This window comes from Microbacterium sp. SORGH_AS_0505 (assembly GCF_030818715.1).
Taxonomy (GTDB): domain Bacteria; phylum Actinomycetota; class Actinomycetes; order Actinomycetales; family Microbacteriaceae; genus Microbacterium.
The window spans coordinates 1,806,765-1,918,677 of sequence record NZ_JAUTAT010000001.1 but is presented as its reverse complement, the minus strand read 5'-3'; the positions used below and the strand labels follow the sequence as shown (position 1 = coordinate 1,918,677).

Genomic DNA, 111,913 nt, shown 5'->3' with positions numbered 1-111,913 from the left:
GTCGTATTCGAGGACGCCGGTGCCTTCCCAGACCCCGATGAGCCAGGAGAGCGGGACCAGATCAGCCGGAAGGTCGGTCGGCAGATCGATCACGGTGTCAGCGCTGACCGCGGTAAAGGTTCCACACCACGACGCCGGACACGAACGCGATCGCGAGCGATGCGAGGCCGAGCAGCCCGACGAAGAAGAGTTCGAGTGCGACGAGATCCATGCCGTCCACTTTAGCCGCCGCGGACGCGGGTGCGGTCGACGGATGCCGCCGGCTCAGAAGCCGGCGAGGAGCTCGGCGAGCGCGAAGCCGGCACCGAGCAGGCCCATGACGGCCAGGGCACCGAGGACGCTCGCCGCGATGCGGACGATGAAGCCCTGCGACCGGCCCGAGGCGAGCTGGACCGCGAAGGCGACGAAGAAGCAGAGGCCGAAGCCGACGAGCAGCCACGCGCCGCGCCAGTCCGGTTCGACGAAGACGCCGACGGCGAGCGGGACGAGGGCGGCGACCACCCAGACCGCGATGACACCGGCGATCCGACGACGGGGCAGGATCTCGGGCGCGGTCATGGTCCCATTGTTGCGCACAGCCCGGGCGGGTGCACCGGCGGCGACACGGCGCCTGCCGGGGGTACCCCTAAGATGAAACGCGTTTCCGAGTCTGCACCGGAGGGTCCTCCTTGGCACAGCTGCTCGTCCTGAGCTCCGCCGCCGGCGGCGACTCCGTCCTGCCCGCCCTCGAGCTCCTCAGCCACCGCGTCCGGCAGATCCCCGCCGAAGCCGCGCAGCTGGTGAACGCCCCGAACGCGGACGTCGTCTTCGTGGATGCGCGCAAGGACCTCGTCGGAGCGAAGTCCCTCTGCAAGATCCTCACGACGACGGGGCTCGACTCTCCGCTCGTGCTCGTCGTCACCGAGGGCGGCCTCACCGCCGTCTCACCCGACTGGGGCATCGACGACGTCATCCTCGTCACCGCCGGTCCCGCCGAGGTCGACGCCCGCATCCGCCTCGCCGTCGGTCGCGTCTCGAAGGAGCAGGTGTCGACGCGCATCCAGACCTCGGGCATCAGCATCGACGAGTCCTCTTACTCGGCGAAGGTGCACGGGAGGCCGCTCGACCTCACCTACAAGGAGTTCCAGCTCCTGCACTTCTTCGCGACGCATCCGTCCCGGGTCTTCACCCGCGAGCAGTTGCTCAGCGAGGTCTGGGGATACGACTACTTCGGCGGCACCCGCACCGTCGACGTCCACGTCCGACGCCTGCGCGCCAAGCTCGGCGACCTCGAGCAGCTCATCGGCACCGTCCGCAACGTGGGCTATCGCTTCAACGTGTACGAGGACGACCAGCTGCCCGGCGCGCCCGCCTGAGGCCGACACAGCGGCATCCGTCCGTCGTGTTCACGCATGGGACACGTCGCCCTGCAATGATGTGGGGATGATCGACACCCAGGTTCACGACTCCGGACTGGGCGACGCGGACGACGACGACTTCGACGACGTCGTCGAGGCGTACGACTCGCAACTGCCCGACAACCGCTACCTCGACCGCGAGCTCAGCTGGCTCGCCTTCAATCAGCGCGTACTGGAGCTGGCCGAGGATCCGAACCTGCCCACGCTCGAACGCGCGAACTTCCTGGCGATCTTCGCGAGCAACCTCGACGAGTTCTTCATGGTGCGCGTCGCGGGTCTGAAGCGCCGCATCCTCACCGGACTCGCGGTTCCCACCAACGTGGGGCGCGCTCCCCTCGACGTGCTCGCCGACCTCGCCACCGCCGCGCACGCGCTGCAGGAGCGCCACGCCGCGGTCTGGTCGGAGCAGGTGCGGCCCGCCCTCGCCGAGTCCGGCATCGAGGTCGTGTCGTGGGCCGATCTGTCGGATGAGGAACGCGAGATCCTCTACGACTACTTCTCGTCGCAGGTGTTCCCGGTGCTCATGCCGCTGGCAGTCGACCCGGCGCACCCGTTCCCCTACATCTCGGGGCTCTCGCTCAATCTCGCGATCCGCATCCGCAACGCGCGGACCGGACGCCAGGAGTTCGCGCGTCTCAAGGTGCCCCCGATGATGCCGCGCCTCGTCGAGGTCCGGAAGGACGGCAACACCGTCCGCTACCTCCCGCTCGAGGAGCTGATCTCCGAGAACCTCGGCGACCTCTTCCCCGGCATGGAGATCCTCGAGCATCACACGTTCCGCCTCACCCGCAACGAGGACGTCGTGATCGAGGAGGACGAGACCGAGAACCTCATCCAGGCGCTCGAAGCGGAGTTGCTGCGTCGCCGGTTCGGTCCGCCGATCCGCCTCGAGATCACCGAGGACATGGACGACGTCACCCTGTCGCTGCTGCTCGACGAGCTCGACATCACCGAGAACGACGTCTACCGACTGCCCGCGCCATTGGATCTGCGCGGCCTGTTCTCGCTGTCGCAGATCGAGCGGCCCGACCTGCGCTACCCCGCGCACGTACCGAAGACGGCGACGCCCTTCCAGCCCGCCGAGCAGAACGGACGCGCGGACCTGTTCGCCGCCATCCGCAAGGAGGACATCCTCGTCCACCACCCGTACGAGTCGTTCACGACGAGCGTCGTCTCGTTCCTGCAGCAGGCCGCCCGCGACCCCCACGTGCTCGCGATCAAGCAGACGCTGTACCGCACCTCGGGCGACAGCCCGATCGTCGAGGCCCTCATCAACGCGGCGGAGAACGGCAAGCAGGTGCTCGCCCTCGTCGAGGTGAAGGCGCGCTTCGACGAAGCGGCGAACATCGGGTGGGCTCGCACGCTCGAGAAGGCCGGCGTCCACGTCGTCTACGGCCTCGTCGGACTGAAGACGCACTGCAAACTCCTGCACGTGATCCGCGAGGAGGACGGCGCCCTTCGCAGCTACAGCCACATCGGCACGGGCAACTACAACCCGAAGACGAGCCGCATCTACGAGGACTACGGGCTGTTCACGGCGAACGAGCAGGTCGGTCGCGACCTCACCCGTCTGTTCAACGAACTCAGCGGGTACGCGATCGAGAAGAAGTTCAAGCGCCTGCTCGTCGCTCCCCTGCACCTGCGCAAGGGACTGCTGCGCCTCATCGACGCCGAACGCCGCAACGCGCTGGACGGCAAGCCCGCCTACGTGCGCATCAAGGTGAACTCGATGGTCGACGAGCAGATCATCGACGCGCTGTACCGGGCGAGCCAGGCCGGCGTGAAGGTCGACGTGTGGGTGCGCGGCATCTGCTCCCTGCGCTCCGATCTGCCCGGGGTGAGCGACAACATCACGGTCCGCTCGATCCTCGGCCGCTACCTCGAGCACTCCCGGATCTTCGCGTTCGCGCACGGCGGGGAGCCGCAGGTCTACATCGGCAGCGCCGACATGATGCATCGGAACCTCGACCGTCGTGTCGAGGCGCTCGTGCGCGTCATGGAGCCGGCCCACGTGACCGAGCTGCTGGCGCTGTTCGACCTCGCGATGGACGACGGCACGAGCTCGTGGCACCTCGGTGCCGAGGGCGAATGGACGCGTCGTCACCTGGGCGCCGACGGCACGCCGCTCGTCGACCTGCAGGAGAAGACGATGTCGGACGTCCTGCGCCGGCGGCGCCAGCGGGCGGTGCGATGACCGAAACCGCGGTCTACGCCGCCGGCGGCGTGGTGTGGCGGATGCTCGACGGCAAGCTCCTCGTGCTCGCCATCCACCGCACCAAGTACCGCGACGTCACCCTGCCCAAGGGCAAAGTCGATCCCGGGGAGACGCTCGCCGAGACGGCCGTGCGCGAGATCCACGAGGAGACCGGCATCCGTGTGCACCTCGGCGTGCCCGTCGGGATCTCGAACTATCGCCTGCCGAGCAAGCGGACGAAGATCGTGCACTACTGGAGCGCGCAGGCGACCGAGAAGGCCATCCGCGAGTCCGCGTTCGTCCCGAACCGCGAGATCGCCGCACTGGAATGGATGCCGGCGCGCAAAGCGCTCGGCAAGCTGAGTTACCCCGTTGACGTCGAGATCCTCGAGAACTTCCTTCGCCTCGTGGACGACGGCGTGCTCGAGACCTTCCCCCTGGTGGTGCTGCGTCACGCGAAGGCGACTCCGCGCGATGACTGGTCGGGAGAGGATGCCGCGCGCACCCTCTCCCCTCGCGGCAAGAAGCAGGCGAAGGCGATCGTCGGACCGCTCCGGGCCTTCGGGGTGCGCCGCGTGTACTCGAGCGACGCGGTGCGGTGCGTCGACACTGTCACCCCGCTGGCGAAGTCGCTGCGCCGCGACATCCGTCGTACCGCCGCGATCTCGCAGGATGCCTGGGATGCCGGGACCGCGGACGCGCGCACTCTCGTCGGCACGCGCGTGCGGGCGCGAAAGCCAGCGGTGCTGTGCTCGCACCGGCCGGTCCTCCCCGACGTGATGCACGAGATCGCGCTGGCGACGGGAACGGTGAAGGGCTCGTACCTCGGCGCCGCGTCGTCCCTCGAACCGGGCGCCTTCTCGGTCGTCCACCTCTCGGCGACGAACCCCGGATCCGGGATCGTCGCGATCGAGACGCACGCGCCGCAGGTGTGATCCGACAGACGGACCCGTTCGGACCGGGTCCGTTCACCTGTCGTTCACCTCCGGAGCGGAACCTGGTCACCGGCGGCTCTTAGCGTCGAGCCAGCCCCGCACCGGGGTGTCCCGATCACCCGAAGGAAATCACACGTGAAGCTCAACCGCATCGCCCGCGTGGGCGCTGTCGCAGCCGTCGCCGTCCTGTCGCTCTCGGCCTGCGCGGCCAACGAGGGCACTCCTGCTGGCAGCGGCCAGCCCTCCGACGGCGGCTCCTCGCTGTCGGGCACCGTCAAGGCGACCGGCGCCTCGTCGCAGGGCGCGGCCCAGCAGGCGTGGACCGCTGCGTTCCAGACGGCGAACCCGGACGTCACGGTCAACTACCAGCCGACCGGTTCGGGCACCGGCCGCGACAACTTCATCGCGGGCTCCAGCAACTTCATCGGCTCGGACCGCGCGTACAAGACCGACGAGATCGCGGCCGGCAAGTTCGGCGCGTGCGCCACGGCCGACATCATCGAGGTCCCCGCCTACATCTCGCCCGTCGCCGTCGTCTTCAACCTCGAGGGCGTCAAGGAGCTGAACCTGACTCCTGAGGTCATCGGCAACATCTTCAACGAGAAGATCGAGAAGTGGAACGACCCGGCGATCGCCGATCTCAACGAGGGCGTCGAGCTCCCGGACCTGGCTATCACTCCCGTCTTCCGCGGCGACGAGTCGGGCACCACCGGCACGTTCACCGCGTACCTCGCGGCCGTCGCCCCGGATGCATGGCCCTACGAGGACGACGACGCCTGGCCCGTCAAGACCACGCGCTCTGAGGCAGCACAGCAGACCTCGGGCGTCGAGGCTGCCGTCAACGGCGGCCAGGGCACGATCGGCTACATCGACGCCTCCCGCGTCGGCGAGCTGGGCTCGGCCGCCGTCAAGGTCGGCGACGACTTCGTGCCGTTCTCCTCCGAGGCTGCTGCGGAGCTCGTCGCGTCGTCGCCGCTCGAAGAGGGCCGCGCCGACGGCGACCTGGTCTTCGACGTCGACCCCGCCGAGGCACCGGCCGGGTCGTACCCGATCGCTCTCGTGAGCTACCTCATCGGCTGCGCGCAGTACGAGGATGCGGCCACCGCCGACATCGTCAAGGCGTACTTCTCGTACATCGTCAGCGAAGAGGGCCAGAAGGTCGCCAACGAGGCTGCCGGCTCCGCTCCCCTGTCGACCGAGGTCGCCGAGAAGGCCCAGACCGCGATCGACATGATCAGCGCCAAGAAGTAAGACCCTCGCTGCTGGTGGCTCCCGCTTGTCGGGAGCCACCAGCAGCACTCACGTCCGCCCCGCTTCCGACCCGAGGACTGCGATGCCCCCCACCACCGAACTGGTCGCCGACCAGGACACCGCCCGGCGACCGACGCGTCGACGTGGCGATCTCGTCTTCTCGAGCACCGCGCTGGGCGCGGGCATCATCATCCTGATCGTCCTCGCCGCCGTCACGCTCTTCCTCATCGTCGAAAGCGTGCCGGCCTTCACCGCGAACCCCGACGAGACCCAGTTCCTGAGCGGTGAGCCGTTCTGGGAGTACGTCTGGCCGTTCGTCTTCGGCACCCTCTGGGCCTCCGTCATCGCACTCGTCGTCGCGACGCCGCTGGCGATCGGCATCGCCCTCTTCATCTCGCACTATGCGCCGCGAAAAGCTCGCCTCGGTGCTCGGATACGTCATCGATCTGCTCGCCGCGATCCCGTCGGTCGTCTACGGCCTGTGGGGCGCGCTGGTCTTCTCACAGCTCCTGCAGCCGTTCTACGTCTGGCTGAACGAGAACTTCGGCTGGATCCCCTTCTTCGCCGGTGCGGTCTCCCCCACCGGGCGGACGATCCTCACGGCATCCCTCGTCCTCGCCGTGATGATCCTGCCGATCATGACCGCGATCACCCGCGAGGTGTTCCTGCAGACCCCCGTGCTCCACGAGGAGGCGGCCCTCGCCCTCGGCGCGACGCGCTGGGAGATGATCCGGATGGCCGTCTTCCCCTTCGCCCGCGGCGGAATGGTCTCGGGCGCGATGCTCGGCCTCGGCCGCGCGCTCGGCGAGACGATGGCCGTCACGATGGTCCTCTCGGCGACGGGTGCGGTCACGTTCCAGGTGCTCAACTCGAACAACCCCACGCCGATACCCGCGAACATCGCCCTGAACTTCGGTGAGGCGTACGGCGACGGCGTCAACGTCCTCATCGCGACGGGCCTCATCCTCTTCATCGTGACCTTCGCGGTCAACGCGATCGCCCGGTGGGTCGTCAACCGCCGTGCCGAGTTCTCTGGAGCGAACTGATGACCACCCTCACCCGCTCCGAGACCCGCACGCCCGTGGGCAACTCGCTCACCGCGGGACAGCTGCCCAAGTGGATGCCGTGGGTGCTGCTCGCCGGCGCGCTCGTGCTGTCCGGCATCCTGTTCGCCATCATGAACAGCGGCAGCGATGTGGCCGACTTCAACATCGCCGGCGCCACCTTCGTGGGCGTCGTCCTGTTCGCGATCGTCCTCGTCGTCCTGTCGAGCGTCGTCGAGACGCGGCGCCGCGCCGCCGACCGGCTCGCGACCGTGCTGGTGTCGATCGCCTTCACGATCGCCCTGCTCCCGCTCATCTCGCTGCTGTTCACGGTCATCGTCAACGGCGTCGCCAGGTTCGACCCGACCTTCTTCTCCAACTCGATGCGCAACTTCGTGGGCGAAGGCGGCGGCGCCGTCCACGCGATCTGGGGCACCCTCATCGTGACCGGCTGGGCGACCGTCATCTCGGTGCCGATCGGTCTCATGACCTCGATCTACCTCGTCGAGTACGGCCGCGGCCGGGTCGCGAAGCTGATCACCTTCTTCGTGGACGTGATGACCGGCATCCCGTCGATCGTCGCGGGTCTGTTCATCGTCGCCGTGTGCGCGCTGCTGTTCGGTCCGGGGCTCAACACCGGCTTCATGGGCTCGCTCGCCCTGTCGGTGCTGATGATCCCGGTCGTCGTGCGTTCCAGCGAGGAGATGCTGCGACTGGTTCCGAACGAGTTGCGCGAGGCGAGCTACGCCCTCGGTGTGCCGAAGTGGCTGACGATCGTGAAGGTCGTCCTCCCCACCTCGATCGCCGGCATCACGACGGGCATCATGCTGTCGATCTCGCGCGTCATCGGCGAGACCGCGCCCCTTCTGCTGACAGCCGGGTTCACCCAGTCGCTCAACATGAACGCGTTCGACGGCCCCATGATGACGCTCCCGGTGTTCGTCTACGACCAGTTCCAGAACCCCGGCACGAACATCCCCGCCGCGCTCGAGCGCGCCTGGGCCGGAGCGCTCACGCTCATCATCATCGTCATGGCGCTGAACCTCATCGCACGCTTCGTCGCGAAGAAGTTCGCCCCCAAGTTCGGCCGCTGACCCGCGGCATCCGACAGAAAGCACCCCGAAGTGTCCAAGAGCATCGAAGTCAACGACCTCAACGTCTACTACAGCGACTTCCTCGCCGTGGAGGGCGTGTCCCTCGACATCGAGCCCCGCAGCGTCACCGCCTTCATCGGCCCGTCCGGGTGTGGCAAGTCCACGTTCCTGCGGACGCTGAACCGCATGCACGAGGTCATCCCCGGCGCCCGCGTCGAGGGTGAAGTGCTGCTCGACGGCGAGGACCTGTACGGTCAGGGCGTCGACCCGGTGCTCGTGCGCCGCCAGATCGGCATGGTCTTCCAGCGTCCGAACCCGTTCCCCACGATGTCGATCCGCGACAACGTGCTGGCCGGCGTGAAGCTCAACAACTCGCGCATCTCGAAGTCGGACGCCGACGCCCTCGTCGAGAAGTCGCTGCGCGGAGCGAACCTCTGGAACGAGGTCAAGGACCGGCTCGAGAAGCCCGGCTCCGGCCTCTCGGGCGGTCAGCAGCAGCGCCTCTGCATCGCGCGTGCGATCGCCGTCTCCCCCGACGTCCTGCTCATGGACGAGCCCTGCTCGGCCCTCGACCCGATCTCGACCTTCGCGATCGAGGAGCTCATCCAGGAGCTCAAGAGCGAGTACACGATCGTCATCGTCACGCACAACATGCAGCAGGCCTCGCGCGTCTCGGACAAGACCGCGTTCTTCAACATCGCCGGTACCGGCAAGCCGGGCAAGCTCATCGAGTACGACGAGACCGGCACGATCTTCACCAAGCCGTCCGTGCAGGCCACCGAGGACTACGTCTCGGGCCGCTTCGGGTGAGTCGGCTGTAGGGGGCGAGGGATGCCGCGCGGGAGCGCGGTGTCCCTCGTTCTGGTTTGCGGGGGCGCCGGGGGCGCGCCGTGTGCGGATGCAATGGATCGCCGGCGACACGCGGCATCCCGGGCCTGAACGGCGGGGTGTTGCGGCGGATCTCTTGCATCCGGTGACGTTTGTCGGCGGGCGTGCATGGTTCGGGCGGTGGCGACGGTGTGCGGCGCGCCGTTGCGGCGCTGTGTGCGGATGCAATAGATAGCCGGCGACACGCGGCATCCCGGGCCTGAACAGCGGGGTGTCGCCGCGGATCTATTGCATCCGATGACGCTGGGGCGCGGGCGCTCCCTCGTCGCGCCGATCGCGGCGGACAACTGCGATCGCGGACTCCTCCCCCGCGGGGGTGGGATGCCGGTTGTCCCCGGCATGAGCCGGCGCGGCTCGTGAGGGCCGGGAGCGGGCGAGGCTCGCGGGTATGTGCGAGCTCCGGCATCCGATCGTCCGTCTGCGGCAGCTGTTCGATGCGGGGTGGTCGCAGCGTCGGGTGCAACGGGCGCTGCGGCGCGGCGAGCTCGAGCGGGTGCGGATCGGGGTCTACGCGTGGCCTGAGACGTGCGCGGAGGCGCGACTGGCCGCGAGGCACGGCGGTTCGCTGGCGTGCGTGAGCGCGGCGCGGCACCGCGGCCTCTGGGTGATGGAAGATGCACGGATGCCGCATGTCTGGATGCGGCCCGGGCAGCGTACGCACGACCATCCGTGCGACTGCACCGAGCATTGGGATGCCGCCGGGCCCGGGGAGGATCGGCGGGAACCATCACTCGCTCGGATTCTGCGACAGGTCCTCACCTGCTACGGCGGCGAGGCGTTCTTCGTCGCGCTGGAATCCGCGCGGCGGCAGGACCTTCTGGACGGTGACGACATGCGATGGCTGAGCCGGCATGTGAATCAGGAAGGGCGCGACGCGCTCGGGCTCAGCAGAGACGACGCCGACAGCGGACTCGAGTCGATGCTGCGGTGGCGGCTGCGCGACCTCGGACTGCGAGTGCAGACACAGGTGCGTATCGCGGGCGTCGGCGTCGTGGACGCGCTGATCGGCGACCGGCTGATCGTCGAGGTCGATGGGCGCGACAACCACGACGGAGCGTCGATGCGACACAAGGACCTCGTCCGCGACGCGAACGCAGCCATGTGGGGGTACGTCACCCTCCGCTTCGACTACGCGCTCATCGTGCACGACTGGGACATGGTCGAGCGCGCGATCCTCGGGGCGCTCGCGCGGTTGTGAGGGCCGAGGTGCGTGCGCGGATGCAGTGGATCAGCGGCGACACGCGGTATCCCGGGGCGCATGGGCGGCGTGTCCGGTCGCAACTATTGCATCCGCGAACGCCGGCGACGGCTCAGTCGCGCGGGCTGAGCAGGTACTGGTTGAAGGATGCCGTGAGCTCGGCATCGAGGGTCAGGGACCGCTCGTCGACCGCCGTGATGGGCGCGGCCAGGCGGACGCTCGAGACGAGCCACGCGGCATCCGCGTCGTGGAGCGCCGAGACCGGCAGGGTCTCGTAGGCAGTCTCGAAGCCGCGCTCAGCGAGGTGGTCGAACAGGCTCAGCTGGGTGGTCCCGTGAAGGATGCCGCCGTTCGGCGCAGGGGTGACGAACGTGTCGCCTCGCCGGATGATGAGCGACGCGGTCGGCGCCTCGAGCACGAACCCGTCGGAGCTGACGAAGACGGCATCGTCGGCGCCGCGGCGCTTCGCCTCGCGGATCGCGGCCATGTTCACGGCGTACGACAGCGTCTTCGCGCCCAGCAGCAGCCACGGCGCCCGACCCGGCAGGTCGATGCTGTAGCCGCGGTCGAGGACGGCCACGGCGATACCCTCGGTGCGCGGCTTCGTGAAGTCCGCCGCCGGCGCCACCGTCACCCACGCGGTCGGGGTGGGACCGTGCTCGACGCCGCGGCTCAGGATCAGCTTGATGACCGCCTCGCCCTCCCCCGACGCCGCCTGCGCGCGGCTGATCGCCTCGCGCCACTGCTCGAGGTTCGGCGCGGGCAGCTCGCAGATCTCGGCGGAGTGCGCGAGCCGCGCGAGGTGCGGCTCGACCTCCTGCGCGTGTCCGTCGGCGACGCCGATCGACTCGAAGATCCCGTCACCGCGCTGCGTGCTCAACTCCCCCACGGTCAACGCGGGAGTCGAGGGATCGATCTCGCTGAACGTGTCGGCGAAGTCGGTGCGCGCATCGTCGGATGCCGCAGGGTCGATCATGAGAGCGAAGCGCCAAGCCATGGCACGAAGCCTACGCGGCGGCATCCGTGTCGGTGGATGTGAGGCATCCGCGAACGAGGATCCCGACACGCCCGACCGACCCCGGATCCGCGCCGGACCGGAATACCTCGGGAGCCCCTCCGTTACACTTTTCTAGCCGGGCCGCAGTAACCCCGGGCTCCATCTTCAGCCGCTGCGAGCGGCCACGCGCCGAGAGGCGTTCTGCGGTCCGGCACTTTTTATGCCTACGTGAGGCCGTCGCGTCGCCACAGCGCCGCGGCCGCGACGAGGTCCCCCGCGTACGTGTCGAGGCGCAGCGCCCGCGTCGTGAACGTCGAGGCCCGCACCGGCTCGCTCTCGTCGTAGTCGTCGGCGAGATCGGTCGCCCCCGCTGCCACGACGCGCGAGAAGGATGCCGCCCGCTCGAGCGCGAGTGCGAAGTCACCCGCGAACACCCCGCGCAGGATCAGGTCGATGAGCGAGACGAGCTCGTCGGGGCTCGCCGGAGCCGGCGCACCCGCGATGACGACGTCCGCCGACGACAGCCGTGTCCGCCCACGCTCGTAGAGCAGCGCAGCGGTCGCCGCGTCGTCGTGGATCATCAACTGCAGCAGGTACAGCCGCCACAGCGCACCCGGCAGCGAGCGTGCGGGCGAGTGCGCCCAGAGCTCCGCGATCGTCGCGATGCCGTGCGCGTCGGTGAAGGTCACGAGCCGCGGTCGATGACCTCGTCGCGCGGCTGTTCGCGCACCCGTGAGAGCAGAGCGGATGCCGTGGCGTGAGCCACACGGCTGGCTTCGGCGGGATCATCGGCGGCGAAGTTGCGATCGAACGAATCGGGTGAGCGGCGGACCGGCTTGTGGAAGTCGCGGGACGCGTCAGACATCCCTCCAGGCTACTCCGGCAGCAACGCACCCCGCCCGGCCGGAGCCGAGGCGGGGTGCGTTGTGAAAAAGGTCAGGCCGTGGGGATCGCGACGATCGGCTCGGTCGTCGGCTTGCCGTCGGGCGAGCCGCCCGCCTGCTCGACCGTGATCGCGATGATGTCGCCGGGCTGGAAGTCGCCGTCGAGAAGGGCGGTGACGTCGTCGGACGGGTCGAAGGTCCCGGCCGCGATCGGCTCATCGCCGCGGACGAACCAGAGTTCGAACGTGCGGTCATCGGCGATCCTGGGCGCATCGTCGGTGGTCAGGACGACCTTTCCGAGCGAGGGAGACCAATGCACCTCCGCCTCTCCGCCGTCGGTGAACTGACCCGTGGCGCTCTGCGCGTCGGGCGAGGCCTCGATCTGCTCGAGCGCCTGCACCTGAGCCGGCGTCCGCACCTGTTCCATGATGGAGCCGACGCCCCAGCCGATGCCGACGAGGAGAGCGGCTGACGCGACGAGGGCGAACAGTCCGCGTGTCCAGTTCCGACGCTGGACGGCCTGGACCGCCTCGGTCGGCGGGCCGGCGACGACGAGCTCGGGCTCGGGCTCGACGACGGGCTCGGGTTCGGGATTGGATGCGGCGGCCACCGGCATCCGCTGCGGGAGGGAGCCGATCTTCGCGAGGAGCCGGTCGCGTACGTCTGCGGGAGGCGCCTCTTCTCCCGTTCCTTCGGCGAGGAAGCCGGCAACGTGCGCATCGGCGTCGACGAGCTCTTCCCATTCGGGGTGAGCGGCGAGCGCCTGCTGGTACGCCTGCTCGTCCTCGGGCGACAGTGCGTCGAGCGCGTGTCCTGCCGAGAGTTCGGCGAAGTCCTTTTCGTTCACAGAGTCACCCCCATTTCCTGTCGTAGACGGTTCAATCCATCACGCATCCGTGTCTTGATCGTTCCGAGCGGTGCTCCGAGGAGGGCCGCGATCTCACTTTGGCTGTACCCCCCGAAATACGCGAGGGTGATGGCTTCGCGCTGCGGGTCGGGGAGCGTGCGAAGCGCGCGTACGACGCGACGACCTTCGATCCGCAACTCGACCTGCTCGGCGATGCCCTCTTGTTGTGTATGCGCGTCGCGAGTTCCGACGCGGACGTCCCGGTCCACGCTGGACTGCGATGCGCGAACCCGGTCGACGGCCCGACGATGAGCCATCGTCAGGATCCAACTTCTTCCTTGCCCCTTGTTCGGAGCGAACCCAGAAGCGGATTGCCAGACCTCCAAGAAGACCTCTTGTAATACTTCCTCGCTTTGGGAGGGGTCGACGAGGACCCGTCGGATCAGTCCGAACACCCGCGAGGACAGCATGTCGTAGAGCTCTGCGAAGGCTGCCTGATCGCCACCGGCGACGCGAACGAGGAGATCGCCGGCGTGATCCGCCGACTCCCCGTCCTCAGGGACTTCTACACCGTCGATAACCATTGGTCCCAGCATGCCATCCTCGCGCGCGCGAACACGGATGGCAGGGCGGGAATCCCTGGTGAGCAGAGCGGATCGAGAGCGATTCGTGACCCGCGCAAGCCCCGCGAAACCGCGGATCCAAAAAAATCTCGACAGATGTGCAATCCGTTTGCCTAGCGGTTCCGAAGACCTGTCATCGCCGCCGCAGAGGGCGGTCCCAACACATGGAGGAAATCATGTTCAGCACGAAGAAGAAGATGACCGCAGCACTCTCTCTGACGCTGGTCGGTGCCTTCGCACTCGCCGGATGTTCGTCCAACTCGATGGACAGCGGCAGCGGCTCGAGCGAGGCCCCGTCCTCGCAGGCTCCGATGGAGTCGCCCGAAGCCACCGACGGCGGCATGGACACCGCGTCGAACCTCGTCGGCCCCGGCTGCGCTGACTACGCCGCAGCTGTTCCGGACGGTGCCGGCTCGGTCGAGGGCATGTCGAAGGACCCGGTTGCGACCGCGGCCTCGAACAACCCGCTTCTCAAGACGCTCACCGCTGCTGTCAGCGGCCAGCTGAACCCCGACGTCAACCTCGTCGACACCCTGAACGGCGACAAGTTCACCGTCTTCGCTCCCGTTGACGACGCGTTCGCCAAGATCCCCGCCGAGACCATCGAGGGTCTGAAGACCGACTCGGCCGCCCTGACCAAGATCCTCACGTACCACGTGGTCCCGGGCGAGATCGCTCCGGCCGACATCGACGGCACCCACAAGACCGTCGAGGGCCAGGACCTCGAGGTCACCGGTTCGGGCGACGAGCTGATGGTCAACGACGCCAAGGTCATCTGCGGTGGCGTTGAGACCGCGAACGCAACCGTGTACCTCATCGACTCGGTGCTGATGCCCCCGATGTAATTCACGGTCTCCTGACCGGCGGCGTCGTCGAAGCTCTGCGGGCTTCGGCGGCGCCGCCTCCTTTTGTGTCTCCGCCTTCCGGGGGATGCCGAGGCCATGGACCCTGCGTAGCGTCGAAGCATGGCGAAGAACAACAAGCAGGAGATGTCGTTCGGACTGTGGATCGCGTTCGGAATGATCGGCGGCACGATCGCCGGAATGCTCTTCCTCGACAACATCGGCCTCGGCGCCGCCTTCGGCCTCTCATTCGGGATCATGTTCGGCATCATCTTCAGCTCGCAGAAGAGCACGAAGTGACGGATGCTTCCGCCCTCGCCCATTAGGCTGGGTCGCTGAGGGCCTCTAGCTCAGTCGGTAGAGCATCGGACTTTTAATCCGCGGGTCGTGGGTTCGAGCCCCACGGGGCCCACCTCTGTTGTCAGCCGCCGGGGCGGAGCACGGCCCAGCCCGCGTTCAATTCGTCCGCGAATATCTTGAGCTGCACGAGGGTGTCTGCGTCGAATGCGACCCCCTCGATCCGGCCGGGCGCACCGCAATCCTGGGTGACGGACGTCGACCCGACGGGGTTGGCCGGTTCCTCGCCTTCGGCGGGAGCCGGGGCCCATTCGAGCGTCACCCGGGCAGTCGACGGACTGCAGTCGAAGTCGATCACGTACCGCTCCCCGGCCTCCACCACACCCGAGACGGTCGCCTCGCCTTCGGAAACGCCGTCGGCCCCCTCGGCGACGAATGTGATCCGCGAGAGCTCGTCGTCAGCGACGCCGGGCACGGCATAGTCGCCGTCGACCGTCGCGGGAGGGCTGGGGGCGGACACCGTGGGAGAAGGCATCGCCGGCGGTGGAGTCGTCGTCGCGTCATCGCTCAGATCGGTCGTGGAGACACACCCCGTGAGCACCATCGACACGGCGAGTGTCACAGCGGTAGTCCACATCGAGCGTCGGCTCATGGGCGCCACGTTACCCGCGAGGCAGGATCGGCCGAAGGTGCTGTGAAAGCGGAGACCGAGATCGAAGCTCAAGCGACTGAAGGAGTCCGACGAGCGGTCGACTGACTGACGGTCAACTGCCTGCGCTCGTAGCGGCGGTCTGCCTGAGTATGAAAAAAGCCCCGACTGTTACCACACAGCCGGGGCGAGACGAATGAGAAGTCCGCCTATCGATCCCTATTATACGGCGGCAACCTGGGAGTCGCCCCGGCGCCTCCTCGACCCGGCGACAGCGCGGGAACGTTACGGTTGCGGAATGCTCCGCCTCGTCGCCCGGGTCTATTGGACGTTCAGCAGATGGACGCTCGCAACCGAGCCCGCGCCGACCCGACCCACCGTCGTCCTCGGGGCGCCGCACACCTCCAACTGGGACTTCGTGCTCATGCTGGCAATCGCCTGGCGCCTGAGGATGCGGTTCCGCTGGCTGGGCAAAGAAAGTCTCTTTCGCGGCTGGCGAGGCCCGCTGATGCGCTCCATCGGCGGCATCCCGGTCGACAGAGCGAACCCCGCCGGGGTGGTCGACGCCCTCGTCCGCCGCATCCGTGACGGCGAGGTCTTCGGCCTCGTGGTGACACCGGAGGGCACCCGCGGCGGCGTCGACCACTGGAAATCGGGCTTCTACCGCATCGCCCGCGAGGCCGGCCTTGCCGTCACGCTCGGGTACGTAGATCGCACGACCATGACGACCGGACTGGGACCCACTCTCGCACTCACCGGCGACGTCGGCGCGGACATGGATGCCATCCGCGCGTTCTACGCCGACAAGGCGGGCCTGCGTCCTGCTCGACGCGTCGAGCCTCGCTTGCGCGAGGAGGGCGATCCTCGGCCGGCAGCTTCGGCTTAGCCGCAGCTGAATCCGGCGACAAGAGGTCCTACTCCTCCGTCTCCGCTGCAGCCGATGTCACATACCAATCGGTGAACGACCTCGCGCGGCCGTCATCCGTCAAGCGAATGACCATGAGGTTGTCGTACAGCCGACTCTTCGTCGTTGCGCCCGGGTAGCTGGTCCGGCCGCGGATGATCGCGATGTCGCCGTCGACCGCCGTGAGCTCATGCTCGAATGACCACGTGTCGGGCTCATCCTTCTGACCGAGCCACCCCGCGAGGATGGCGTCGTGGCCGATCCATGGCTCGGTCGAGGGGCCGTCGCGGTACTCCGCGTCTGTCGTGAACAGAGACCGGATGTCGTCTGGGTCATTGGTGCCCCACGCACGGACGTATCGGCCGATCCAGTCGTTGGCGGCTACCGCCGCTGCCTCGCGATCCCACATGGCCTCAGGCTCGCTGACGCCTGCGGCGAGCGCAAGGTGCGTCGTCGCGCCACGACTATCAGCTAACGAACGCCCCACCCCATCGCCCGCGAGGTCAGACCGACCCCATCAGTAGTACACCGCCAGCCGCCCCCGCGGACCGTCGACCACATCGACCGGCGTATCGAAGATCCCCGTCAAGACATCCCCGCGAATGATCTCGTCAGGCGTCCCGAACGCAGCAACGCGCCCGTCCTTCATGGCGCACACCCGATCCGCGTAGTGGCCGGCGAAGTTGATGTCGTGCAGCACGACGACGATCGTGCGACCCAGCTCGCGCGCCGCGCGCTGCAGGTGGCTCATCATCTGCACGGCGTGCTGGATGTCGAGATTGTTGAGCGGCTCGTCGAGCAGCACGTACTCGGTGTCCTGTGCGAGCACCATCGCGACATACGCCCGCTGACGCTGCCCGCCCGACAGCTCGTCGAGATAGCGACCCTCGAGCCCGTCCAGGCCGAGGAAGTCGATCGCACGGTCAATGACTCGCTCGTCGTCGACCGTGAGCCGTCCCCGCGAGTGCGGATACCTCCCGAACCCGACCAGCTGTCGCACCGTCAGACGAGTGACGAAATGGTTCTCCTGTCGAAGGATCGCGACGACCTTCGCGAGCTCGCGCGACTTCACCGCCACGACGTCGTGTCCCCCGACCGAGATCGACCCGGCGTCGGCGGGCAGCAGACGACCGATCATCGTCAGCAGCGTCGACTTGCCGGCGCCGTTCGGCCCGATGAGCGCGGTGATGCCGCCCGCGGGCAGGTCGAGGGTCACCGGGCCGATCGCGACCTCGGTGGTGTAGCGCTTCTCGACGGCGGTGAGAGAGATCACAGGCGGCCCTTTCGGAGCAGGTGGATGAGGAAGAGCGTGCCGCCGACGATCTCGACGATGACGCCGACCGATCCGGCGGCGTAGAAGACGTGCTTGAGCACGACGTACGCACCACCGAGCACGACGAAACCGACGAGCGCGGCGAGCGCGAACATCCGGCGATGGTCGAACGTGTCGGCCAGCTGGTACGTGAGCATCGCGACGAGGAAGCCGAAGAAGGTCATCGGCCCGATCAGCGACGTCGACACGGCCATGAGGATCGAGACCAGCAGCAGGGCCAGGATCGAGTCGCGTCGCTGCGACGACCCGAGACTCAGGGCGACCTCGCGTCCCAGACCGAGCACGTTGAGACGGCCGCCGCCCCACACCAGCAGCGCTGCTGCGACCAAGACGAGCGGGATGGCGATCGGCAGGTTCGTACCGTCGGCGTTCGCGACGCTGCCGATGAGCCGCGCGGTGAGCAGGTCGAACTCGGTGGGCGTCAGCATCCGTTGCAGGAAGGTCGAGAAAGCCGCCAACGCACCGCCCAGGATGATGCCGACCAGCAGCATGATCTGCACGTTCGCGTAGCGGCCCGAAAGCAGCCAGCCGTAGAGAACACCCGAGAACGCGAGCATCGCGAGGATCTGCAGGAGGTAGGGCCCCGTCCCCTGAACGAGCAGCGCGCCGGCCGCCCCGAAGAAGAAGATCGCCGCAGTCGATATCGCCGTGTAGAGCGACTCGAAGCCCATGATCGACGGCGTGACGATGCGGTTGCCGGTCACGGTCTGAAAGGTGATGGTCGCGATCCCCTGACAGACGGCGACGATCGCGATGACGACGACGCTCGTGACCCTCAGCTGAGCGATCCGCCAGAAGCCGGCGCTGCCTGCGGGCGCGGGGTTATCCCAGGCGAGGATGCCGACGGCCACCACGACGGCGAGGACGATAATCACCGCGACGGTGAGCGCGTAGCGACGGGCCCGGATCGCGGTGGGGAAGGCGCCCGACAGCGCGACGGTGTCAGCCACGACGACGCTGCCGGAGGAGAAGGGCGATGAAGACGACGGCTCCCACCATGGCGAGGATGAGCGAGACGGGCACCTCGAAGGGCGCGTTCACGACGCGGGCGAGGATGTCGCACACGGTGACGAGCGCGATGCCGCCGAGCGCCACCCAGGGCAGGTTCGAACGCAGGTCGTCGCCCCGGATCAGCGACACGACGTTGGGGACGATGAGTCCGAGGAACGGCAGGTTGCCGACGACGACGGTGACGACACCGGCGGCGAGGGCGATGAGCACGGTGCCGATGAGGACGACGCGCGAGTAGTCGACGCCGACGTTCGTCGCGACATCGCGCCCGAGACCGGCGATCGTGAAGCGGTCCGCCGTGATGAACACGGCGATGACGACGAGCAGGACGATCCAGAGCGGCTCGTACTGCCCGCGCAGGACAGAGGTGAACGAGCCGGTGAACCAGGCCGCCATGCTCTGCAGAAGATTTGTCGACAGCGCGATGAAGGTCGACACCGCGCCGACGACGGCGCCGAGCATCATCCCCACGATCGGGACGATGATCGACGACGTCAGCATGACGCGACGAAGGAAGAGGAAGAACAGCATCGTGCCGACGAACGCCATGCCGACCGCACCGATCATCCGGACCATGAGCGGTGCGTCGGGGAAGACCAGCATGACGAGCAGCAGACCGAGCCCCGCCCACTCGGTCGTGCCGGTCGTGGTCGGTTCGACGAACCGGTTCTGCGTCAGCTGCTGCATGACCAGGCCGCACATCGCCAGCGCCGCGCCGGCGAGCACGAGTCCCACCGTGCGCGGGATGCGGGTGATCGCGAACATCTCCGCGCCGTCGGCAGCGCCGATCACGTCGTAGACGCCGACGAAGAGCGACAGGACCACCAGCCCCCCGACGACGGCGATGCCGCCGACGAGGGGCCAGGTGAGCAGGCGCCCGCGGGAGCGTCGGCTCACCGCGGGCGCCGTCAGGGCGTCGGTCATCGACCTTCGAGCGCGTCGGCCAGATCGTTGAAGAACTGCGTGTACGTCTCGATGCCCTCGTTCAGGTAGGTGCCCTGCGGCATGTAGACCACGTTGCCCTCGGTCACCGCGGTCACGTTCTTCAGAGCCTCGGAGTTGCTGATCAGGTCATTGGCGGGCGTGTACGCCTCGTCGGTGTTGACGCTGACCGCGGCATCCCGATCCATCACGAGGATCCAGTCGGGGTTCGACGATGCGACCGCCTCGACCGAGATGTCATCGCCCTGGTGGTCGGTCGAGCCCTCGGAGTCGAGCGCCGGGGTCAGCCCGAGGATGTCGTACACCGGGCCGAGGGTGCGACCGGTCGTAGGCGCGGCGTAGTTGATCTCGCCGCCCGATGTGATGAGACCCATTGCCGTCTCGCTCGTGTCGTACGCGGCCTTCACGCGATCGATGGCGGCGTCGAAGTCGGCGACGAGGGTCGCCGCTTCGTCCTGCTTTCCGAAGATCTCGCCGAGCGCGGTGACCTGGCGCTTCAGCTCGGCATCCAGCGGCTCGCCGTCGCGCGGGTCGAGCTCGACGATGGTGGCGTCCGGCACGAGGGTCTGGAAGTCGCCGTAGTACGTCGAGAAGCGCTGGCCGTTGACGATGAGGTCGGGGTCGGCGGCGACGACGGCTTCAAGGTCGGGCTCGCGGTGGTTGCCGAGGTTGGCGACGTTCGGGTCGTCCTTGAACGACAGCCCGGCGGGGAAGATGTCGAGCGGCGCGCCGACGACCTCGACACCCCAGGAGTCGAGCATCGCGATGGTGCGGTTGTCGGTCGCCACGACGCGCTTCGGCGGCGTCGTGACGGTCTGCTCACCGTGGTTGTCCTCCACCGTGACGGTCGTCGCCTCCGCCTCTGCGGCGGGTTCGGCTTCTGTCGTCGGGCTCGCGCACCCGGCGAGGATGACGGCCGCGAGTGCGACGAGCGGGGTGGCGGTGAGGGGACGGATGCTGCGCATGTGACTGCTCCTGTCGTCGGAAGCGCGGGCGCGTATGAGCGCGCTGGGGCGTCCGTTCGGAAGGGGATGCCGGGCGATCGCCGGTGCGTCTTAGGCTAGCCTTACCTATGTGAGCTCCGTCAAATCCGCCTCCTCTTTCCGCCTCGAGCGGCAGCCGCTCGACCTGACCTTCCGGCGGGCGACGCTCGCCGCCCGGACGTGGGAGACGTCGACGTACGTGCGCGTCCGACTCGAGGGCGACGATCTGCGAGGCTTCACGTCGCTCGGCAGCGATGATCACATGCGACTCTTCTTCCCCGCCGGGGACACCGACGACCTCGAGGTCATGCGCCAGTCACCGAGCCGCGAGTACACGCCGCTGGCGTGGGATGCCGATGCGGGCTGGCTCGAGGTGGAGTTCGCGGTGCACGGCGACGACGGTGTCGCGGCGCCGTGGGCGGCGACGGCCCTGCTCGGTTCGGTGATCGGCGTCGGCGGTCCGCGCGGGTCGATGGTGATCGCCGGCCGCCCGGACTCCTGGTTCCTCGCGGGTGACGAGACCGCCGTTCCGGCGATCCGGCGCTTCGCGGCGCTCATGGATGAGGATGCCACCGGCCGCGTCCTGATCGAGGTCACCGATGCCGCGCACGAGCTCGCCGTCGCGGCTCCGACCGGCGTGACCGTCGCATTCGCCCACCGGGGCGACGCATTGCCGGGGACGGCCCTGGCGGCTGCGCTCGACGACCTCTCGGAGAGCGAACACCCGGCCGGCGACGTCTTCGGGTTCGTCGCAGCCGAGCAGGGTGTCGTCAAAGCGGGGCGGCGCCTGCTGCTCGAGCGGTGGGGCGCGGCATCCGATCAGGTCGTCGTGAAGGGCTACTGGAAGGCCGGCGAAGCCGAGTATCACGCACCGCACTGACGTGAGATCGATGCCCGGGTAGCTTGCTCACTGCCCGGGCGCCGACCGCACGCCGCGAAGCGTTACATGCGGCCGAACGTCGCGTCGATCTCGGCCATCTCCATGGCAGCCGTCGCTTCGATGAGCGCTCGCAGCTCCTTGTCGGCTCCCGGAGAGAACTCCTCGGGCCGCTCCGGCGAGATGGTCATGGGCGAACCCGCGGGTGCCTGCTCACTGGCATCCAGCTGCGTTCCGTCGTTCGACGGCGACGCCCCCTGGAAGATCCGACCGGCCTCGGACTGATTGCCCAGGTCGAACGAATACTGCTTGCTCTGCAGCCCCAGGTCGACGAGACGCTTGACCTCGGGGAACTGCTCGGCGTTGGTCTTCGGGATCGGGAGCGACGTACGCCAGTTCACTCCGAGGGTCTCGAGAGCCTTGGCGTAGGCGTTCTCGTGTGCCTGGTCTCGCACGATGAGGTACGAGATCGTGCTGCGCGCCATCTTGTTGTCGGTCATCTCGTAAAGCCGGCACTTCTGCAGCCGGCCCGTCGACTCGAGCATGAGGTTGTAGAGCAGGTCGAGCACGAGGTTGCCCGAGTTGTAGACGTAGCTGCCCATCCACGGGTTACCCGCGGCATCCACCGGCAGCGCACCCTGCGCGCCGACGAGGTAGTGATGGATGTTGCTGTGATCGACGGCGATGCTCAGCGGCGTCGCACCGCCGGCACCCGGCTCGTCGACGGGATCGGTCGGCTTGCCTTTGTACCCGGGCGAGCCATCAAGCAGACGCGAGATCGTTGTGCCGATGAGCTCGACGTGGCTGATCTCCTCGGTGCCGATGCCCTGGATGAGGTCCTTGTAGGGCCTGCCCGAGGGTCCGCGGAAGTTGATGCTCTGGAACAGGTATTGCATCATCGTGCGCATCTCGCCGAACTGTCCGCCGAGACCCTCCTGCAGCGCATTCGCTGCGGCGGGATCCGGCTCGTCCTGTGCGATCTCGTTGATGAACTCTTGAACGTGGAAGTACATGGTTCCTCCGGGGGGTTGGGGATGCCGACGATCCACCTGTCTCCGCGCCCCGCCGCGCCCCTTGCCGACGTAGAGGACACCCGCTACCTTCCGGCCCGTGAGTCGATTCAGCCGACCCCGGCGATGCGTTCGTGGGTCGCGCGGACGAAGGCGGCATACCCTCCCGGCGTCCGTCCCCAGAAGCGGCCGGACGTGACCACTTCGTTCTCGTCCGTCGCGACTACGCGTGCGCCGAGCGACCGTGCGGCATGAACGAGCGCGACGTCCTCGTGCTCGTCGAGATCAGGGAACTCCCCCGCCGCGACGTACACGACGGCACGCACACCGAGGTTCGCTCCGTGCGTATTGCCCGCCGGACGGCCTCGCGGATGCGTCGCCAGCCAGTGCTCCGCGTGCTCGGCGGTGAGGTCCGCGAAATCCGGACGGACGGTGCCGAGGACCACATCTGCTCCCGCGGCGCGCAGGTCGAGCTGATGACTGAGCCAGGTGACCGGGACGGTCGAGTCTCCATCCGTCGTGCTGATCCACACGTCAGCCGGGGGCGATCGCAGCTCCGCGACGGCCGCCGCTACGCCGAGGCGTCGAGCCGTCCCCACGTTTCGCGCGGCGATCTCGATCGTGCGAACCGGCCACGACAGCGCGATCCGGGCCGAGGCATCCGTGCACGCATCGAGGACGACGACCGTCGAGATCCGCACTCCGGGATGGGTTTCACGGGTGTGCTCGATGGCCGCGGTGAGCGCCGCGAGACAGTCGTCGAGGAGCTCGGCTTCGTCGTGCACGGGGACGACGATCGCCACCGCGGGGCTGCCGGGCGTCACGGCACGAGCCTTGTCTCTGCGGCGACCGACCGGGCGCCGTCGAGTCCGTAGACCTCGAGGACGAAGTCCTCCTCTTCGTGCAGCACCAGGCGGACGAACCCCGCGGCCGCACGCAGCGCCGCGTGCACGTCGTCGCCGGACTGCGGATATTCCGTGACGGGATGCCGCCAATGGCAGGCGATGAGGTGGCCACCGGCATCCATTGCTCGTCGGATTCGGTCGATGGCGGTGGTCAGGTCTGCGGCATCCCAGTAATAGCCGACCTCCGACAGGACGACGAGGTCGAACGTGTCGGCGGGCCACTCCCCCGGCAGTGCGAGGCGTTCGAGACGCACACCCTCTCGATCGCCGAGGCGACGACGTGCGATCTCGAGGGGAGCGTCCGCGATGTCGATCGCGAGCACCGCGTCGCACCGGTCGGCGAGCGACTCGGTGAGAACACCGGTGGAGCACCCGAGCTCGAGGGCGGACGAATACCGCGCACGAGGCAGGCTCGCCAGGGCGATGCTGCGTTTGCGCTCCTCGTACCAGCGGGTCTCGAAACCCCACGGGTCGTCGCCGTTGCGGCGGTAGAAGTCCTCGAAGAATGTCTCCGCCAGACTGCGCCCGGCGGGGCGGATGAAGACCTCGAACGGCCGGTCGAAGTGCGCCTGCATCCCCTCGTGGAGCATCACCTCGTCGCCCGGTGCCGCTGAGAGCGGGGCGATCTGACTGCGGTGGTGTTGCGTGGCGGCGTGCTTGAGCCCCACCGTGGCCTCATCGAGCGCGACGATCTCGAGGTCATTCCAGGGCGCGTCGTCCGGCGACCCCCAGTGCCAGAGCCAGATCGGGTACTCCCGCCACGGGATGTCGAGAGCCGAGCACACCTCGGCGGTCACCTCGGCCGCGACTCGGTGATCGCGGTGGCCGTCGCCTGCCCACGGCGCTACGACGAAGCAGGCGCTCTCCCCTTGCAGCAGCGCACGAAGCGCGGACTCGATCGCGCCGCGGTGGTCGTCCGTGCCGCCGTCCGGTAGCCCGAGGAATTCGACGTCGATCGCCGTGCTCAGTTGATCGAGCGCGTCCGCGACTTCCCGCCGTCGCACCGCGGCGAGTTGCGCCGGCGCGTGCGAGGGCGAGTCCGGATGAGAGCCCTCGCCGTCGGTCGCGATGAGGACCGTGACTTTCGCACCGCGACGAACCGTGCGTGCCATCAGCCCGGCGGCACCGAGCGTCTCGTCATCGGGGTGCGCCGCGACGACGATGAGGTGCTCGAAGGTCTCGTCCACCGCCGGCAGCGTCCGGCCGGCGAACCCCTCGCGCCACACCGCTTCGTCCGTGCCCGGATCACGGTGACTGAAGCTCACCATGAGCCGCGCCCTTCCGCGATGTCGGCGCCGATGCGAGCCAGGTCGCGTTCGCCGTGGTGCTGACGCAGATAGATCTCGAGATCGGCCACCCGGCGGGCGTGCGCCTCGTCGGCCACGAGGGGCAACGGCCCCAGAGCGCGAGCGGATTCGACGAGCGTCGTCTCGACCGCGTCGGCGACGATCGCCCGGACGCGCGCGGCAAGGGTGGCGGGGTGGGATGCCGCCGGCAGCCCTTCCGTCTGGTGCGCGGCCGATCGCAGTGCCAACCTCGCGGTCCACAGCGCGGCATCCACCCTCCCCAGGTGGACGCGCGACAGCTGATCGGCGCCGTCGCGCCGCGCAGCCTGAACGAGCGCGTCGCGGACCGGCAGGGCGCCGCCCCACCAGCACGCCGCCACTCCGACGCCGCCGGCGGCGAAGCCGGGGCGACGCAGGTACCACCCCGGTCCACCGACCGGCACGGCGAGAGCCGAGGCGAAGTCCACGGGCGCGCTCACGACCTGCGGGAGCCCTCGCGCGTGCCAGGGTCCCGTGCGAGCTGTCACCTCGGGGGCCTGCAGGGCCACGGCCAACAGGCGACGCTCATCGCCGACCCACGCGGTGACGAGCGCGTGGGTCAGGTGCTGCGCCAGCGAGCACCACGGCTTCGTCCCCGTCACCCGCCACCCGGAACCGTCGTCGTGTGCCTCCAGCCGAGTCCCGGCGCCCTCGGCGGCGAACACCCCCCACGAGGATTCTGAGTCGGCCTGGACGGAGGCGAGGTCGAGGTCGTATCCGTCGCGATGTGCTTGGTCGAGGATGTCGAGCGCGTCGAGGTGGGGTTCGAGGATGCGTGCCGCACCGACATCCCGGCTCGCGACCGCAGCAAGGAACGACCAGTCGTCGGCGAGCGAGGGCTGCTTTCCGCGCGCGGCGCCTACGCCCACCGCCCAGGCGAGCGTGGCTGCAACGTCTGTCCCGAGCGCGTCGACCCGGTCAGCCTCGTCGAGCGACCCTGCGGCCGCATCACCGAACGGGCCAGCGCTGAGGTGGAGGTCGGACGAGTGTTCTCGCAGGCGGGTCACCCCCGCAGTGTGCGCGCGGAGCGAGCTGTGAGGCAGAGCCTTGCGGTTCCGGCGACGTGTCAGGTACGGGACGCCGTCCGATTCCGCGACAGCCATGTCCGCTGCAGCCGTTAGGCTCACCCAGGCCGGGGATCCGGCGATCACTGGGGGGAAAATGAAGATTCGTCACGCGCTCATCTCGTTCACTGCCGCTGGAGCACTTCTACTGGCGGGTTGCGCGGCTGTCGACGGTGAGGCGACAGCCAGTCCACCCGCCACGCCCGCCGCGGTCGAGGTCGACGAAAAACTGACGACGGTCGACGTCCGCGTGGCGAAGTCGATGCTCGACCCGGAAGGCGCGCTGTCCGACGATGAAATCATCGCGAGCGCGAAGGAGAACGGCCTCTCCGCGGTCGTCGAGGGCGACACGGTCGTCTACACGATGACGAAGTCTCAACGCGACGAGATGCTCGCCGGCATGCGGTCTTCAGCGCGGGAATCCGCCGATGATCTCGTCGCCGACGACGCAAACTCGGTCACCGCCGTCGACTTCGACGATGAGATGACGTCCTTCACGGTGTCGGTCGATCCCGCGAAGTACAGCGCGATGGAAGGATTCCTCGTGCTCGGCTTCTACATGCAGGGCGCGCTCTTACAGCAGTTCCAGGGAATCTCCGCCGACGACATCGACGTGACCGTCGACTTCGTTGACGACTCGACGGGCGAAGTGCTCGACTCTGGCTCGTTCCAGGACATGCGCAAGAACCTCGACCAGTAGGTCACCCCGTACGCCGGTCCGCCAGCGCTCAGCCTCCGATGGCGTTCATCCCTCGCGCGGGTTGCAGGAACGACGGGTCGTTGATCGCGTGACCCGGCAACTTGCCGAGCACGCACGCGTGAAGCGTCTCGGCGATGACACGGCGACGGTCGTCGGGCGCGGCGGCCACCGGCATCCCGCGCACAGCGCTCGTGACGTCGTACTCCGTCAGCGAGAAGAGGCAGTTGCGGAACTGACCGTCGGCGGTCAGGCGCAGGCGATCGCACGCTCCGCAGAAGGGTGCCGTCACCGACGCGATGACGCCGACCTCGTGCGGGCCGCCGTCGATCCGCCACTTCTCGGCGGGAGCACCGCCGCGGCCGGGGACCGGCTCGAGCGTCCATCGCTCCGACAACGCCTCGAGGATCTCCTCGCGCGTCACCATCGCGCTGCGGTCCCAGGTGTGCCCGGAATCCAGCGGCATCTGCTCGATGAAACGCAGCTGGGCCCCGACCTCCATCGCGAACGCCACGAGGTCCGCGAGCTGGTCGTCGTTCACGCCGCGCATCGCGACGGCGTTCAGCTTCAAAGGCTTCAGGTCGGATGCCGCGGCTGCCGCGATTCCCTCGAGCACGTCGTCGAGCCGGTCACGACGCGTGAGCGCGGCGAACCGCTCGCGGTCGATCGTGTCGATGCTGATGTTCAGCCGCGTCAGACCCGCATCGATCAGGTCGGGAAGCACCTCGGCGAGACGGATGCCGTTGGTCGTCATCGCGACCTCGACCGGACCGTCGGGTCCCGAGATCGCGGCGACGCGGCGCACCACGTCGACGATGTCGGTGCGGAGCAGAGGCTCGCCGCCGGTGAGCCGGAAGGTGCGGATGCCGAGGCTCGCGGCCATCTCCGCGATCTCGACGATCTCGTCAGTCGTCAGGATGCTCGTGCGCGCGAGCCACTCGTTGCCCTGCTCTGGCATGCAGTAGGTGCAGCGCAAGGAACAGCGGTCGGTCAGCGAGATCCGGAGATCGCGGTGGACTCGCCCGTGGGTGTCGACGAGGCCGACGGCGGGATCCGGGACGGCGCCCGGCGGGATCTGCGGCGCGGCGCGACCCAGCGAGATCGGAACGGCCGTCACCGCTCTCTCCCCCTGTGGCATCCCATTGTCCGAGCCTAATCGCCGCCACCTGCCGCCGGGGCGAGGAGGGCAGTCGCGGGCTGTGAAGTCGGCACCAATCCCCGGCTCAGTGCCAGATCGCACGCTAGTTTTCGGCACATGAGCCTCCGCCGCACCGCGCTGCCACTCCTCGCGGCGACTGCACTTCTCCTGACCGCCTGCTCGCCGGCGGAGTTCGGCCGAGAGCAGACCGCCGCGGACCGACCAGACTCCGTCGTCACCGGAGCGGAAGGAAAGCTCGACGTCGCGACACTGCGCTACGTCCGCAAGGCCGACGCTTACGACGTCTACCTCGCGCGCGCGGCGGATGACGGAGACTCCTTGTGCCTGTCGCTCACCCTCGACGACGTCTGGCAGACCACCGAGTGCGAGAGGGACTACGTGTCCATCCCGATCAGCGACAGCGCCAGTGTCGCCGCCGACCTGAGCTACCGCAGCGGGGAGGTCCGAGACATGATCTCCGACAACGTCTGGGTCACCCGCAAGTAGCCGCGCGCCTCATCGCCACGAACAGCTTCGTAACAGCTCCCGACGTCTCACCGCCGCTCCAGCCGTCAGGGCCGGATGCTGAAGAAGAGAACGAAGGTCGTCGCACTCGCGATGATCGCAACGCCGAGTCCGAGAATCGTCCAGACCGCGATGCGACTCGCGCGCGACGGACGCTGCCCGCCCAGACCTGCATACGCCGCGGCGCACGAGAGGCCGACCCAGCCCAGGAGGCCGCCCACACCCATCGCTATCCCCAACGCACGTTCTGTGTCATCCGAATCGGACAGCTGCGCGACGACGAGACCGCCGTCCCAGTGGACGCCCGCCAGACCGAGCATGAGAACGCCGAGGAGCCCGACGATGGTGGCGGCGAGAGCGAGGAAGAGGCTCCCGATGATGCGCATGACCCCATCCTTACGGACCGAGCGCTGCACGGAAGCTCAGCGCGCTGCTGCGAGGACGACCGGGTCCTCGCACCCCCTCGCGAAGCCTCGGATGCGCCGGTCCATGTCGAGCTGCAGCACGAACGCGCCGATCCGTTCGGCGAGCGGAGCGAGCCAGGCGGGGCGGCATGCGAAGTTGTACCGCCAGACGGCGAGCGTGCTGCCGGGCTCTTCGGCCACCGGCGTGAACTTCCACCCGCCGGCGAGACGCTCGAAGAACCAGGAGCCCTTCGTCATCTTCATCCCGACGTTCGACGGCGGGTTGTAGGAGACGTACTCGCTCTCCATCCGGAAGCCGAAGCGCTGCACGGTGAACGTGCGGACGCCCTTCCCCGGGGCGGTCGCGCCGTCGACGAAGTACTGACGGCGGATGAACGGATCCCAGCGCTTGCGGGTCTCGCCCGTGGTTTGCGACACCGCGAAGGCGACCTCCACCGGGACCGGCACGACGCAACGGGACTCGATGACGCGCATGGACTCATCGTTGCAGGTTCGACGGGCATGCCGGGACCGACGTCGTCACCCCCTGCCAGGATGAGCGCGTGAACACACTCGCGGGGTCTCGATGGGTCGTCACCGGCGCTGCCGGCACCATCGGAGTCGCCCTCCGCCGAGAGCTCCGGGCCGCAGGCGTCGAGCTCGTCTCGACCGACGTCAGAGACGTGGAGCCCGTCGACCGGACCGGCGATCGCGTCACCGTCGCCGACCTGGCCGACCTCGCCGCGCTCACGGCGATGTTCGAGGACGCCGACGGCGTGATCCATCTGGGCGGGTTGTCCGATGAAGCCGACCTCCACGACCTCGCGCAGGTGAACGTCGTCGGCACGTATCACGTGCTCGAAGCCGCTCGTCGGTCAGGCGTCCGCCGGGTCGTCTACGCGAGTAGCAACCGGGTCACCGGAATGTATCCCACGGACGCACTCGTCGACCCGGACATGCCCCCGCGACCCGACGGCTTCTACGGTGTGTCGAAGGTGGCGGCCGAGGCACTGTGCCGCCTCTACTCCGACAAGTTCGACCTCAGCACGATCGCGCTCAGGATCGGGAGCTACGAAGAGGAACCCCGAACCCCCCGCGAGCGTGCAACCTGGCTCAGCCATCGAGACGCGATCGCCGCGTTCACCGCCGCGATGACGACCGACGAGCATTACGCCGTCTTCTACGCGGTATCGGCGAACTCGGAAGTCTGGTGGGATCGGGCGGCCGGGGAGCTCGTCGGTTTCCGGCCCACGGACGACGCCGCGGAGTGGAACCTCCCCGGCGCCACCGTTGAGCCGCAGGGTGGGCCGTTCGCGACGCCGTCGTACTCGCTCGACCGGATGCGCGACTGACGCCCCTACTCACGACAGCGGCACGAACCGCACCCGCGACGGGTCGACCTGCAGCCAGACCGACTCTCCAGGCGACCACGACACAGTCGCGTCTGACACGTCGACCATCCCAGCCGAGGTGTGCACCCGCATCCCCGCCACCGTCGGCTCCACACGGACGACAGTCGCAGCCCACGCGTTCGACCCTGCCCCACCTACGATCCGCACGTCGCCCGGCCGGAACACGGCGGCGAGCGCGACGCCCTCACGCGCGGCGGGTGCGGCCTCCGCCCCCGTCAGCACCCGGCCCGCGGCATCCGTCCACCCGCCGCGGGCCGAGACTCCCGGCATCCGGTTCATGTCGGCAACCGATGCGACGAAGGCGGATGCCGGAGCGCCCAGCACCCGCCGCACCGGACCGCTCTGCACCACGGCACCCGCCTCCAGGACGAACAGCCGCTCCGCCAGCGCGATCGCATCGCCGGCATCGTGCGTCACGGCGACCGTCGTCACCCCGGCGAGTTGATCCCGCAGCATCCCCCGGATCTCGGATGCCGTTACGGGGTCGAGCGCGACCAGAGGCTCGTCGAGCAACACCACCCGGGGCGAGGCCGCCAGCGCCCGCGCGATCGCGACGCGCTGCTGCTCTCCCCCCGACAGCTCGCGCGGCATCCGAGATCCCAGCCCTCCCAGGCCGACCCGGTCGAGCCACTCGTCGGCGTCGGCGCGCGCCTGCGGGGCGGGCGTTCCGCCGGCGCGCGGCCCGAAGGCGACATTCTCACGCGCGCTCAGATGCGGGAACAGACGAGGGTCCTGGCCGAGCAGGACGACTCCGCGATGCATCGGCGGCGTGTGCACCCGGGGCGCGGTCGCACGCTCCACGGTCTTCCCGGCCACGACGACCTCGCCGCCGTTCAGCGGCGCGAGCCCGGCAAGCGCGTCCAGCAGCGTCGACTTGCCCGCCCCGCTCGGACCCATGACCGCGACGGTCTCTCCCGCGCCCGCGTCGATCGCGACGTCCACGCGGAACCGCGGCCGGGCGACGACGACGTGCGCCTGCAGCCCGCTCATCGCGCCGCCCCGGGTCGCCACCCGCGCACCAGCATGAGGACGATGACCGCGGTCGCGAGAAGCAGCAGGGCGAGGGCGACCGCGGTCCCCTGCGTCACGCCTGCGCCGTTGAACGCGGTGTAGATCGCGAGCGGCATCGTCTGTGTCACGCCGGGCCGATTGCCGGCGAACAGGGCCGTCGCACCGAACTCGCCGATCGCGCGGGCGAAGCACAGCACGACACCGGCGACGATGCCGGGTGCCGCGAGCGGCAGGGTGATGCGCCGCAGGATCGTCCAGCGCCCCGCGCCCAGGGCGGCGGCCGTCCGCTCGAAGTCCACTCCGGTCGACCGCACCGCGCCCTCGACGGCGAGCACGAGGAACGGCAGCGCCACGAACGTCTGCGCCACGACGACCGCCGGTGTGGTGAACGACAGCCCCCATCCGCCGAGCCACCCCTGACGACCGAACAGGTACAGCAGGGCGATCCCGCCGACCATCGGCGGCAGCACGAGCGGAACGGTCACCGCCGCGCGCAGCATTGCCGCCAACCGCGGACCCGACCGCGCGATCAGGAGCGCCAGCGGCACACCGATCACGACGCACGCCACGGTCGCTGCCGCTCCGGTACCGAACGACAGCCCGAGGGCCTCCAGAGCCGCGGGCGACGTCACGTCGACGACGAAGGTCGACCACTCCACCCGCGCGATGAGGGCCAGCAACGGCAGGATCAGGAAGGCGAGACCGACAAGCGCAGGGAACGCGAGGCTTCGCGGGACGTATCCCCGTGCGGAGCTCACGGCGCCCCGAAGCCGTGTCGCGCGAGGATCTTCTGCCCGGCCCCGGACCGCACGAAGGCGATGAACGCCGCGGCCGCGTCAGGATTCGCGGCATCCTTCAGTGCCGCGATCGGATAACGGTTGACGACCTCATCGGCCCCCTCGGGCGCGATCGACGCGACGTCGCTGCGCCCGACGACATCGGTCGTGTACACGAGGCCCGCATCGGCTTCGCCCGCTGCGACCTTGGTCAGCACCGCCGTGACGTTCTGCTCGAGGCTCGCGGCGTCGACGGTCACACCCGCTGCGGAGAGCAGCCTCGCGGATGCCGCGCCGCACGGCGCTTCGGGAGCGCACAGCACCGTGACGAGATCCGCGAGGTCGGCCAGCGTCTCGACCTTCTTCGGGTTGCCCGCCGGCACCGTGATCACCAGCGTGTTAGAGGCGAACACCGCGGGGTCGAGCGCGAACGGCGACACCTTCGCCATCGTGGCCTCGTCGGCCGACGCGAACACGTCCGCCGGGGCCCCCTCGGCGATCTGTGTCGCCAGCGTCGACGATCCGTCGTAGACCGGGCTGATCTCCACCTCCGGATGCTTCGCCGTGAACGCCTCAGCGATCTCGTCGAATGAGCCCTTGAGGGATGCCGCGGCATAGACCGTCAGCGAACCGCCGAGCTGGTCGCCGGAGGGCGACGGTACGGGCGCCGCGCACCCGGTGAGGAGAAGCGCGAGCGCGCTGAGGGCGAGCGGCCGGAGCAGGGCACGACGCATCTCACTCCCCCGCCAGCTCGACGACGACGTTCGTCGCCTTGACCGAGGCCCGCGCGAGGGTGCCGACGTCGAGCTGCAGCTCGCGCACCGCCTCGGCGGACAGGAGCGAGACGACGCGATGGGGACCGGACTGGATGTCGACCTGCGCCATGACGCCGTCGACCTGCACGCGCGTCACGATCCCGACGAAGGTGTTGCGCGCGCTGGAACGGTGCTCGTGTCCGTCACCCGGGTCGTTCGCCACCGAGACCGCGAAGGCGGCGAGCGCCTCGCCGGGGATCTCGGCGGGTACGGCATCGGTCACCGGCAGCAGACCCTGGTCGATCCAGCGACGCACCGAGTCGTCGCTCACACCGAGAAGACGAGCGGCTCGCGCCACACGGTACGTCGTCATGCGTCGATCATGCCGCATGCGCGGGTTGTGGAGGCGATTCAGAGCCGCATCCGCGGATTTCGAGCCGGGCGCGGATCCGATCCCGCGGCATCCACATCGCCGTAAACTCGGGACATGCGCCCCCTGGTCGATCCCGTGCCCGAGTTGGATCCCGACGAGCGCCGGCGGACCGCGCGCCACACGGTGCTCAGGGGCATCGGCGACGAAGGGCAACGGCGCCTCGCGAACACGCGCGTCGCCGTCGTCGGCGTGGGCGGCATCGGGTCCCCTGCGATCCTCGCCCTGGCCGCGGCGGGCGTCGGGGCGATCACCGTGATCGACGACGACACCGTCGAGCTCCACAATCTGCAGCGCCAGATCGCGCACCGCATCGAAGACATCGGCGTGCATAAGACCGAGAGCGCCGTGCGCGCGGTTGCGGCACTGTCTCCGGTCACCGTGGTCACCCCGGTCACGGCCCGCCTCGACGACGACAACGCGCAGGACTTCTTCGCCGATGCCGACATCGTGATCGACACGAGCGACTCTTTCGCGACGCGTCGTGCCGTCGCGGCCGCCACGGAGGCGCTCGGCCTCCCTCTCGTCTGGGGAGCGGTCCGCGAGTGGCACGCGCAGGTCACCGTGTTCTGGTCGCGGCCGTCCGAGGGCGACCCGGTCGTCCTGAACGATCTCTTCGCGGTCGGCACCGAGGGCGACCCGCCCACCTGTGCGCAGGTCGGGGTGCTCGGCGCCCTGTGCGTGCAGGTCGGCGGCATCCTCGCCACCGAGGTCGTGAAGCTCGCGATCGGCGTCGGCACGCCGCTGCTCGGCCGCATGCTCGTCCTCGACGCGCTCTCGAGCCGCCAGCACGAGATCCCGCTGCGGTCGGCCGCAACGGCTGCGGCGGCGAGCGCATGAGCGGGATCCGCAGCGTCGAGGAACACCTCGCGCGCGTCCTGGCCGCCGTCCGCACACTGCCCACCGAGGTCGTCCCTGTGGGGCTGTCCTCGGGCCGCACCCTCGCCGCACCCGCGGTGGCCACTCACGACATCCCGCCCTTCGACAACTCCGCGATGGACGGCTTCGCTGTGCGCGCTGTGGACGTGGCGTCGGCCGGGCCGGGGCATCCCGTCTCGCTGCGGGTCGTCGCGGATCTTCCCGCCGGGGTGTCGGACGACCCCGCGCTCTCCGCGGGTGAGGCGGCCCGCATCATGACGGGATCACCCACGCCCACCGATGCAGACGCGATCGTGCCGTTCGAGAACACCACCGGCGGACTCGCCGACTCGCTCGAGGTCGTCGAGGTGCTCGAGGCTCCCGCACCGGGTGCGTTCATCCGTCGTCGCGGCGCCGACCTGCGCGCCGGCGACGTCGTGATCGCCGCCGGCGAGCGGATGGGACCGTTCCAGGTCGCCGCTGCCGTCGCCGCCGGCATCGACGAGGTGACAGTGGTCCGCCCGCCGCGGGTCGCGATCGTCTCGACCGGCAGCGAGCTGACGGGACCGGGCGAGCCCGTGCGCCGCGGACTCATCCCCGATTCGAACGGACCGCTCCTCGCGCAGCTCGTCCCCGGGGCCGATGCCGAGGTCGTGATGGTCGCCCGCGTCGCGGACGATGGCGACGCCGTCGCGCAGGCCACCGCCGACGCGCGGGCCGCAGGGGCCGACGTCATCATCTTCACCGGCGGCGTCAGCGCCGGGGCCTACGAACCCGTGCGGGCCGCCTTCGACGGGCATGGCGAGGTCGAGTTCGCCAAAGTCTCGATGCAGCCCGGCAAGCCGCAGGCCTTCGGGACGGTGGGAGACGGATGCCTCGTCTTCGGCCTTCCCGGCAACCCGGTCAGCGTCGCCGTGTCGTTCGAGGTGTTCGTGCGCCCCGCCCTCTTGGCGCTGCAGGGACGGTCGGTCATCCAGCGCGCCCACATGACCATGGCCGCGGCGGAGTCGTGGACCACCCCGCCCGGACGGCGACAGTACCTGCCGGCCGTGGTCGACCTCGCGGCGGGGACCGTGCGCCCCGCGACCGCGGGAGGCTCGGGCTCGCACCTGGCCGGCGGGCTGGCACAGGCATCCGCTTTCGCGATCATCCCCGCCGACGTCGCGAGCGTCGCCGTGGGCGACGCCGTGGATGTCATGCTGGTCTGATGAGCTTCCCCCACCTCGATTCGGCCGGCCGCGCGCACATGGTCGACGTCACGGCGAAGGCCCCGACGGTCCGCACGGCCACCGCGCGCGGGTTCGTGCGGTGCAGCGCCGACGTCGTCGCCGCCCTCCGCGACGGCACCGCCCCGAAGGGCGACGTGCTGGCCGTCGCACGCATCGCCGGCATCCAGGCGGCGAAGTCGACGGCGACGCTCCTGCCCCTCGCCCACGTCATCGGTGTGCACCGGGCATCCGTCGAACTCGACATCGTCGACGACGGCGTCGAGATCGAGGCGACCGTCGGCACTGCCGACCGCACCGGTGTCGAGATGGAGGCGATCACCGCGGTGTCCGTCACCGCCCTCGCCGTCGTCGACATGATCAAGGGCCTCGACCGCGCTGTGGTGATCGAGAACGTCCGCATCGTCGCGAAATCGGGCGGCCGGTCGGGCGACTGGGTCCGGCCCGGCGAGGAGGACCCGTCATGACGCTCGTGCGCTACTTCGCCGCCGCCGCCGAGGCTGCCGGGACCGAGAGCGAGGAGCGCCCCGAGGCGACCCTCGCCGAGCTCCGCACCGCGATCCTCGACGAGCACCCCCAGCTGTGGTTCGTGCTGCCCGACTGCGCCGTACTCGTCGACGGCGTGCGGACCGACGGCGACACTCGGCTCGACGACGCACGCCTGATCGACGTCCTGCCGCCTTTCGCCGGCGGCTGACGCAGCGGCCGAGCCTCAGCCGCCGATGCCCTTCCACGCCGTCGTGCCGTCGACTTCGAGCTGACGCTTCCAGACGGGCAGGTCGGTCTTGATCGTCTCGATGACGTCGCGGCAGACCTCGAACGCTTCGGCCCGGTGCTCCGACGCGACGGCGATGACGACCGCGGCGTCGCCGACGGCGAGGTTGCCGACGCGGTGGCTGACGGCCACGACGGCGCCCGACGTGTCGCCGGCCTCGGCGGCGATCCGGTGCAGGGTCGTCTCGGCGTCGGGGTGAGCGCTGTACTCCAGCCCGACGACGGTGGTCGCGGCATCCGGATCGTTATCGCGCACCCGACCGACGAACGTCGTCACCGCGCCGTACTTCGGATCCTCGACAGCACGCAGGTGCGCGTCGAGGTCGAGGGCGGTCTCTTCGAGCCGGGCGATCCGAACGATGTTCACGAGTGGTCTCCGCCTCTCACCTGGTCGACGACGTGCGTCGCGACCGACACGATCACAGGGATGCCGGAGCTCACCGCGCGCGGCGATCCCGGCAGGTTGACGACCAGGGCCCCCTCGGGGTCGACGACACCCGCGACGCCGCGGGAGATCACCGACAGCGGGGTGTCGGTGAGGCCGACGCGCCGGAGCTCCTCGGCGATGCCCGGGAGCGACCGGGTCACGACGCGCTCGGTGCCCTCGGGCGTCTGATCACGGGGGCCGACGCCGGTGCCGCCGGTCGTCACGATGAGCTGCGCGCGGGTGGCGAGAGCGCGTCGCAGGGCGGCCTCCACCGAGTCCGCACCGTCGGGGACGACCTCGAGCCCGGCGATCTCGATACCCGCGGCCTCGAGAAGCTGCACTGCCAGCGGGCCGCCGCGGTCCTCGCGCTCGCCGGAGGCGGAGCGGTCGGACACCGTGATCACGACAGAGCGGAGAGACGTCACGTGCTCACCCTAGGTCGTGCATCACGACACGGTGACGAGCGAACGCTGCCAACCCGACGAGCCGTTCGGGGCGATGGCGGCACGCTCCTCGATCTGCATGTCGCCGTTCTTGTTGATCGCGCGGACCGCCACGTAGTGCGTGCCGGGCTCGGCATCCCATTCGAGGACCCACTGCACCCAGGTGTCCTCGTTGATGGGGGTGGACAGCTTGGCCGGCATCCACTCGCCGTTGTCGATGCTGACCTCGACGCGTTCGATGCCGACGGTCTGCGCCCAGGCGACGCCTGCGATCGGAACCTTGCCGGCTTTCACAGGGCTGCCGCTCTTCGGGGTGTCGACGCGCGACGAGAACTTGATGGGCGCTTCGGCGCTGTAGCCGCGCGGGGTCCAGTACGCCTCGTCCTCCGCGAACGTCGTGATCTTGAGCTCCGTGACCCACTTCGTCGCGGAGACGTAGCCGTAGAGACCGGGGATAACCATGCGGACGGGGAAGCCGTGCTCGGGAGGGAGCGGCTCGCCGTTCATCGCGACGGCGAGGATCGCGTCGAGGTTCTCGTCGGTGCCGGCCGAGAGCGGCGTGCTCGCGGTGTATCCGTCGACGCTGCGGGACAGGATCATGTCGGCGCCCGCCTTCGGGCCCGCCATCTTGAGGACCTCTCGGAGCGGCACGCCCTGCCAGATCGCGTTGCCGACGAGGTTGCCGCCGACCTCGTTCGAGACGCAGGTGAGCGTGATGGCGTACTCGTCGAGCCCCATGTCGAGGAGGTCCTGGAACGACAGCTCGACGCGCGTGTCGACCATGCCGTCGATGACGAGGCGCCAGGTCGACGGGTCGACGTTCGGCACCGTGAGCGCCGTGTCGACGCGGTAGAAATCAGCGTTCGGAGTGATGAGCGGGCTGATCCCCTCGACGTCGAGCTCGGCGCCCGAGGGAATCGTCACGGTGGATTTCGGGGCAGGCAGCTTGAGCGCGCGACGGATCGCGTCTGCGGATGCGGTGGCGGCGCTGACGGTACGGGCGGCGACGCCGACGATGACGGCGGATGCGCCGGCGATACCGGTCATCAGCAGGAAGCGTCGGCGGTCGAGACCGTCCTCGCGCGCCTCCCCGTCTGACGTGTGCGCGTCGCGCCAGGCCCGCAGCCGCCGGCCGAGGAGGAAGAGGATCGCGGCCCCGCCCAGCGTTCCGAGGAGGGGAGGCAGGAAGGCGAGCGGGGTCGCCTCGGCACGGGTGACGATCGCCGCGCCCGACAGGATGCCGGCGACGAAGAGTGCGACGACGCCGAGCGGGGGTCGGATGTATTCGAGGATTCCGGCGATCGCCGACGCGATGACGACAGCGAGACCGAGCCCGGCGAGGAGAGCGATCTTGTCGTACTCACCGAACGTGCTGATCGCGAATTCCTTCAGCGGCCGCGGGACGATGTCGATGACGAACGCGCCGACGGCGAGGATCGGACTGGCCGTGCTCGCGAAGATCAGCGCGGCCAGCTCGGCTACCGCGAGGAAGACCGCGCCTCCGACCAGGCCCGAGACGGCTGCCCAGAAGAAGAACCGCTTGCCTGTGGTGTGAGTGCTCATGTCATCCCTTCAGGGTTTGTTCGTAGCGAACACCGAATCGGATGCACCTGGCTGCGGCGATGACATGCGTGACGGGCTTGCGCGTCTCACTCTGACGCATCGGGCGCGGGGAAACTCCCTCTTGCGGATGCGAAGCGGATGGCCATCACCCCGCGAACGGCCACGCCACCGTCAGCCGCAGTGGCTCGTCGTCGCGGGGTGAGTTGTGCCAGATCTCCCGCGGCGGGCCGATGGGGGTACGGCCCGCATCCGTGATCCAGGCGTACACCTCGTCGTAGAGCGCGAGGATCTCGGGGAAGTCCGTCTCGCGGCCCTCCGCGTGACGGAGCGCGACCTGGCCGCCGGTCATCCGGTAGCTGCGGACGTCCTCGGTGCCGTCGATCAGCCCGTCGACGGGTATGACGATCTCGAGCGGACCGTCGGAGTCATCGGTGACGGGCGCGTGGAAGACCCCGAACGCATCCCCTGTCACCTGCAGCCCCGCACCCGCGGCGATCTGCCGCAGGTGGTAGACCTCATCGTGGATGATCTGGTCCATCTCGTGCGGCGCCATGCGGCGCATCACGCTCAGGACGGGGCGGTCGCCTTCGATCGCGGTGTCGACAGCGGACATCAGGGTCTCCTTCGTGAGATGAAGCCGCGCTCGAGCGAGCACGACATGGTGAGCCTGCGTGCGACGATCCATCGCTGCTGTCGCCTCGTCGAGCAGGGCGACAGCGGCATCCGGATCTTCCTCGGAGAGGTCGACGATCGACGCGATCTGATCGAGCGAGAGGTCGGCCGACCGCAAGAGCGCGATCAGCCATCCCGTCGGCACCTGATCGGCCGAGTAGTAGCGGTATCCGGTCTCGGCTTCCACCCGGCGCGGAGGGAGCAGCCCCCGCTCGGCGTAGATCCGGAGCGCCTTCGCCGACAGCAGGGTCGACGCGCCGAACCGTCCGGCAGTCATCCACTCGTCGTCTCGTGCAGTCACAGGTTCACCCTCAGCCCTGCCCCTGGGGCGAGGTCAAGCCCCCGCTCGAGACCGGGGCTCTCGAGGTTGTGGGCGCGCGCGCAGGAGCAGTCAGTCACGGTCGGAGCATGGCATACGTCCTCGCGGGGCGCACGGGTAGCGTGGGCCTGCGGCGAAATCGCCGGACCGGTACCGCGCGGGGGGCGTAGGACATGACGACAAACGAATGGCCTGCCCGCAGGGATCGGCTCACACCGTTCCTTCTCATCGGCGCGGCGGCCCTCGCGCTCGTCGCGGTCGTCTACCTCGCAGGCCGGGAGTTCGGCTTCCTCGCGCGGTGGTGGCTGTTCAGCGGGGCGCTCGCCTTCCCCGGCTTCGTGTTCGCCGGCATGCTCGCCGCATCCCTCATCCTGACCTTCCTCGCGCTACTCCTCCGGCGACGCCGGAAGGTCGCACTGTTCGGCACCGGTGTCGTGAGCGTCGGTCTGCTCGTCGTGCTCCTCGTGACGGCAGTCGCCATGCCTGCCGCGGTCACCCCCGAGGCCGTCCCGGCTCGCCAGGACGGTCAGCTGCGAGTGCTGGGATGGAACGTCTTGCAAGGAGCGGAGGACGCGGCATCCCGCGCCGCTCTCATCGGCACACTCCAGCCCGACATCGTCGTGCTCAGCGAGCTCTATCAGGGCAACCTGCAGGCCGACGACGTGCCGCCGGGGTATGTCAGCTACGGCGTGCGCGGCATCGCCGTCACCGTCCTCGCCGCCGACGACCTGCCGCGCTACCGGGTCACCGACGCGGACGAATCGGGCCGCACGTCCGGTTTCGTCCTCGCTCCCGAGGTCGACGGTGCTGCGCCGCGCATCGTCGCCGCGCACCTCGTCGCCCTCAGCTTCCGCGGCGATTCCTCGGGGCGGGATTTCGGACTGGACTGGATCGCGTCGCACTGCGACTCCCCCGACACGATCGTCGCCGGCGACCTCAACGCCGTCCCCGCGAACATGCCCGCCGGCGCGCTCGGCTCCTGCCGCACCGTCGGCACCTTCGCTCCGACCTGGCCGTCGATGGTCCCACCGCTGTTCGGCGCCGCGATCGACAATGTCCTCGCGACACCAGAGTGGGATGCCGCGCGGGTCGCCACACTCGATGTCGCCGGCATCGCGACGGACCACCGCCCCATCGTCGCCGACCTCGTCCGCCGCTGACCCTGCGGACGGGCATAGCCTCGAACGGTGCCCGACCTCGAGATCCTCCGATACGCCGCCTTCACCACGCACTCCGACGGCGGCAACCCCGCCGGCGTCGTGCTCGACGCGTCCGCCCTCGACGAGGCGTCGATGCAGGGCATCGCTGCGGACATCGACTTCTCCGAGACGGCGTTCGTGACGGGCGTCGGTGACGACGGCGCGATGACGATCCGCTACTTCTCCCCCATCGCCGAAGTGCCGTTCTGCGGCCACGCGACCGTCGCCACCGCCGTCGCCCTCGCGGACGCCGGCCGCGTCAGCGCGGGTGCGATCCGGTTCGCGACGCCCGTGGGTGTGGTCGAGATCACGGTGAGCATGGATGCCGCGAGCACACGCGCCTCGTTCACGAGCATCGAGCCGTCGGTGTCACCCCTCACCGAGGACGATCTCGCGGCGATCCTCGACGAGATCGGGCTCGAACCCTCAGCGCTCGATACGGAACTGCCGCCGCGCATCGCGCACGCGGGCAACCCGCATCCGGTCATCGTCGTCGCCGACCGCGCGGCCTTCGACGGCTTCTCGTTCGGCGCGGAGCGCGTGCGAGCGCTGATGGATCACCGCGGCTGGCCCGCCACGATCACGGTCGCCCACCGACTCGGCCGGGACCGCTTCGTCGCACGCAATCTCTTCCCCGTGGGGCGCATCACCGAGGACCCGGCCACCGGATCGGCCGCGGCGTCGTTCGGTGCGTACCTGCGGTCGCTCGGCGCGGTCGCACCGCCCGCGCAGATCGTCATCGAGCAGGGCGCGCACGTCGGCCGGGCCGGCGAGCTGACCGTCGACATACCGGCATCGGGCGGCATCGTCGTCACCGGTCACGCGGTCCGCATCGACTCCTAGAGCCTCGCACGGCGCAGTAGCCGGAGGACCTCGGCCGGCTGCTCGACGGCTGCGAAGTGGCCGGCGTCCGGCAGCACCACCTCGTCGAAGCCATCGATCAGCGCCGCGAGCCCGGCACCGTCATCCGTGCCCACGAACACGTCGCGCGCGCCGCGGACCGACCTCACCGAGCAGCGGATGCCGCGCCACGACGACTCGTCGTAGAGTGCGGCGGCACGGGACGCGGCGACGAACGCCCGCGGCCGGATCTCGTCGGCGAGCGCGTGCACGACGGAGGGGTCGATCCGGCGAGACAGCGCGAAGAGGGGTGCGCTCAGGGGTCGCAGGAGACCGCGGCGGTCGAGCGTGCGGAGCAGCGAAGTAGACGCGTCGCCGAGACCGCGGAGGATGCGCATGGCTAGAAGCATCCCCGCGAAGGCGGGCAGTCCGAGCCCGCCTCGGAGCGGCCGTCGCACGGCGTCGAACACGCCCGGTCCCGACGGCGAGACGAGGAAGACCGAATCGGTCCTCTCGGGAAATCGCGCAGCCAGGTCGAGGGCCAGCGCGCCGCCGAGCGAGTGACCGACGACATCCCATCGCTCGTACCCCAAGGCCGTGGCGACCTCGCGGATGGCCTCGCTGAAACGCCCGATGTCGATCCCATCGGACGGGAACGGGCTCTCGCCCCAGCCGGGCAGGTCGAGCGCGACGATGTTGCGCACCGGGTCGTCGCATCGAGCAGCGGCTCGCAGCAGCGGGGTCCAGGTCGTCCACGATCCGGCAGCGCCGTGCAGCAGGACGGTCGCCACGGGGCTGGCGGCGACCCCCACGCGTGCGACGACCGTGCCGATGGTCGTCGGGATCTCGACCCGACGCAGGCCGAGGGCTGCGGCATCCGTCTCCAGTCGCGTCCGAGCGTGCGCGGATTCGGGTTGCCAGGTGATCGTCACGGAGGGTGTTCGTCGCCGACCGCGCATCGGATCGGGCGGCGCGCCGAGCTCAGGCGGACTGATCCACCGTGGGGCAGAATCACCACGTGAGCACCGATTCCCGCGCCCGGCGCGTCGCCGTGGGTCAGGACGCTGAGATCCTCGTCAGTATGACGCAGCCGGTCGCGGTGATCCGGGCGGCCGGCGAGGATGACCGGGTCGTCTCCTGGCCGGATCTGGACGTCGGCGACGTCGCGGTCGGTGTGACCGTGTACGCCGCTCCGGACGGTGCGTGGGTCGTGTACGCGCCCAGCGAGGACGATGAGGGCGATCTGCATCGGCCGGTGACCGCCGTCCACGTCCGCTGGGTCGGCACGGTCGCCCAGGCACACGCGGACGGCAGCAGGTACGCCGTCGGGGCGACCCGCCACGGGCTCTGGCTGCGCGAGCGCCGCGACCCGGATCCCGACGACCGGGCAGCGTGGTCGACGGACACGGAGCTCATCGTGATCGCCGGCGGGACGCGCACGACGCACACGATCGATCGACGCGTCCTCATCGTCGAGGACGCCGGCGATGCGCCGCGCATGGTCTTCTCGCCCGACGCGCCCGATGTGCGCGCGGAGCACGGCGGAACCTCCTACCACTACCGGTACGCGACCGCTCTGCTGCCCACCGGTCCGCTCCCGGAACGACTCTTACCGATGAGCGATGCGGTACCGCTGTCCGAAGAGGAATTCATGGACATCCTCCACTGGAGACAGCCCGACGAGGTCGTCGACACCACGCCGGACGTGCCCTGGCGGCGCATCCATCTGCCGATGGAGCGACGGGATGCCGCGATCACCGCGCTCGTCGACGAGTTCGGCGACCTCGCCCAGTACTGGCGGGGACCGGATGGGGAACGTCAACCGCTGACTCCGGGGCTGAGCGAGCCCCGCATCGACATCGTGGGGGAATGGCCCGACACCCGTGTCGAGGTGACGTTCCGGCATCCGCTTCTTCCCGGTGGCCTCCTGCGGCGCGCGCTCCGCGTCTTCGACGACGCGGGTCGCATCACCCCTCATCCGTATGCGTCGATCCACCTCATGGAGGATCTCGACACCCACGCCCCGCTGCCGCCGGCGAGCCCGGGCGAGGTCCGCGCCTTCTGACGGGCGTCAGGGCACACCGGAGCGCGGGGCGGGCCTCGGGAATGCTTCTATGCTGACGGATACGACTGACACCGACCGGCGGGGGACCATGAAGGTGCGAACAGACGCGATCGAGGCGTGGGAGCAGCACGTAGCCCTGTTCGCGATCGTGAAGCTGGACTCGAGCGGCTTCGTGCGGGGATGGAACGTCGGGGCCGAGGACCTGAAGGGCTACTCCGCCGACGAGATCATCGGACAGCACTTCTCGCTGTTCTACCGCGCCGTCGACCGCGAGAACCGGCTCCCCGACACGCTGCTCGACAGGGCGCGTTCGGATGGGAGCGTCGAGGATCACGGGTGGCGGGTGCGCAAGGACGGCTCGCAGTTCTGGGCTCACGTGACGATCACCGCGATCCACGACGACACGGGCGTCGGCGGGTTCGTGAAGATCGTGCGCGACATTACAGCGGAGAAGCAGGCCCAGGACGAGCAGGTGTCCCTGCAGCGCACCTTCGCCCACGACCTCATCTCCCCTGTCACTGCCCTCCGCGGCTACCTCGACCTACTCGAGGACGAGATCGGTACGGACAACCGCTACCTGCGGCTCGCCCTCGAGACCAGTGAGCACCTTGCGGCGATGGCGGGCGCTTTGATGGCAGATGCCGTCCGCGGGATGCGCGACGACGAGCGCACGTTCGACGTGTCGCTCGTGGTGCGCGGATCGGCGACCGTCGTCCTCCGCGCCGGCGCGGAGGAGCGCATCCACTTCGACCGACTGGACACGGCGACAGTGCGCGGCGACGTCCTCGCCCTGCGCCGCGCGTTCGCGAACGTCCTCGAGAACGCGGCCCGCTACTCCGACGAGGACATCCACGTCGAGGTCGTCCGCGGCGACGATACGGTCTCCGTGACGGTGCGGGATGCGGGCCGCGGCATCCACCCGGATGACATCGACACCATCGCGGCGCCCGGCGAACGCGGACGTCTCGCTGAGCCCGAGGACGGCGGCACCGGGCTCGGGCTCGCCAGCGTCGTGGCCGCCGTCGCCGAGCACCACGGCGCACTCGAGATCGACAGCGCCATAGGCGTCGGGACGACCATCACCATCACGCTTCCGCTGGCAGGCTAGGGCCCCTCCTCATCCTCCGCCCCACAGTCCGAGGCGAGCCCGGAACCGGGCTGAACTCGTCGTCTCGTAGGGCCGTCCGTCGATCGAATACCGCGCGGTGTATCCCTCGGAGCCATGGGTGTCGCCCCCACCGACGGCCTCGACGACGAACAGCACGGTCACCTCCTCTCCGGGCGAGATTGCGGTCCCGGGGACGGCGACTCGCCGATCCCAGAATTCCGCCGCCGGCGGGAAGGCGTCCGCACCCAGGCTGACCTGGTTCTGAATCGGCACGAGGTAGACCTCGCGCAACGCGAGCCCCTCGGCGCCCTCCAGCTCGATGGACTCCATGACGACCGTGCCGGCTGCGGATGCCCGCGCCACGTCACCGAACGTCACCGGCTCATCGATTTCGGAGTTGCAGGACTCGTATCCCTCGCCCAGCGAAAGCGGCGGCCCACTCGCGCAGGCCGACAGACCGAGGACGAGCAGGAGCACCGCAGGAACGACGAGCCGACGGTGCGTCATGCGCCCACCCTGGCACAGGGTCAGCCGATGCGGGTGCGGAGGGCCTCGGCATCCGTCTCGCCGTCGACGAGCACGGCACGCGCGAGGTCGCGGGCGTCCTCGACGTTCCACAGCAGCACGCCGACCGGTGCGCCGGACTCGTCGCGGTAGTAAACGACGGTGCGGTCCTCGTCGAGATCGACGACGAGCGGATCCTTCTCGGGGTCGAGCGTGCCGACCGCCTCCCATCGCACGCGGAACACGGCCGAGTAGAAGTACGGGGTGTGGGTGTACGGGAGCCGCTCCCCCGCCATCGACCGACCGACGGCGGCGCCCATCTCGTTCGCGTTGTCCACGTGCTCGACGCGCGTGCGTCCGAGGATCGGGTCGGGGTAGGACGCGATGTCACCGGCCGCCCAGATCGCGTCGTCGCTCGTGACGAGGTGCTCGTCGACGATCACACCCTCGTCGACCTCGAGCCCCGCCTGCTCGGCGAGGTCGGTCACAGGGTCGACGCCGAGGCCCAGCACGACGATGTCGGCGGGACGCTCCTCGCCGCCCTCGAGCACGACGTGCAGGCGGTTGCCGGCGGCACGCACCTCGTCGACGCGCGCGCCCGAGACGAGCTCGACCCCGCCGTCGCGGAACAGCTGCTCGTAACGTTTCGCGAGCGCTGGCGGGAACGTGCCGTCGCCGAGGACCTCGGACGGGAAGACGAGCTCGGTCTCGACGCCGTTCTGCACGAGCGCCGCCGCGATCTCGGCGCCGATGTAGCCGCCGCCGATGACGACCGCACGCCCGCCGTTCGCGGCGAGGTCGCGGAGGCGCCGGTAGTCGCCTGCCGAGCGGAAGAACAGGATGCGGTCGTCCTCAGGCACGGGGATCTCGCGGGGTTTCGAGCCCGTCGCGATGAGGAGTCGACGGTAGCCGAGGTCGTTGCCCTCGCCGATCGACACGGTCTTCGCGTCGCGGTCGATACCGGTGACGAAAGTCTCCAGTCGGATCTCCGCGCCCGTCTCCTCGGTGCCGAGCGGCACCTGATCCCACGTGAAGTCGGGGTCGGTCCAGAGCTTCTTCGACAGGGCTGGACGCGTGTACGGCGGATCGACGTCCGCGCTGAGGATGCCGATGGTGCCGTCGGGATCCAGTTCCCGGATGCCGCGGGCCGCCGCATCCGCCACCATTCCGCCACCGACGATCAGATAGTCGTACGTCCGCATCACACGCTCCGTTCGCATCGTTTCGCCCACGGTATGTCGGGGTGTCGGCATGCGGCGCGGGGTTGCGGGATGCGGCCACGGCCGTTAGGTCGAGAGGATGAGGGATGCACACCGACGTGATCTTCATCGGCGGTCGCTCCGGGGTGGGCAAGTCCTCCGTCGCGGCCGAGGCCTCCCACCTACTCGCGCAGGCTGACGTCCGCCACGCTGTGATCGAGGGCGACAATCTGGATCAGGCCCATCCTCAGCCGTGGCGCAGCGGCGTCCCGCTCGCGGAGCGGAATCTCGCCGCGATGTGGGCGAATTATCGCGAGGTCGGGTATTCGAGGCTCATCTTCACGAACACCGTCAGTGTGCTGCAGGTCGCCGAGCTGGAGGCTGCCCTGGGCGGTCACGTGCGGTCGACGGCGGTGCTGCTGACGTCGACGGATGCCGTCGCCGCGGATCGACTTGCCAAGCGCGAGATCGGGACGGCGCTCGAGGAACACGTGGCCCGAAGCGCCGCGGCTGCGAGGCGGTTGGACGCCGGTGCCCCGGATGCCATACGGATCGCGACGGATGGGCGAGCGGTCGCCGAGATCGCGCGCGTTGCGCTGGAGCGGGCGGGTTGGATGTAGGACCTTCCGTCGGATGAGTGGTTTCTCATTATCGGATCTGTCCACGGGCTGTTGATTCGGCGCTTTTCGGGGTCGGAATGTCGGAGGTTGGTGCGAGAGTCCAGGTATGACGGAAGCAATGGAAACCCCCGGTAGCGAGACGTATCTCGCCGCCCTAGCGGGGATTCTTGCGGACGTTGAGGACGCGAGTCGTGTCATCGCTTCCGGGCAGATCGCGGAGCTTCGCGTGCTTGCGGCAGCGGGGCGGTTGGCAGAGGCGCAGGGCGTTCACTCCGACGCGAATGTCCTTCTGCACGACATGGCCCTGCGCTCCATCTCTGCCGAACTCGCCGGGACGATGCGGATGACCGACCGGACGGTGCAACGACGCATTGGTGAAGCTCGAGTGACGATCGAAGGGTTTCCGGCGGCGGTGGCCGCATGGGAAGCCGGCCGGATCGTCCGCGGGCACGTGAGTGCGATCGTCGACGCCGGAGTCAACCTGCCTGCGGAACTGTGGGCGGAGTTCGAGGCGATCGCGATCGAACGATGCGAGGGTCAGACGCCGAATCGGGTGCGAGGAGAGTTGGAAATCCTCGCACATCGCATGCACCCGCGGGCCTTCGCAGAGCGGCATGGCGAAGCGGCCTCGGGGCGGTGTGTGCGGTTGGTGACGGGGCGCGATGGCATGAGCGACCTCATCGCAACTCTCCCGACCGTGATCGCGGAGGGGATTCACGATCGACTCACCCAGCAGGCACGCGCGATCATCGACACGCGCGATGAACGCTCGGCAGGCTCGGAGGTCGTCGCGACCGACGCCCGATCGACCGATCAGGTTCGAGCGGACGTGTTCGCCGACCTCCTCCTCGCGGGCACCCCTGCACTCGACGACACGCGCGACACCACCGCCGGACCGCTCGGCGCGATCCGCGCGAGAGTGCAGGTGCTCGTCCCCGCCGCGACGCTCACCGGTGCGGACGACGGGCCGTGCGACCTCGCCGGCCGCTCTCCGATCGACCCCGCTACCGCCCGCACGCTCGCCGGGTCGACGCACATCTGGGAGCGACTGTTCCACGACCCGACGACCGTGGTCACCGTCGCAACCGACTCGTACCGCGTTCCCTCGGGGATGCGTCGGTTCCTGCAAGCCCGCGATCAGCACTGCCGGTTCCCCGGATGCCGGGTCGCGGCGATCCGTTGCGAGATCGACCACACTCACGACCACGCCCTCGGCGGACGAACCGAACTCACCAATCTCGCCCACCTGTGCCAACGGCACCACTCGATGAAGCAATTCACCGCCTGGAGAGTCCGACAACTGAAGGGTGGTGTCCTCGAATGGACCTCACCCCTGGGCAGGACCTACCGCGAAGACGCACCCACACCGGCCGTCGCCTTTATCCCTGCCCCGGCACAACCCGGAGACCCGGCACCCTTCTGAGAGGGCGCACCCCACGCGGTCTCGGACAGACACGTTCGCCACGATGACAGGCGCGCGCACTCCATCGCACGAGCGCGCGCAGGTCCGGTCGCACCCCATCGCCCCCGGCTCCGCCTACCCGAGACCCCGCAGCGCGGCAGCCTTGTCCCGCAGCACCCTCTGCTGCGCGGCATTCGCGGTCAGCGCCGCGGCCCTCGTCAGCTCCGTGCGTGCTTCATCGTTCCGACCCAGCCGCGCCAGCAACTCGCCTCGCACGCTTGGAACCACGTGCGACCCCTGCAGCGCGCCTGACCGGTCCAGATCGTCGACGATCGCGAGCGCCTCGGCCGGCCCCGCCGCCATCGAGACCGCCGCCGCCCGGTTCAGCTCCACCATCGGACTCGGCGCAACCCGACCCAGCACCTCGTAGAGCACGACAATGCGCTCCCATTCGGTCTCCGCCACGCTCGGCGCCAGGGCATGACACTGCGCGATGGCGGCCTGCAACGCGTACGGACCGCGACCCTTCCCTCGCGCGGCGGCCGCGGCATCCGCTCGGCGCAACTCGTCCGACGCCCGCGCGATCTGGCCGCGGTCCCACCGGGTCCGGTCCTGATCCCCGAGCAGAATCGGCGCACCACCCGCCGTCTCGCGCGCCGCGAAGCGCGCCCGCTGGAAGTCCATCAGTGCCAGCAGCGCGAGCACCTCAGGCTCCCGCGGGAGCAGACCCGCCACGACGCGCCCCAACCGGATCGCCTCGTCGGCCAGGTCGGGACGCACCCAGCGCTCCCCCGCCGTCGCCGCATACCCCTCGGTGAAGACCATGTACACGACACTCAACACGGCACCCAATCGGCCCGGCCACTCCGACGGGTCCGGAGTCTCGAACGGGATGCCGCCCGCCGCCAGCGTCTTCTTCGCCCGGGTGATCCGCGCCTGCACCGCCGGCACGGTCGCCAGCAGCATCCGCGCGATCTCCTCCGTCGTGAGACCCGCAACCACCCGCAACGTCAAGGCGACCTGCGACTCCCGCGACAGCGCGGGATGGCACGCCGTGAACACGAGCCGCAGCACGTCGTCGTCGATCGGCTCCCAGTCCGCATCGACCACCTCGGTCAGATCGTGTGCGATCCCGGCGTACCGGTCATCACGCGCTGTCCGTCGCCGCCACGCATCGATCACGCGCCGCTTCGCGACCGCCGTCAGCCACGCACCTGGATTGACCGGCATCCCGTCACGCGGCCACGCCGTCAAGGCTTCGACCAGCGCCTCTTGAGCGACATCCTCGGCGAGACCGAGATCCCGCGTGACCCTCGCGAGGGATGCCACGATCCGCACACCCTCGATCCGCCAGACCGCCTCGATCTCGCGCCGGACGTCACTCACCGGCTCACGCGCCCTGCTCTTCGCGCCAGCCCTTCTCCTTCTCGATGTACTCGTTGTCGGCGAAGTCCGCGAAGTCGCTCTCGTCGGTCACCCGCCGCACCTCGAGCTTGCTGCCCGGCGTCAGCGGTGCGCGCTTCGCCCACTCCAAGGCCTCCTCGGCGGTCCCCGTCTGCACGATCCAGAACCCGTTGAAGAGCTCGTGGACCTCGCCGTAGGGGCCGTCGCTGACCACCGGCGTCTCGCCGTCGAAGTCGACGACATACCCCGGCTCGGGCGCGAGGCCGTCGCCACCGACGAGAACGCCGGCGTTCATCATCGACTCGTTGTACGCGCCCATCGCATTGATGACCGCCTCGAAATCGGTCTCGGCGAAGGCCTCTGCCGCAGCCTGCGTGCTCCGCATGATCAGCATGTGCTTCATGGTCATCTCCTGAGTTCCGGGGGACGCTTTTCGTCCCTCTCACTATCGCGTCGAACAAGTGCGATCGGAATCGACATCGACGCCGAACAAACTCAGGCGGGTTCCGCCAGGACCGACGGACGCGGCTCGATGACGGCGGCCACGATCGCCTCGATCGCGAACTCCGACGCCCGCCCCAGGTCGACCGCCGTCGGATCGAGCAGCCACTGCACCTGCAACCCATCCATCACGGCGAGGATCGCCGCCGAGCCGTGCGCGATCGAGCCGGGATCCGTGATGCCTCGCTCCTCGCAGACCCGCTCGAACGCCTCGCGCAGGTCCTTTCGCAGCACGGTGTACCGGTGCTCGAAGTACGCCCGCCCGGGGTGGTCGTCGGTGACCGACTCCGCCGACAGCACGGCATACGCCTGCACGATCCCGGCCCGCTGCATGTTCATGATCGCGGTGTGCACGAGGTGGCGGAACAGCTCCATCCCGCCCGGGATGCGCCCGCCGTCCAGATCGACGACATCCGTCTGATCCCGATGCTCGAGCACGTCGAGCAGCAGCTGATCCTTCGACCCGAAGTGATGGAGGATGCCGGCGTGCGTCATCCCGACCTGGTCGGCGATGTCCTGCAGGGTGCCGTTCGCGAAGCCCTTGGAGCCGAAGATCTCCTGCGCCGCGTCGAGGATCTCTCGACGACGGACGAGCGTCGCGGGACGCGACTTCGTCTGGTGTCGGCTGTCGACCATGATCTGCCTTCTTCCCCGCGTGCGGATCAGATCATACGCAGATCGCGACGCCCGCATCACTGGAGGGTTGTGAACTTACTTACTTGATTGTAAGTTTTCCCATGCAATCACACTCAGCGCCGAGTGGCACTCCTTCGGAGGTCTGTTCGCGGCGCCGGGACCACAGATGAAGGAGAAGCAATGAGGCTGAAGACCTCCCTCGCCGCCGCCGGTCTCACCGCGGCACTCATCCTCACCGGCTGCGCCGCCGGCGGAGGAAACAACGACTCCGGGAACCAGGGCTCCGGAGCCGCTCTCACGATCGCGAAGCCCGACGGCGCGATCACCACGGAATCCCACAACCCCTATCTCGGCGACTCGGCCGGCTCGCGTTACGGCTACTCGAAGGTCATCTTCGAGCCCCTCGCGCTCGTCAACCCGACCGGAGACCTCGGCACCACCCCGTGGCTCGCCGAGAAGGTCGAGTGGAACGACGACTACACCCAGCTCACCGTCACGCCTCGCAGCGGCGTGAAGTGGAGCGACGGTGAGGACTTCACCGCCGACGACGTCGTCTTCACCTTCAATCAGTACCTGAGCGGCAAGCTCACCGACACCGGCGCTCTCGGCGTCACCGAGGTCACCGCCGACGGCGACACGGTCGTGCTGACCTTCTCGAGCTCGAAGTTCACCTCGCAGGGCCGCGTCCTGCACACCCCGATCGTCCCGGAGCACATCTGGAAGGACATCGAGGACCCCAACACCGACCCCCTGACCGATGAGGGCAAGCTCGTCGGCACCGGCCCGTACGTGATGTCGAACTGGTCGACCGAGTCCGTCTCGCTCAAGGCGAACCCCGACTACTGGGGCGGCGACCTCGCCGTTCCCCAGTTGAACTACGTTTCGTACGGCGACAACGCCGCGCTCACCACGGCGCTCGTGTCGGGCGACGCGGACTGGGCTCAGGCCTTCATCCCGCAGGTCCAGGAGAGCTACCTCTCCGCCGACCCGGACAACGTGTTCCTGGTCTCGCCCACCCCGGGCGCCGGCACGCTCTTCATGAACCTGCAGAAGAAGCCCTTCAACGACCCCGCACTGCGCGAGGCGCTCGCCTGGACGATCGACCGCGAGGCCTACGTCGACATCGCCCGAGAGGGTGCGAGCGAGGCGATCTGGAACAAGACCGGCCTCAGCTCCGTGCTCGAGAGCGAGATCATCGACGAGTACAAGGACGACAACTACTCCGTCGACGTCGACAAGGCCAAGGAGGTCCTCACGGACGCCGGCTACACCTGGAACAGCGGCACGCTGACCGACCCCGACGGTGAAGCTGTCGAGTTCTCGGTCTCCGTCCCCGCCGGCTGGAGCGACTGGAACACCGAGCAGGCCCTCATGTCGGAGGAGCTCGAGAAGGCGCTCGGCATCAAGGTCAACGTCGACCAGCCCGATTTCGGCGGCTGGGACGCCGGCAAGCAGGAGGGCAACTTCGACGCGATCATCCACTGGCTCGAGGACACCGGCAACGCGTACGGCCTGTACACGTCGACCATGGACCCGAAGTGGATCGTCGACGGCAAGGCGTCGTTCAACTTCGGCCGCTTCGACGACCCCGCGGTCACCGAGGCGCTGAACACCTACGCCAACGCTGCCTCGGATGACGAGCGCGCCGAAGCCGGCGCAATCCTGCAGAAGGCGTTCGTCGAGAACGTCCCCGCCATCCCGCTGGGTGCCCACCCGCTCCTCGGTGAGTTCAACACCCGCAACTACGTCGGCTGGCCCTCCGAGGACGACCAGTACGCCGCGGGTGACCCGACGCAGGTCGGCGTCGTTCAGATCCTGACGAAGCTGAAGCCCAAAGAGTAATCCGATCGACGGTGGGACGGATGCCGCATGGCCCGCGGCATCCGTCCCGCTCCCCCTGCTCACCTCCACGAAAGCGAGCACGCACCGATGCGCGATTCGTTACTGTCCGTCGACGACTTCTCGGTCGTCTACGACGTCGACCCCCCGGTCGAAGCCGTCACCCATGTCAGCCTCGAGCTGCGCCGCGGCGAGATCCTCGGCCTCGCCGGCGAGAGCGGATGCGGCAAGACCACGCTCGCCTACGGCGTCCAGCGCCTGCTCAAGGCACCCGCCGTCATCTCGAGCGGATCGGTCACCTTCCGCGACGTCTCCGGCGAGGACATCGACGTCAACTCGCTCGATCCGGAGCAGATGCGCCGCTTCCGCTGGGACAAGATCTCGATGGTCTTCCAGGGAGCGATGAACGCCCTGAACCCCGTCGCCACGATCGGGTCGCAGCTCGCCGACGTCTTCGAGGTGCACCGCCCCGACATGAACCGGGCCGCACGCCGTGACGCGGTGAACGAGCTGCTCGAGATCGTCAAGGTCGGTGCCGCCCGCAGCCGCTCGTACCCGCACGAGCTCTCGGGCGGTATGCGCCAGCGCGTCATGATCGCCATGGCGCTCGCGCTCCGCCCGCAGCTGATGATCATGGACGAGCCCACCACGGCGCTCGACGTCCTCGTCCAGCGCGAGATCCTCAAGCAGATCTCGCAGTTGCGCCACGAGTTCGGCTTCTCCGTCATCTTCATCACCCACGACCTGCCGCTGCTGCTGGAGATCAGCGACCGCATCGCCATCATGCGCAAGGGCGAGATCGTCGAGATCGACACCGCCGAGCGCATCTGGACCGCCCCGCAGCACGAGTACACGCGCACGCTGCTGTCCTCGTTCCCGCGACTGACCGGTGAAAGGGGGGTCGTCGTCCGATGACCACACTCGAATTCGACAGCGTCACGAAGATCTACCACGCTCCGCGGTGCGGGTCAGATGAAGGCCCTCGACGAGGTGTCCTTCACCCTCTCGTCCGGCCAGACGATCGGCCTCGTCGGCCAGTCCGGCAGCGGCAAGTCCACGATCGCGAAGATCCTCACCCAGCTCGAGACGCCCACGAGCGGCGAGGTCCGCCTCGACGGGAAGCCCATCCCCCGCCGCGGCAAGGGCCTGCGGGACTACCGGCAGCAGCTCCGCATGGTGTTCCAGGACCCGTTCGCCTCCCTGAACCCGTACCACTCGATCCGCCATCACGTCGAGCGCCCTCTGCGCCTCGACAACGTCGTCCCGATGAAGGAGGTCGAGGACGAGGTGCGCCGCCTCCTCGACCGCGTCCGGCTCGATCCGGACTCGGTCATCGACCGCCGACCTCACGAGCTCTCGGGCGGGCAGCGGCAGCGCGTCGCGATCGCCCGGGCCCTGGCATCCCGTCCTCGCCTCCTCGTCGCCGACGAACCGGTGTCGATGCTCGACGTCTCGATCCGCATGGGCGTCCTGAACCTCCTCGCCGACCTGCAGCGCGAGGAAGGGCTCGGGGTGCTCTACATCACCCACGACCTCGCCACCGCACGTCACTTCAGCGACGAGATCCTCGTGCTCAACCAGGGCAGGGTCGTTGAGAGCGGCACCGCCGACGACGTGATCCTGCGTCCCCAGAACCCGTACACGCAGGAGCTCCGCGCTGCGTCCCCCGACCCCGAGAGCCACTTCGCGTCGGCTCCGGGACTGCCCGGAGGTGCCCGATGACCGCCGTCGAACCCCAGCTGCCCGTCGAGACGTCCGACGCGCTCGAGGTCGGCACCACCGCGACCACCGCCGTGAAGGGGCGCTCCCGCATCCCGTGGCGCTTCCTCGGCAGCCGCGCCCTGTTCTACCTCTTCACGCTGTGGGCGGCGATCACGATCAACTTCTTCCTGCCCCGCCTGATGAAGGGCGACGCGGTCGATCAGTACCTCGCCCGCAACCGCAACGTCACGCCCGAGGCGGCCGACGCGCTCCGCGCCCTGCTCGGCATCGACACCGACAAGTCGATGTGGCAGCAGTACGTCGACTACTGGGGCCTGATGGTCCGCGGCGACCTCGGCGTCTCGCTCCTGCACGGCCTCCGCCCGGTCGGTGAGGTCATCAGCGCGGCCCTCCCCTGGACGGTGGGGCTCGTCGGATTCGCCACGATCATCTCGTTCCTCATCGGCACGATCGGCGGCGCCATCATCGGCTGGCGTCGAGGGAGCCGCTCCGAGGTGATGATCCCGATCACGACCTTCCTCAGCACCATCCCGTACTTCTGGCTGGGGCTCCTCGCCATCGCCCTCTTCTCGGTCAACCTCAAGTGGTTCCCGATCGGCAAGGCGTACGGCGTCGGCTACTCGCCCGAGTTCACCCCGGAGTTCATCGGGCAGGTGATCCACCACGGCACGCTCCCGGCGGTGACGATCATCATCGCCTCGCTCGGCGGCTGGATGCTCGGCATGCGAAACATGATGCTCACGGTCCTCGACGAGGACTACATCACCGTCGCGCAGGCCAAGGGCATGCCGAACTCGCGCGTGCTGTGGCGGTACGCCGCCCGCAACGCGGTCCTCCCCCAGATCCAGAGCTTCGCGCTGTCGATCGGCTTCATCGTCGGCGGCACGATCGTCATGGAGATGGTCTTCAGCTACCCCGGCGTCGGAAAACTTCTGCTGGATGCCACGAACGGCAAGGACTACGCGCTGATGCAGGGCGTCTTCCTGGTCATCACGCTGTCGGTGCTGGTGGCGAACATCCTCGCCGACATCGCCTACGCGTTCCTCGACCCGCGCACCCGCCAGACGGAGGCCTGACCATGACCACCACCGCCACCATCCGCATGGCCCGCACCGAGGACCCGACGCCCAACACGTTCTGGGCCCGCCTGGGGTCGGCGTTCGCGATGTTCCGCAACGCGAAGTCGATAACGGGGCTCGCCATCCTCGGCTTCTTCGTCCTCATCGCGATCTTCGCCGACGTCCTCGCTCCGTTCTCGCCCACCCAGGTCGACAACACGGCGCGGTTCCAACCGCCGTCCGCCGAGCACTGGCTGGGCACCACTCACATCGGCGAAGACGTCCTCAGCCAGGTCATCCACGGCACGCGCGGCGTCATCGTCGTCGGCTTCCTCGCTGCGATCCTGGCCACCGTCATCGCCATCGTCGTGGGTGTCGTCTCGGGCTACGTCCGCGGGTGGAAGAGCGAGGGCCTCTCGGCGCTGACGAACGTGTTCCTCGTCATCCCGGGTCTGCCGCTCATCATCATCGTCGCCTCGATGTTCGAGGAGCCGCCGCTCGTCCTCATCGCCGCGGTCCTCGGGATCACCGGCTGGGCGTGGGGCGCCCGGGTCCTGCGCGCGCAGACGATGTCGCTCCGCAACCGCGACTTCATCCAGGCCGCCCGAGCGAACGGCGAGCCGCTGCGCCGCATCATCACCGTCGAGATGCTGCCGAACCTCATGGCGCTCATCGCCGCGAGCTTCGTCGGCACCGTGACCGCCGCCATCCTCGGGCTCACGACTCTGTCGTACATCGGTGTCATCCCGGTGAACACGTACAACTGGGGCACCATCCTCAACTGGGCGAGCGCTCAGGGCGCATTCCGTCAGAACCAGTGGTGGTGGTACCTGCCCCCGGGGCTCTGCATCGCCGCCATCGGTGTGGCACTGTCGCTCATCAACTTCGGCATTGACGAGTACGTGAACCCCCGCCTGCGCTCCGCCGGCGAGCGGGCCCGCGCGATGAAGAAGAAGGGCCTGAACGTCAACGACGCCGTCACCGCCGTCCGCACCGTCGAGGTCCCCGTCACCCGCCGGGAGGCCCGCGAATGACGACCGTCGACACCGCTGCCGCCGCCTACCTGGATGCCGCTCTGTCAGTCGAGGAGCGCGTCGCCGACCTGCTCGGGCGCATGACGCTCCCCGAGAAGGTCGGACAGATGATGCAGTTCGACGCCCGCGAGGACCTCGAGCACATCGTGCACGAGCGTCACGCCGGCTCGATCCTCCACACGTCCCCCGAAAAGGTGCTCCGCGCCGCGGAGCTCACGGCACAGACCCGGCTGCGCATCCCGCTGCTGGTCGCGGAGGACTGCATCCACGGACACTCCTTCTGGGAGGGGGCGACGATCTTCCCGACACAACTCGGCATGGCCGCGTCCTGGGATGCGGACCTCATCGAGAGCGTCGCGAAGGCGACGGCGGCCGAAGTGGCGGCCACCGGCATCCACTGGACCTTCTCCCCCGTCCTCTGCATCGCACGCGACCTCCGCTGGGGCCGCGTCGGCGAGACGTTCGGCGAGGACCCGTTCCTCATCGGCGAGCTCGCTTCGGCGATGGTGCGCGGCTACCAGGGCGACGGCCTCGACGACCCCGACGCGATCCTCGCGACCGCGAAGCACTTCGCCGGGTACTCCGAGACTCAGGGCGGCCGTGATGCGAGCGAGGCCGACATCTCTCGGCGCAAGCTCCGCTCCTGGTTCCTGCCGCCGTTCGAACGCGTCGCGCGGGAGGGATGCCGCACCTTCATGCTCGGCTACCAGACCACCGACGGCGTGCCGATCACGGTGAACGACTGGCTGCTCAGTGACGTGCTCCGCGGCGAGTGGGGCTACACCGGCACCCTCATCACCGACTGGGACAACGTCGGTCGCATGGTGTGGGAGCAGAAGGTGCAGCCGGACTACGCGCACGCCGCCGCGGCCGCCGTGAAGGCCGGCAACGACATGGTCATGACGACGCCCGGGTTCTTCGCCGGCGCCCTCGAGGCCGTCGACCGCGGGATGCTGGCCGAGGCCGACATCGACCAGGCGGTCACGCGCATCCTGTCGCTCAAGTTCCGCTTCGGGCTGTTCGAGAACCCGCGCCTGCCCGACCGGGAGCGCATCGGGTCGGTCATCGCGCAGGGCGCTCACACCGACCTCAACCTCGAGGTCGCGCGGCGCTCGCTCGTCCTCCTCCGCAACGACGGCACCCTCCCGCTGGCTCCCGACACCCGGCGCATCGCCGTCGTCGGTCCGCTCGCCGACGACGCGCAGACGCAGCTCGGCGACTGGGCGGGCTCGTCCGGGCAGGTCGATTGGATGTCGGAGGGCCACCCGCGTGCGCAGATCACGACAGTCCTCGACGGCCTCCGCGAGCTCGCTGGCGGGGCGGTCGAGCATGCGCGGGGCGCAGAGATCCTCCGCCTGACAGACGACCCGGCGGGCGTCTTCCCCGACGGCCAGCCGCGGCCGCCGATCGTCGTCCCGAGCGAGCCGGATGCCGGGCAGATCGCCGAGGTGGTCGCTCTCGCTGAGCGATCCGACGTCGTCGTCGCCGTCGTCGGCGACCGGATCGAGCTCGTGGGCGAAGGCCGGTCGACCGCAACGCTCGAGCTCGTCGGCGGTCAGCGGGCGCTCCTCGACGCCCTCGCGGCGACGGGCACTCCGCTCGTCGTCGTGCTGATGGCGTCGAAGCCGCTGATCCTGCCCGAGTCGGTGCGCGAGGCATCCGTCATCTGGGTAGCGAATCCGGGCATGCAGGGCGGGCGTGCGATCGCGGAGGTGCTCCTCGGCGAGATCGAGCCCGCCGGGCGCCTGCCGATCTCGTTCGCGCGGCACGCCGGCCAGCAGCCGACGTACTACAACCAGATCCGAGGGCAGCACGGCGACCGCTACGCGGACCTCACGCAGGAGCCGGCGTTCGCCTTCGGCGACGGGCTGTCTTATACGACCGTCGAGTACGGCGACGCGGAGGTCCTGACGCCCGTCGTCTCGGCAGGCGACACGATCCGCGCGCAGATCACGCTGCGGAACACCGGCGAGCGCCCCGCGCACGAGATCGTCCAGGTCTACGTCCGCGACACGGTGACCTCGGTCAGCTGGGCCGACAAGGAGCTGAAGTCGTACCGGCACGTCGACCTCGCCGCCGGCGCCAGCGCGACCGTCGACATCGATCTGCCGGCATCCGACTGCACGATCGTGGATGCGGGGGGCCGCCGCATCGTGGAACCTGGGGAGTTCGAGCTCCTCATCGGGCCGTCGTCCCGCGACGAGGTGCTGCGGGCGGTCTCGTTCGAGATCCGCTGACGCGACGGCTCTCGCTATCGTCGAGGCATGCGTGCCATCCCCGCCGACCTCGATCCGGACGTCGTCGCCGAGATCGATCGTCGACTCGCTGCGGTGTCGCGGGACCACGATGTCGAGATCCCGTGGGCGATCGAGAGCGGCAGCCGCGCGTGGGGATTCCCCTCACCCGACAGCGACTACGACTGCCGCTTCATCTTCGTACGGCCACGCGAGCAGTACCTGACGCTGTGGCCCGAGCGCGACGTGATCGAAACCCCGCTGGACGCGGTGTTCGACGTCAACGGCTGGGATCTCGCGAAGTCCGTGAAGCTGATCGCGAAGGGCAACGCGACGGCGATCGAGTGGCTCCGCTCTCCCATCGTCTACACGGGCGACCCGGCATTCCGCGACGGCCTGCTCGATCTCGCCGACCGCATCGTCGAGCGCGGGGCGGTCGGACGTCATTACCTGCACGTCGCCCGGCAGCAGCGGGCGGGTAAGCCCACCCTCAAGCGGTTCTTCTATGTCCTCCGTCCTGCTGCCGCCCTGAGATGGCTCGAGGTCCATCCCGCGCAGGCTGTCCCGCCGATGGACCTCCCCACCCTGATCGAAGAGGGTGACCTCGACGACGACGTGCGGACTGCGGTGCACGATCTCATCGCCCAGAAGGCACAGACTCGCGAGCTCGGTGCGGGGACCCCGCCGGCGACCCTCGACCGCTTCGTCACCGCGCAGCTCGACCGGGCCGAGGTGTACGAGGACGCCGCGCCGGAACGGGACGGTGCGCTCGTCCGGTCGCTCGCGGACGAGTACTTCCTCTCGTTGGTTCGACCTACTTGAGCCCCGTCATCGTGATGCCCTGCACGAAGTAGCGCTGCAGGAAGAGGAACAGCAGCAGGATCGGTGTCACGACGAGCACGGACCCCGCCATGAGCAGACCGTAGTACGTGCCGTTCGACCCGACGGAGTAGAGCGACAGTGCGACGGGGAGCGTGTACATCTGCTCGGTCTGGGCGATCACGAGCGGCCAGAGGAAGTTGTTCCACGATCCGAGGAACGTGAGGATCGCGAGCGTCGCGATCGGCGGACCGCACTGCGGCAGCACGACCCGCAGGAAGATGCGCCACTCCCCCGCGCCGTCGATCCGCGCCGCCTCGATGAGGGCGTCGGGGACACCCATGATGAACTGCCGCATGAGGAAGACGCCGAGAGGTCCCGCCAGGAACGGCAGGATGAGCGCCGGATACGTGTTGACGAGCCCCATGTTCGCCACGAGGACGAACATCGGCACGAGCGTGACGACACCCGGCACCATGAGCGTCAGCAGCACGAGGCCGAACAGCACCTTCTTGCCGGGGAACTCGAGCTTGGCGAGCGCGTACGCGACCATCGAGCAGAACACGATGTTGCCGACGACCACCACGAGCGCGACGACCACCGAGTTGAAGAAGAACTGCCCGTAGTCCAGCTGCGTCAGCCAGCGGGAGTAGTTGTCGAGCGTCGCCTGCTCGGGCCACCACGTGATGGGACGCTGGAGCAGCTCGCCCTGTGTCTTGAAGCTGCCGAGCAGCATCCACATGAACGGGGCCAGCGTGACGATCAACCCGATCGTGAGCGCGAGGTAGGTGGCACCCCGCGACCAGCTCACCGATCGCCGCCGCCGGCGGGGCGCGGCATCCGTCGTCACCGCGGCCTTGTCGGGCTCGGTCACCGTCGTGATCGCCATGTCAGTTGTCCTTCGATCGCAGCAGCCGGAACTGCACGGCCGACAGCGCCGCGATGAACGCGAACAGCACGTAGGCCGCCGCGGACGCGAGCGAGTAGTCGCCGTATCCGAACTGGTTGTAGACGTAGTAGCTGATGGTCAGCGTCGAGTTGAGCGGTCCGCCTTGCGTCATGACGAACGGCTCCTCGAACACCTGCAGGAACCCGACGGAGAGCAGGACTGCGCCCAGCAGCAGCGTCGGGCGCATGAGGGGAAGCGTCATGCTCGTGAACCGTCGCCACGCGCTCGCGCCGTCGACCTCCGCGGCCTCGTAGACGTCCCGCGGAATCGCCTGCAGCCCCGCCAGGAAGATGATCATGAGCGTGCCCATGTTGCGCCATGCGCCCATGAGAATGATCGAGGGCATCGCCCAGAACGGGTCGTTCAACCAGTCCGGTCCGTTGATGCCGACCCACGACAGCACCGTGTTCAGGAGCCCCGAGTCCTGCAGGATGAACTTCCACACGACCGCGACGGCGACGATCGAGGTCACGACCGGGGTGTAGAACCCCACCCGGAAGACGCTCCGGAACTTCTCGATCCCGGAGTTCAACGCGACCGCGAGCAGCAGGCCGAGCGCCATCGTGAGCGGGATGCCGACGCCGACGAAGTAGAACGTGTTGACGATCGACTTCACGAACAACTCGTCCTGGAACAGCGCGACGAAGTTGTCGAACCCGATCACGTTCACCGAGAACGGCGAGCGCAGGTCCCGCACCCCGAGGTCGGTGAACGACATCGCGAAGGATCCCAGCAGCGGGCCCAGCATGAAGACCGCGAAGATGACGAGGAACGGCAGGGCGAACAGCCACGCCACCACGGCGGTGCGGCGCCGCTGGGCGGCGAAGCCTCCTCGCCGCCCAGCCGCACTCGTCGAGACGAGCGCCACGACGCCTACCAGCCCGTGCCGAGGGATTCGGCCTTGGCGACGATGGCGGATGCCGACTCCGCCGAGCTGCTGCCGTTGGCGACCTTCTCCGCTTCGGTCTCGATGAATGCCGACATCTCGTTCCAGCTCGGCACCGACGGCGGTGCGACGGTGTTCTCGAGCTGGTCGTTGAGGACCGACAGGCGCGGGTCGGAGGTGAACGGCTCGGAGTCGAGCGCGGAGGTCACGGCCGGGAGGGCGTTGACCGTCTCGAACCACTCCTGCTGCGTCTCGGGCTCGGACAGCCAACGGATCAGCTTCCAGGCTCCGTCGGCGTTCTTCGCGTCCTCGAACACACCCAGGTGGCCGCCGCCGAGGTACGAGTCGTTGTTGTCCGTGCCGGCGGGCACCGGCGTGGTGAGGACGTTCTCGTCGACCCACTCGGGCGACTCCTGGTCGCCGAGCACGCCCACCATCCAGGGACCGGAGATGAAGGTCGGGTTCGATCCGTTCGCGAACGCGGCCGTCTGCGCGTCGCCGTAGCCGGACATGGGCGCGAGCCCCGCGGTGAAGAACGAGGCGTAGTAGTCGAGCGCCTCGGTCAGGGCCGCCTCATCCCACGCGTAGGCGTCACCGGCGTTGTTCAGGACCTCGCCGCCCGCCTGCGCGTAGAACGGCAGGATCACCTGGGTCGAGTCCTCTGCGTCGCCCATGGGGAGTTGGATGCCGTAGTCGGAGCCGTTCGCCTTCATCGCCTCCGCGAAGGTTGTCAGGTCGTCCCACGTCTTCGGCGCCTCGACACCCGCCTGTTCGGCGAGGTCCTCCCGGTAGTACATGACACGCGTCTCGACGTACCACGGCACCGCGTAGGAGGTGCCTTCGACCTCGGTCGATTCGAGCGCCGTCTCGTTGAACGACTCCTCGTCGACGAGGTCGCCGGGGACCTTGGCGAGGCCGCCCGCGGCGACCATCGACGGAAGGAGCGACGACCCGATCATGATCGCATCGGGCACCGTGCCGGCGGCGACGGCGGTCTGATACTTCGTCATGACGTCGGTCCACGGGATCGACGTGACGGTCACCTTCGCGTCGGGGTTCTCCTTCACGAATCCGTCCGCGAAATCGGCGAGGTTCTCGCCCTCCTCACCCATCGCCCACACCTCGATGGTCCCCTTCGCCGCGGACTCGTCGACTGTCGCGGCCTCGCCGCCGCCACCCTGACCGGCATCGTCCGCCCTGCCGCACCCGGCGAGAGCCAGCATTCCGACCACACCGATCGCACCGAACGCGAGTGCCCTGTTCCGCATCTTCACGGGATCCTCCTCATCGAGTCTTGACGCCGCAGCAGTTGACGGGAAAAGTAACTTAGCAACTGCTCGCTTAGTTTGTTGAGCATAGACTGACGGCAACCGACCTCGCAAGAGAGCAGGCCATGAGCAACGCAGCCGAAGACACGCCCACCGACCTTCCCGGCCGACCCGACCTCCGTCGCGTGCGCGGGGACAAACGGCGGACCACGATCGTGGAGACCGCCGTCGAAGTGTTCGGCGAGCAGGGCTACCGCGGCACATCGCTGCGCGAGATCGCGCGCCGCGTCGGCATCTCGGACGCGGGCCTCTTGCACCACTTCGGTTCCAAGGTCGGACTGCTTGCCGCAACCATCGCGGCGCGCGACGAGATCGACCGCGCACGCCGCGAGGAGTCCGAAGCCGCCGGCGTCAGCTTCGTCGACACGATGCGCGAGCAGGTGGCGCGTAACACCCGCTCCCCCGGCCTCGTCGCCCTGCATGTCGTGCTCTCCGCCGAAGCGACCGACCCGCAGCATCCCGCCCACGAGTCCTTCCGCGATCGCTACCGCGCCCTCCGACACCAGGACGATGAGTCGTTCTCACGGTTGCAGGACGAGGGCCACCTGAGGAACGACCTCGACGCGGAGCGAGTCGGTCAGCTCGTGACGGCGATGATGGACGGCCTGCAGCTGCAGTGGCTTCTCGATCCGGACGCCGTCGACATGGCGGGACTGTTCGAGGACTTCCTGCACCTGCTCGAGATCCCCGCCCCCCGCGAGGACGACGCGGCCGAGGGGCGCGCTCCGGCTAGCCCTGAGTGAGCACCTCGGGAGAGGCGTCGTCGGATCCGTCCGACAGCTCGACGCGCGTCCACGGGATCGGCGCCTCGGCGAACACCGGCTCCAGCACGCGCCACATCTCGTCGGCGTCGTCGCCGTAGAAGAACACGTCGTAACCGCCGAGGCCCGCGCCGTTGCCGTCGGTCTGACCGACACCGGCGTCGAGCAGCGCCTGGTCGGCGGCGAGCTCGGTCTCGAACAGCGCGTTCATGAGATCGACGTCGAACTCCCCCTCAGGCACCTCGAAGGAGACGATGACCCAGTCGTACTCGTCGGCTGTATCGATCTCTTCCTCGAGCTCAGCGGATGCGTCGGGTTCGGTCCGGCCGGTCATGTCCGAGAGCTGCATCTGCAGCAGGGACAGCGGTGAGCACGCGCTCAGCGCGGCGCCCGCTGCGACGAACAGCATCGCGGCGAGCAGGCGATGAGCGCGGGAGACCACGTCGCGATCGTAGCGCCCGCGGCGCCGTCGAACCTCACCCCGGAGCGAGGCGGTACAGCACTTCGGGGCGTCCCCGCTTGCCGTACCGGTGCGACACCGCGATGGCGCCGGACTCCGCGAGGTGCGCGAGGTACCGATGCGCCGTCGCCCGCGACATCTCGCAGGCAGCGGCGACCTCGGCGACGGAACGCCCGTTCGCCGCGTCCAGGGCCCTCAACACCAGCTCCAGGGTCGGCGCGGCGAGGCCTTTGGGCAGCGTCCGTGCGCCTGCGGCCGACGCCGCGACGGTGCGGATGCCGCCGGTCGCCAGCAGCCGATCGATCTCCGCCTGTGCGAGCGGACGCTCGCGCCCGGCATCCGCTCTCGCGTCGCGCTCCTCGCGATACCGCTCGAGCCGCTCCCGCAGCGCAGGCTCGGTGAACGGCTTCACGAGGTACCCGACGACCCGACCGGCGAGCGCCTGACGGACGGTCGTCTGATCCTGCGACGAGCTGATCACGAGGACGTCGGGTCCACCGTCCGCGACCGTCCGCAGCCGGTGCAGCACCTCGACTCCGCTGATGTCGGGCAGGCGCATGTCGAGCAGGACGAGGTCGACCCCCGAGGAGCCCTGGGCGAGGGCTTCCCGGCCCGTGCCGGCGGATCCTGCGACGACGAACCCGGGCACGCCGTCGACGAATCGGCAGTGCAGGGCGCGCGCGCCCCGGTCATCATCGACGACCAGCACACGGATCGCCTGCCCGCTCACACGCGCTCCATCTCGAAGGCGAAACGCGCACCGCCGAGCGCGGACGAACCGACCTCGATCGTGCCGCCGCGGGATGCCACCGTGCGCCGCACGGTATCGAGGCCGTACCCCCGCCCGAAGCCCGACGGGTCCGTCTTCGTCGAGAACCCCTGGCCGAAGATGCGACCGATGACGGCCGGATCCACCCCCGGGCCGTCGTCGTCGACGGCCCCGATGAGGCGACCCTCGGCCTCGCGCAGCACGCAGCGCACCCGCCGCGCGCCGGCCTCGCCCGCATTGCGGCACAGGTTCGCGACGACCGACACGGCACCGTCGTCGAGGTCGCCGTCGAGCGCGAGGTCGAACTCGGCCTGCGCGCCGAGTTCCAGCAGCTCGGCACGCACGGCGTGCACGGTCGCGGCGGCGACGGGTTCTCCAGCGTCCTCGGCGCCGGCCGCGGTGCGCACCGGGGCGACCTCCTCGATGTAGCCGAGCGCCGCTGCCGTGTCGCCGTGCGAGACGAGCCCGTGGACGACGTGCAGTCGCGTGCCGAACTCGTGCGCCTGCTCGCGGAGGGCGGCGGTCGTCCGCCGCATCTGCGCGTTCTCCGCAGCGACCGCGTCCGCCCGCCGGAACCTCCGCTCGACCGCGGTCGTCAGCGCGGAACTCGCGAGCGACGCGACGACGAGCGCGCCGATCCCCCACGGCAGCAGAGCGCCGAGCGCGGCGTCCCGGTCCGCCGCGATGCTCGACTCCAGCACACCGACGGCGACCATGCCGACCACGACGCCGCCGTCGTCCCGCACCGGCACCTTCGCACGCAGCGACGGCCCCGAGGCGCCCCGCTCGGTGCCGAGGAACGTCCCACCCTCCAGCACGGGCCCGTTCGTGGTCTCGACCTGCACGCCGCGCTCGGAGGCGAGCGGATGCGTGATGCGGACGCCCTCGTCGTCGGTGATGACGACGTAGTAGACGCCCGCCGACTCGACCACGAGCTCGGCGAGCGGCTGCAGCGCCGTCGTCGCCGCGGCGAGATCGGCGGCGTCGGCGAGATCGCCCGGGCGACCGGCATCCGTCACCGTCGTCAGGGTCGTCCGGACCTCGGCGAGATCCGCGAGGCTCCGGGCGACGGCCATGACCCGCTCGGCCGTCGCCTCGCGGATCGTGCGCTCCTGCACCGTCATCGCGACCGCGACCGTCGCCGACAGCGCGGCGAGCGTCACCACCGAGGGCAGGACGAGCAGCGCGAGCCGGAGCACGCGGGGCCGCCGCGGAGACGCCATCGTTCACCACTCCCGTCCATGCACGGTGCGTGAGCGTTTAAGAGAACAAAAGCCGAAGGATGCCGCTGCCGCACCGCGCGCTGTCATCCTATTTCGATCTCGCGGAGACGACGATGTCCGCGCGAATGGAGCAATGATGACCCAGACAGATACCCCTGCACCGCCGCCGAGCAGGCGCCGCACCGTGGTCGGCCGCGTGGTCGGCGGTGTCATCGCCGCCGCCGCGATCGGAACCGCGGCCGCCGGGTCGATCGCCTCGGCGAGCACCGGCAGCGACATCAACGCGTCGATGACGATCGTCGCCCCCGCCGCCGCCGGCGGAGGCTGGGACGGCGTCGCCCGTGAACTCCAGCAGGCGCAGAAGGCCAACGGTCTCGTGAACAACGTGCAGGTCGTGAACATGCCGGGTGCCGGCGGCACGATCGCCCTCGGCAACGTCTCGGTCCTCGAGGGCCAGGCGAACAACATGCTCGTGGGCGGCACGGGTCTCCTGGCCGCCACGATCCAGTTCAACTCCGCCGCGACCCTCGACGACGTCACCCCGCTCGCGGTGGTCGTCGAGGAGTACGACGTCATCGTCGTCCCGGCCGACTCCCCTTACGAGACGCTCGACGACCTCGTGCAGGGCTGGAAGGAGGACCCGAAGGCCCTCCCCTGGACCGGCGGCGGCTCGTTCGACCAGCTCGTCGTCACCGACCTCGCGCTCTCTGCCGGCATCGAGCCGGTGGACACCACCTACATCTCCTCCGACGGCGGCGGCGAGGCGATCCAGGCGCTCCTCAACGGCACCGCGAAGGCCGCCGCCGGCGGTTACCCCGACAACATCGACCAGATCGAGGCGGGACGTCTGCGCGCCCTCGCCCTCGTGGCGAAGGAGCCCGTCGACGGGATCGACATCCCGACCGCCGCCGAGCAGGGCTACGACGTCTCGCTGACGAACTGGCGCTCGCTCTCGGCGCCGTCCGGTCTCGAGGACAGCGAGCGCGAGGCACTCACGCAGCTCGTCCTCGACAGCGTCGCGACCCCCGAGTGGGCTGACGCGATGGACCGTTACTACTGGACCGAACGCATCATCACGGGCGACGAGCTCGACACGTTCCTGAAGGACGAGGAGACGCGCATCCGCGCCCTCTACGAGGAGATGGGCCTGTGACCTTCCCCGCCAACCCCACCTCGGCGTCCGCCGTCGTCGGCCAGCGCCTACGGCTGGTCTCCGGGCCCGGTGCCGCGGCCCTCCTCAAGGGCCTTACGATGCCGGTGATCCTCGTCGCCTTCGCCACCTACCTCGTCGTCGGCATCGTCACCATGCGCGTACCCGAGGGCACGGCGTTCCCCGGGCCGCAGTTCTTCCCCGGCATCATCGCGGCCGGCCTCTACATCTTCGCCGCCACCCTCGCCGTCGGCGCGATCCGCGAGATCCGCGCGACGCCCGACGCCCTCACCGCCGAGATCGAGGCGGCGCGCGCCGAGGCGGCCGGCGAGGAGCCCGCAGCGAAGCCCGTCCGCGTCGACATCCGCTCGTTCGCGTGGGTGGTCCTGTCGTTCCTCGCCTTCGCCTTCCTGCTCGAGTTCCTCGGCTGGATCATCGCGGCGGGCCTGCTGTTCTGGTGCGTCGCGCGCGCGTTCGGCTCGACGAAGTGGCTGCAGAGCCTCATCGTGGGGCTCACGCTGAGCTCGCTCGCCTACATCGGTTTCGACATGGCCCTCGGGATGCCCCTCCCGTCGGGCATCCTCGGAGGGTTCTGACATGGACGTCCTGACACTTCTCGGCGAAGGATTCGCCGGCGCCCTCACCCCCGCGAACCTGCTGTGGGTCCTGATCGGATGCCTCCTCGGCACCGCCGTCGGAGTCCTCCCCGGCCTCGGGTCGTCCATGGCGGTCGCTTTGCTGCTTCCGATCACCTTCTCGCTCGACCCGACCGCGGCGTTCATCATGTTCGCGGGCGTCTACTTCGGCGGCCTGTTCGGCGATTCGACGATGGGCATCCTCATGAACACGCCGGGGCAGGCATCCGCCATCGCCTCGACGTTCGAGGGGCACAAGATGGCGCTCAACGGCCGCGCCGCCCAGGCCCTCGCCACGGCCGCCATCGGCGCCTTCATCGGAGGAATGGTCGCCTCGATCGTCGTCGTGTTCGTCGCCCCGGCCCTCGCCGACTTCTCGAGTCGGTTCGGTCCGGCCGAGTTCTTCGCCCTCGCCGTCTTCGCCTTCGCGGCGACGTCGTCGGTCGTCGCCGACAGCGCGATCAAGGGTCTGACGTCGCTGTTCATTGGTCTCGGGATCGCCGTCATCGGCATCGACGGCGTCTCTGGCGCACCGCGGTTCACGCTCGACTCGCCGAACCTGTTCGACGGCATCTCGCTCGTGACGGTCACGGTCGCCATCCTCGCCCTCGGCGAGGTCATCTACGTCGCCTGCCTCGAGCGGCACATGAAGGACAAGGCGCTCATCAAGCCCACGGGTCGCCCGTGGCTGAGCCGCCGAGAGCTGAGGGAGGCGGCGCCCGCCTGGCTGCGCGGCACCGCCATCGGCCTTCCGTTCGGCGTGGTCCCCGCGGGCGGGTCGGAGATCCCGACGTTCCTGGCCTACGGCCTAGAGAAGCGCCTCGACAAGCGGCGCAAGAACCCCATGTTCGGCAAGGGAGCCATCCGCGGTCTCGCCGCCCCCGAGGCGGCCGGCAACTCGACCACCGGCATGGCGATGGGCGCTCTCCTCGCCCTCGGCCTCCCGATCTCGGCGACCGCCGCGATCATGCTCGCCGCCTTCCGCCAGTACGGTCTGCAGCCCGGCCCCCTGCTGTTCGACCGCGCCCCCGACCTCGTCTGGGCGCTGCTGGCGAGCTTCTTCATCGCGATGGTCGTCCTCCTCATCCTGAACCTGCCGTTCGCGATGCTGTGGGCGAAGCTCCTGCTGATCCCGCGCCCGTACCTGTACGCCGGCATCACGCTCTTCTGCGGGCTCGGAATCTATGCCACATCGGGGTCGACCTTCGACCTGGTGATGCTGCTGGCCATCGGACTGCTGGGCTTCCTGATGCGAGCGCTCGACTTCCCGCTCGCCCCGCTCATCATCGGGATGGTCCTCGGCCCGCTGGCCGAGACGAGCCTGCGGGATGCCGCGATGAGCACCAACGGCGACTTCACCGTCCTCGTGCACGGACCCATCACGATCACCCTGTACGCGTTGCTCGCGGCGGTGCTGGTGTTCTCGATCCGAAGCAAAGTCGTGGCACGGAGGCGCGCGAAGTCCGCAGACAAGGAGCTCGTGGGCGCCTGACCCGAACGCGACGAAGGCCCCGGTGCGTGTGCGCCGGGGCCTTCGCCATGCGATCGTCAGGGGGTCGGCATCCCGCCGTTGACGTTCAGCGTCTCGCCCAGGACGTAGCTCGACTCGGCGGAGGCGAGGAACACGTAGGCGGGCGCGAGCTCGGCGGGCTGGCCCATGCGTCCGAGCGGGGTCTCCTCGCCGAACGACTCGATCTTCTCCTGGGGCTGACCGTCCGACACCTGTAGCGGTGTCCAGATGGGGCCCGGTGCGACCGCGTTGACCCGGATGCCCTTCGGTGCCAGCTGCTGCGCGAGCGCCTTCGTGAAGGCGTTGATCGTCGCCTTGGTCGAGGCGTAGTCGACGAGGGTCTCGGACGGCGAGTACGCCTGGATCGACGTCGTGTTGATGATCGTCGCGCCCGCGGGCAGGTGCGGCAGTGCCGCCTTGGTGATCCAGAACATCGCGTCGACGTTCGTCGTGAACGTGTCGTCGAACTGCTGGTCGTCGAGCGTCGTCAGATCCTTGTTGAAGATCTGCTTCCCGCCGTTGTTGACGACGATGTCGAGACCGCCGAGCGCCTCGACAGTCTTCGAGACGAGCTCGACGCAGTAGTCCTTCTGCCTCAGGTCGCCCGGGAAGGTGAGGACAGTCGCGCCGGCCTCACGGAGGATGTCTGCGATGCGCTGCGCGTCCTCCTCCTCCTCCGGAAGATACGACAACGCGACGTCGGCGCCCTCGCGGGCGAAGGCGATCGCGGTCGCCGCTCCGATACCGGAGTCGCCGCCCGTGATGAGGGCCTTCCGACCCGTCAGCCGGCCGGAGCCACGGTAGGTGTCCTCGCCGAGATCGGCCTTCGGGGCGAGATCGGCGTCGAGGCCGGGCTCGCTCTGGTAGCCCTTCTGAGGCTGGATCTCCGAGTAGAGCTCCACCGGGTTCGTGAACGTGTACTGGTCGCGTGCCATCGTGCTCTCCTTCTTCGTGGTGGTGTGGGGTTCGTCAGCGGCTGTCGGCGTCGTCGCCGACCAGCTCGCGGATGGTGAGCGCTGCTCGGATGAGGGCGAGGTGGCTGAGGGCCTGCGGCAGGTTGCCGAGGAACGCGCCGTCTTCGGGGTCGATCATCTCGGCGTACATGCCGACGTCGTTCCCGGCGGCGACGAGCTCGTTCATCGCCGCGAGGCCCTCGTCGTGGCGTCCGACGCACACGAGCGCGGCGGCACGCCAGAAGCTGCAGGCGACGAACGTCGCCTCCTCGTCGCGCATGCCGGTGTAACGGAACAGGTGCGGCCCCTCGCCGAGCTCTCCCGTCAGCGCGTCGATCGTGCGCGACATCCGCTCGCCGCGGTCGAACCCGCTCAGCGAGTGCAGCAGGACCGACGCGTCGAGGTCGCGGCTGCCCTGTGCCATGACGTACGCGCCGCGGGACTCCGACCAGCCGTGCTCGTCGACCCAGGTGCGGACGAGCGCCGCTTCGGCAGCCCATCGCTCGCTGCTGCCCGAGATCTGGCCGAGCTCGGCGAGAGCGACGGCGTCGTTGAGCGCCTGCCAGCACCCCATCTTCGACGAGGTGTAGTGCCGCTCCTCGGGGAGCTCCCACATGCCCGAATCGGGGTTCCGCCACGAATCGCACACCTTGTCGGCGTACATCGAGAGCATCCGCCCCGTCTCGACGTCGAGGGCGTTCCCGGCTTGGACGTACGCGCGGCAGATCGCGAACAGGTCGCCGTAGACGCCGAGCTGGACCTGCTCCCGGGCGGGGTTGCCGGTCACGACCGGACCGACGCCGCGCCAGCCGGGGACGTCGTAGGTCGTGACGTGTCCGTCGAGCTCGCCGTCGAGGGTGTACATGACGTGCAGTTCCGGGCCGTGCCGGCGGATCGTCCGCAGCAGCCACGAGATCGCCGCGTGGGTCTCCTCCCGCAGGCCGAAGCCGATGAGCGCGTCGACCGTGTAGGCGAGGTCGCGCACCCACGCGAGCCGGTAGTCCCAGTTCTTGCCGCCGGTCAGGTCCTCCGGCAGAGACGTGGTGGCCGCCGCGGCGATCGCACCCGTCGGGCTGTGGATCAGCATCTTGAGCATGAGCGCGCTGCGCTGAACGTCGTTCGCCCAGGGGCCGTCGTACGAGAACTCCCGGGACCACGCGCGCCACGCCTCGATCGTGCGATCGATGCCGCGATCGACGTTGTCGGGGTCGGGGAAGTGGATCGGCTCGTCGTGCGTGCCGACGACGATCAGCAGATGCCGGCTCCCCTGCGAGGTCGTGAAGCCGCCTGCGAGCCCCGTCGCGATGCCGTCCGACGAGGCGGCGGGCTCCGGGCCGTAGTCCCGCCCCGTGACCCCGATCGTCGTGAGTCCGGAACGGAGGATGCTGCGCTCGTTCGCGCGGTCGTGCCAGGGCGCGGCGGTCTTCAGCGACGTCCCCGGCTGCACCCGCCAACGGAAGGCGACCTCGCCGTCGACGCCGTCCACCCGCCGCGCGAGTTCGGCCCAAGGAAGCCGCCCCGCGACGCCCGTCACGAGCGCGTCGGTCACGGTCGCCTTGCCCGACGCCGTCATGAACGTCGTGACGAGCACGTTCGTGCGAGGCAGGTATCGCCGACGCACCTCGTACTCCTCCACCGGCTCGAGCTCGATGCAGCCGCCCGCGTCGTCGTCGAGCAGCCGCCCGAAGATCGGCAGGTCGTCGATGCCGGGGATCGGCATCCAGTCGATCTGGCCACGCAGCCCGATCAGCGCGATCGTGCGCCCGTCGCCGATCGGCGCATAGCTGCGCAGATCCTGACCGGGGCCGATGTCGTCGAGGTGAGGCACACGTCAACTCTCGCCGGGGCTGCGAGTGATGGGATGCCGGTTGACACCCCGCCGTCGATGTGTGACGAGGTGGAGTGCCTCAGGCGGCCACGTCGGCGCGCTCTGCGAGTCCGTCGATCGCGCCTCGATAGGCATCGAGCATCCGCCCCGACCCGACCCGGTGACGCGCGGCCAACGCGGCGGCACGGTAGTCCGGCCGGCGCGCGACGACCTTCGCCCATGCGCCCGCGATGGCGTCGGCGTCGTGCGGGGTGACGAGTCCGATCCCCGACACGACCTGCGCCGCGTCGCCGACGGCGGTCGTCACCGGCGTCGCTCCGCATGCCGCGCCCTCGATGAGGCACAGCGGCGACGCCTCGCCGAACGCGCTCGTGAGCGCGACGATGTCGGCGCTGCGGTAGACGCGCGGCATGTCGTCACGGATCCCGAGTCGGTGGATGCGATCGGCGGGTGCCCCCGCCTCGGTGATCGCGGCGGTCAGCGCGATGTTGTCGGCCGTCATCCCGGCGCCGCACATGACGTACTGCGCGCGGGCGTCCCGCCGCGCATGCGATGCGACGGCGCGGAGGAAGAGCCCGGGATCCTTCATCGCATCGAAACGGGCCGCGAAGACGACGACCGGAGCGGCCCCGGCGATGCCGAGCTGGGTGCGCAGCGGCATCCGCTCGTACGGCTTGGGGCGGTAGCGCGCGAGGTCGACCCCGTTCGGGATCACGAATCGGTCGACGGCGGGCGTGAGAAACCGCGCGTAGGCGTCGCTGGTCGATTCGGCGCACGAGATGGTCGACGTGAGACGACCGGATGCCGCCAGCTCCCCCAGCCAGCGAACCGCGGCGCCCGAGTGCGTCGGGTCCGACCGGTGCAGGCACGCGGCGATGGGCACGTCGGGCAGCAGGCCTCGCGCGTCGAGCGCGAGCAGGAGCCCGAGGGGCTGTTCCTTCAGCGTGAGGATCAGATCGGCGCGGGCGACGGCGTCCGCGGCGATCTCGAGCTCCGCCGCCGTGAAGCTCTCCGGCGCGGGGGCGACCACTCCCGCTTCGCGTCCGAGGTCGGACACCTCGATGCCCGCCTCGCGCAGCCACCGGTACCGCGGGTCGTCGGTCATCGGTTGCAGGGCGCCCTCGCGGCGTGCCTGCGAGGCGATCGACAGCACGGAATGCTCGTGCGCCCCGTCGACGTGGAGTCCCGTGATGACGTTCGTGTGCAGCACGCGGGCACCGCCGGCGAACAGGCCTTCGTAGAGCGAGAGGATGCGGGGACGACTCATTCACCCATGGTCGGGCGGCGAGGCCCGAGGGCGATGAACCCCAGGTGACCATCGCGTGAAGATCAGCGCGCGGTCGTCACCGCGGTCCACGCCGCGTCGGAGAACACCGTCACCCACGCCGCGAAGACGACGAGACCGAGCAGGGTCGCGGCCAGCCAGCCCCAGAGCGGAGCGAGCCCCCGGCCCGTGCGCCGACGCACGACGACCGAGCGTCCGACGACGTAGACGCCCAGCGTGGCCACGAAGGCGAGCGCCGCCCAGCCCCACGCGAACGGCGCGTCGATCCCGCGCCGACGGAGCGCCCGGCGGTCGAGCCAGGCGAACAGGACGGCGATCGCGACGAGCACCAGATCCACGGCGACGAGGAGAACGAGCCCCGCCGCGATGCCGCCCGAGGGCGTGAGTCCGTCGATCCGGGCGAGGGATGCCGCGTCGAAGAACACCCCCGAGTACAGCGGAAGGACGGACGCCAGGATCGCCAACCAGATCCACACCGTGCCCGGGCGCAGCCGCGAGGCCGGCGCGGGCGCGTGTGCCTGCGGAGCCGGCGCGGGAGCCGGAGTCGCAGCCGCGTTCTGCGGCGCGACCGTGTCCGTGGCCCAGTCGGTACCGTCCCACCAGCGCAGCTGACCGGGCTCGCCCGGATCGGCGTACCACCCGGCGGGTGCCTGACGGGTCACGGGGTTCCGTCGTGATCGTCAGCCGACTCGGCGAGCTCAGCTCCGGCGTGGGCGAGCTCGGCGAGAGCGGATTCACTCGGCGCGGATGCGACACCGGCGATCAGGTCGGTGAGGATGCGGACGCGACGCCCGTGCGCGATGGCGTCGAGAGCCGACGCGCGCACGCAGTGATCCGTGGCGATGCCGGTGACGTCGACCTCGACGACCCCGTGCGCCGTGAGGATGTCGGCGACCGTCTCACCGGCATCCGTCACCCCTTCGAACAGGGAGTACGCGGGGATCCCCTGCCCCTTCTTCACGTGATGGGTGACAGAGCTCGTGTCGAGGCCCGGGTCGTAGTCGGCCCCAGAGGTACCGGCGACGCAGTGCACCGGCCAGGAGTCGACGAAGTCCGGCGTGGCCGAGAAGTGGCCGCCGTTGTCGCCCTCGCCGTCGTGCCAGTCGCGCGAGGCGACGATCACGTCGTAGTCGGCGGCGTGGGCGTGCAGGTGCGCGGTGACCGCCGTGGCGACCGCGTCACCTCCGTCGACGCCCAGGGCGCCACCCTCCGTGAAATCGTTCTGCACATCGACGATGAACAGCGCTCGAGTCATGAGTCGAGAGTACGACGGGTGGGCCGCTGGTGCGCGCAGCCGGCGCGACTACCCTGACGGAATGGCCTCCCCCGACCGCTCCGCTCCCCCCACCGGCCAGATCCTCGCGGCGTTCGGCATCGACGTCGTCCTCGTGGTGATCTTCGCGGCGATCGGACGGGCGAGTCACGACGAAGCGCCGATCGCGGGGCTCGCGACGACGGCCGGCCCCTTCGTGGCCGCGCTCGTCCTCGGCTGGCTGCTCTCGCTCGCGTGGCGGGCGCCGCGGGCGGTCGTCCGTACCGGCATCCCCGTCTGGATCGTGACGGTCGCGGGCGGGATGATCCTCCGCGCCGTGACCGGTCAGGGCGTGCAGGTCGCCTTCGTCATCGTCGCGGCGTCCGTCCTGCTCCTGATGCTCGTGGGGTGGCGCGTCGTTGCGGCGCTCGTCGCACGGCGGCGCTCCCGCTGATCAGTCGTCGACGCGCGAGAGCTTCGAGGGCCACCAGATCTTCTTGCCGATGTCGTAGGCGAGCGCGGGCACGAGGAGCGACCGCACGATGAATGTGTCGAGCAGGACGCCGAACGCGACGATGAAGGCGAGCTGCACCAGGAACAGGATCTGGATGACCCCGAGCGCCGCGAACGTGGCCGCGAGCACGAGACCCGCCGAGGTGATCACCCCGCCCGTCGCGACGAGGCCGCGGAGGATGCCGCGCCGCGTGCCGTGATGGATCGACTCCTCCCGCACACGCGACATGAGGAAGATGTTGTAGTCGATGCCGAGCGCGACGAGGAACACGAAACCGTAGAGCGGTACCGCGGGGTCGCCGCCGGGGAAGCCGAACACCTCGTTGAAGACGAGGGCGCTGACGCCGAGCGCCGCCGCGAACGACACGATCACACTGACGATCAACAGCACCGGAGCGAGGATCGACCGGAGCAGCAGCATCAGGATCAGCAGGACGACCACGAGGATCACCGGGATGATGACCGTCCGGTCGCGGATGGACGTGTCGTTGGTGTCGAGGTCCACCGCGGTCGTGCCACCCACGACGGCGTCGAGCGTCGTGCCCGAGACCGCCGCGCGCAGGTCGCGGACCGTGTCCTCGGCGGCGAGGGAATCGGCGGCGTCGGACAGGGTCGCGACGAGCATGACGTCACCGCCGTCGACCGTCGGCGCCGGTGCGGGAGTGCCGGGAGGGCCCTGCGCGGTGAGGACCAGCGCGCCGCCCTCGACGGCGGCGTCCGCCTGACCGGCCGGCGCGTCGGCCGAGACGATGGCCACCGAATCGATACCCGCCTGGTCCGCGACCAGGTCCACGGCGTCGGGCGCCTCGCCCTCCGGGACGATCACGTACAGCGGGCTTCCGGACCCGGCGGGGAAGTGCTCGGCGAGCACGGCCTGCCCGTCGCGCGCCTGCGACGCACCGAGGACGAGCTCGCTCGCGGGAACGCCGTCGGCCTTCAACTGCGTGACACCGACGGATGCCGCCAGCAGCACCACCGTCGAGAGGATCCAGACGATCCGCGCGCGGCGCGCGACGAAACGCGCGAGCTTCGCCCACATGCCGCGTGTCGGCTGCGTCAGGTCGGCGGGGAGCTCGGTCATGCCGGTCGTGGGGATGAACGGCCAGAACGCCGCCCGCCCGACGAGGGCGAGGAGGGCCGGGAGGAAGGTGAGCGCCGACAGCATCGCGAACGCGATGCCGATCGAGGCGATGGGGCCGAGCGCGCGATTGCTCGCCAGGTCACTGAGCAGCAGGCACAGCAGACCTGCGATGACGGTTCCGCCCGACGCGAGGATCGGTTCGACCGCGCCCTTCCAGGCGGTGGTCGCGGCATCCCATCTCTTCCGCCCCGCTCCGATCGCCTCGCGGAACCGGGCGACGTACAAGAGGGCGTAGTCGGTGGCGGCACCGATCACGAGGATGAAGAGAATGCCCTGCACCTGTCCGTTGAGGACGAGGATCTCCGCCTTGGCGAGCCACCAGACGCTCAGAAGCGCGACGCACAGGGCGAACACCGAGGTCAACAGGACGAGGATCGGCAGGAGCGGCGACCGGTAGACGATCACGAGGATGACGAACACGGCGCCGAGCGCGACGAGCAGCAGGAGACCGTCGATGCCGGTGAACCCGGTCGCGAGGTCCGCCGTGAAGCCCGCGGGACCGGTCACCCACGCGCTCAGCCCGCCGGGCGCGTCGGCGGCGACGAGGTCGCGGACTTCTCCCACGATGTCCGTCACCTCCCCCGAGGCGTCGATCGAGACCACGACCTGGGCCGCTTCGCCGTCCTCGGACGGGATCGCGGGAGACACCTCCTGCACGCCTTCCAGCTCGCCGAGCTGGTCGGCGACGGCCTGCACGCCCTCCAGCTGCGTCCGGTCGAGGGTGCCATCGGCATCGAAGACCACGAGGGCGGGAATCGCGTCACCGCCGAGGAAGTCGCCGAGTCGCTCCTGCACCTGCGTCGACTCCGCACTCTGCGGCAGGAAGCTCGACTGGTCGTTCGTCGAGACCTCGTCGACCTTGCCGAAGTACGGTCCGCCGATGGACCCGCCGGCCAGCCAGATGACGACGAGGACGAGCGGGAGCGCGATGCGCAACCGGCGGGAGGGCGTCGATGTAGGAGACATATACCTAGATTAGCTAGATATACGCTTTTTCAGCAATGCGGCCGTCAGGCCGGTGCGACGCGGACGAAGTACGCGACGAGCGAGAGTGCCGATGCGAGAAGCCCGAGGGCCGCTCCGCCGACCGCCAATCCGGTGAGAAGCCGCAGGACCGGCGGTCGGCGCGTGAATCTCATCCGGTCGTGCCAGCCGTGCCGGTACCAGATGTTCGCGGCGGGCTCGTCGGGGAGGCGGTCGCGATCCTCGTCGGCGAGAGGAGCCGAATTGACCTCGCCCTCGCTGTCGATCCAGCGCAGCGTGCGCCCGTCATCGTCGAGGTACGCCTCGGCGGGGAGCCAGCTACCGTCGGATGCCCACACGACGACGGCGACGACACCGAAGGCCGCCGCCGCGCCGAATCCGACCCACGTGAAGATCTCGAGAATCGCATCGAGGGCCTGTGTCACCCGTGTGTCCTCTGTTCTGGAGCCACCTAAGGGAATCGAACCCTTGACCTATTCATTACGAGTGAATCGCTCTGCCGTCTGAGCTAAGGTGGCGCGCTTCGCTCGCGCGTTGCACGATCATCGATCCTACAGGGTCCGGAGCCATGCTGCGAACGCGAGCCTCACGGCGCCTCGCACCGGAGGTCTCCGTCCGGCACCCTGTCGTCCTCGAAGTACGCCACGACGGCGTCGTCGATGCACGCGTTTCCCTTGTTGAAGCCCGTGTGCCCCTCCCCCACACGAGTGAGCAGGATGCCGGAGCTCAGCTGCTTCGCGAGAGCGGCAGACCACTCGTACGGGGTTGCGGGGTCGTTGGTCGTGCCGATGACGAGGATCGGGGCGGCACCCTCCGCGTGGATCTCGTTGCGAGAGCCGGTCGGCGGGTACGGCCACGCGTCGCAGAGGCTCGCGTCGGAGGACCAGTACGGCGCGAAGGTCGGCGCCTTCGCCGCCACCTCGGCGTTCGCGTCCGCCACGACATCGGCCGGGTCGGCGGGGGTAGTCCATGCAGTTGTACGCCGAGAATGCCTCAGTCGAGTTGTCGAGGTACTGCCCGTCGTACCGGTTGTAGTACCGGTCGACGAGCTCGAACATCTCGTCCGCGTCGCCTTCGAGGACCCCCGTGATGGCCGACGACAGCGATGACCAGTTGCCCTCGCTGTAGAGCGCCGAGACGATGCCGGTGACGAGGGAATCGGCTCCCAGCTTCCGTCCATCGCTCGCCGTCAGCGGGCTGGCGTCGACCGCGGCGAGTGCGTCACCCATCTGCTGCCGGGCGTTCGCCTCTGTCCCGCTGAAGGGGCAGTCCGACCCCGTGAGACAGCTGGCGAGGTAGGCGTCGAACGCCGATTGGAATCCGGCTGCCTGGCGGGCGCCGACGATCGCGCTCGGGATCGACGGGTCGAGCCCGCCGTCGAGGACGACCCGGCCGACGTTCTTCGGGAACAGGTCCGCGTAGGTCGCGCCGAGGAAAGAACCATAGGAGTACCCGAGGTAGGAGAGCTTCTCGTCGCCGAGGACGCCGCGCAGGAGATCGAGGTCGCGCGCGGCGTTCTCCGTCGTGACGTAGGGCAGCAGACCGTCACTGTTGGAGTCGCACGCACGAGCGAAGGACTCCGCCGACGACTGCTGCTCCGCCGTCCGCTCGGGCGTCCCTCGGGGCGCCGACGGGATGGCGAACAGGTACCGGTCCATCGCCGCGGCATCCAGGCATCGGACCGCCGTCGAGCGCCCGACGCCGCGCGGGTCGAAGCCCACGACGTCGTAACTGTCGAGCAACTCGTCCCCCACGGCGAAGCTCGCCGCCTGCTGCACCAGATCGACGCCGCTCGCGCCCGGGCCACCGGGATTGACGAAGAGCGACCCCTTGGCCGTGCCGCTCGACGCGAGGTGGACGATCACGGAGAGCTCGATGTCTCCCCCACCGGCATCCGACCAGTCCTTCGGGGCGGTGATCTGTGCGCACTGGTAATCGCCGTCGCCGACCCCGCGGCAGCTCTCCCAGTCGACCTTCTGGCCGTAGTACGTCTCGAAGCCGGCCGGGGCGCCCTGGGTCACCGGCGTGCGATGCGGGGCCGGCCGGTCGTCGGACGACCGCTTCGGTGTGCAGCCGGCGACCAGGGCGACGGCTACGCCGACGGCGAGGACCGCAGCAGCGGCGCGATGCCACACTCCGCGGGTCACGGGGTGCGTCCCGTCGCGACGGTGATGAGCATGCTCTCGAGCGCGAGGGCGGGTGCCGCGTTGCCCTGCAGGTTGGTGCGCGTGAGCGCGATCGCGTCGAGCACCGTCAGGGTGTGCTGCGGAGTCCACGCCGTCGCCAGGGATTCGATCTCGGCCGTCAGCTCGCGGTTGATGAGCTCGGTGTCGCGCCCGAACTGGCGCATGAGCGTGTCGCGGTACAGCGACTCGAGGTCGGTCAGCACCCGGTCGATCCCGTCGCGGAGGCTGCGCGTCGCGCGGCGCTTCTGCTCGTCCTCCAGGGCACTGACCTGGCTTCGCACGGCGGGGGGCACGGCGCTTCCCGGCGGGACGCCGAGGGTCCGCAGCAGCGCGTCGCGCTCGCTCTCATCGCGTTCGGCTGTCAGCGCCTTGGCATCCTCGGTCGCGGACTGCACGATCGTGGCCGCGATCTCGACCGCGTCGCCGACGCCGCGGACCCCGAGGACACCTCGAAGGGTCCGTTCGCGGCGTTGTCGCGACGCGGCATCCGTCGCCAGTCGCTGCGCCATGCCGATGTGGCGCTGAGCGAGCCGCGCCGACTGCTCCGCCACCCCCTCGTCGACCCCGGTCCGCTGCACGATGAGTCGCGCGACATCGGCGACGTCGGGCTCCCGCAGCCGGAGGATCCGCACGCGGGAGCGGATCGTGGGCAGAAGGTCCGCGTCGCTGGGCGCGCACAGGATCCACACGGTCTGCTCGGGCGGCTCTTCGAGCGCCTTCAGCAGGACGTTGCTCGTGCGCTCGACCATGCGGTCGGCGTCCTCCATGACCATCACCCGGTAGCGGCCGAGGGACGGCGAGAAATAGGACCGCTCGACGAGCGAGCGCGCGTCCTTGATCGAGATGATGACACCTTCGGTGCGCAGAGCCGCGAGATCGGGGTGCGTGCGGGCCATGACCTGGCGCATCGCGTTCTCGTCGCCGGGCTCGGCGATGAGCGCCGCCGCGAAGGCGTAGGCGAGGGTCGAGCGTCCCGATCCGGGCGGGCCGGTGATGAGCCACGCGTGGGCGAGCTGCGAGGGGTCGGATGCCGCGGCCCGCAACTGCGCGACGGCCTCGTCCTGGCCCCAGACCTCGCCCCACGGGAGCGCGTCGACGGTGGTGGCGGTCATGCGGTTCAGCCTACGAGGTGGCGGCGACGCTCAGGACGAGCGTGTGGACAGACGCTCGTCCACTCGCGCGCGGATCGCGTCGGCGATCACCTCGATGGGTTGCGTCGCGTCGACGACGAGGAAGCGCTCCGGCTCGGCATCCGCCAACGCGAGGAAGGCTGCGCGCACTCGTTCGTGGAACGCGCTCTTCTCGGCTTCCAGCCGGTCGAACGGCTTGTCGGCGGCATCCAACCGATCCCGAGCGGTCGCGGGGTCGACGTCGAGCAGGACGGTGACGTCAGGCAGCGCGCCCTCGGCGGCCCACAGCGACAGGTCTCGGATCTCGCCGCCGTCGAGCACGCGCCCGGCGCCCTGGTAGGCGACCGAGCTGTCGAGGTAACGGTCCTGGATGACGACCTCGCCGCGGGCGAGGGCCGGTCGCACGTGCGTGGCGACGTGGTGCGCGCGGTCCGCGGCGTACAGGAGAGCCTCGGCGCGCGGGGCGATGTCGCCGCGGTGATGCAGCACGATGTCGCGGATCAGCACACCCACCTCGGTGCCGCCGGGTTCGCGCGTGCGGACGACGCTGCGGCCCTGCTGACGGAGCCACTGCTCCAGCAGGGCCGCCTGCGTCGTCTTGCCCGACCCGTCGCCACCCTCGAGGGTGATCCAGAGCCCGGAGGTCACTTCTTCTTCGCCGCCGGCTTGCGCGCGGCGGGCTTGCGGGTCGTGCGCTTGGGCGCCGGACCCTTCGCCCGCTTGTCGGCCAGCATCTGCACGGCGACCTCGAAGGTGATGTCGTCCGCGGTCTGCCCGCGCGGGATCGTGACGTTGGTCGTCCCGTCGGTGACGTAGGCGCCGAAGCGGCCGTCCTTGATGCGGATCGGCTTGCCGCTGACCGGATCGGCCTCGAACTCCTTGAGGGAGGTGGCGGCGCGGTTGGCGTATTTGGGCTGCGAATAGATCTCGAGGGCCTGTTCGAGGGTGATGTCGAAGATCATGTCCTCGCTCGCGATGCTGCGCGAGTCGGTGCCCTTCTTGATGTAGGGACCGTACGGACCGTTCTGCGCCGTGATGACGGTGCCCGACTCGGGGTCGGCCCCCACTTCGCGCGGCAGCGACAGGAGTTTCAGCGCCGTCTCGAGATCGATGGTCTCGGGCGACATGCTCTTGAACAGCGACGCGCGCTTGGGCTTCGGCGCGACCGCCTTCTTCGCACCGCGCTTGGGCTTGACCTCTTCGGCCGGTGCCTCCTCCTCGGGGAGCACCTCTTCGAGGTACGGACCGAACCGACCGTCCTTGATGACGACGTCGCGGCCGTTGTCGGGGTTCTGTCCGAGCACGCGGTCGCCGCCGACGGGAGCATCGATGAGCTCACGCGCCTTCTCGGGGGTCAGTTCGTCGGGCGCGAGGTCCTCGGGGACGTTGATGCGTCGGGGGGTCTCGGGGTCGTCGCCCGGCACCTCGAGGTACGGTCCGTAGCGACCGAACCGCAGGACCGCGACGTCGCCGATCTTCGTCGAGTTGATCTCGCGGGCGTCGATGTCGCCGAGGTTGTCGACGATGTTGCGCAGACCCACGTGGCCCTCGGAGCCGAAGTAGAACTCGCGCAGCCAAGCGGCGCGGTTCTGCTCGCCGCGGGCGATCGCGTCGAGGTCGTCCTCGAGAGCGGCTGTGAAGTCGTAGTCGACGAGGTCGGCGAAGTGCTCCTCGAGCAGACGCACGATGCTGAAGGCGAGCCAGCTCGGCACGAGCGCCTGGCCACGCTTGGACACGTAGCCGCGGTCGAGGATCACGTCGATGATGCTCGCGAAGGTCGACGGGCGTCCGATGCCGCGCTCTTCGAGCGCCTTGACGAGCGAGGCCTCGGTGTAGCGGGGCTTCGGGCTCGTCGCGTGACCCTTCGGCTCGACATCGGTCAGCGTCAGGGCGTCTCCCACGGCGAGCGCGGGCAGCGACTGGTCGTCGGTCCGGTCGTTGTCGTGGCGCTTCTCGTCGCGCCCCTCCTCGTAGGCCTCCAGGAAGCCCTTGAAGGTGTAGACGGTGCCGGATGCCGTGAACGTCGCGGTCTTGCCGGCGGCATCCGCGTCGATCGTGACGGTCGTGGTCTCGTACTTCGCGTCTGCCATCTGGCTGGCGACGGTGCGCTTCCAGATCAGCTCGTACAGGCGCAGTTCGTCGCGGTCGAGGCCCGAGGTGACCTCCTTGGGCGTGCGGAAGTGCTCGCCCGAGGGACGGATCGCCTCGTGCGCCTCCTGCGCGTTCTTGGCGTTGTTGCGGTAGCTGCGCGGGTTCGCGGGCACGGCCTTGTCGCCGTAGAGCGCGACCGCCTGCGTGCGCGCGGCCGTGACCGCCTGCGCCGACAGCGCGGTCGAGTCGGTGCGCATATAGGTGATGTAGCCCTTCTCGTACAGCCGCTGCGCGACGCCCATGGCGTGCTTGGCGCTCATCGAGAGCTTGCGGCCGGCCTCCTGCTGGAGGGTCGAGGTCGTGAAGGGCGGCTTGGGGCTGCGCGTGCCGGGCTTGGCCTCGACGCTGACGACGGATGCCGCAGCCGACGCCTCGAGCGCTGCGGCCAGCTCGCGCGCCTGGTCCTCGGTGAGGACGACGACGGCCTTCTTCAGGGAGCCGGTGTCGTCGAAGTCGGTGCCGCGGGCAAGCGGTGCGCCGTCGAGGCGGGCGAGACGGATGGCGAAGGCATCCGATCCCTTCACCGCGGTGGAGTCGACGTCCCAGTACGAGGCGGAGACGAACGCCATGCGCTCGCGTTCGCGCTCGACGACCATGCGGGTCGCGGCGGACTGCACGCGCCCGGCGCTCGTGCCCTGGCCGACCTTGCGGCGGGTGACGTCGGAGACGTCCCACCCGTAGAGGCGGTCGAGGATGCGGCGGGTCTCCTGCGCGTCGACGAGGGCGTGGTCGAGCTCGCGGGTGTTCTTCACCGCGGCCTGGATGGCGTCCTTCGTGATCTCGTGGAAGACCATCCGCTTGACGGGGACCTTGGGCTTGAGGGTCTCGAGCAGGTGCCACGCGATGGCTTCGCCTTCGCGGTCCTCATCAGTGGCGAGGAGGAGTTCGTCCGCTCCCTTCAACGCCCGCTTGAGCTCGCTGACCGTCTTCTTGCCGCGGTCGCTCTCCACATATAGAGGGGTGAAGTCGTTCTCGATGTCGATGGAGTACTTCCCGACGGAGGTCTTCTTCAGATCCGCGGGGATGTCCTTCTTGTCGGCGAGGTCGCGGATGTGTCCGACCGAACTCATGACCTCGTATCCGTCACCCAGGTATCCCTGGATCGAGCGCATCTTCGTCGGAGACTCGACGATGACGAGCTTCTTGCCCTGTGCCACGTGGCGTCCTTTCTTCGTTGCACACCATACACACCGCGTTGTCAAGAGTGCGCTGAGAGGGGTGGCCGTCGCGACGCTCACCCCGGCGGAGGCCCCGCGCGTGCACGGGCCCTCGCGTCCCACGCACCGAAGGCGATGGAGACCTCGACGGTCGCGACCAGTCCGTCGAGGCGACACGCGCTCACCGACGCGCCGACCCGACCCGCGACCGCCGCCGCCTGATCGCACGGCTCGCCCGGCACGAGTCCCGACGCGGTGTCGGCGGCCGCAAGCGCCGCAGCATCCGCGGCACCGGATGCACGGGCCGCGGTGGATGCGGCCGCACCCGCGGTCACGAAACCGACGGCGAGGGTCGCCGTGACCACGAGGACTCCGACCGTCGTCGCCGTCCCGGCCATCAGTCGCCCTCCGGCGCGGCGAGCGCACACGATGTCGCCCGCAGGTCCGGCAGCGGCAGCGGCAGCGGAACCCCGACACCTGCCGACAGATCCGCGCAGACCAGATCTCCCTCTCGCCGAGTCTGCACCGTGGCACCCGAAGCGAGAGCGGATGCCGCGGCCTGCACCCGGTCAGGCGACTCCTCGCGTGCCGCGAGGCGCGCTGCCTGCGCCGCAGCATGTTCCAGCCGCACCTGGCGCGCACCCACCGAGAGGGCCGAGACCGCCAACACGATGACGAGGACGACGGCGGGGACCGTCACGGCGAACTCCGCCGCGACCGATCCCCGCTCGTCCCGCCTCATGAGACGGTCAGGGCGCGCCGGACGAGGTCGGTCAGGATGCCGCGCACCTCGTCCGAGCGCATGATGATCACCAGCAGCCCGGCGAAGGCGACGGCTGCCATCGTCGCGATGGCGTATTCGGCGGTCGCCGCGCCGGACTCGTCGGCGAAGAGCTCGGCCGCGCGGCGGCGGGTCAGGGTGGGCAGGTCGTGGGTCGTCATGGTTCTCCTCCAGTGGGTTGCGAACGGTGGGCACGTCGTGGGCTCACAGGGTGAGCGGGGTCGTGGTGAGGACCGAGAGCAGCATCGGCCCGACGCCGAGCAGCAGGAAGGCGGGGAGAGTGCAGACTCCGAGCGGCAGCAGCAGTCGCCCCGAGAGGGTCGCGGCGCGAAGCCGCCCCTCCGTGCGTGCCGCTTGGCGGCGGGCCGCGGCATCCGCTCGCAGCAACTCCACGGCGGGGGCACCGGCCGATCGCGACAGGGCGAGCACCGCCTCTGTTCCCGCCGACGGCCCGAGCCCGGAGGCAGCCGTCGCCACCTCGATCGCCCGCGGGATGGACACCCCTCCCGACAGCGCGATCGCGATCACCTCGGCGTCGAGCCCCGGGATCTCCTCCCCCGGCTGAGCTCGGGCGACCAAGGCGCGCGTCCACCGGTGCGTCGTCAGCATGAGGAGCCCACCCGCGACGAGACAGGCCGCGCCGACGGGAGTCGCGAGCGCGGCGAACGGATCGAACCCGAGAGCAGCGCCCAGTCCCAGCGCCACGAGCGGCAGCCATGAGATGAGCCGTGCCGTCGTCTGAGGTTCGGCGAGCGCCGTGCGCACGTCATCGCGAGCCTGGTGAGCGTCGCGAAGCGCCTCGGCCAGCCCGCGTAAGCTCATCGCGAGCGGCGCGCCCACGACCGTCGCGACCTGCCACGCGATCCCGATCTGCCGCCAGGCATCGCCGCGTTCGGAGAGAGCGGATGCCGCCGAGCCACCGGCATCCCATCGGGCGCACACGGCGATCGCTGCCGGGTCTCCCGCATCGGCGAGATGTCGCCACGCGGCATGGGGCGCGATCCCCGCCTGCAGCAGGACGGCGAGGCGCTGCACGACGGCGGCGACCTCCGCCGCGTCGGGCGACGCCGCCTCCCGCGCCGTCGTTCGGCGCATCACGAGATCGCCTCGATCCCGAGCCGGTCGTCGCGGACCACGGGGCGGGCGAGCCCGACCACGCGTCGCACGCCGTCGGATCCGCGTTCCACGTGGACGACGGCGCCGATCGCACTGGCGGTCTGACGCGCAAGAGCACGATCATCCATTCCGGCGAGAGCACCCAGAGCCTCGAGCCGCGCGGGGAGGTCCGCGAGGCCGCTCGCGTGCACCGTCCCCGCACCACCGTCGTGGCCCGTGTTCAGGGCGGCGAGGAGCTCACGGACTTCCTCGCCGCGGCACTCGCCCACCACCAGACGGTCGGGACGCATGCGCAGCGCTTCGCGGAGGAGACGACCGAGCGGGATTGCCCCCACGCCCTCCAGGTTCGCCTGCCGCGCCTCCAGTCGGACGTGGTGAGGGTGGGCGATGCGGAGCTCCGCGACGTCCTCGATCGTGACGATCCGATCCGAGACCGGGACCCGCCCCAGCAGCGCGGCCAGCAACGTCGTCTTGCCGGCGCCTGTCGCCCCGGTCACCAGGACGTTGGTGCGCCGGTCGACAAGTCTCTCCAGCCGCGCACCCGTCGCCGCGTCGAACGCGCCGCGCCGACCGAGATCGTCGAGATCCGGCATCCCGGTTCCCGGCAACCGGATGGAGATCGTCGCCCCCGTGCAGGAGATCGGCGGCAGAACCGCGTGAACGCGGGCCCCGTGCTCCCACCTGACATCTGCGCAGGGAGTCGCATCGTCGAGGTGGCGCCCGCCGAGCGCGATGAGGCCGACCGCGAGGTCACGAACCGCGTGCTCGTCGAGTTCCCAGTCCGGGACGCGCTCCGTTCCTCGTCCGCGGTCGATGTAGAGACCGTCGCAGCCATTGACGAAGACGTCCGTGACATCCGGGTCCGCCAGGTACCGCCGGAGCGGCGCGACCACGGGATGCCCCGGCACCGGTCGCGGCTCTGCGGCGGCGCCGACACCTCGACGAACGACGATGAACGGATGCGGCATGCCCGAGACGCTAGGCAGCCCCACCCGATGGTGAGTCTCCGATGCCGACGCCCGTGTACGACGAGCGGCCGAGCGCATGTGTGCAGAAGACGGCGGCGAGCACGAACCCGGGAAAGAGAGAAGGGCGGCACCCAGTGGGGGGAAAGGGTGCCGCCCACGCGATCGCGCATCAGGGGGGATCAGTGCGATCGCGAAGCCGAATCGATGTTCGGGCGGTAACTATCTTACGCTCCTCGCGCCCACGGCTGCGCTTTCCACCCTATGAATCCGCCCTCACCCACTAACGGCGGTAGTCGGGCGTCCGCGACGAAAACTAGAGTGACCGCATCGCCGCACGGGGCCACGACGGCCGGGACGCAAAGGAGCGCCGCATGAGCAGCCAGATCGACCACCTCCTCACCGAGACCCGACGCTTCGCGCCGTCCACGGAGTTCGCCGCGCAGGCCAACGGGCGCGCCGACCTCTACGACGCCGCCGCCGCCGATCGGGAGACGTTCTGGGCCGAGCAGGCGCGCGCCCTCCACTGGGCGAAGCACTTCACGAAGACCCTGGACTGGTCGAACCCGCCGTTCGCGACCTGGTTCGAGGACGGCGAGCTCAACGTCGCCTACAACTGCCTCGACCGTCACGTGGAAGCAGGCAACGGCGACCGCGTCGCTCTGCTGTGGGAGGGCGAGCCGGGCGACGAGCGTCGTGTCACCTATGCAGAACTCACCGACGAGGTGAAGCGCCTCGCGAATGTGCTGACAGACCTCGGCGTCGAGGCCGGCGACCGCGTCGCGATCTACCTGCCGATGATCCCCGAGGCCGTCGCATCGATGCTCGCCGTCGCGCGCATCGGCGCGATCCACTCCGTCGTCTTCGGCGGATTCTCTGCCGACAGCCTCCGCTCCCGCATCGACGACGCCGGTGCGAAGCTCGTCATCACCAGCGACGGCGGATACCGTAAGGGCAAGGCCTCCCCTCTCAAGCCCGCCGTCGACCAGGCCCTCGGTGACCGCGGACACGGCCCGCAGGAGACCGTCGAGCACGTCCTGGTGGTCAAGCGCACCGGGAACGAGGTCAGCTGGCAGGACGGTCGCGACCTCTGGTGGCACGACCTCGTGCCCGCGGCATCCCCGGATCACGCAGCTCAGCCCTTCCCTGCCGAGAACCCCCTCTTCATCCTCTACACGTCGGGGACGACAGGGAAGCCGAAGGGCATCCTCCACACGAGCGGCGGGTACCTCACGCAGGCGGCGTTCACGAACAAGGTCGTCCACGACCTGCACCCCGAGAGCGACGTCTACTGGTGCACCGCAGACATCGGTTGGATCACGGGTCACACCTACGTCACCTACGGCCCGCTCGCCAACGGCGCGACCCAGGTCATCTACGAAGGCACGCCCGACACTCCCCACCCGGGCCGGTGGTGGGAGATCGTCGCGAAATACGGGGTGACGATCCTCTACACGGCGCCCACCGCCATCCGCTCGTTCATGAAGCTCGGCCGCAGCATCCCCGAGCAGCACGACCTGTCGTCGCTGCGCCTGCTGGGCAGCGTCGGCGAACCCATCAACCCCGAGGCGTGGATGTGGTACCGCCACGTGATCGGCGGCGATCGGGCCCCCATCGTCGACACGTGGTGGCAGACCGAGACCGGCGCGATCATGGTGTCCGCACTCCCGGGCGTCACCGAGACGAAGCCGGGCAGCGCGCAGGTCCCCCTCCCCGGCGTGAGCCTCGACGTCGTGGACGATCAGGGCAACGAGGTCGGCAACGGCAACGGCGGGCTCCTGGTTCTGACGGAGCCGTGGCCGAGCATGCTGCGCGGCATCTGGGGCGACCCGGAGCGCTTCGCCGAGACCTACTGGGACAAGTTCGGCGAACAGGGCTTCTACTTCGCCGGCGACGGTGCCCGCCTGGACGAGGACGGCGACGTCTGGTTCCTCGGGCGCGTCGATGACGTCATGAACGTCTCGGGCCACCGCCTGTCGACGACCGAGATCGAATCGGCCCTCGTCGGGAACGAAGCCGTCGCCGAGGCGGCCGTCGTCGGTGCGTCCGACGAGACGACCGGGCAGGCGGTCGTCGCCTTCTGCGTCATCAAGGAGTCGTACATGAAGGCGAACTCCCTCGATGGCCTCGTCGATACGCTCCGCGCGTGGGTGGGCGACCAGATCGGGCCGATCGCCCGCCCACGCGACGTCTACATCGTGACCGAGCTCCCCAAGACCCGCAGCGGCAAGATCATGCGGCGACTGCTGCGCGACGTGGCGGAGGGGCGTGAGGTCGGCGACACGACGACCCTTGCCGACACGATGGTGATGTCCACCATCAAGGGTCAGGTGACGAAGAACGTCTGAGTCGGCTCAGCCCGCCGGCGTGGTGGGCACGACGTCCCAGTGCTCACGGATGAGGTTGCCGTCGACGCGGAAGATGTCGAGCGCCGTGTACGGGTCGTCGGCCTTCGCGCCCACGGCCTGGGACAGGGTCCACACCAGGTCGCCGTCGGACAGCGACACCGTCGACTCGATGGGCGGGAAAGCGGCTCCCCCGCCGAAGAGGGACTTCAGCGCCGCTGTCCCGTTCGGTGCGACCGGATTGTGCTGCAGATAGTTCGGATCGAATGCACGGTCGAGGATGCCCGCATCCTGGTCCTTGAAGAGCGTGTCGAAGGCGGCGACGGCGAAGACCCGATTCTTCTCCTCCTGCGCCTCGGTGGGCGCGGGCGAAGGCGTGGCGGGGTCGTAGAGGTCGCTGAACATCGAGTTCGTGTTGCCGCTCGCCGCCGGTCCCTGCGCGATGGGCTGTGCGAACGCCCATCGTTCGACGATCTTGCCTCTGGCGAGACGGAAGACATCGGCCGCGGCCTCCCCTGTACGCTCATCGGAGGGGTCGGCGGTGACCTGGTAGTGGACGGCGACGAGATCACCGTCGGCGGCGGTGCGCTTGATGACGGCCTGCGCCCCCGAGACGCTCTTGTGCTCAGCGGCGAATTGCGCGAGGAGACCGGCGGGTCCCGACGCGTTGTTCCCGCCGTGCACCGTCGCGTCCTTCTCGACGCTCGCGGCGGCCGCAGCGCGGGCCTCAGCTGAATCCGGGTCGGGGAATGTCGCGGAGAAGAGCCGGGTGACGACCGCAAGGTTGGCCTTCTCCGTCGCCGCATCGTCCCGGGCGACGCGTGAACCGCCCGAGGTCGTGGATGCCGCCTGGGCTGGGCTCTCGGAAGACGACGGGGCCGCAGCGGCCGGCGGTCTACCGGCGGCGCACCCGGTCAGGAGGGCGGCGCCGGCGAAGACGGCGGCCGTGCGGAAGAGAGGGGACGATGAGAAGCGAGTGCTGATCATGGGGCCAGAGTGGCGCCGAGGTCTATGCGTATCTCACCGGCGTGTTATTGGGTGCCTGAGAAGTTGCACTCGGTTCAAGAAAGCGAGAAGACGACCTCGACCTCGACCGAGCTGTCGATGGGGAGAGCCGCCACGCCGACGGCGGAGCGGGCGTGTCGCCCTGCATCGCCGAAGATCTCACCGAGCACGGTGCTCGCTCCGTTGATGACCGCCGGGTGGCCGGTGAACTCCGGGGCGGATGCCACGAATCCCGTCACCTTCACCACGCCGGTCAGCCGGTCCACGCCGCCCACCGCCGCCGCAGCCGCAGCGATCGCGTTGAGGGCGCACTGGCGCGCGAGCGAGGCGGCCTCGTCCGCGGAGACGTACCCTTCGCCGTCGCCGACCTTGCCCGTGGCCGGCATCGCGCCGTCGACCATGGGGAGCTGACCCGAGGTGTAGACCAGATCGCCGTGCACCTTCGCAGGGATGTAGGCGGCCAGTGGCGGGACGACGGCGCCCAATTCGATGCCGAGCTCGGCCAGCCGGGCCGTGACCGACATCAGCCCTGTCCGAACTGACGAGCGGCGACGGCCGCGGCATCCAGCCCGGCGTTCGCCGAACCCTCGCCCCCCGACGGACGCTTGAAGTAGCCGACGAGGCCACCCTCGGGACCCGTCACCACCTGCACCAGCTCCCACCCCTGCTTGCCCCAGTTGTTGAGGATCGCGGCGGTGTTGTGGATCAGCAGCGGGGTGGTCATGTACTCCCACGTGGTCATTTCGAGTCTCCCGGAGGTCGTCACGGCGCGGCCCTGGCGGGCTCGACATAGGGAGCGTCACCGAGGCATCCCCCAGTTATCTCCCTTACGATCAGCCTATGCCCCACTCGAAACGCACGGCCACCGGTGTGCTCGGAGGCCTGATGGGCCTCGTCGGCCTCAGCACCGTCGCAGGCCTCCTCGTCTCGGCGACCGTCACCCCCGCCATCGCGGTGTCCGGTTATGCCGCCTCGAGCGCGATCCAGATGTTCGAGGACATGCCGAGCTACCTCAAGATCGAGAAGCTCATGCTCCCGACGACGATCTACGCCAAGAACGACGACGGCAAAGACGTCAAACTCACCGAGTTCTACGACCAGAATCGCATCCCGGTCACCTTCGACCAGGTCACCCCGGTCATGTACGACGCGATCCTCTCGAGCGAGGACAAGAACTTCTACACGCATGGCGGCATCGACCTGCTCGGCACGCTCGGCGCCCTCGCGCGCAACGCGACCTCGAGCACGACCCGCGGCGGCTCGTCGATCACACAGCAGTACGTCAAGAACGTGCTGCAGCAGGCGTGCGAGGCCAAGGCCACCGACCAGGACCAGGTGTACGCCTGCTACAAGGAGTCGACCGCCAACGAGGGCACCTCGGGGTATCAGCGCAAGATCCAGGAGATGCGCTACGCGATCCAGCTCGAGAAGAAGTACTCCAAGGACGAGATCCTGATCGGGTACCTCAACATCGCCCACTTCGGCGGGTCGGTGTACGGGATCGGCGCCGCCGCACGTCACTACTTCGACACGACTCCCGACAAGCTCACCATCGAGCAGGCCGCCGTGATCGCCGGCATGGTGCAGGAGCCGAACACTCTGCGTATCGACAAGCCCGGCGGCACGATCACCGCCAAGGACGGCACGCAGGTGAACGGCAAGGAGGACAGCTACCGCCTGACGACGGTCCGTCGCGACTACGTCCTCAACCGACTGCTCGAAGACAAGAAGATCACCCAGGCCGAACACGACGAAGCGATCAAGGCGCCGATCACCCCCAAGATCACGTCGCGTCCGCAGGGCTGTTCGGAGGCGAAGGACTCGGAGTTCTTCTGCGCCTACGTCACGTCGATCATCCGCAAGGACGAAGCCTTCGGGAAGACCGAGAACGACCGGCTGGCGACCCTGCGACGCGGGGGCCTCAAGGTGTACACCACCCTCGACACCTCGCTGCAGAAGAAGGCGAACGAGGCGATTTCCGTCGTCCCGGCTGACGTGAGCTACATGGACCTCGGCGCCTCCGGCGTGCAGGTCGAGGTGGGGACGGGTCGCGTTCTCTCCATGGTGCAGAACCGCCCCTGGAGCGACCAGGTCGGCGAGAAGGGCACCACCCAGGTCAACTACAACGTCCCCACGGCGAACGGCGGCGGAGGCCACTCGGCCGGATCGACCTACAAGGTCTTCAGCCTCATCAACTGGATGCAGCAGGGCCACTCGGTCAACGAGATGCTGAACGGACGCATCGGCAAGAAGACGGTGGAGACGTGCGACGGCAACACCCAGGCGGTGTGGACCGGCCCGGGCAAGGCACCGGACGGCTCGAACCGCATCGGCAACTTCGAGCGAAACCCGGGCTACAGCGGCACGGTCGCCCGCTTCACGAAGGACTCCCTCAACTCCGGCTTCCTCACGATGGCGGAAAAGATCTCAGTCTGCTCCACCAACCGCGTGGCCATGGACCTCGGTGTCACCACCGGCGGCGGCGGACCGCTGGACACCAAGAATCAGCCTTACGACGTGCTCGGGTCCCAGGCCGTGGCGCCGGTCGACATGGCGAACGCCTACGCGGCCATCGCCTCCAACGGCACGCTGTGCGCCGCGAAGGCCATCGATCGCGTCGTGGACGCGGATGGTAAGGAGCAGCCCATCCCCGACACGAAGTGCGAGCGGAAGCTCAGCGAGGACGTTGCCGCTACGGCTGCCTACGTCCTGGAGAGCGTCATGTCCGCCAGCGGAACCGGTAGCGGCGCCCGCACGTTCGACGGCGTTCCGATCTTCGGCAAGACCGGCATCCACGAGTTCATCCACACCTGGATGATCGGGTCGAGCTCCAAGGTCACGACCGCTGTCTGGGTGGGCAACGTCAACGCCATCGAGCGCAACGGCGCGTGGGAGAACGTGCGCCTGGACGAGCATGTCGAGAGCGGGTACAAGCTCTCCCGCATCCGCAACTCGATCTGGCCCGCCATGCAGCGGGCGGCCAACGCCGAGTTCGGGGGCTCCGCCTTCCCGAAGCCGTCCACGGAGCTGACCAAGCGCGCCTACGCCCAGCTGCCCAACGTCGTCGGTCTGGACGTCGACGCCGCGACGCAGCGCATCGAGGCGGCCGGCTTCAGTGTCACCGTCGGCGACCCCGTGGCCTCGCCCGAGGCCGAGGGCACGATCGTCGCGCAGAGCCCCGGTGCCGGCCGCGTCGTGTCGGGCACGACGGTCACGATCAGCCCCAGTGACGGCAAGGGTGTCGTCGTGCCCGGTGTCAGCGGAACGCCGCAACAGGCGGCTGCAGCACTCAACGGCGCCGGATTCACCAACCTCGAGCAGAGCTGCAAGCAGGACGATGCGGCTCCGCCCGAGGGAGTCGTGACCGGCACGGATCCCGCTGCAGGCGAGACGGTCGGACGGGACGACACCATCACGATCCAGTACCAGGCCAAGGACTGCGGCGACGGCGGCGACGACGGCGGCGGCCCCGGCAACGGTAACGGCAACAACGGCAACGGCAACGGCCCGTGAGGCCTGCGTCACGGACCGCCCTCACCGCGCTCGGCGCGGTGGGGGCGGTCGGCGTATCCGCCGCCGTCTGGGGCATCGGCATCGAGCGGTACCTCTTCACGGCGCGTCGTCACGAGCTCGCCGTGCTCCCCGAGGGCAGCCCGTCGCTGACGGTCCTCCACCTGTCGGACGCGCACATGGCCCCGTGGCAGCACCGCAAGCAGCGGTGGATCGCCGACCTGGCAGACGCCGTACAGCCCGATGTCGTCATCAACACGGGCGACAACCTCGGGCACGATGACGGGATCCGCGGCATCCGCGCGGCCTTCGAACCCCTCCGCGGCGTGCCGGGCTTCTTCGTCCACGGCTCGAACGACAAGGTCGCTCCCAGCGGGCGGAACCCGTTGAAGTACTTCACCGGCCCGTCCGACCACCCCGTGCGCGGTCGTCGCCTCGACACCGACGCGTTGGACGCGTATCTGAGCGATCTCGGACAGACCGCCCTCGACAACACGGCGGCGAGCATCCGCGTCGCGGGCCTCCGCGTCGACGCACTCGGCGTCGACGATGCCCACCGGCAGTGGGACGACCTCGAGGCCGCCACCACGGCTTTGGAAGCGCTGCCCGGCGATGACTCCCCCCGGTTGCGACTCGGGGTCACGCACGCGCCGTACCAACGGGTGCTGAACGCGTTCACGGATGCCGGTGCCGACCTCCTCCTCGCCGGTCACACTCACGGGGGCCAGGTCCGCATCCCCTTCGCGAGGAAGGCGCTCGTGGCCAACTGCGACATCCCGCTCGACCAGGCCCGCGGGCGGAGCGAGTGGACGCACGCAGGACGGACCGTTCCCCTGAACGTCAGCGCCGGTCTCGGCCACTCCATCTACGCCCCCATCCGGTTCGGCTGCCGGCCCGAGGCATCCGTCCTCGTCCTCCGCGCCCGACGCGCCGACGATTCGCCCGAGAGGCGGTCGGCAGGGTAAGCTTGGAGGGTTGCCACGGGGTGTGGCGCAGCTTGGTAGCGCGCGTCGTTCGGGACGACGAGGCCGCAGGTTCAAATCCTGTCACCCCGACCGCAGAGAGGCTCCGCCGGATTCCGGCGGGGCCTTTCGCATCCCTCCCCGGAGGGGCCATCGCACCTCCCACGGAACGGAGCACCATGACCTCTCCCCGCCTCGTCGCGTTCGATCTCGACGACACACTCGCCCCCTCGAAGACGGCGATCGACCCGCGCATGGGCGACCTGCTCCTCCGGCTCGCCGAGCGCGTCGAGGTCGCGATCATCTCCGGTGGTCAGCTGCAGCAGTTCCAGACCCAGGTGGTCGAGCGCCTGCCCGAGACGGATGCCGCGACCCTCGCCCGCCTGCACCTGATGCCGACATGCGGCACGCAGTACTACCGCCTCACGACGGACGGCATCGAGACGGTGTACGCGCTCTCGCTGACCGACGACGAGAAGTCCCGCGCCCTCGCCGCCGTCGAGGAGGAGGCGAAGCGCCTCGGCCTCTGGGAGAGCCAGACCTGGGGCCCCATCCTCGAGGACCGCGGCTCGCAGATCACGTTCTCCGCACTCGGCCAGTCCGCACCCCTCGACGCCAAGACGGCGTGGGACCCGACCGGCGAGAAGAAGAACGCCTTGCGCGACGCCGTGGCCGCCCGCATCCCGGACCTCGAAGTCCGCTCGGGCGGGTCGACGTCGGTCGACATCACGCACCGCGGCATCGACAAGGCCTACGGTATGCGCAAACTCGCCGAGCAGACCGGCATCCCCCTCGATGACATGCTCTTCGTCGGCGACCGCCTCGACGAGCACGGCAACGACTACCCCGTCCTGGCCATGGGTGTCACCTGTCACGCCGTGGAGGGCTGGGAGGACACCGCAGCCTTCCTCGACGAGCTGATCCCCACGCTCTGAGGCGTCAGCGCAGCCGGTCGCCCGACTCGCGCAGGTAGCACCGCGCGCACATCGACTCGTACGTGACCCGGTCGGACGACAGCTCATCGATCGCGACCTGGTCGCCGTCGAAGACGAACCGTCCGCCGACGAGCCGCGGGTTGAAGAGCGCCTTGCTGCCGCACCGGCAGATGGTCTTGAGCTCCTCGAGGCTGTGCGCGAGCTCCATGAGTCGCGCGGACCCGGGGAAGGCCCGGGTCTGGAAGTCCGTTCGGATGCCGTAAGCGAGGACGGGGATGCCGTCGCTCACCGCGATCCGGAGCAGGTCGTCGATCTGCTCCGGGGTCAGGAACTGAGCCTCGTCCACGAGCAGACAGGCGACGTCGGTGCGGACGTCGGGTACGAGAGCAGCCTCCGCCTCGCGCTGGACGCGCCGACGATGCTGGGCGAACAGCTCGCGAGCATCGTCGTCGGGGCCGATGAGGAAGTCGACGGTGCGCTCGACGCCGAGGCGACTCGAGATCTGGTCGGCGCCCTTCGTGTCGATCGCGGGCTTGGCCAGCAGCACATGCTGGCCGCGTTCTTCGTAGTTGAACGCCGCCTGCAGCAGGGCCGTCGACTTGCCCGAATTCATCGCGCCGTAGCGGAAGTACAGCTTCGCCACGGGCGCGCCTCAGACGTTGATCTGCAGCGCGGCTGCGGTCTTCTGCAGAACCTCGGAGGCCGTCTCGGGAGACGTGTTGAGCGTCTGACCGTACGTGGGGATGAGCGTCTTCAGGGTGGGCTCCCAGCCCGCCAGGCGGTCGGGGAAGCACGTCTTCAGCAGGCCGAGCATGATCGACGCGCCCGTCGAGGCCCCCGGAGAGGCACCCAGCAGACCCGCGATCGACCCATCGGCGGAGCTGACGACCTCGGTGCCGAACTGCAGCACGCCACCCTTCTTCGGGTCCTTCTTCATGACCTGCGCACGCTGGCCCGCCTGCAGCAGCTCCCAGTCCTCGTCCCGCGCGCTCGGCATGAAGTCGCGGAGGGAATCGACCTTCTTGCCGTGGCCCTTCAGCAGTTCGCTGACGAGGTACTTGATGAGGCCCGGGTTGTCGACGGCGACCTTCAGCATCGGCAGGATGTTGCCGGGCCGCACCTGGGCGATGATGTCGGTCATCCGACCGTTCTTGAGGAACTTCGGGCTGAACGTCGCGAACGGACCGAACAGCAGGGACGCCTCACCGTCGACGACGCGCGTGTCGAGGTGCGGCACCGACATGGGGGGCGCACCGACGGAGGCCTGCGAGTAGACCTTCGCCTTGTGCTGCGCGACGAGCTCGGGCTTCGAGGTCTTCAGCCACTGGCCGCCGATCGGGAACACGCCGTAGCCCGAGATCTCGGGGATGCCGGAGCGCTGCAGGAGCTTGATGGCCCAGCCGCCCGCGCCCACGAAGACGAACCGCGCGCGCACCTTGCCGGGCGTGCGACCGACCGTGTGACGGTAGGTGACCTCCCACGTGCCGTCCTTCTCGCGCTTCAGGTTCCGGACCTCGCGGTTGGTCTCGACGTCGACACCGGAAGCGGCGAGGTGCTCGAAGAGCTGGCGCGTGAGCGAACCGAAGTCGACGTCGGTGCCGGCGGGGACGCGGGTGGCCGCGAACGGCTCGCCCTTGCGGCGCTTCTGCATGAGCAGCGGCGCCCACTCGTTGATGACGCGGGAGTCCTCGGAGTACTCGATGCCGGCGAACAGCGGCTGCTCCCTGAGCACTTCGTAGCGCTTCTTGAGGAAGGCGACATCCTTCTCGCCGCGGACGAAGGTCATGTGCGGCGTCGCGTTGATGAAGGTGGACGGCTCATCGAGGACGCCGCGCTCGATGAGCGCGCTCCACAGCTGACGCGACTGCTGGAACTGCTCGTTGATGCCGATCGCCTTGGCCGGGTCGATCTTTCCGTCCGGACCCTCGGGCGTGTAGTTCAGCTCGCAGAGGGCGGCGTGACCCGTACCCGCGTTGTTCCACGCGTTGGAGGACTCCTGGGCGACCTCGGAGAGGCGTTCGAAGACGCCGATCTTCCAGTCCGGTTCGAGCTGCTGCAGGAGGGTGCCGAGCGTGGCGCTCATGATGCCGCCGCCGATGAGCAGGGCGTCGTAGGTGTCCGTCGGACTCACTGCGGCGGGGCCGGCTGCTGCGGCGTTCTCGGCGGCCTGATCGTCTGCTCCGGGATTGTCAGTCACGGTCATCCAGTCTACGTCGCCGCCACGGCGGGAGTCGCCGCCCGCCGCCGGTCGAGGCGGCAGGAAAGCGGGTTCTTTCCCCTGATGAAAGGCGGATGCCGGGTCCCACCGCGCGGGGCGGGACCCGGCATCCGTCCTCAGACGCGGGCGGCCAGGTCGGCCGCGACGAGCTCGGCGATCTGGACGGCGTTGAGCGCCGCGCCCTTGCGGAGGTTGTCGTTGCTGATGAAGAGCACGAGCCCCTTGCCCTCGGGCGCGGACTGGTCGGCGCGGATGCGTCCGACGAGGCTCGGGTCAGCTCCGGCGGCAGCGAGCGGCGTGGGGACGTCGGCCAGGGCGACGCCTGCGGCGTCCGCGAGGACCTCACGGGCGCGGTCGGGCGAGATGTCCTGCGCGAACTCCGCGTGGATCGACAGCGAGTGGCCCGTGAAGACCGGAACGCGGACGCACGTGCCGGCGACGCGGAGGCCCGGGAGCTCGAGGATCTTGCGGCTCTCGTTGCGGAGCTTCTTCTCCTCGTCAGTCTCGTTGTCGCCGTCGTCGACGAGGCTGCCCGCGAACGGGATGACGTTGAAGGCGATGGGCGCGACGTACTTCTGCGGCTCGGGGAAGTCCACCGCGGCGCCGTCGTGGACGAGGCCGACGGCTCCGCCCTGGGCGACGACGGATTCGACCTGGCCGAGGAGCTCCTCGGCGCCCGCGAGACCGGAGCCCGAGACCGCCTGGTACGTGCTGACGGTGAGTCGGACGAGCTCCGCCTCGACGTGCAGCGGCTTCAGGACGGGCATCGCGGCCATCGTCGTGCAGTTCGGGTTGGCGATGATGCCCTTGGGCAGGTTGCGGATCGCGTGCGGGTTGACCTCGCTGACGACGAGCGGCACCTCGGGGTCCATGCGCCAGGCGCTCGAGTTGTCGATGACGACGGCGCCGGCTTCCGCGAAGCGCGGGGCGTGGGCGCGTGATCCGGTTGCACCCGCCGAGAACAGGGCGATCTGGATGCCGCTGGGGTCCGCCGTCGCGACGTCCTCGACGACGATCTCGCGACCGTCGACCTCGATCGTCGAGCCCGCCGAGCGTGCCGTCGCGAACAGGCGCAGCTCGCGGATCGGGAAAGCGCGGTCGACGAGGATGTCGCGCATCACCGTCCCGACCTGTCCGGTGGCGCCGACGACGGCGACGGAGAATCCCGATTCGGAGAAGACGGTCATGGTGCGGTTCCTCGAGGGTGCGGCGCCGCGCGACGGGACGTCGCGGCAGGGCGCAGGAGAGCGGGTTCCGGCGATTCTACCGGCGCGCCGGGTACCGCGATCCGCATGTGTCGCCGCGGGACGCTACACCCACGCGCGAAGCTTCTCGGGGTTCCGCATCATCCAGACATCGGTGATCCGATCACCATCGGTGGCGAAGGTGACCGCGGCCGCGAGGACGCCGTCGACCCGGATCGCGAACCCGAGCCCGTCTCCGGTGACGGCCGGCTCGTAGGTCGCGGTCGGCTGCTTGGCCGCGAGCCCGAGCAGGAAGCGCGCGACGTGGTCCGCCCCGCGGACCGGCCGCCGCGCGGCGGACACGATCCCGCCGCCGTCGGAGACCAGGACGACGTCGGGCGCGAGCACCCGGACGAGGGCGTCGAGACTCCCGCTCGCACTCGCGGCGGCGAAGGCCGCGATCAGTTCGTCGTGACGGCCCCGCGGGACGCCGGCGCCCGCGCGGCGCCCGACGTGACGGCGAGCGGATGCCGCCAATTGCCGGCACGCGGCCGCCGACCTCCCCAGCACCTCGGCGATCTCGGCGAACGGCACCGCGAACGCCTCGTGCAGCACGAAGGCGACGCGCTCGGCGGGGGTGAGCGTCTCCAGCACCACCAGGAGGGCGGTCGACACGCCCTCGGCCCCGACGACGACATCGACAGGGTCACCGGACGCGCCGACGGGAACCGGCTCGGGCAGCCACTCCCCCACGTACGTCTCGTGCCGGACGCGTGCGGAGCCCAGCACGTCGAGGCAGATCCGTCCCGTCACGCGCATGAGCCAGCCGCCGGGATTCTCGATGGCCTCGCGCTCGGATGCGCTCAATCGCAGCCACCGGACGTAGGCCTCCTGCACGGCGTCCTCAGCGTCGGCCAACGTTCCGAGCATGCGGTACGCCGCGGCGACGAGCGTACGGCGGGAGGCGTCGACGTCGCCGATCGGGCGGGTCGCGGCATCCGTCATGGCGATCTCCGTCCCGGGCCTCACATTCGGGGAGGCTGCGTCGTCACCACAGTGACACACCTTCGGAAGGGACGACATGAAGATCGCAGTGGCAGGCGGGACAGGCACGGTGGGACGGCTCGTGGTGGAGCGAGCGCGGGAGGCGCGGCACGACGTCGTCGTCCTCTCGCGCGCCGCGGGGGTGGACCTCCGGGACCGGGCGGCGGTCGAGCGCGCCCTCGCGGGGACGGAGGCGGTCATCGACGCAGCGAGCGTCGGCACGACCAGCGCGGCGACGGCGACGGAGTTCTTCGCCGCGGCGTCCGGCACCCTCCTCTCCGCCGCGGCGAGCACCGGGGTCGGGCATGCCGTGCTCCTGTCGATCGTCGGGATCGACCGGAACCCGAACGGCTACTACGCCGGCAAGGTCCGGCAGGAGCAGCTCTTCGAGGACAGCGCCGTGCCGTGGAGCATCCTGCGGGCGACGCAGTTCCACGAGTTCGCCGGGCAGGTCGCGGTGCAGGCGCGCCTCGGGCCGCTTCAGCTCGCTCCGCGTGCACGGGTGCAGCCGGTCGCCGCGGCGGAGGTCGCGGCGCAGCTCATCGACCTCGCCGTCGCAGGCGCGCAGGGGCGGGTGCCGGACCTCGCCGGTCCCCGCGAGGAACGCCTGGACCGGATGATCCGGGCCTGGGTGCACCGCGACGGATCGCGGCGGCTCGTCATTCCGGTGGACATCCCGGGCGCTCAGATGCGCGGCATGCGCGAGGGCCTCGCCCTGCCGGGACCGGGGGCGACCATCGCCGGGCCGAGCTTCGTCGACTGGCTCCGCACGCAGAGGTGACGCGTCAGCGACCGGTGCCGGCGTGGACGACGGCTTCGGTGTCGCCGTCGAGCCCGTAGGCCGTGTGCACGACGCGCGCGGCCTCGGCGAGGTCGTCGCCGCGGACGACGACCGAGATGCGGATCTCCGAGGTCGAGATCATCTCGATGTTGACGCCCGTCGTCGACAGGGCCTCGAACAGCGTCGCCGAGACACCGGAGTGCGTGCGCATGCCGGCGCCGACGACCGAGAGCTTGCCGATCTGGTCGTCGTGGACGAGCTTGTCGAAGCCGACCGCGCCCTGCTCGACCGAGAGGGCGCGCAGCGCCGTGGACGCCTCGGCCTTGGGGAGCGTGAAGGAGATGTCGGTGCGGCCGGTCGCGGCGGCTGACACGTTCTGCACGATCATGTCGACGTTCGCGCCGGACTTCGCCACGATCTTGAAGATGTCGGCGGCCTTGCCGGGGACGTCGGGCACACCGACGACGGTGATCTTGGCCTGGCTGAGGTCGGTGGCGACACCGGTGACGATGGGCTCTTCCATCTCTTCTCCCTCTTCGTGGTCGGGGGCGGTCATCCCCGCACCGAGAACATACGTGCCGACGCCCGAGCTGAAGGTCGAGCGAGCGTGGATCATGACGCCGTGGCGGCGGGCGAATTCGACGGCGCGGATGTAGAGCACCTTCGCCCCGTTCGCGGCGAGCTCGAGCATCTCCTCGGAGGTGACGGTCGCAAGCTTGCGTGCCTTCGGCACGACGCGGGGGTCGGCCGTGAAGATGCCGTCGACGTCGCTGTAGATCTCGCAGACGTCGGCATTCAAGGCGGCGGCGAGCGCGACGGCGGTCGTGTCGGACCCGCCGCGGCCGAGCGTTGTGATGTCGCGGGTGTCGCGACTGAACCCCTGGAAGCCGGCGACGATGACGATCGCTCCCTCGTCGAGCGCCTCGCGCACGCGCACCGGCGTGACGTCGACGATCCGCGCGGCGCCGTGTGAGCTGTCGGTGATCATGCCGGCCTGGCTGCCCGTGAACGAGCGCGCCTCGAAGCCCATCGAGTTGATCGCCATCGCCAGCAGCGCCATCGAGATCCGCTCACCGCTGGAGAGCAGCATGTCGAGCTCGCGCGGCGCCGGCAGCGGCGAGACCTGCGAGGCGAGGTCGAGCAGCTCGTCGGTCGTGTCACCCATCGCGCTGACGGCGACGACGACGTCGTGACCGGCACGTCGGGCGTCGACGATCCGCTTCGCGACGCGGCGGATGCTCTCGGCGTCGGCGACGGACGAACCGCCGTACTTCTGGACGATCAGGGCCATGGTCGGATACTCCCGGGTGGATGCCGGGCGCAGCCGGCGGGCGGTGACTCACGCCCGGGCACCATCCTACGGAGCGCCTCGTACCGCCACCGCCATGTGACGCCCGCGAGAGCCGCTCATTTAGGCTGGACGACATGGGACGACGCCAGTTCTTCACGTCGCTGCAGGCGCTCGTCCGCTCCCCCGAGAGCTCGGCGCCGCACACCGAGATGCTGCCGGTGATCGACGACGCCTTCGCGGTCGGGGTCCTCGATCTCAGCATCCGCATCGGGGAGTCGATGCTCGCCTCGGGCGCGCCCGCGAGCGAGGTCACCCTGACGATCGTGCGGGTCGCCGGCGTCTACGGACTCGACCCCGTCCACGTCGATGTCAGCTACAACTCGATCATCGTGGCGCACCATCGGAGCGGCGCAGACAAGCCGATCACCCTCATGCGGGTCGTCCGCAGCCAGGCCCCCGATCATGCCCGCCTGCAGCGACTTCAGGCCCTCGTCACCCAGATCAGGGGCGGGATGCCGGTCGACGCCGCGCGCGCCGAGTTCCGTGTCGTGCGCCGCACACCGTTCGCCTACCACCCGCCCGTCATCGTCACTGCGCAGGCGCTCCTCGCGGTCGGCGTCGCCCTCATGTTCGGCGCCAACTGGCTCGTCATCCTGCTCTCCTTCATCGCCGCGGGAGGAGCCGCGATCACGCAGTTCCTCCTCGGCCGTGCCCACGTCCCCTTCTTCTTCAGCCAGGTCGCCGGCGCCTTCGTCCTGACGCTCATCGCCGCCGTCGCGCCCAGCCTCGAGGCGACGGGGTGGCCCGTCGCGCAGGACATCAAACCGACGGTCATCGTCGCATCGGGGATCGTGCTGATGCTCGCAGGGCTCACCGTGGTGGGCGCCGCGCAGGACGCGATCGACGGGTTCGCCCTGACGGCGACGGGCCGCATCCTCGAGCTCATGACGCAGACCCTCGGCGTCGTCCTCGGCATCCTCGCGGGCCTCGAGACCGCCCGGGTGGTGGGTGCCGGAATGGACGTCCCCAACGACCCGCTGCCGTTCGGACCGCTCCCGCTGCAGTTCGTCGGCGCGGCGCTCATCGCCGTCTCGGTCACGATCTACAACGGAGCCGGCCTTCGCGTCGTGGCGGTCAGCGTGGGTCTGAGTGTCGTCGCCTGGGCGGGGTACACCGCGGCATCCGCTCTCGGCTTCGAAACGGCGGCCGCGAGCGGCGTCGGCGCCTTCGCGGGCAGCCTCGTCGGCATCCTCGCGGCGTACCGGCTGCACGTGCCGTCGGTCGCCATCACGACCGCGGCGATCCTCCCCATGGTCCCCGGAGCGGCCGTCTTCCGCGGGCTCCTCGGTGTCGTCGAATCGGGCAGCAGCACAGCCCTGCTGCTCTCGGGCTTCACGACCCTCGCCTCGGCGGCGACGATCGGGATCGCCCTCGCGGTCGGCGCGTCGCTCGGCATCTACGTCGGCCAGCCGCTGCGCGCGTCGCTGGGCACGGTCATCCGGGCTCGCGCGCGCGAGCGCTCCTGACCTCCGCCCTCAACGCGCCCCCAGGCTCTGCCTTAGGCTCGCCGCATGAGCTCTGCCAGTGACGAGATCTGGAACCGTGCCGTCGACCTCGACGAACCGCTTTCCCTCCCCGGCGACCTCGCCGTCCGGCGGGTGCTGACCTTCCACGCCACGGTCCAGGGCGGCGGCTTCTGGAACGCGATCGAGTCGCACTCCGCGGACGAGGAGTTCCCCCTCGACGCCGTGGCCGACGGCTATCGCACCCTGGGTCTCGAACCGACGGCCGAGGCCGTCGACCGCGCCGCAGCGGAGTACGACGAGACCGCCGGCATCGGCGACGACGACGCGTGGGGCGAGGCCGAGGAGCGCGTCACCGAGGAATACCGCATCGAGGACGAGGACATCGCAGCTGCCGTCGAACGCACGCTCGCGCAGGAGCCGGAGCTGTTCGCCCCGACCGACTGACCTCAGACCGCGCGGCGGCCCTCGAACGCGCGACCGAGCGTGACCTCGTCCGCGTACTCGAGGTCGCCGCCGACCGGCAACCCCGAGGCGAGCCGGGTGACGCTGATCTCGAGAGTGCGGAGCAGGCGGCTGAGGTAGGTCGCCGTCGCCTCGCCTTCGAGGTTGGGATTGGTGGCGAGGATGACCTCTGTCACGGTGCCGTCGGCGAGGCGCTGCATGAGCTGCGCGATCCGCAGATCGTCGGGGCCGATGCCCGCCATCGGACTGATCGAGCCGCCGAGCACGTGGTAGAGACCGCGGAACTCGCGCGTGCGCTCGATGGCCGAGACATCCTTCGCGTCCTCGACGACGCAGATGAAGGTGCGGTCGCGCCGCGGATCACGGCAGATGGAGCACTGCGCCTGCTCCGAGACGTTGCCGCAGATCTCGCAGAAGCGCACGCGCTCGCGGAGCTCGGACAGCAACTGCGCCAGTCGGGACACGTCGAACGACGGGGTCTGCAGGATGTGGAACGCGATGCGCTGGGCCGACTTCGGGCCGATGCCGGGAAGACGACCGAATTCGTCGATCAGGTCTTGGACGATGCCGTCGTACATGGATCAGTTGAACCTCGTCGGAGGGGTGTACGGCTCTTCGCGGACGAAGCGCGCACCCAGAAGCTGGCGGACGGCGGCCTCGCCGACCCGCTCGATCCCGCCAGGGCGAGGTCCGCGGGGCGGCTCGGGGGCGGGACGGGGCGGCGGCGAGTGGACGGGAACCGGAGCATCGGCATCCACCGGCGGCGGGATGTCGTCCTCGTCATCGTCGGACGGGGCCTCGGCAGGAAGGACATCGCCCTCGCGCTGCACCGTGAGCGTCCGCACCGGTGACGGCGCCGCATCCTCGGGCTCGTCGTCGACGGGGAACTGCGCGGCCGGTGCGTTGTCGTCGGTCGGGATCGGGGCGACCGCCCACTCGGTCACAGGCGCCGCCGAAGCGGGCGCGGACCGGGTCGCTGACGCGGGCCGGGATGCCGCGACCGGCGACACCCCGTAGCCGCCCTCGGGCGCGTCGGGCTCGGGCGGTGCGTCCGGACCGATCCCGCCGGGCGGCGGCGGCGGAGTCGGATCGGTGTCATGGCGGGTGAGGTACTTCACCCGCACGCCGAGCACCGACAGGATCGCGCTGCGGAGGTCCTCGCTCGGCCCCTTGCCTGCGGAGAGCTTCTTGAACGACTGCACGTCGGAGTGACTCTGGAACGACAGCGTCAGGATGTCGCCTTCGGCGTACGCGACCGGACGCGACGCGGTGGCGATCATCCACGAGGTGCGGCTGATGTCTTCGAGGCGGCGCAGGATCTCGGGCCACGCGTCGCGGATCTGCTCGAAGGTCACCGGCCCGGTGGGGACCGCCGGCTCGGGAGCGGCAACGGGCGGAGCCGACGCGGGCTCGGGGGTCGCGGCGGGCGCAGGCGCCTGTGCTGCTGCAGGCGCCTGTGCTGCCGCAGGTGCCTGTGTTACTGCAGGTGCCGCGGGAGGGGTCGATGCCGACGCGGTCGCCGCGGGGCGAGGCGCAGCCGCCGACTGCGGAGCGGGAGCGGCCGCCGGGACCGAGGCCGCGGGGGCGCCGGCATCCGTCGCCGCGAGCACGCGTGCCACGAGGAGCTCCAGCTGCAGACGGGGCGAGGTCGTGCCGGTCATGTCGTCGAGCGCCGCCACGACGAGGTCGGCGATCCGTGAGAGCCGGTCGGTGCCGAACGCGGATGCCTGTCGCGCCATGCGCTCGAGCTCGTCGACCGGCACCCCGCGCAGCACGGCGCGGGCGCCCTCGCCGGTCGCGGCCACGATGATGAGGTCGCGCAGGCGCTCGAGCAGGTCGTCGACGAAGCGCCGCGGATCCTGACCGGTCTGCACGACGCGGTCGACGGCTCCGAACGCGGCCGCCGCGTCGTGGGACGAGAAGGCGTCGACGACCTCGTCGAGCAGCTCGGCGTGCGTGTACCCGAGGAGGGCGACGGCCCGCTCGTAGCCGACGGCGCCGTCCTCGGACCCGGCGATGAGCTGATCGAGCAGCGACAGCGTGTCACGGGGGGATCCGCCGCCCGCGCGGACGACGAGGGGCAGCACGCCCGCCTCGACGGAGACGCCCTCGGTGGCGCAGAGCTGCTCGACGTACTCGAGCATCGCGGCGGGCGCGACCAGGCGGAACGGATAGTGGTGGGTGCGCGAGCGGATGGTGCCGATGACCTTCTCGGGCTCGGTCGTCGCGAAGATGAACTTGACGTGCGCGGGCGGCTCCTCGACGAGCTTGAGCAGCGCGTTGAAGCCCTGCGCCGTGACCATGTGGGCCTCGTCGAGGATGAAGATCTTGAACCGGTCGCGTGCGGGCGCGAACACGGCGCGCTCGCGGAGGTCGCGCGCGTCGTCGACGCCGTTGTGGGATGCCGCGTCGATCTCGACCACGTCGAGGGAGCCGCCCCCGCCGCGACTGAGCTCGACGCAGGAGTCGCATGTGCCGCACGGAGTGTCGGTCGGACCCTGCGCGCAGTTGAGGCAGCGTGCGAGGATGCGCGCCGAGGTCGTCTTGCCGCACCCGCGCGGACCCGAGAAGAGGTACGCATGACCGACGCGGTCGCTGCGGAGCGCTGTCATGAGCGGCTCGGTCACCTGGCTCTGCCCGATCATCTCGCCGAAGGTCTCCGGGCGATAACGGCGGTACAGAGCGGTGGTCACCACAACAGACTACGGCGTGGCACCGACATCCGATCCGGTGCTCGCCCCCGGGAACAGCGCGCCCTCGGCGGGCGTTGCAGCGACCATGTCCCCCGCGCCCGTCGATGTCCTCGTCATCGGGGCAGGTCAGGCGGGACTGAGCGCTGCGTACCACCTGCGTCGCCGCGGGTTCGTCCCTCTCGGTGACGCTGACGGCTCGCCCACCTTCGTCGTGCTCGACGCTGAGTCCGAGCCCGGCGGCGCGTGGCAGCACCGCTGGGCGACCCTGCGCATGGGGACGGTGAACGGCATCCATGAACTGCCCGGTTACGCCGTGCCGCCGGCCGATCCGCAGGCCCCGAGCCGCGAGGTCCTGCCCGCCTACTTCGCCGCGTACGAGGATCGGTTCGACCTGCGCGTGCGACGCCCCGTCCGAGTCCGCGCGGTCCGACGCGCGGACGACGATCCGCGCGGGCTGCTGACGGTGGATGCGCAGGATGCCGACGGCCCGCTCTCGTGGTCGGCGCGATACGTCGTCAACGCCACCGGGACGTGGCGGAAGCCGTTCTGGCCGACCTACCCCGGGCAGAGCTCGTTCGCGGGCCGTCAGCTGCACGTCCACGACTACCGGTCCGCCGAGGAGTTCCGTGATCAGCGCGTCGTCATCGTGGGTGCCGGGGTCTCGGCGATCCAACTGCTCGACGAGATCTCGCAGGTGACCGACACGTTCTGGGTGTCGCGCACCGAGCCCCAGTGGGACGCGACCGGGTTCGATACGGCCGCGCGGATCCAGGCGATCGCGGGCGTGGAGGAACGCGTCCGGCAGGGGCTGCCGCCGGGGAGCGTCGTCTCGGTCACGGGCGCTCACTGGTCGCCGTGGGCGGAGGCCGCAGAGGACCGCGGCGCCCTGGTGTGGCATCCGATGTTCACCGCCATCGAACCGGAGGGCGTACGGATGCCCGACGGCACCCTCCAGCCCGCGGACGTCATCCTCTGGGCCACCGGTTTCCGCGCCGACATCGCGCACCTCGCACCGCTGCGGCTGCGCACCGCGGCCGGCGGCGTCCGCGTGCGCGACACCCGCGCGATCGACGAGCCGCGCCTGTTCCTCATCGGGTACGGCCCGTCGCAGTCGACGGTCGGTGCGAACCGCGCCGGTCGCGACGCGGTCCGGATGATCGTCCGCGACCGCGCCGCCGACTGAGCTCAGACCCGCGCGGTCACCTCACCGGCGCCCAGCGTCGGGATCTGCTGCGTGCGGGTGTCGGCGTCGGCCGCGATCTCGTCCGCGGCATCCGTCCCCTCCGGATCGACCGTCACGACCGGGATCGTGCCGGTGTGGACCGGAACCGAGGTCGCGGCCGTCGCGTCGGGAACCGAAGCGGACAGGAGCGTACCGTCCTCACGGAGCTGCTCGCCGATCTGCTGCAGCGTCGGCCGCCCTGGGATGACGGGGCCCTGGCCGTCGAGCGGAACGGTCACCGTCTCTCCGCCCACGACCGTGTAGCCCGCGCCGCGGACCGTGAACGACACGGCGTCGCCGTCTCCGGCAGTGACGACCATCTCGTCACGGCGGACCGTGACCTGCAGGCGCGTGCCGTGCCAGTGCAGCGTGTAGGACAGCGACGGCCAGTCCGCGGGCAGGCGCGGATCGAAGGTCAGTGCACCGCGATGGTCCCGCATGCCGCCGAATCCGGCGACGAGCGCGGTCCACACCCCGCCCGCGGAGGCAACGTGCACGCCGTCCGAGGCGTTCGCGTGCAGGTCGCCGAGGTCGACGAAGGCCGACTCCCGGAAGTACTCCAGCGCGAGGTCCTGATACCCGACCTCCGCCGCGAGGATCGCCTGGACGACGGCGGACAGCGTCGAGTCGCCCGTCGTCAGCGCGTCGTAGTACTCGAAGTCGGCGAGTTTCTCGGCGGGCGTGAACTGGTTGCCCTGCAGGAACAGCGCGAGCACGACGTCGGCCTGCTTGAGCACCTGGTAGCGGTAGATCACGAGCGGGTGGAAGTGCAGTAGGAGCGGACGCTGCTCCTCGGGGGTGTTCTCGAGGTCCCACACCTCCCGCTCGAGGAAGACCGCATCCTGCGGGTGGATGCCGAGGGCCTCGCTGTACGGGATGTGCATGGCCTCGCCGGCGCTCTGCCACGCGACGGGCTCGGCTTCGTCGAGATCGAGACGCTCGGCCATCGCGCGATACGCCTCGGGCTGGTCGATGGACATCTCGCGGACGACCCGCGCGGCGTAGCGCAGGTTGTAGCGGGCCATGACGTTCGTGAAGAGGTTGTCGTTGACGACCGTCGTGTACTCGTCGGGGCCCGTCACACCGTGGATGTGGAAGCTCTCGGGGTCGCCCGTCTCGGTGAACCGCCAGAACCCGAGGGTCGCCCACAGACGCGCCGTCTCGACGAGGATGTCGACGCCTTCGCGGTAGAGGAACTCGGTGTCCCCCGTCGCGCGGACGTACTTGCCGAGGGCGAAGGCGATGTCGGCGTTGATGTGGTACTGCGCGGTGCCCGCCGCGTAGTAGGCCGAGGCTTCCTCGCCGTTGATCGTCCGCCACGGGAAGAGGGCGCCCGCCTCGTTCAGCTGACCCGCACGCTTCCGAGCGGCGGGGAGCATGAGGTACCGCATCCGGAGAGCGTTCCGCGCCCAGAGCGGCGTCGTGTAGGCGAGGAACGGCAGGACGTAGACCTCGGTGTCCCAGAAGTAGTGGCCGCTGTACCCCGAGCCCGTGACGCCCTTCGCCGGCACGCCGAGCGAATCGGCGCGGGCGGCTGCCTGGGCGAGTTGGTACAGGCACCAGCGCGTCGCCTGCTGCAGATCGTCGTGCCCCTCGATGACGACGTCCGAACGCTCCCAGAACGCCGAGATCCACGCCTGCTGACGATCGAACAGGTTCTGGATGCCTTCGTGCTCGACGCGGTCGAGTGTGCGGCGACCGCGCTCCACGAGCTCACGGGCGGGGACACCGCGGGACGTGTGGTACGCGACGGCCTTCGTGATCGTGACGGGTACGCCCTGGCGGGCCTGCACACGGAAGACGTTCTTGGCGATGTCGGGCTCGACGAGCGACCGGGAGGAGTACTCGTTCTCGGTCTCGACGAGGTGGTCGGCGACGACGGCGACGGTCATGCCCGACTCCGTCACCTTGTACGACAGCGCCGAGCGGTCGCCGTCCTGCCAGTACTCCTCGGGCTGCAGAACACGCCCGTGGAATCCGTCGGCCTTCCGCGGGTCGAACGCGGCTTCGGGTTTCGCGCCGTGCGCGGCACCGCCGTAGACGTCCTGACCGTCCTGTCGGTTGATCAGCTGGCAGCTGACGGTGACGGGGGCGTCGGCGTTGAGGACGGTCACCGAGATCCGCATGACGGCGACGTGCCGCTCCTCGAACGACACGAGCCGTTCGTAGTCGACGACGACGTCCTTGCCGCTCGGGGTCATCCAGCGGACATGGCGGGTGAGGACGCCCCGTCGCATGTCCAGGGCGCGCTCGTACTCGCGGAGGTCCGCGATGTCGAGCGAGAGCGGCTCGTCGTCGACGTAGACCCGCATGACCTTGCTGTCGGGAGCGTTGATGATCGTCTGCCCGACCTCGGCGAACCCGAAGGCGCGCTCGGCGTGCCGGATGGGGAACACCTCGTGGAACCCGTTGAGGAAGGTGCCGTGCTCGTGCGCGTGGCGTCCCTCGGGGTGGTTGCCGCGCAGCCCCAGGTAGCCGTTGCCCTCGGCGAAGATGGTCTCGGTGACGCCGGGATCATCGAGGGAGAACGACGTCTCGACGAGACGCCACGGGTCCACGGGGAAGCGCTGACGATCGATCATGAAGGGTCCTTTTCGGGAGACAGGACGAGAGGTGAAGGAGATGCCGGGGGTCTGACGCGTCAGACGAAGACGGCGAGGTCGTCGACGACGACGTGGGCGCCGGCCTCGCGCAGCGCGTCCGCGCCCGCGCCTCGGTCGACACCCACCACGAGACCGTACCCGGCGGCAGCGGCCGAGCGCACGCCCGAGTGCGCGTCCTCGACCGCAGCGCTCCGCGCCGGATCGACGCCGAGCATCTCGGCGGCACGGGCGAAGACGTCGGGTGCGGGCTTGGAGGCCAGGTGCTCGGTCTCGGCGACGACGCCGTCCATGATGACCGGGAAGCGGTCGACGATCCCCGCGGCGGTGAGGACCTCGCGGGCGTTCTTCGAGCTGGAGACGACGGCGATCGGGATGCCGGCTGCCTGGAGCTTCTCGACGAGCGCGAGCGATCCGGGGTAGGCGGCGATCCCCTCGGCGCGCAGGACACGCTCGAACACGAGGTTCTTCCGGTTGCCGATGCCGCACACCGTGTCGGCCGACGGATCGTCGGACGGATCGCCCCACGGGACCTCGACGTCACGGGAGCGCAGGAGGCTCGCGACGCCGTCGTAGCGCTTCTTGCCGTCGAGGTGCTCGAAGTAGTCGCCCTCGGCGTAGGCCGGGTCGATGCCCCAGGCGGTGAACAGCTCGGTGAACATGCTCTCCCAGGCGTGCATGTGGACTTCGGCCGTGGGCGTCAGCACGCCGTCGAGGTCGAAGAGGACGCCGTCGTAGCGGGTGAGGTCGGGGAGGTCGGCCATCGTCACCGGTACAGCGTATCCGTCACGCCGTCGCGACCGCGTGGGCCTGGCGGGCGATCTCGAGTTCCTCGTCGGTGGGGACGACGAGGACGGTGACGGGCGAGTCGTCGGTGGAGATGACCCGGATGCCGCGCTCGCTCGAGGCGTTGCGCTCGGCGTCCAGTCGCACCCCGGCGAAGCCGAAGGTCTCGAGCGCGGCGGCGCGCACGACAGCGGAGTTCTCGCCCACGCCCGCCGTGAACGAGATGACGTCGGCGCCGCCGAGCTGCGCGAGATAGGCGCCGATGTAGGCGCGGAGCCGGTGGATGTAGACGTCGAAGGCGAGGCTCGCGTCGGCATCCCCCTCTCGGCGGCGCGAGTCGATGTCGCGCATGTCGGAGGCGCCGGCGAGGCCGAGCAGCCCGCTCCTCTTGTTGAGGAACGAGTCGAGCTCCCCCGGTGTCATGTCCTCGCGCCGGGCGAGGACGCCGAGGACGGAGGGGTCGATGTCGCCCGAGCGGGTTCCCATCACGAGGCCTTCGAGCGGAGTGAGCCCCATCGACGTGTCGACCGACTCGCCGCCGCGGATCGCGGTCGCGGAGGCACCGTTGCCGAGGTGCAGCACGATCTGGGAAAGGTCGGAGAGGGGCCGACCGAGGAAGGCGGCGGCTGCCTCGCTCACGAATTTGTGGCTCGTGCCGTGGAAGCCGTACTTGCGGATGCGGTGCTTCTGCGCCGTCTCGCGGTCGATGGCGTACGTATATGCCGCCGCCGGCATCGTCTGGTGGAAGGCGGTGTCGAACACGGCGACGTGGGGCACGTCGGCGAACGCCGCCCGCGCCGCGCGGATGCCCTGGAGCGCCCCGGGGTTGTGCAGTGGCGCGAGGGCCGAGAGCTCGTCGATGTTGATCTCGACGAGCGGGGTGACGAGCGTCGGCTCGAAGAAGCGCGCACCGCCCTGGACAACGCGATGGCCGACCGCGACGGGGCGGTCCCGCTCGAGCGACGGGCCCTGAGCGTCGAAGGCGTCGAGCATGACCGCGAAGCCTGTCGTGTGGTCAGGGATCGGGCGCTCGATGCGCGTCGTCGCCTTCGTCGCGGTGACGCCGGCTCCCTCCCCGGCGAAGAAGACGGTGTGCGTGGCGACGCCGGTCGCCTCGCCGATCCGCTCC

Annotated in this window: 110 protein-coding genes, 3 tRNA genes and 4 pseudogenes (2 of these 117 only partly in view); 47 read left to right on the top strand and 70 right to left on the bottom strand. The window is 69.6% G+C overall.

Annotated elements, in window-relative coordinates; genetic code table 11:
• Both QE428_RS09440 and QE428_RS09435 read right to left on the bottom strand, forming a co-directional pair.
• On the bottom strand, positions 1-93 hold the beginning of the coding sequence (locus QE428_RS09440; protein ID WP_307468461.1) for an FABP family protein. The gene continues 513 nt to the left of window position 1, outside the view; only the first 93 of its 606 coding nucleotides appear in the window; its start codon is at positions 91-93; the stop codon falls past the left edge of the window.
• A gap of 171 nt (positions 94-264) precedes the next feature.
• Positions 265-558: a hypothetical protein gene (locus QE428_RS09435; RefSeq protein ID WP_307468459.1), complete on the bottom strand. Its 294-nt coding sequence runs from the start codon at positions 556-558 to the stop codon at positions 265-267.
• A gap of 110 nt (positions 559-668) precedes the next feature.
• On the opposite strand from QE428_RS09435, the gene QE428_RS09430 reads away from it, so the two are divergent.
• The 8 genes and pseudogenes from QE428_RS09430 to QE428_RS09395 all read left to right on the top strand — a co-directional run bounded on the left by QE428_RS09430 (position 669) and on the right by QE428_RS09395 (position 10,000).
• Positions 669-1,355, top strand: a complete 687-nt coding sequence (locus tag QE428_RS09430) for a winged helix-turn-helix domain-containing protein (protein WP_091352223.1) — start codon at positions 669-671, stop codon at positions 1,353-1,355.
• 67 nt (positions 1,356-1,422) lie between these two features.
• A complete protein-coding gene (locus QE428_RS09425) occupies positions 1,423-3,591 on the top strand; it encodes an RNA degradosome polyphosphate kinase (RefSeq protein WP_307468456.1) in 2,169 nt (722 codons plus the stop codon).
• Complete coding sequence (locus QE428_RS09420; RefSeq protein ID WP_091352219.1) at positions 3,588-4,526, top strand: NUDIX domain-containing protein; 939 nt, start codon at positions 3,588-3,590, stop codon at positions 4,524-4,526. The genes QE428_RS09425 and QE428_RS09420 overlap by 4 nt, the downstream gene beginning before the upstream one ends.
• A gap of 135 nt (positions 4,527-4,661) precedes the next feature.
• Entirely contained in the window at positions 4,662-5,777 is a 1,116-nt protein-coding gene (locus QE428_RS09415) for a phosphate ABC transporter substrate-binding protein PstS (protein WP_091352217.1), read from the top strand.
• Positions 5,778-5,859: 82 nt separating this feature from the next.
• Positions 5,860-6,823: pseudogene (pstC, locus tag QE428_RS09410) on the top strand (phosphate ABC transporter permease subunit PstC).
• Complete coding sequence (gene pstA, locus QE428_RS09405; RefSeq protein WP_091352212.1) at positions 6,823-7,914, top strand: phosphate ABC transporter permease PstA; 1,092 nt, start codon at positions 6,823-6,825, stop codon at positions 7,912-7,914. Before pstC ends, pstA begins: the two are co-directional and overlap by 1 nt.
• Positions 7,915-7,944: 30 nt before the next feature.
• Positions 7,945-8,724 (top strand): phosphate ABC transporter ATP-binding protein PstB, encoded by a 780-nt coding sequence (pstB, locus tag QE428_RS09400; RefSeq protein WP_251582391.1) that lies wholly within the window; start codon positions 7,945-7,947, stop codon positions 8,722-8,724.
• 466 nt (positions 8,725-9,190) lie between these two features.
• Entirely contained in the window at positions 9,191-10,000 is an 810-nt protein-coding gene (locus QE428_RS09395; RefSeq protein ID WP_307468445.1) for a type IV toxin-antitoxin system AbiEi family antitoxin domain-containing protein, read from the top strand.
• Between the two features lie 112 nt (positions 10,001-10,112).
• On the opposite strand, the gene QE428_RS09390 is transcribed toward QE428_RS09395, so the two are convergent.
• The 4 genes and pseudogenes from QE428_RS09390 to sigK form a co-directional block, all read right to left on the bottom strand.
• Entirely contained in the window at positions 10,113-10,997 is an 885-nt protein-coding gene (locus QE428_RS09390) for an aminodeoxychorismate lyase (RefSeq protein ID WP_307468442.1), read from the bottom strand.
• Between the two features lie 224 nt (positions 10,998-11,221).
• A pseudogene (locus QE428_RS09385) lies at positions 11,222-11,862 on the bottom strand (DNA-directed RNA polymerase subunit beta).
• Between the two features lie 71 nt (positions 11,863-11,933).
• Positions 11,934-12,728: an anti-sigma factor domain-containing protein gene (locus QE428_RS09380; RefSeq protein WP_307468438.1), complete on the bottom strand. Its 795-nt coding sequence runs from the start codon at positions 12,726-12,728 to the stop codon at positions 11,934-11,936.
• On the bottom strand, positions 12,725-13,312 hold the full coding sequence (gene sigK, locus QE428_RS09375) for an ECF RNA polymerase sigma factor SigK (protein WP_307468435.1): 588 nt from the start codon (positions 13,310-13,312) through the stop codon (positions 12,725-12,727). The genes QE428_RS09380 and sigK overlap by 4 nt, the downstream gene beginning before the upstream one ends.
• A gap of 215 nt (positions 13,313-13,527) precedes the next feature.
• On the opposite strand from sigK, the gene QE428_RS09370 reads away from it, so the two are divergent.
• The 3 genes from QE428_RS09370 (at position 13,528) to QE428_RS09360 (ending at position 14,605) form a co-directional block, all read left to right on the top strand.
• A complete protein-coding gene (locus tag QE428_RS09370) occupies positions 13,528-14,196 on the top strand; it encodes a fasciclin domain-containing protein (RefSeq protein ID WP_307468432.1) in 669 nt (222 codons plus the stop codon).
• Between the two features lie 120 nt (positions 14,197-14,316).
• Positions 14,317-14,493 carry a hypothetical protein gene (locus tag QE428_RS09365; protein ID WP_307468429.1) on the top strand — a complete coding sequence of 59 codons (177 nt, stop codon included), beginning with the start codon at positions 14,317-14,319 and terminating at the stop codon, positions 14,491-14,493.
• Positions 14,494-14,532: 39 nt separating this feature from the next.
• Positions 14,533-14,605 (top strand) — tRNA-Lys (locus QE428_RS09360).
• 9 nt (positions 14,606-14,614) lie between these two features.
• On the opposite strand, the gene QE428_RS09355 is transcribed toward QE428_RS09360, so the two are convergent.
• Positions 14,615-15,142 (bottom strand): hypothetical protein, encoded by a 528-nt coding sequence (locus tag QE428_RS09355; protein WP_307468426.1) that lies wholly within the window; start codon positions 15,140-15,142, stop codon positions 14,615-14,617.
• A 295-nt stretch (positions 15,143-15,437) separates the two neighbouring features.
• Here QE428_RS09355 and QE428_RS09350 point away from each other — a divergent pair, with 295 nt between their 5' ends.
• Positions 15,438-16,025: a 1-acyl-sn-glycerol-3-phosphate acyltransferase gene (locus tag QE428_RS09350; protein ID WP_307468424.1), complete on the top strand. Its 588-nt coding sequence runs from the start codon at positions 15,438-15,440 to the stop codon at positions 16,023-16,025.
• A 28-nt stretch (positions 16,026-16,053) separates the two neighbouring features.
• Here QE428_RS09350 and QE428_RS09345 read toward each other — a convergent pair whose 3' ends face one another.
• The 5 genes from QE428_RS09345 to QE428_RS09325 all read right to left on the bottom strand — a co-directional run bounded on the left by QE428_RS09345 (position 16,054) and on the right by QE428_RS09325 (position 20,294).
• A complete protein-coding gene (locus tag QE428_RS09345; protein ID WP_307468421.1) occupies positions 16,054-16,452 on the bottom strand; it encodes a nuclear transport factor 2 family protein in 399 nt (132 codons plus the stop codon).
• Positions 16,453-16,560: 108 nt separating this feature from the next.
• A complete protein-coding gene (locus QE428_RS09340; protein WP_307468416.1) occupies positions 16,561-17,316 on the bottom strand; it encodes an ABC transporter ATP-binding protein in 756 nt (251 codons plus the stop codon).
• A complete protein-coding gene (locus QE428_RS09335; protein ID WP_307468413.1) occupies positions 17,313-18,326 on the bottom strand; it encodes an iron chelate uptake ABC transporter family permease subunit in 1,014 nt (337 codons plus the stop codon). The genes QE428_RS09340 and QE428_RS09335 overlap by 4 nt, the downstream gene beginning before the upstream one ends.
• The gene (locus QE428_RS09330; protein WP_307468410.1) at positions 18,319-19,311 is read right to left on the bottom strand and encodes an ABC transporter permease; all 993 of its coding nucleotides are present in this window, start codon (positions 19,309-19,311) and stop codon (positions 18,319-18,321) included. The genes QE428_RS09335 and QE428_RS09330 overlap by 8 nt, the downstream gene beginning before the upstream one ends.
• Positions 19,308-20,294, bottom strand: coding sequence for a siderophore ABC transporter substrate-binding protein (locus QE428_RS09325; RefSeq protein WP_307468407.1), 987 nt, complete (start codon positions 20,292-20,294; stop codon positions 19,308-19,310). Before QE428_RS09325 ends, QE428_RS09330 begins: the two co-directional genes overlap by 4 nt.
• 109 nt (positions 20,295-20,403) lie before the next feature.
• Between QE428_RS09325 and QE428_RS09320 the strand changes: the two genes are divergently transcribed.
• Entirely contained in the window at positions 20,404-21,192 is a 789-nt protein-coding gene (locus tag QE428_RS09320) for a siderophore-interacting protein (RefSeq protein ID WP_307468404.1), read from the top strand.
• A 62-nt stretch (positions 21,193-21,254) separates the two neighbouring features.
• Here the strand turns inward: QE428_RS09320 and QE428_RS09315 are convergent, their stop codons facing one another.
• From QE428_RS09315 to QE428_RS09300, 4 genes are all read right to left on the bottom strand, one after another.
• Positions 21,255-22,202 carry a manganese catalase family protein gene (locus tag QE428_RS09315; RefSeq protein ID WP_307468400.1) on the bottom strand — a complete coding sequence of 316 codons (948 nt, stop codon included), beginning with the start codon at positions 22,200-22,202 and terminating at the stop codon, positions 21,255-21,257.
• 107 nt (positions 22,203-22,309) lie between these two features.
• A complete protein-coding gene (locus QE428_RS09310; RefSeq protein ID WP_307468398.1) occupies positions 22,310-23,023 on the bottom strand; it encodes a glycosyltransferase family 2 protein in 714 nt (237 codons plus the stop codon).
• Positions 23,020-24,372 carry a bifunctional PIG-L family deacetylase/class I SAM-dependent methyltransferase gene (locus tag QE428_RS09305; RefSeq protein WP_307468396.1) on the bottom strand — a complete coding sequence of 451 codons (1,353 nt, stop codon included), beginning with the start codon at positions 24,370-24,372 and terminating at the stop codon, positions 23,020-23,022. The genes QE428_RS09310 and QE428_RS09305 overlap by 4 nt, the downstream gene beginning before the upstream one ends.
• On the bottom strand, positions 24,366-25,436 hold the full coding sequence (locus QE428_RS09300; protein WP_307468393.1) for an acyl-CoA dehydrogenase family protein: 1,071 nt from the start codon (positions 25,434-25,436) through the stop codon (positions 24,366-24,368). The genes QE428_RS09305 and QE428_RS09300 overlap by 7 nt, the downstream gene beginning before the upstream one ends.
• A gap of 154 nt (positions 25,437-25,590) precedes the next feature.
• On the opposite strand from QE428_RS09300, the gene QE428_RS09295 reads away from it, so the two are divergent.
• A complete protein-coding gene (locus QE428_RS09295; protein WP_065571251.1) occupies positions 25,591-26,193 on the top strand; it encodes a hypothetical protein in 603 nt (200 codons plus the stop codon).
• A gap of 28 nt (positions 26,194-26,221) precedes the next feature.
• Here the strand turns inward: QE428_RS09295 and moaA are convergent, their stop codons facing one another.
• Positions 26,222-27,307, bottom strand: coding sequence for a GTP 3',8-cyclase MoaA (gene moaA / locus QE428_RS09290; RefSeq protein WP_307468388.1), 1,086 nt, complete (start codon positions 27,305-27,307; stop codon positions 26,222-26,224).
• Between the two features lie 138 nt (positions 27,308-27,445).
• Between moaA and QE428_RS09285 the strand changes: the two genes are divergently transcribed.
• Complete coding sequence (locus QE428_RS09285) at positions 27,446-27,835, top strand: hypothetical protein (protein ID WP_307468384.1); 390 nt, start codon at positions 27,446-27,448, stop codon at positions 27,833-27,835.
• A gap of 65 nt (positions 27,836-27,900) precedes the next feature.
• Here the strand turns inward: QE428_RS09285 and QE428_RS09280 are convergent, their stop codons facing one another.
• Positions 27,901-28,239, bottom strand: coding sequence for a hypothetical protein (locus QE428_RS09280; RefSeq protein ID WP_307468381.1), 339 nt, complete (start codon positions 28,237-28,239; stop codon positions 27,901-27,903).
• 36 nt (positions 28,240-28,275) lie between these two features.
• The gene (locus QE428_RS09275; protein ID WP_065571255.1) at positions 28,276-28,752 is read right to left on the bottom strand and encodes an SRPBCC family protein; all 477 of its coding nucleotides are present in this window, start codon (positions 28,750-28,752) and stop codon (positions 28,276-28,278) included.
• A gap of 68 nt (positions 28,753-28,820) precedes the next feature.
• Here QE428_RS09275 and QE428_RS09270 point away from each other — a divergent pair, with 68 nt between their 5' ends.
• On the top strand, positions 28,821-29,609 hold the full coding sequence (locus tag QE428_RS09270; RefSeq protein WP_065571256.1) for an NAD(P)-dependent oxidoreductase: 789 nt from the start codon (positions 28,821-28,823) through the stop codon (positions 29,607-29,609).
• Positions 29,610-29,618: 9 nt separating this feature from the next.
• On the opposite strand, the gene QE428_RS09265 is transcribed toward QE428_RS09270, so the two are convergent.
• From QE428_RS09265 to QE428_RS09250, 4 genes are read right to left on the bottom strand one after another with little or no spacing between them, the layout of a single operon-like run.
• Positions 29,619-30,659: an ABC transporter ATP-binding protein gene (locus QE428_RS09265; protein ID WP_307468376.1), complete on the bottom strand. Its 1,041-nt coding sequence runs from the start codon at positions 30,657-30,659 to the stop codon at positions 29,619-29,621.
• A complete protein-coding gene (gene modB / locus QE428_RS09260) occupies positions 30,656-31,438 on the bottom strand; it encodes a molybdate ABC transporter permease subunit (protein ID WP_307468373.1) in 783 nt (260 codons plus the stop codon). Before modB ends, QE428_RS09265 begins: the two co-directional genes overlap by 4 nt.
• On the bottom strand, positions 31,435-32,190 hold the full coding sequence (modA, locus tag QE428_RS09255; protein ID WP_307468370.1) for a molybdate ABC transporter substrate-binding protein: 756 nt from the start codon (positions 32,188-32,190) through the stop codon (positions 31,435-31,437). Before modA ends, modB begins: the two co-directional genes overlap by 4 nt.
• A 1-nt stretch (position 32,191) precedes the next feature.
• Positions 32,192-32,584, bottom strand: a complete 393-nt coding sequence (locus tag QE428_RS09250; RefSeq protein WP_307468368.1) for a molybdopterin-binding protein — start codon at positions 32,582-32,584, stop codon at positions 32,192-32,194.
• 114 nt (positions 32,585-32,698) lie between these two features.
• Here QE428_RS09250 and QE428_RS09245 point away from each other — a divergent pair, with 114 nt between their 5' ends.
• From QE428_RS09245 to QE428_RS09230, 4 genes are read left to right on the top strand one after another with little or no spacing between them, the layout of a single operon-like run.
• Positions 32,699-33,481, top strand: coding sequence for a HesA/MoeB/ThiF family protein (locus QE428_RS09245; RefSeq protein ID WP_307468367.1), 783 nt, complete (start codon positions 32,699-32,701; stop codon positions 33,479-33,481).
• A complete protein-coding gene (gene glp / locus QE428_RS09240; protein WP_307468366.1) occupies positions 33,478-34,707 on the top strand; it encodes a gephyrin-like molybdotransferase Glp in 1,230 nt (409 codons plus the stop codon). Before QE428_RS09245 ends, glp begins: the two co-directional genes overlap by 4 nt.
• Positions 34,707-35,192: a cyclic pyranopterin monophosphate synthase MoaC gene (gene moaC, locus QE428_RS09235; protein ID WP_307468364.1), complete on the top strand. Its 486-nt coding sequence runs from the start codon at positions 34,707-34,709 to the stop codon at positions 35,190-35,192. Before glp ends, moaC begins: the two co-directional genes overlap by 1 nt.
• Positions 35,189-35,422 carry a MoaD/ThiS family protein gene (locus QE428_RS09230; protein ID WP_065571264.1) on the top strand — a complete coding sequence of 78 codons (234 nt, stop codon included), beginning with the start codon at positions 35,189-35,191 and terminating at the stop codon, positions 35,420-35,422. Before moaC ends, QE428_RS09230 begins: the two co-directional genes overlap by 4 nt.
• A 15-nt stretch (positions 35,423-35,437) precedes the next feature.
• On the opposite strand, the gene QE428_RS09225 is transcribed toward QE428_RS09230, so the two are convergent.
• The 4 genes from QE428_RS09225 to QE428_RS09210 form a co-directional block, all read right to left on the bottom strand.
• Positions 35,438-35,866, bottom strand: coding sequence for a molybdenum cofactor biosynthesis protein MoaE (locus QE428_RS09225; RefSeq protein WP_307468363.1), 429 nt, complete (start codon positions 35,864-35,866; stop codon positions 35,438-35,440).
• Positions 35,863-36,351 carry a molybdenum cofactor biosynthesis protein B gene (locus QE428_RS09220; RefSeq protein WP_307468362.1) on the bottom strand — a complete coding sequence of 163 codons (489 nt, stop codon included), beginning with the start codon at positions 36,349-36,351 and terminating at the stop codon, positions 35,863-35,865. Before QE428_RS09220 ends, QE428_RS09225 begins: the two co-directional genes overlap by 4 nt.
• Positions 36,352-36,372: 21 nt before the next feature.
• Positions 36,373-37,932, bottom strand: a complete 1,560-nt coding sequence (locus QE428_RS09215) for a molybdopterin-dependent oxidoreductase (protein WP_307468361.1) — start codon at positions 37,930-37,932, stop codon at positions 36,373-36,375.
• 145 nt (positions 37,933-38,077) lie between these two features.
• The gene (locus QE428_RS09210; RefSeq protein WP_307468360.1) at positions 38,078-38,905 is read right to left on the bottom strand and encodes a MerR family transcriptional regulator; all 828 of its coding nucleotides are present in this window, start codon (positions 38,903-38,905) and stop codon (positions 38,078-38,080) included.
• Positions 38,906-39,096: 191 nt separating this feature from the next.
• On the opposite strand from QE428_RS09210, the gene QE428_RS09205 reads away from it, so the two are divergent.
• Both QE428_RS09205 and QE428_RS09200 read left to right on the top strand, forming a co-directional pair.
• Positions 39,097-40,083: an endonuclease/exonuclease/phosphatase family protein gene (locus QE428_RS09205; protein ID WP_307468358.1), complete on the top strand. Its 987-nt coding sequence runs from the start codon at positions 39,097-39,099 to the stop codon at positions 40,081-40,083.
• A gap of 27 nt (positions 40,084-40,110) precedes the next feature.
• Complete coding sequence (locus tag QE428_RS09200) at positions 40,111-40,965, top strand: PhzF family phenazine biosynthesis protein (RefSeq protein ID WP_307468357.1); 855 nt, start codon at positions 40,111-40,113, stop codon at positions 40,963-40,965.
• Here QE428_RS09200 and QE428_RS09195 read toward each other — a convergent pair.
• The gene (locus QE428_RS09195) at positions 40,962-41,894 is read right to left on the bottom strand and encodes an alpha/beta fold hydrolase (RefSeq protein ID WP_307468355.1); all 933 of its coding nucleotides are present in this window, start codon (positions 41,892-41,894) and stop codon (positions 40,962-40,964) included. The two genes, QE428_RS09200 and QE428_RS09195, sit on opposite strands and share 4 nt — an antisense overlap.
• 86 nt (positions 41,895-41,980) lie before the next feature.
• Here QE428_RS09195 and QE428_RS09190 point away from each other — a divergent pair, with 86 nt between their 5' ends.
• Both QE428_RS09190 and QE428_RS09185 read left to right on the top strand, forming a co-directional pair.
• Positions 41,981-43,027: a hypothetical protein gene (locus QE428_RS09190; protein ID WP_307468353.1), complete on the top strand. Its 1,047-nt coding sequence runs from the start codon at positions 41,981-41,983 to the stop codon at positions 43,025-43,027.
• A gap of 88 nt (positions 43,028-43,115) precedes the next feature.
• A complete protein-coding gene (locus tag QE428_RS09185) occupies positions 43,116-44,135 on the top strand; it encodes an ATP-binding protein (protein WP_307468351.1) in 1,020 nt (339 codons plus the stop codon).
• A 9-nt stretch (positions 44,136-44,144) separates the two neighbouring features.
• Here the strand turns inward: QE428_RS09185 and QE428_RS09180 are convergent, their stop codons facing one another.
• Together QE428_RS09180 and QE428_RS09175 are read right to left on the bottom strand one after the other, a co-directional pair.
• The gene (locus tag QE428_RS09180; RefSeq protein WP_307468350.1) at positions 44,145-44,642 is read right to left on the bottom strand and encodes a hypothetical protein; all 498 of its coding nucleotides are present in this window, start codon (positions 44,640-44,642) and stop codon (positions 44,145-44,147) included.
• 20 nt (positions 44,643-44,662) lie between these two features.
• On the bottom strand, positions 44,663-45,859 hold the full coding sequence (locus QE428_RS09175) for an NAD(P)/FAD-dependent oxidoreductase (RefSeq protein ID WP_307468348.1): 1,197 nt from the start codon (positions 45,857-45,859) through the stop codon (positions 44,663-44,665).
• Positions 45,860-45,945: 86 nt separating this feature from the next.
• Here QE428_RS09175 and QE428_RS09170 point away from each other — a divergent pair, with 86 nt between their 5' ends.
• A complete protein-coding gene (locus QE428_RS09170) occupies positions 45,946-46,458 on the top strand; it encodes an adenylyl-sulfate kinase (protein ID WP_307468347.1) in 513 nt (170 codons plus the stop codon).
• A 106-nt stretch (positions 46,459-46,564) separates the two neighbouring features.
• Positions 46,565-47,881, top strand: a complete 1,317-nt coding sequence (locus tag QE428_RS09165; RefSeq protein WP_307468345.1) for an HNH endonuclease signature motif containing protein — start codon at positions 46,565-46,567, stop codon at positions 47,879-47,881.
• Between the two features lie 114 nt (positions 47,882-47,995).
• Here the strand turns inward: QE428_RS09165 and QE428_RS09160 are convergent, their stop codons facing one another.
• From QE428_RS09160 to QE428_RS09150, 3 genes are all read right to left on the bottom strand, one after another.
• Entirely contained in the window at positions 47,996-49,246 is a 1,251-nt protein-coding gene (locus QE428_RS09160; RefSeq protein WP_307468343.1) for an RNA polymerase sigma factor, read from the bottom strand.
• Positions 49,247-49,250: 4 nt separating this feature from the next.
• Entirely contained in the window at positions 49,251-49,667 is a 417-nt protein-coding gene (locus QE428_RS09155; protein WP_091359438.1) for a YciI family protein, read from the bottom strand.
• Positions 49,668-49,759: 92 nt separating this feature from the next.
• Entirely contained in the window at positions 49,760-50,401 is a 642-nt protein-coding gene (locus QE428_RS09150) for a TetR/AcrR family transcriptional regulator (RefSeq protein WP_091352105.1), read from the bottom strand.
• A 180-nt stretch (positions 50,402-50,581) separates the two neighbouring features.
• Here QE428_RS09150 and QE428_RS09145 point away from each other — a divergent pair, with 180 nt between their 5' ends.
• From QE428_RS09145 to QE428_RS09115, 7 genes and pseudogenes are all read left to right on the top strand, one after another.
• Positions 50,582-52,243, top strand: a complete 1,662-nt coding sequence (locus QE428_RS09145; protein WP_091352103.1) for an ABC transporter substrate-binding protein — start codon at positions 50,582-50,584, stop codon at positions 52,241-52,243.
• A gap of 87 nt (positions 52,244-52,330) precedes the next feature.
• Complete coding sequence (locus QE428_RS09140; protein ID WP_091359434.1) at positions 52,331-53,155, top strand: ABC transporter ATP-binding protein; 825 nt, start codon at positions 52,331-52,333, stop codon at positions 53,153-53,155.
• Positions 53,152-53,962, top strand: a pseudogene (locus QE428_RS09135) (ABC transporter ATP-binding protein). The gene QE428_RS09140 and the pseudogene QE428_RS09135 overlap by 4 nt, the downstream one beginning before the upstream one ends.
• On the top strand, positions 53,959-55,038 hold the full coding sequence (locus tag QE428_RS09130; RefSeq protein ID WP_091352098.1) for an ABC transporter permease: 1,080 nt from the start codon (positions 53,959-53,961) through the stop codon (positions 55,036-55,038). The pseudogene QE428_RS09135 and the gene QE428_RS09130 overlap by 4 nt, the downstream one beginning before the upstream one ends.
• Positions 55,039-55,040: 2 nt before the next feature.
• Positions 55,041-56,054, top strand: coding sequence for an ABC transporter permease (locus tag QE428_RS09125; protein WP_307468337.1), 1,014 nt, complete (start codon positions 55,041-55,043; stop codon positions 56,052-56,054).
• Positions 56,051-58,291 (top strand): glycoside hydrolase family 3 N-terminal domain-containing protein, encoded by a 2,241-nt coding sequence (locus QE428_RS09120; protein WP_307468334.1) that lies wholly within the window; start codon positions 56,051-56,053, stop codon positions 58,289-58,291. Before QE428_RS09125 ends, QE428_RS09120 begins: the two co-directional genes overlap by 4 nt.
• 27 nt (positions 58,292-58,318) lie before the next feature.
• Positions 58,319-59,110, top strand: a complete 792-nt coding sequence (locus QE428_RS09115) for a nucleotidyltransferase domain-containing protein (protein ID WP_307468331.1) — start codon at positions 58,319-58,321, stop codon at positions 59,108-59,110.
• On the opposite strand, the gene QE428_RS09110 is transcribed toward QE428_RS09115, so the two are convergent.
• From QE428_RS09110 to QE428_RS09100, 3 genes are read right to left on the bottom strand one after another with little or no spacing between them, the layout of a single operon-like run.
• A complete protein-coding gene (locus tag QE428_RS09110) occupies positions 59,103-59,996 on the bottom strand; it encodes a carbohydrate ABC transporter permease (protein WP_091352087.1) in 894 nt (297 codons plus the stop codon). The genes QE428_RS09115 and QE428_RS09110 overlap by 8 nt on opposite strands.
• Position 59,997: 1 nt before the next feature.
• A complete protein-coding gene (locus QE428_RS09105) occupies positions 59,998-60,924 on the bottom strand; it encodes a carbohydrate ABC transporter permease (protein WP_091352085.1) in 927 nt (308 codons plus the stop codon).
• Between the two features lie 5 nt (positions 60,925-60,929).
• The gene (locus tag QE428_RS09100) at positions 60,930-62,210 is read right to left on the bottom strand and encodes an extracellular solute-binding protein (protein WP_307470707.1); all 1,281 of its coding nucleotides are present in this window, start codon (positions 62,208-62,210) and stop codon (positions 60,930-60,932) included.
• 125 nt (positions 62,211-62,335) lie between these two features.
• On the opposite strand from QE428_RS09100, the gene QE428_RS09095 reads away from it, so the two are divergent.
• Positions 62,336-63,013 (top strand): TetR/AcrR family transcriptional regulator, encoded by a 678-nt coding sequence (locus QE428_RS09095; RefSeq protein ID WP_307468327.1) that lies wholly within the window; start codon positions 62,336-62,338, stop codon positions 63,011-63,013.
• Here the strand turns inward: QE428_RS09095 and QE428_RS09090 are convergent.
• Genes QE428_RS09090 through QE428_RS09080 form a run of 3 tightly spaced genes read right to left on the bottom strand, consistent with a single transcriptional unit; the run spans position 63,000 to position 65,483 of the window.
• On the bottom strand, positions 63,000-63,473 hold the full coding sequence (locus tag QE428_RS09090; protein ID WP_307468324.1) for a hypothetical protein: 474 nt from the start codon (positions 63,471-63,473) through the stop codon (positions 63,000-63,002). The genes QE428_RS09095 and QE428_RS09090 overlap by 14 nt on opposite strands.
• Before the next feature lie 34 nt (positions 63,474-63,507).
• Positions 63,508-64,221 (bottom strand): response regulator, encoded by a 714-nt coding sequence (locus tag QE428_RS09085; RefSeq protein WP_307468321.1) that lies wholly within the window; start codon positions 64,219-64,221, stop codon positions 63,508-63,510.
• Positions 64,218-65,483, bottom strand: a complete 1,266-nt coding sequence (locus QE428_RS09080; RefSeq protein ID WP_091352077.1) for an ATP-binding protein — start codon at positions 65,481-65,483, stop codon at positions 64,218-64,220. Before QE428_RS09080 ends, QE428_RS09085 begins: the two co-directional genes overlap by 4 nt.
• Positions 65,484-65,619: 136 nt before the next feature.
• On the opposite strand from QE428_RS09080, the gene QE428_RS09075 reads away from it, so the two are divergent.
• From QE428_RS09075 to QE428_RS09065, 3 genes are read left to right on the top strand one after another with little or no spacing between them, the layout of a single operon-like run.
• Positions 65,620-66,636: a tripartite tricarboxylate transporter substrate binding protein gene (locus tag QE428_RS09075; protein ID WP_091359428.1), complete on the top strand. Its 1,017-nt coding sequence runs from the start codon at positions 65,620-65,622 to the stop codon at positions 66,634-66,636.
• Entirely contained in the window at positions 66,633-67,229 is a 597-nt protein-coding gene (locus QE428_RS09070) for a tripartite tricarboxylate transporter TctB family protein (protein WP_307468317.1), read from the top strand. The genes QE428_RS09075 and QE428_RS09070 overlap by 4 nt, the downstream gene beginning before the upstream one ends.
• 1 nt (position 67,230) lies before the next feature.
• The gene (locus QE428_RS09065) at positions 67,231-68,760 is read left to right on the top strand and encodes a tripartite tricarboxylate transporter permease (protein ID WP_307468313.1); all 1,530 of its coding nucleotides are present in this window, start codon (positions 67,231-67,233) and stop codon (positions 68,758-68,760) included.
• A 56-nt stretch (positions 68,761-68,816) separates the two neighbouring features.
• Here the strand turns inward: QE428_RS09065 and QE428_RS09060 are convergent, their stop codons facing one another.
• From QE428_RS09060 to QE428_RS09040, 5 genes are all read right to left on the bottom strand, one after another.
• Positions 68,817-69,713, bottom strand: a complete 897-nt coding sequence (locus QE428_RS09060; RefSeq protein ID WP_307468310.1) for an SDR family oxidoreductase — start codon at positions 69,711-69,713, stop codon at positions 68,817-68,819.
• A 34-nt stretch (positions 69,714-69,747) separates the two neighbouring features.
• The gene (locus QE428_RS09055) at positions 69,748-71,559 is read right to left on the bottom strand and encodes a glycoside hydrolase family 15 protein (protein WP_307468307.1); all 1,812 of its coding nucleotides are present in this window, start codon (positions 71,557-71,559) and stop codon (positions 69,748-69,750) included.
• 79 nt (positions 71,560-71,638) lie between these two features.
• Entirely contained in the window at positions 71,639-72,826 is a 1,188-nt protein-coding gene (locus tag QE428_RS09050) for a glycosyltransferase (RefSeq protein ID WP_307468305.1), read from the bottom strand.
• A 62-nt stretch (positions 72,827-72,888) separates the two neighbouring features.
• The gene (locus tag QE428_RS09045) at positions 72,889-73,506 is read right to left on the bottom strand and encodes a DUF2510 domain-containing protein (protein WP_307468303.1); all 618 of its coding nucleotides are present in this window, start codon (positions 73,504-73,506) and stop codon (positions 72,889-72,891) included.
• Positions 73,503-74,099, bottom strand: a complete 597-nt coding sequence (locus tag QE428_RS09040) for an isochorismatase family protein (protein WP_307468300.1) — start codon at positions 74,097-74,099, stop codon at positions 73,503-73,505. Before QE428_RS09040 ends, QE428_RS09045 begins: the two co-directional genes overlap by 4 nt.
• 61 nt (positions 74,100-74,160) lie before the next feature.
• Here QE428_RS09040 and QE428_RS09035 point away from each other — a divergent pair, with 61 nt between their 5' ends.
• Entirely contained in the window at positions 74,161-74,550 is a 390-nt protein-coding gene (locus tag QE428_RS09035; protein WP_307468296.1) for a DUF3054 domain-containing protein, read from the top strand.
• Here the strand turns inward: QE428_RS09035 and QE428_RS09030 are convergent, their stop codons facing one another.
• The 13 genes and pseudogenes from QE428_RS09030 to QE428_RS08970 all read right to left on the bottom strand — a co-directional run bounded on the left by QE428_RS09030 (position 74,551) and on the right by QE428_RS08970 (position 86,223).
• Positions 74,551-76,716, bottom strand: coding sequence for an MMPL family transporter (locus tag QE428_RS09030; protein ID WP_307468293.1), 2,166 nt, complete (start codon positions 76,714-76,716; stop codon positions 74,551-74,553). It lies immediately after the preceding gene.
• A 44-nt stretch (positions 76,717-76,760) separates the two neighbouring features.
• Positions 76,761-77,159: a hypothetical protein gene (locus QE428_RS09025; RefSeq protein ID WP_307468291.1), complete on the bottom strand. Its 399-nt coding sequence runs from the start codon at positions 77,157-77,159 to the stop codon at positions 76,761-76,763.
• Between the two features lie 17 nt (positions 77,160-77,176).
• Positions 77,177-77,252, bottom strand: a tRNA-Thr gene (locus QE428_RS09020).
• A gap of 68 nt (positions 77,253-77,320) precedes the next feature.
• The gene (locus tag QE428_RS09015) at positions 77,321-77,914 is read right to left on the bottom strand and encodes an alpha/beta hydrolase (protein WP_307470704.1); all 594 of its coding nucleotides are present in this window, start codon (positions 77,912-77,914) and stop codon (positions 77,321-77,323) included.
• A gap of 16 nt (positions 77,915-77,930) precedes the next feature.
• Positions 77,931-78,512, bottom strand: a pseudogene (locus QE428_RS09010) (alpha/beta fold hydrolase); the annotation flags it as partial.
• A gap of 365 nt (positions 78,513-78,877) precedes the next feature.
• On the bottom strand, positions 78,878-80,032 hold the full coding sequence (locus tag QE428_RS09005; protein WP_133398373.1) for a DNA polymerase III subunit delta': 1,155 nt from the start codon (positions 80,030-80,032) through the stop codon (positions 78,878-78,880).
• 30 nt (positions 80,033-80,062) lie between these two features.
• The gene (gene tmk, locus QE428_RS09000) at positions 80,063-80,698 is read right to left on the bottom strand and encodes a dTMP kinase (protein ID WP_307468287.1); all 636 of its coding nucleotides are present in this window, start codon (positions 80,696-80,698) and stop codon (positions 80,063-80,065) included.
• Positions 80,695-83,358 (bottom strand): type I DNA topoisomerase, encoded by a 2,664-nt coding sequence (gene topA / locus QE428_RS08995; protein ID WP_307468284.1) that lies wholly within the window; start codon positions 83,356-83,358, stop codon positions 80,695-80,697. Before topA ends, tmk begins: the two co-directional genes overlap by 4 nt.
• Positions 83,359-83,435: 77 nt before the next feature.
• Positions 83,436-83,756 carry an Rv3654c family TadE-like protein gene (locus QE428_RS08990; protein WP_133398376.1) on the bottom strand — a complete coding sequence of 107 codons (321 nt, stop codon included), beginning with the start codon at positions 83,754-83,756 and terminating at the stop codon, positions 83,436-83,438.
• Entirely contained in the window at positions 83,756-84,100 is a 345-nt protein-coding gene (locus QE428_RS08985; protein ID WP_307468280.1) for a TadE family type IV pilus minor pilin, read from the bottom strand. The genes QE428_RS08990 and QE428_RS08985 overlap by 1 nt, the downstream gene beginning before the upstream one ends.
• Positions 84,097-84,300, bottom strand: a complete 204-nt coding sequence (locus QE428_RS08980; protein WP_307468277.1) for a DUF4244 domain-containing protein — start codon at positions 84,298-84,300, stop codon at positions 84,097-84,099. The genes QE428_RS08985 and QE428_RS08980 overlap by 4 nt, the downstream gene beginning before the upstream one ends.
• 43 nt (positions 84,301-84,343) lie before the next feature.
• Positions 84,344-85,234 carry a type II secretion system F family protein gene (locus QE428_RS08975; protein WP_307468274.1) on the bottom strand — a complete coding sequence of 297 codons (891 nt, stop codon included), beginning with the start codon at positions 85,232-85,234 and terminating at the stop codon, positions 84,344-84,346.
• Positions 85,234-86,223 (bottom strand): TadA family conjugal transfer-associated ATPase, encoded by a 990-nt coding sequence (locus tag QE428_RS08970; RefSeq protein ID WP_231916544.1) that lies wholly within the window; start codon positions 86,221-86,223, stop codon positions 85,234-85,236. Before QE428_RS08970 ends, QE428_RS08975 begins: the two co-directional genes overlap by 1 nt.
• A 371-nt stretch (positions 86,224-86,594) precedes the next feature.
• Between QE428_RS08970 and acs the strand changes: the two genes are divergently transcribed.
• Positions 86,595-88,568: an acetate--CoA ligase gene (gene acs, locus QE428_RS08965; protein ID WP_091352041.1), complete on the top strand. Its 1,974-nt coding sequence runs from the start codon at positions 86,595-86,597 to the stop codon at positions 88,566-88,568.
• Positions 88,569-88,574: 6 nt separating this feature from the next.
• Here the strand turns inward: acs and QE428_RS08960 are convergent, their stop codons facing one another.
• The 3 genes from QE428_RS08960 to QE428_RS08950 all read right to left on the bottom strand — a co-directional run bounded on the left by QE428_RS08960 (position 88,575) and on the right by QE428_RS08950 (position 90,312).
• Entirely contained in the window at positions 88,575-89,552 is a 978-nt protein-coding gene (locus QE428_RS08960) for a nuclear transport factor 2 family protein (RefSeq protein ID WP_307468270.1), read from the bottom strand.
• A gap of 74 nt (positions 89,553-89,626) precedes the next feature.
• Positions 89,627-90,094 carry a RidA family protein gene (locus tag QE428_RS08955; protein WP_091352038.1) on the bottom strand — a complete coding sequence of 156 codons (468 nt, stop codon included), beginning with the start codon at positions 90,092-90,094 and terminating at the stop codon, positions 89,627-89,629.
• Positions 90,094-90,312, bottom strand: coding sequence for a DUF4177 domain-containing protein (locus QE428_RS08950; RefSeq protein WP_065571304.1), 219 nt, complete (start codon positions 90,310-90,312; stop codon positions 90,094-90,096). The genes QE428_RS08955 and QE428_RS08950 overlap by 1 nt, the downstream gene beginning before the upstream one ends.
• 98 nt (positions 90,313-90,410) lie before the next feature.
• Between QE428_RS08950 and QE428_RS08945 the strand changes: the two genes are divergently transcribed.
• The 4 genes from QE428_RS08945 to QE428_RS08930 all read left to right on the top strand — a co-directional run bounded on the left by QE428_RS08945 (position 90,411) and on the right by QE428_RS08930 (position 94,977).
• Positions 90,411-93,083, top strand: a complete 2,673-nt coding sequence (locus QE428_RS08945) for a transglycosylase domain-containing protein (RefSeq protein ID WP_307468262.1) — start codon at positions 90,411-90,413, stop codon at positions 93,081-93,083.
• Entirely contained in the window at positions 93,080-94,045 is a 966-nt protein-coding gene (locus QE428_RS08940) for a metallophosphoesterase (protein ID WP_307468258.1), read from the top strand. The genes QE428_RS08945 and QE428_RS08940 overlap by 4 nt, the downstream gene beginning before the upstream one ends.
• Before the next feature lie 16 nt (positions 94,046-94,061).
• Positions 94,062-94,135 (top strand) — tRNA-Pro (locus QE428_RS08935).
• Between the two features lie 86 nt (positions 94,136-94,221).
• Positions 94,222-94,977, top strand: coding sequence for an HAD-IIB family hydrolase (locus QE428_RS08930; protein ID WP_307468255.1), 756 nt, complete (start codon positions 94,222-94,224; stop codon positions 94,975-94,977).
• A gap of 4 nt (positions 94,978-94,981) precedes the next feature.
• On the opposite strand, the gene QE428_RS08925 is transcribed toward QE428_RS08930, so the two are convergent.
• The 4 genes from QE428_RS08925 to sigJ form a co-directional block, all read right to left on the bottom strand.
• Positions 94,982-95,620 carry a thymidine kinase gene (locus QE428_RS08925; protein WP_133398390.1) on the bottom strand — a complete coding sequence of 213 codons (639 nt, stop codon included), beginning with the start codon at positions 95,618-95,620 and terminating at the stop codon, positions 94,982-94,984.
• Between the two features lie 9 nt (positions 95,621-95,629).
• Positions 95,630-97,180 carry a malate:quinone oxidoreductase gene (locus QE428_RS08920; protein ID WP_307468250.1) on the bottom strand — a complete coding sequence of 517 codons (1,551 nt, stop codon included), beginning with the start codon at positions 97,178-97,180 and terminating at the stop codon, positions 95,630-95,632.
• Positions 97,181-97,311: 131 nt separating this feature from the next.
• Entirely contained in the window at positions 97,312-98,382 is a 1,071-nt protein-coding gene (locus QE428_RS08915; RefSeq protein WP_307468248.1) for an aspartate-semialdehyde dehydrogenase, read from the bottom strand.
• A 123-nt stretch (positions 98,383-98,505) separates the two neighbouring features.
• Complete coding sequence (sigJ, locus tag QE428_RS08910) at positions 98,506-99,408, bottom strand: RNA polymerase sigma factor SigJ (RefSeq protein ID WP_240741226.1); 903 nt, start codon at positions 99,406-99,408, stop codon at positions 98,506-98,508.
• 52 nt (positions 99,409-99,460) lie between these two features.
• On the opposite strand from sigJ, the gene QE428_RS08905 reads away from it, so the two are divergent.
• Positions 99,461-100,204: an SDR family oxidoreductase gene (locus QE428_RS08905; RefSeq protein WP_307468243.1), complete on the top strand. Its 744-nt coding sequence runs from the start codon at positions 99,461-99,463 to the stop codon at positions 100,202-100,204.
• Between the two features lie 4 nt (positions 100,205-100,208).
• On the opposite strand, the gene QE428_RS08900 is transcribed toward QE428_RS08905, so the two are convergent.
• Positions 100,209-101,495, bottom strand: a complete 1,287-nt coding sequence (locus tag QE428_RS08900; RefSeq protein WP_091352022.1) for an aspartate kinase — start codon at positions 101,493-101,495, stop codon at positions 100,209-100,211.
• A 134-nt stretch (positions 101,496-101,629) separates the two neighbouring features.
• Between QE428_RS08900 and QE428_RS08895 the strand changes: the two genes are divergently transcribed.
• Together QE428_RS08895 and QE428_RS08890 are read left to right on the top strand one after the other, a co-directional pair.
• Positions 101,630-103,021 carry a threonine/serine exporter ThrE family protein gene (locus QE428_RS08895; protein WP_307468238.1) on the top strand — a complete coding sequence of 464 codons (1,392 nt, stop codon included), beginning with the start codon at positions 101,630-101,632 and terminating at the stop codon, positions 103,019-103,021.
• A gap of 45 nt (positions 103,022-103,066) precedes the next feature.
• Complete coding sequence (locus QE428_RS08890) at positions 103,067-103,465, top strand: hypothetical protein (protein WP_307468235.1); 399 nt, start codon at positions 103,067-103,069, stop codon at positions 103,463-103,465.
• Between the two features lie 2 nt (positions 103,466-103,467).
• On the opposite strand, the gene recR is transcribed toward QE428_RS08890, so the two are convergent.
• Positions 103,468-104,061, bottom strand: coding sequence for a recombination mediator RecR (gene recR / locus QE428_RS08885; protein WP_133398395.1), 594 nt, complete (start codon positions 104,059-104,061; stop codon positions 103,468-103,470).
• A 3-nt stretch (positions 104,062-104,064) separates the two neighbouring features.
• Positions 104,065-106,176 (bottom strand): DNA polymerase III subunit gamma and tau, encoded by a 2,112-nt coding sequence (locus QE428_RS08880; protein WP_307468232.1) that lies wholly within the window; start codon positions 106,174-106,176, stop codon positions 104,065-104,067.
• A gap of 85 nt (positions 106,177-106,261) precedes the next feature.
• Here QE428_RS08880 and QE428_RS08875 point away from each other — a divergent pair, with 85 nt between their 5' ends.
• Positions 106,262-107,359 (top strand): NAD(P)-binding domain-containing protein, encoded by a 1,098-nt coding sequence (locus QE428_RS08875; RefSeq protein ID WP_307470701.1) that lies wholly within the window; start codon positions 106,262-106,264, stop codon positions 107,357-107,359.
• A gap of 2 nt (positions 107,360-107,361) precedes the next feature.
• Here the strand turns inward: QE428_RS08875 and QE428_RS08870 are convergent, their stop codons facing one another.
• The 3 genes in view from QE428_RS08870 to QE428_RS08860 are tightly spaced (at most 59 nt apart) and all read right to left on the bottom strand, a layout consistent with a single transcriptional unit that may run on beyond the window.
• On the bottom strand, positions 107,362-109,980 hold the full coding sequence (locus QE428_RS08870; RefSeq protein ID WP_307468228.1) for a glycoside hydrolase family 65 protein: 2,619 nt from the start codon (positions 109,978-109,980) through the stop codon (positions 107,362-107,364).
• A gap of 59 nt (positions 109,981-110,039) precedes the next feature.
• The gene (locus QE428_RS08865; RefSeq protein ID WP_307470697.1) at positions 110,040-110,762 is read right to left on the bottom strand and encodes an HAD family phosphatase; all 723 of its coding nucleotides are present in this window, start codon (positions 110,760-110,762) and stop codon (positions 110,040-110,042) included.
• 22 nt (positions 110,763-110,784) lie between these two features.
• Positions 110,785-111,913 carry the 3' portion of an acetate/propionate family kinase gene (locus QE428_RS08860; RefSeq protein ID WP_307468226.1) on the bottom strand. Its footprint extends 95 nt past the window's final position, so the window shows 1,129 of its 1,224 coding nt (coding positions 96-1,224); its start codon lies beyond the right edge, outside the window; the stop codon is at positions 110,785-110,787.

Bases quoted from the DNA above. Each gene is read 5' to 3' on its own strand.
- QE428_RS08900 (WP_091352022.1), bottom strand. From the start codon at position 101,495: ATGGCCCTGATCGTCCAGAAGTACGGCGGTTCGTCCGTCGCCGACGCC.
- QE428_RS09080 (WP_091352077.1), bottom strand. From the start codon at position 65,483: ATGGCGTCTCCGCGGCGGCCCCGCGTGCTCCGGCTCGCGCTGCTCGTC.
- moaC (WP_307468364.1), top strand. From the start codon at position 34,707: ATGAGCTTCCCCCACCTCGATTCGGCCGGCCGCGCGCACATGGTCGAC.
- QE428_RS09100 (WP_307470707.1), bottom strand. From the start codon at position 62,210: ATGCGGAACAGGGCACTCGCGTTCGGTGCGATCGGTGTGGTCGGAATG.
- modA (WP_307468370.1), bottom strand. From the start codon at position 32,190: ATGCGTCGTGCCCTGCTCCGGCCGCTCGCCCTCAGCGCGCTCGCGCTT.
- QE428_RS09165 (WP_307468345.1), top strand. From the start codon at position 46,565: ATGACGGAAGCAATGGAAACCCCCGGTAGCGAGACGTATCTCGCCGCC.
- QE428_RS08950 (WP_065571304.1), bottom strand. From the start codon at position 90,312: ATGACCACGTGGGAGTACATGACCACCCCGCTGCTGATCCACAACACC.
- QE428_RS09180 (WP_307468350.1), bottom strand. From the start codon at position 44,642: ATGACGCACCGTCGGCTCGTCGTTCCTGCGGTGCTCCTGCTCGTCCTC.
- QE428_RS09075 (WP_091359428.1), top strand. From the start codon at position 65,620: ATGACCCAGACAGATACCCCTGCACCGCCGCCGAGCAGGCGCCGCACC.
- QE428_RS09205 (WP_307468358.1), top strand. From the start codon at position 39,097: ATGACGACAAACGAATGGCCTGCCCGCAGGGATCGGCTCACACCGTTC.
- QE428_RS08985 (WP_307468280.1), bottom strand. From the start codon at position 84,100: ATGAGGCGGGACGAGCGGGGATCGGTCGCGGCGGAGTTCGCCGTGACG.
- QE428_RS08930 (WP_307468255.1), top strand. From the start codon at position 94,222: ATGACCTCTCCCCGCCTCGTCGCGTTCGATCTCGACGACACACTCGCC.
- QE428_RS09350 (WP_307468424.1), top strand. From the start codon at position 15,438: ATGCTCCGCCTCGTCGCCCGGGTCTATTGGACGTTCAGCAGATGGACG.
- QE428_RS09370 (WP_307468432.1), top strand. From the start codon at position 13,528: ATGTTCAGCACGAAGAAGAAGATGACCGCAGCACTCTCTCTGACGCTG.
- sigK (WP_307468435.1), bottom strand. From the start codon at position 13,312: ATGGTTATCGACGGTGTAGAAGTCCCTGAGGACGGGGAGTCGGCGGAT.
- QE428_RS09285 (WP_307468384.1), top strand. From the start codon at position 27,446: ATGAGCCTCCGCCGCACCGCGCTGCCACTCCTCGCGGCGACTGCACTT.
- QE428_RS08955 (WP_091352038.1), bottom strand. From the start codon at position 90,094: ATGTCGGTCACGGCCCGGCTGGCCGAGCTCGGCATCGAATTGGGCGCC.
- QE428_RS09170 (WP_307468347.1), top strand. From the start codon at position 45,946: ATGCACACCGACGTGATCTTCATCGGCGGTCGCTCCGGGGTGGGCAAG.
- QE428_RS09060 (WP_307468310.1), bottom strand. From the start codon at position 69,713: ATGGCACGCGACCAGTACACGTTCACGAACCCGGTGGAGCTCTACTCG.
- QE428_RS09435 (WP_307468459.1), bottom strand. From the start codon at position 558: ATGACCGCGCCCGAGATCCTGCCCCGTCGTCGGATCGCCGGTGTCATC.
- QE428_RS08870 (WP_307468228.1), bottom strand. From the start codon at position 109,980: ATGATCGATCGTCAGCGCTTCCCCGTGGACCCGTGGCGTCTCGTCGAG.
- QE428_RS09280 (WP_307468381.1), bottom strand. From the start codon at position 28,239: ATGCGCATCATCGGGAGCCTCTTCCTCGCTCTCGCCGCCACCATCGTC.
- QE428_RS09395 (WP_307468445.1), top strand. From the start codon at position 9,191: ATGTGCGAGCTCCGGCATCCGATCGTCCGTCTGCGGCAGCTGTTCGAT.
- QE428_RS08895 (WP_307468238.1), top strand. From the start codon at position 101,630: ATGGGACGACGCCAGTTCTTCACGTCGCTGCAGGCGCTCGTCCGCTCC.
- QE428_RS09125 (WP_307468337.1), top strand. From the start codon at position 55,041: ATGACCACCACCGCCACCATCCGCATGGCCCGCACCGAGGACCCGACG.
- QE428_RS09005 (WP_133398373.1), bottom strand. From the start codon at position 80,032: ATGACCGCCACCACCGTCGACGCGCTCCCGTGGGGCGAGGTCTGGGGC.
- QE428_RS09355 (WP_307468426.1), bottom strand. From the start codon at position 15,142: ATGAGCCGACGCTCGATGTGGACTACCGCTGTGACACTCGCCGTGTCG.
- QE428_RS09325 (WP_307468407.1), bottom strand. From the start codon at position 20,294: ATGCGCAGCATCCGTCCCCTCACCGCCACCCCGCTCGTCGCACTCGCG.
- glp (WP_307468366.1), top strand. From the start codon at position 33,478: ATGAGCGGGATCCGCAGCGTCGAGGAACACCTCGCGCGCGTCCTGGCC.
- QE428_RS08920 (WP_307468250.1), bottom strand. From the start codon at position 97,180: ATGACCGTGACTGACAATCCCGGAGCAGACGATCAGGCCGCCGAGAAC.
- QE428_RS09095 (WP_307468327.1), top strand. From the start codon at position 62,336: ATGAGCAACGCAGCCGAAGACACGCCCACCGACCTTCCCGGCCGACCC.
- QE428_RS09120 (WP_307468334.1), top strand. From the start codon at position 56,051: ATGACGACCGTCGACACCGCTGCCGCCGCCTACCTGGATGCCGCTCTG.
- QE428_RS09175 (WP_307468348.1), bottom strand. From the start codon at position 45,859: ATGCGAACGGAGCGTGTGATGCGGACGTACGACTATCTGATCGTCGGT.
- QE428_RS08865 (WP_307470697.1), bottom strand. From the start codon at position 110,762: ATGGCCGACCTCCCCGACCTCACCCGCTACGACGGCGTCCTCTTCGAC.
- QE428_RS09040 (WP_307468300.1), bottom strand. From the start codon at position 74,099: ATGACTCGAGCGCTGTTCATCGTCGATGTGCAGAACGATTTCACGGAG.
- QE428_RS09265 (WP_307468376.1), bottom strand. From the start codon at position 30,659: ATGAGCGGGCTGCAGGCGCACGTCGTCGTCGCCCGGCCGCGGTTCCGC.
- QE428_RS08990 (WP_133398376.1), bottom strand. From the start codon at position 83,756: ATGGCCGGGACGGCGACGACGGTCGGAGTCCTCGTGGTCACGGCGACC.
- QE428_RS09115 (WP_307468331.1), top strand. From the start codon at position 58,319: ATGCGTGCCATCCCCGCCGACCTCGATCCGGACGTCGTCGCCGAGATC.
- QE428_RS09365 (WP_307468429.1), top strand. From the start codon at position 14,317: ATGGCGAAGAACAACAAGCAGGAGATGTCGTTCGGACTGTGGATCGCG.
- acs (WP_091352041.1), top strand. From the start codon at position 86,595: ATGAGCAGCCAGATCGACCACCTCCTCACCGAGACCCGACGCTTCGCG.
- QE428_RS09420 (WP_091352219.1), top strand. From the start codon at position 3,588: ATGACCGAAACCGCGGTCTACGCCGCCGGCGGCGTGGTGTGGCGGATG.
- QE428_RS09215 (WP_307468361.1), bottom strand. From the start codon at position 37,932: ATGAGCACTCACACCACAGGCAAGCGGTTCTTCTTCTGGGCAGCCGTC.
- QE428_RS09305 (WP_307468396.1), bottom strand. From the start codon at position 24,372: ATGGTGAGCTTCAGTCACCGTGATCCGGGCACGGACGAAGCGGTGTGG.
- QE428_RS09425 (WP_307468456.1), top strand. From the start codon at position 1,423: ATGATCGACACCCAGGTTCACGACTCCGGACTGGGCGACGCGGACGAC.
- QE428_RS08975 (WP_307468274.1), bottom strand. From the start codon at position 85,234: ATGCGCCGAACGACGGCGCGGGAGGCGGCGTCGCCCGACGCGGCGGAG.
- QE428_RS09140 (WP_091359434.1), top strand. From the start codon at position 52,331: ATGCGCGATTCGTTACTGTCCGTCGACGACTTCTCGGTCGTCTACGAC.
- QE428_RS08960 (WP_307468270.1), bottom strand. From the start codon at position 89,552: ATGATCAGCACTCGCTTCTCATCGTCCCCTCTCTTCCGCACGGCCGCC.
- QE428_RS09345 (WP_307468421.1), bottom strand. From the start codon at position 16,452: ATGTGGGATCGCGAGGCAGCGGCGGTAGCCGCCAACGACTGGATCGGC.
- QE428_RS08970 (WP_231916544.1), bottom strand. From the start codon at position 86,223: ATGCCGCATCCGTTCATCGTCGTTCGTCGAGGTGTCGGCGCCGCCGCA.
- QE428_RS09050 (WP_307468305.1), bottom strand. From the start codon at position 72,826: ATGAGTCGTCCCCGCATCCTCTCGCTCTACGAAGGCCTGTTCGCCGGC.
- QE428_RS08945 (WP_307468262.1), top strand. From the start codon at position 90,411: ATGCCCCACTCGAAACGCACGGCCACCGGTGTGCTCGGAGGCCTGATG.
- QE428_RS08915 (WP_307468248.1), bottom strand. From the start codon at position 98,382: ATGACCGTCTTCTCCGAATCGGGATTCTCCGTCGCCGTCGTCGGCGCC.
- QE428_RS08875 (WP_307470701.1), top strand. From the start codon at position 106,262: ATGTCCCCCGCGCCCGTCGATGTCCTCGTCATCGGGGCAGGTCAGGCG.
- QE428_RS09015 (WP_307470704.1), bottom strand. From the start codon at position 77,914: ATGGACGGAAGCTGGGAGCCGATTCCCTCGTCACCGGCATCGTCTCGG.
- QE428_RS09185 (WP_307468351.1), top strand. From the start codon at position 43,116: ATGAAGGTGCGAACAGACGCGATCGAGGCGTGGGAGCAGCACGTAGCC.
- QE428_RS09295 (WP_065571251.1), top strand. From the start codon at position 25,591: ATGAAGATTCGTCACGCGCTCATCTCGTTCACTGCCGCTGGAGCACTT.
- QE428_RS09155 (WP_091359438.1), bottom strand. From the start codon at position 49,667: ATGAAGCACATGCTGATCATGCGGAGCACGCAGGCTGCGGCAGAGGCC.
- QE428_RS09230 (WP_065571264.1), top strand. From the start codon at position 35,189: ATGACGCTCGTGCGCTACTTCGCCGCCGCCGCCGAGGCTGCCGGGACC.
- QE428_RS09150 (WP_091352105.1), bottom strand. From the start codon at position 50,401: ATGGTCGACAGCCGACACCAGACGAAGTCGCGTCCCGCGACGCTCGTC.
- QE428_RS09250 (WP_307468368.1), bottom strand. From the start codon at position 32,584: ATGACGACGTACCGTGTGGCGCGAGCCGCTCGTCTTCTCGGTGTGAGC.
- QE428_RS09275 (WP_065571255.1), bottom strand. From the start codon at position 28,752: ATGCGCGTCATCGAGTCCCGTTGCGTCGTGCCGGTCCCGGTGGAGGTC.
- QE428_RS09130 (WP_091352098.1), top strand. From the start codon at position 53,959: ATGACCGCCGTCGAACCCCAGCTGCCCGTCGAGACGTCCGACGCGCTC.
- QE428_RS08980 (WP_307468277.1), bottom strand. From the start codon at position 84,300: ATGACGACCCACGACCTGCCCACCCTGACCCGCCGCCGCGCGGCCGAG.
- QE428_RS09110 (WP_091352087.1), bottom strand. From the start codon at position 59,996: ATGGCGATCACGACGGTGACCGAGCCCGACAAGGCCGCGGTGACGACG.
- QE428_RS09035 (WP_307468296.1), top strand. From the start codon at position 74,161: ATGGCCTCCCCCGACCGCTCCGCTCCCCCCACCGGCCAGATCCTCGCG.
- QE428_RS09390 (WP_307468442.1), bottom strand. From the start codon at position 10,997: ATGGCTTGGCGCTTCGCTCTCATGATCGACCCTGCGGCATCCGACGAT.
- QE428_RS09245 (WP_307468367.1), top strand. From the start codon at position 32,699: ATGCGCCCCCTGGTCGATCCCGTGCCCGAGTTGGATCCCGACGAGCGC.
- QE428_RS09315 (WP_307468400.1), bottom strand. From the start codon at position 22,202: ATGTACTTCCACGTTCAAGAGTTCATCAACGAGATCGCACAGGACGAG.
- QE428_RS09065 (WP_307468313.1), top strand. From the start codon at position 67,231: ATGGACGTCCTGACACTTCTCGGCGAAGGATTCGCCGGCGCCCTCACC.
- QE428_RS09330 (WP_307468410.1), bottom strand. From the start codon at position 19,311: ATGACCGACGCCCTGACGGCGCCCGCGGTGAGCCGACGCTCCCGCGGG.
- QE428_RS08905 (WP_307468243.1), top strand. From the start codon at position 99,461: ATGAAGATCGCAGTGGCAGGCGGGACAGGCACGGTGGGACGGCTCGTG.
- QE428_RS08890 (WP_307468235.1), top strand. From the start codon at position 103,067: ATGAGCTCTGCCAGTGACGAGATCTGGAACCGTGCCGTCGACCTCGAC.
- QE428_RS09030 (WP_307468293.1), bottom strand. From the start codon at position 76,716: ATGTCTCCTACATCGACGCCCTCCCGCCGGTTGCGCATCGCGCTCCCG.
- QE428_RS09145 (WP_091352103.1), top strand. From the start codon at position 50,582: ATGAGGCTGAAGACCTCCCTCGCCGCCGCCGGTCTCACCGCGGCACTC.
- pstA (WP_091352212.1), top strand. From the start codon at position 6,823: ATGACCACCCTCACCCGCTCCGAGACCCGCACGCCCGTGGGCAACTCG.
- recR (WP_133398395.1), bottom strand. From the start codon at position 104,061: ATGTACGACGGCATCGTCCAAGACCTGATCGACGAATTCGGTCGTCTT.